Source organism: Thermopolyspora flexuosa (assembly GCF_006716785.1).
Classification (GTDB): Bacteria; Actinomycetota; Actinomycetes; order Streptosporangiales; family Streptosporangiaceae; genus Thermopolyspora; species Thermopolyspora flexuosa.
In genome coordinates, this window is sequence record NZ_VFPQ01000001.1 from 4310827 (window position 1) to 4426169 (window position 115343).

The 115343-nt window shown below is 72.6% G+C and carries 100 protein-coding genes (2 of these 100 only partly in view); 41 read left to right on the forward strand and 59 right to left on the reverse strand.

Annotated elements, in window-relative coordinates; all coding sequences use genetic code 11:
* The 3 genes from FHX40_RS18295 to FHX40_RS18305 form a co-directional block, all read left to right on the forward strand.
* Window positions 1-525 carry the final stretch of an adenosine deaminase gene (locus FHX40_RS18295; protein WP_142260754.1) on the forward strand. 564 nt of this gene lie to the left of the window's left edge, so the window shows 525 of its 1089 coding nt (coding positions 565-1089); the start codon falls outside the window, past its left edge; it ends in the stop codon at window positions 523-525.
* A gap of 8 nt (window positions 526-533) precedes the next feature.
* On the forward strand, window positions 534-1142 hold the full coding sequence (locus FHX40_RS18300; protein WP_170198880.1) for a PH domain-containing protein: 609 nt from the start codon (window positions 534-536) through the stop codon (window positions 1140-1142).
* A 725-nt stretch (window positions 1143-1867) separates the two neighbouring features.
* The gene (locus FHX40_RS18305) at window positions 1868-3196 is read left to right on the forward strand and encodes a helix-turn-helix domain-containing protein (protein ID WP_170198881.1); all 1329 of its coding nucleotides are present in this window, start codon (window positions 1868-1870) and stop codon (window positions 3194-3196) included.
* Window positions 3197-3425: 229 nt separating this feature from the next.
* On the opposite strand, the gene trpS is transcribed toward FHX40_RS18305, so the two are convergent.
* Together trpS and FHX40_RS18315 are read right to left on the reverse strand one after the other, a co-directional pair.
* On the reverse strand, window positions 3426-4427 hold the full coding sequence (trpS, locus tag FHX40_RS18310) for a tryptophan--tRNA ligase (RefSeq protein ID WP_142260757.1): 1002 nt from the start codon (window positions 4425-4427) through the stop codon (window positions 3426-3428).
* Window positions 4428-4440: 13 nt separating this feature from the next.
* Complete coding sequence (locus FHX40_RS18315; protein WP_142260758.1) at window positions 4441-5853, reverse strand: hemolysin family protein; 1413 nt, start codon at window positions 5851-5853, stop codon at window positions 4441-4443.
* A gap of 156 nt (window positions 5854-6009) precedes the next feature.
* On the opposite strand from FHX40_RS18315, the gene galE reads away from it, so the two are divergent.
* Window positions 6010-6972, forward strand: a complete 963-nt coding sequence (gene galE, locus FHX40_RS18320) for a UDP-glucose 4-epimerase GalE (protein ID WP_142260759.1) — start codon at window positions 6010-6012, stop codon at window positions 6970-6972.
* A 93-nt stretch (window positions 6973-7065) separates the two neighbouring features.
* Window positions 7066-7236 (forward strand): hypothetical protein, encoded by a 171-nt coding sequence (locus FHX40_RS25175; protein ID WP_170198882.1) that lies wholly within the window; start codon window positions 7066-7068, stop codon window positions 7234-7236.
* A 208-nt stretch (window positions 7237-7444) separates the two neighbouring features.
* On the opposite strand, the gene FHX40_RS18325 is transcribed toward FHX40_RS25175, so the two are convergent.
* From FHX40_RS18325 to FHX40_RS18345, 5 genes are all read right to left on the reverse strand, one after another.
* The gene (locus FHX40_RS18325) at window positions 7445-8431 is read right to left on the reverse strand and encodes a malate dehydrogenase (RefSeq protein ID WP_142260760.1); all 987 of its coding nucleotides are present in this window, start codon (window positions 8429-8431) and stop codon (window positions 7445-7447) included.
* Window positions 8432-8568: 137 nt separating this feature from the next.
* A complete protein-coding gene (locus FHX40_RS18330; protein ID WP_142260761.1) occupies window positions 8569-9426 on the reverse strand; it encodes a serine/threonine-protein kinase in 858 nt (285 codons plus the stop codon).
* Between the two features lie 308 nt (window positions 9427-9734).
* Entirely contained in the window at window positions 9735-10952 is a 1218-nt protein-coding gene (locus FHX40_RS18335; RefSeq protein ID WP_142260762.1) for an NADP-dependent isocitrate dehydrogenase, read from the reverse strand.
* 197 nt (window positions 10953-11149) lie between these two features.
* On the reverse strand, window positions 11150-11422 hold the full coding sequence (locus FHX40_RS18340; protein WP_142260763.1) for a DUF3017 domain-containing protein: 273 nt from the start codon (window positions 11420-11422) through the stop codon (window positions 11150-11152).
* Window positions 11423-12553, reverse strand: a complete 1131-nt coding sequence (locus FHX40_RS18345) for a citrate/2-methylcitrate synthase (protein ID WP_142260764.1) — start codon at window positions 12551-12553, stop codon at window positions 11423-11425.
* 181 nt (window positions 12554-12734) lie between these two features.
* On the opposite strand from FHX40_RS18345, the gene FHX40_RS18350 reads away from it, so the two are divergent.
* Window positions 12735-13385, forward strand: coding sequence for an FHA domain-containing protein (locus tag FHX40_RS18350; protein WP_142260765.1), 651 nt, complete (start codon window positions 12735-12737; stop codon window positions 13383-13385).
* A 12-nt stretch (window positions 13386-13397) separates the two neighbouring features.
* Here FHX40_RS18350 and FHX40_RS18355 read toward each other — a convergent pair whose 3' ends face one another.
* The 4 genes from FHX40_RS18355 to purN form a co-directional block, all read right to left on the reverse strand.
* A complete protein-coding gene (locus FHX40_RS18355) occupies window positions 13398-14252 on the reverse strand; it encodes a bifunctional methylenetetrahydrofolate dehydrogenase/methenyltetrahydrofolate cyclohydrolase (RefSeq protein ID WP_142260766.1) in 855 nt (284 codons plus the stop codon).
* 121 nt (window positions 14253-14373) lie between these two features.
* On the reverse strand, window positions 14374-14568 hold the full coding sequence (locus FHX40_RS18360; protein ID WP_142260767.1) for a hypothetical protein: 195 nt from the start codon (window positions 14566-14568) through the stop codon (window positions 14374-14376).
* Between the two features lie 90 nt (window positions 14569-14658).
* Complete coding sequence (purH, locus tag FHX40_RS18365; protein ID WP_142260768.1) at window positions 14659-16206, reverse strand: bifunctional phosphoribosylaminoimidazolecarboxamide formyltransferase/IMP cyclohydrolase; 1548 nt, start codon at window positions 16204-16206, stop codon at window positions 14659-14661.
* 29 nt (window positions 16207-16235) lie between these two features.
* Window positions 16236-16889 (reverse strand): phosphoribosylglycinamide formyltransferase, encoded by a 654-nt coding sequence (purN, locus tag FHX40_RS18370; RefSeq protein ID WP_142261875.1) that lies wholly within the window; start codon window positions 16887-16889, stop codon window positions 16236-16238.
* A gap of 148 nt (window positions 16890-17037) precedes the next feature.
* Here purN and FHX40_RS18375 point away from each other — a divergent pair, with 148 nt between their 5' ends.
* Window positions 17038-17469, forward strand: coding sequence for a hypothetical protein (locus FHX40_RS18375; RefSeq protein WP_142260769.1), 432 nt, complete (start codon window positions 17038-17040; stop codon window positions 17467-17469).
* On the opposite strand, the gene FHX40_RS18380 is transcribed toward FHX40_RS18375, so the two are convergent.
* The 8 genes from FHX40_RS18380 to FHX40_RS18415 all read right to left on the reverse strand — a co-directional run bounded on the left by FHX40_RS18380 (window position 17442) and on the right by FHX40_RS18415 (window position 26611).
* Window positions 17442-18938: a hypothetical protein gene (locus tag FHX40_RS18380; protein WP_142260770.1), complete on the reverse strand. Its 1497-nt coding sequence runs from the start codon at window positions 18936-18938 to the stop codon at window positions 17442-17444. The two genes, FHX40_RS18375 and FHX40_RS18380, sit on opposite strands and share 28 nt — an antisense overlap.
* 161 nt (window positions 18939-19099) lie before the next feature.
* Complete coding sequence (locus FHX40_RS18385) at window positions 19100-20788, reverse strand: cell division protein PerM (protein ID WP_229789056.1); 1689 nt, start codon at window positions 20786-20788, stop codon at window positions 19100-19102.
* Window positions 20789-20981: 193 nt separating this feature from the next.
* A complete protein-coding gene (locus FHX40_RS18390; RefSeq protein WP_142260771.1) occupies window positions 20982-21473 on the reverse strand; it encodes a hypothetical protein in 492 nt (163 codons plus the stop codon).
* Window positions 21474-21850: 377 nt separating this feature from the next.
* Window positions 21851-22774, reverse strand: coding sequence for a DUF5996 family protein (locus FHX40_RS18395; RefSeq protein ID WP_142260772.1), 924 nt, complete (start codon window positions 22772-22774; stop codon window positions 21851-21853).
* Between the two features lie 411 nt (window positions 22775-23185).
* On the reverse strand, window positions 23186-24073 hold the full coding sequence (gene sucD, locus FHX40_RS18400; RefSeq protein ID WP_142260773.1) for a succinate--CoA ligase subunit alpha: 888 nt from the start codon (window positions 24071-24073) through the stop codon (window positions 23186-23188).
* The gene (sucC, locus tag FHX40_RS18405) at window positions 24073-25251 is read right to left on the reverse strand and encodes an ADP-forming succinate--CoA ligase subunit beta (protein WP_142260774.1); all 1179 of its coding nucleotides are present in this window, start codon (window positions 25249-25251) and stop codon (window positions 24073-24075) included. Before sucC ends, sucD begins: the two co-directional genes overlap by 1 nt.
* 364 nt (window positions 25252-25615) lie before the next feature.
* A complete protein-coding gene (gene icmB, locus FHX40_RS18410; RefSeq protein ID WP_142260775.1) occupies window positions 25616-26029 on the reverse strand; it encodes a coenzyme B12-dependent isobutyryl CoA mutase small subunit in 414 nt (137 codons plus the stop codon).
* 36 nt (window positions 26030-26065) lie between these two features.
* Window positions 26066-26611, reverse strand: a complete 546-nt coding sequence (locus tag FHX40_RS18415) for a TspO/MBR family protein (RefSeq protein WP_142260776.1) — start codon at window positions 26609-26611, stop codon at window positions 26066-26068.
* Window positions 26612-26819: 208 nt separating this feature from the next.
* On the opposite strand from FHX40_RS18415, the gene FHX40_RS18420 reads away from it, so the two are divergent.
* The 3 genes from FHX40_RS18420 (at window position 26820) to FHX40_RS18430 (ending at window position 30124) form a co-directional block, all read left to right on the forward strand.
* The gene (locus FHX40_RS18420; protein ID WP_142260777.1) at window positions 26820-27794 is read left to right on the forward strand and encodes a hypothetical protein; all 975 of its coding nucleotides are present in this window, start codon (window positions 26820-26822) and stop codon (window positions 27792-27794) included.
* Between the two features lie 506 nt (window positions 27795-28300).
* Window positions 28301-29146, forward strand: coding sequence for a hypothetical protein (locus tag FHX40_RS18425; RefSeq protein WP_142260778.1), 846 nt, complete (start codon window positions 28301-28303; stop codon window positions 29144-29146).
* A 99-nt stretch (window positions 29147-29245) separates the two neighbouring features.
* Entirely contained in the window at window positions 29246-30124 is an 879-nt protein-coding gene (locus FHX40_RS18430; protein ID WP_142260779.1) for a hypothetical protein, read from the forward strand.
* 92 nt (window positions 30125-30216) lie between these two features.
* Here FHX40_RS18430 and pcrA read toward each other — a convergent pair whose 3' ends face one another.
* Window positions 30217-32553, reverse strand: coding sequence for a DNA helicase PcrA (gene pcrA, locus FHX40_RS18435; RefSeq protein ID WP_142260780.1), 2337 nt, complete (start codon window positions 32551-32553; stop codon window positions 30217-30219).
* A 65-nt stretch (window positions 32554-32618) separates the two neighbouring features.
* Between pcrA and FHX40_RS18440 the strand changes: the two genes are divergently transcribed.
* Window positions 32619-33335, forward strand: coding sequence for a PIG-L deacetylase family protein (locus FHX40_RS18440; protein WP_211350311.1), 717 nt, complete (start codon window positions 32619-32621; stop codon window positions 33333-33335).
* Window positions 33336-33440: 105 nt separating this feature from the next.
* On the opposite strand, the gene FHX40_RS18445 is transcribed toward FHX40_RS18440, so the two are convergent.
* The 5 genes from FHX40_RS18445 to FHX40_RS18465 all read right to left on the reverse strand — a co-directional run bounded on the left by FHX40_RS18445 (window position 33441) and on the right by FHX40_RS18465 (window position 38358).
* On the reverse strand, window positions 33441-34592 hold the full coding sequence (locus tag FHX40_RS18445; protein ID WP_142260782.1) for a hypothetical protein: 1152 nt from the start codon (window positions 34590-34592) through the stop codon (window positions 33441-33443).
* 164 nt (window positions 34593-34756) lie between these two features.
* Window positions 34757-35479: a CPBP family intramembrane glutamic endopeptidase gene (locus FHX40_RS18450; protein ID WP_142260783.1), complete on the reverse strand. Its 723-nt coding sequence runs from the start codon at window positions 35477-35479 to the stop codon at window positions 34757-34759.
* Window positions 35480-35655: 176 nt separating this feature from the next.
* Entirely contained in the window at window positions 35656-36426 is a 771-nt protein-coding gene (locus tag FHX40_RS18455) for a neutral zinc metallopeptidase (protein WP_229789058.1), read from the reverse strand.
* A gap of 91 nt (window positions 36427-36517) precedes the next feature.
* Window positions 36518-37153 carry a response regulator gene (locus tag FHX40_RS18460; RefSeq protein ID WP_142260784.1) on the reverse strand — a complete coding sequence of 212 codons (636 nt, stop codon included), beginning with the start codon at window positions 37151-37153 and terminating at the stop codon, window positions 36518-36520.
* A complete protein-coding gene (locus FHX40_RS18465) occupies window positions 37150-38358 on the reverse strand; it encodes an ATP-binding protein (RefSeq protein ID WP_142260785.1) in 1209 nt (402 codons plus the stop codon). The genes FHX40_RS18460 and FHX40_RS18465 overlap by 4 nt, the downstream gene beginning before the upstream one ends.
* Window positions 38359-38495: 137 nt before the next feature.
* Between FHX40_RS18465 and FHX40_RS18470 the strand changes: the two genes are divergently transcribed.
* The 6 genes from FHX40_RS18470 to FHX40_RS18495 all read left to right on the forward strand — a co-directional run bounded on the left by FHX40_RS18470 (window position 38496) and on the right by FHX40_RS18495 (window position 45365).
* A complete protein-coding gene (locus FHX40_RS18470) occupies window positions 38496-40226 on the forward strand; it encodes a PspC domain-containing protein (RefSeq protein ID WP_170198883.1) in 1731 nt (576 codons plus the stop codon).
* Window positions 40219-40518 (forward strand): hypothetical protein, encoded by a 300-nt coding sequence (locus FHX40_RS25880; RefSeq protein ID WP_229789059.1) that lies wholly within the window; start codon window positions 40219-40221, stop codon window positions 40516-40518. The genes FHX40_RS18470 and FHX40_RS25880 overlap by 8 nt, the downstream gene beginning before the upstream one ends.
* A gap of 245 nt (window positions 40519-40763) precedes the next feature.
* Window positions 40764-41249, forward strand: a complete 486-nt coding sequence (locus FHX40_RS18480; protein ID WP_142260787.1) for a (2Fe-2S)-binding protein — start codon at window positions 40764-40766, stop codon at window positions 41247-41249.
* Window positions 41246-43597: a xanthine dehydrogenase family protein molybdopterin-binding subunit gene (locus FHX40_RS18485; protein ID WP_142260788.1), complete on the forward strand. Its 2352-nt coding sequence runs from the start codon at window positions 41246-41248 to the stop codon at window positions 43595-43597. Before FHX40_RS18480 ends, FHX40_RS18485 begins: the two co-directional genes overlap by 4 nt.
* Entirely contained in the window at window positions 43594-44454 is an 861-nt protein-coding gene (locus tag FHX40_RS18490; RefSeq protein WP_142260789.1) for an FAD binding domain-containing protein, read from the forward strand. The genes FHX40_RS18485 and FHX40_RS18490 overlap by 4 nt, the downstream gene beginning before the upstream one ends.
* Window positions 44455-44744: 290 nt before the next feature.
* A complete protein-coding gene (locus tag FHX40_RS18495) occupies window positions 44745-45365 on the forward strand; it encodes an L-threonylcarbamoyladenylate synthase (RefSeq protein ID WP_142260790.1) in 621 nt (206 codons plus the stop codon).
* A 22-nt stretch (window positions 45366-45387) separates the two neighbouring features.
* On the opposite strand, the gene FHX40_RS18500 is transcribed toward FHX40_RS18495, so the two are convergent.
* Window positions 45388-46050: a DsbA family oxidoreductase gene (locus tag FHX40_RS18500; protein ID WP_142260791.1), complete on the reverse strand. Its 663-nt coding sequence runs from the start codon at window positions 46048-46050 to the stop codon at window positions 45388-45390.
* A 648-nt stretch (window positions 46051-46698) separates the two neighbouring features.
* Here FHX40_RS18500 and rpoB point away from each other — a divergent pair.
* Window positions 46699-50175 carry a DNA-directed RNA polymerase subunit beta gene (gene rpoB, locus FHX40_RS18505; RefSeq protein WP_142260792.1) on the forward strand — a complete coding sequence of 1159 codons (3477 nt, stop codon included), beginning with the start codon at window positions 46699-46701 and terminating at the stop codon, window positions 50173-50175.
* Window positions 50176-50696: 521 nt separating this feature from the next.
* On the opposite strand, the gene FHX40_RS18510 is transcribed toward rpoB, so the two are convergent.
* The gene (locus tag FHX40_RS18510; protein WP_142260793.1) at window positions 50697-51479 is read right to left on the reverse strand and encodes an IclR family transcriptional regulator; all 783 of its coding nucleotides are present in this window, start codon (window positions 51477-51479) and stop codon (window positions 50697-50699) included.
* A gap of 143 nt (window positions 51480-51622) precedes the next feature.
* Here FHX40_RS18510 and FHX40_RS18515 point away from each other — a divergent pair, with 143 nt between their 5' ends.
* From FHX40_RS18515 to FHX40_RS18565, 11 genes are all read left to right on the forward strand, one after another.
* Window positions 51623-53068 carry a carotenoid oxygenase family protein gene (locus FHX40_RS18515; RefSeq protein WP_142260794.1) on the forward strand — a complete coding sequence of 482 codons (1446 nt, stop codon included), beginning with the start codon at window positions 51623-51625 and terminating at the stop codon, window positions 53066-53068.
* Window positions 53069-53133: 65 nt separating this feature from the next.
* Window positions 53134-53841 carry a nuclear transport factor 2 family protein gene (locus FHX40_RS18520; RefSeq protein ID WP_142260795.1) on the forward strand — a complete coding sequence of 236 codons (708 nt, stop codon included), beginning with the start codon at window positions 53134-53136 and terminating at the stop codon, window positions 53839-53841.
* Window positions 53841-54929: an amidohydrolase family protein gene (locus FHX40_RS18525; RefSeq protein ID WP_142260796.1), complete on the forward strand. Its 1089-nt coding sequence runs from the start codon at window positions 53841-53843 to the stop codon at window positions 54927-54929. The genes FHX40_RS18520 and FHX40_RS18525 overlap by 1 nt, the downstream gene beginning before the upstream one ends.
* On the forward strand, window positions 54922-55695 hold the full coding sequence (locus FHX40_RS18530) for an ABC transporter ATP-binding protein (protein WP_142260797.1): 774 nt from the start codon (window positions 54922-54924) through the stop codon (window positions 55693-55695). The genes FHX40_RS18525 and FHX40_RS18530 overlap by 8 nt, the downstream gene beginning before the upstream one ends.
* Window positions 55692-56408: an ABC transporter ATP-binding protein gene (locus tag FHX40_RS18535; RefSeq protein ID WP_142260798.1), complete on the forward strand. Its 717-nt coding sequence runs from the start codon at window positions 55692-55694 to the stop codon at window positions 56406-56408. The genes FHX40_RS18530 and FHX40_RS18535 overlap by 4 nt, the downstream gene beginning before the upstream one ends.
* Before the next feature lie 65 nt (window positions 56409-56473).
* A complete protein-coding gene (locus tag FHX40_RS18540) occupies window positions 56474-57400 on the forward strand; it encodes a branched-chain amino acid ABC transporter permease (protein WP_142260799.1) in 927 nt (308 codons plus the stop codon).
* Window positions 57397-58512: a branched-chain amino acid ABC transporter permease gene (locus FHX40_RS18545; RefSeq protein WP_142260800.1), complete on the forward strand. Its 1116-nt coding sequence runs from the start codon at window positions 57397-57399 to the stop codon at window positions 58510-58512. Before FHX40_RS18540 ends, FHX40_RS18545 begins: the two co-directional genes overlap by 4 nt.
* A 168-nt stretch (window positions 58513-58680) precedes the next feature.
* The gene (locus FHX40_RS18550) at window positions 58681-60006 is read left to right on the forward strand and encodes an ABC transporter substrate-binding protein (protein WP_142260801.1); all 1326 of its coding nucleotides are present in this window, start codon (window positions 58681-58683) and stop codon (window positions 60004-60006) included.
* Window positions 60007-60153: 147 nt separating this feature from the next.
* Window positions 60154-60945, forward strand: coding sequence for an SRPBCC family protein (locus FHX40_RS18555; protein WP_142260802.1), 792 nt, complete (start codon window positions 60154-60156; stop codon window positions 60943-60945).
* A gap of 340 nt (window positions 60946-61285) precedes the next feature.
* Entirely contained in the window at window positions 61286-63985 is a 2700-nt protein-coding gene (locus FHX40_RS18560) for a CDP-glycerol glycerophosphotransferase family protein (protein WP_142261879.1), read from the forward strand.
* The gene (locus FHX40_RS18565; protein ID WP_229789169.1) at window positions 63982-65055 is read left to right on the forward strand and encodes a glycosyltransferase; all 1074 of its coding nucleotides are present in this window, start codon (window positions 63982-63984) and stop codon (window positions 65053-65055) included. Before FHX40_RS18560 ends, FHX40_RS18565 begins: the two co-directional genes overlap by 4 nt.
* Window positions 65056-65065: 10 nt before the next feature.
* Here FHX40_RS18565 and FHX40_RS18570 read toward each other — a convergent pair whose 3' ends face one another.
* From FHX40_RS18570 to FHX40_RS25885, 4 genes are all read right to left on the reverse strand, one after another.
* A complete protein-coding gene (locus tag FHX40_RS18570; protein WP_142260803.1) occupies window positions 65066-68623 on the reverse strand; it encodes an indolepyruvate ferredoxin oxidoreductase family protein in 3558 nt (1185 codons plus the stop codon).
* 190 nt (window positions 68624-68813) lie between these two features.
* Complete coding sequence (locus FHX40_RS18575) at window positions 68814-69827, reverse strand: sulfotransferase family protein (RefSeq protein ID WP_306465724.1); 1014 nt, start codon at window positions 69825-69827, stop codon at window positions 68814-68816.
* Window positions 69828-69829: 2 nt separating this feature from the next.
* Window positions 69830-70852 carry a sulfotransferase family protein gene (locus FHX40_RS18580; RefSeq protein WP_142260804.1) on the reverse strand — a complete coding sequence of 341 codons (1023 nt, stop codon included), beginning with the start codon at window positions 70850-70852 and terminating at the stop codon, window positions 69830-69832.
* Window positions 70845-72020 carry a CDP-alcohol phosphatidyltransferase family protein gene (locus FHX40_RS25885; RefSeq protein WP_229789170.1) on the reverse strand — a complete coding sequence of 392 codons (1176 nt, stop codon included), beginning with the start codon at window positions 72018-72020 and terminating at the stop codon, window positions 70845-70847. The genes FHX40_RS18580 and FHX40_RS25885 overlap by 8 nt, the downstream gene beginning before the upstream one ends.
* Window positions 72021-72195: 175 nt before the next feature.
* Here FHX40_RS25885 and FHX40_RS18590 point away from each other — a divergent pair, with 175 nt between their 5' ends.
* The 3 genes from FHX40_RS18590 (at window position 72196) to FHX40_RS18600 (ending at window position 75647) form a co-directional block, all read left to right on the forward strand.
* Window positions 72196-73821 carry a stealth family protein gene (locus FHX40_RS18590; RefSeq protein ID WP_142260805.1) on the forward strand — a complete coding sequence of 542 codons (1626 nt, stop codon included), beginning with the start codon at window positions 72196-72198 and terminating at the stop codon, window positions 73819-73821.
* Window positions 73822-73905: 84 nt separating this feature from the next.
* The gene (locus FHX40_RS18595) at window positions 73906-74739 is read left to right on the forward strand and encodes a polysaccharide deacetylase family protein (protein WP_142260806.1); all 834 of its coding nucleotides are present in this window, start codon (window positions 73906-73908) and stop codon (window positions 74737-74739) included.
* Between the two features lie 152 nt (window positions 74740-74891).
* Complete coding sequence (locus FHX40_RS18600) at window positions 74892-75647, forward strand: polysaccharide deacetylase family protein (RefSeq protein WP_142260807.1); 756 nt, start codon at window positions 74892-74894, stop codon at window positions 75645-75647.
* Here FHX40_RS18600 and FHX40_RS18605 read toward each other — a convergent pair.
* The 3 genes from FHX40_RS18605 to glpD form a co-directional block, all read right to left on the reverse strand.
* Window positions 75578-76843: an acyltransferase family protein gene (locus FHX40_RS18605; protein WP_229789171.1), complete on the reverse strand. Its 1266-nt coding sequence runs from the start codon at window positions 76841-76843 to the stop codon at window positions 75578-75580. The two genes, FHX40_RS18600 and FHX40_RS18605, sit on opposite strands and share 70 nt — an antisense overlap.
* Before the next feature lie 71 nt (window positions 76844-76914).
* Window positions 76915-78492, reverse strand: a complete 1578-nt coding sequence (guaA, locus tag FHX40_RS18610) for a glutamine-hydrolyzing GMP synthase (protein ID WP_142260808.1) — start codon at window positions 78490-78492, stop codon at window positions 76915-76917.
* 48 nt (window positions 78493-78540) lie between these two features.
* Complete coding sequence (gene glpD / locus FHX40_RS18615) at window positions 78541-80286, reverse strand: glycerol-3-phosphate dehydrogenase (RefSeq protein WP_142260809.1); 1746 nt, start codon at window positions 80284-80286, stop codon at window positions 78541-78543.
* A 191-nt stretch (window positions 80287-80477) separates the two neighbouring features.
* Here glpD and nagA point away from each other — a divergent pair, with 191 nt between their 5' ends.
* Window positions 80478-81614 carry an N-acetylglucosamine-6-phosphate deacetylase gene (gene nagA, locus FHX40_RS18620; protein ID WP_142260810.1) on the forward strand — a complete coding sequence of 379 codons (1137 nt, stop codon included), beginning with the start codon at window positions 80478-80480 and terminating at the stop codon, window positions 81612-81614.
* 42 nt (window positions 81615-81656) lie between these two features.
* On the opposite strand, the gene FHX40_RS18625 is transcribed toward nagA, so the two are convergent.
* On the reverse strand, window positions 81657-82778 hold the full coding sequence (locus FHX40_RS18625) for a GuaB3 family IMP dehydrogenase-related protein (protein WP_189136294.1): 1122 nt from the start codon (window positions 82776-82778) through the stop codon (window positions 81657-81659).
* 57 nt (window positions 82779-82835) lie between these two features.
* On the reverse strand, window positions 82836-84317 hold the full coding sequence (gene guaB / locus FHX40_RS18630) for an IMP dehydrogenase (RefSeq protein WP_142260811.1): 1482 nt from the start codon (window positions 84315-84317) through the stop codon (window positions 82836-82838).
* A gap of 1269 nt (window positions 84318-85586) precedes the next feature.
* Between guaB and FHX40_RS18635 the strand changes: the two genes are divergently transcribed.
* Window positions 85587-86210: a sigma-70 family RNA polymerase sigma factor gene (locus FHX40_RS18635; RefSeq protein WP_142260812.1), complete on the forward strand. Its 624-nt coding sequence runs from the start codon at window positions 85587-85589 to the stop codon at window positions 86208-86210.
* 175 nt (window positions 86211-86385) lie between these two features.
* Here the strand turns inward: FHX40_RS18635 and FHX40_RS18640 are convergent, their stop codons facing one another.
* Window positions 86386-86763 carry a DUF5319 domain-containing protein gene (locus FHX40_RS18640; protein WP_189136295.1) on the reverse strand — a complete coding sequence of 126 codons (378 nt, stop codon included), beginning with the start codon at window positions 86761-86763 and terminating at the stop codon, window positions 86386-86388.
* A gap of 215 nt (window positions 86764-86978) precedes the next feature.
* Between FHX40_RS18640 and FHX40_RS18645 the strand changes: the two genes are divergently transcribed.
* Window positions 86979-87164 carry a hypothetical protein gene (locus tag FHX40_RS18645; RefSeq protein ID WP_142260813.1) on the forward strand — a complete coding sequence of 62 codons (186 nt, stop codon included), beginning with the start codon at window positions 86979-86981 and terminating at the stop codon, window positions 87162-87164.
* A 38-nt stretch (window positions 87165-87202) separates the two neighbouring features.
* Here the strand turns inward: FHX40_RS18645 and FHX40_RS18650 are convergent, their stop codons facing one another.
* The 6 genes from FHX40_RS18650 to FHX40_RS18675 all read right to left on the reverse strand — a co-directional run bounded on the left by FHX40_RS18650 (window position 87203) and on the right by FHX40_RS18675 (window position 93510).
* The gene (locus tag FHX40_RS18650) at window positions 87203-88258 is read right to left on the reverse strand and encodes a helix-turn-helix transcriptional regulator (protein WP_142260814.1); all 1056 of its coding nucleotides are present in this window, start codon (window positions 88256-88258) and stop codon (window positions 87203-87205) included.
* A 400-nt stretch (window positions 88259-88658) separates the two neighbouring features.
* Window positions 88659-90281, reverse strand: coding sequence for a chaperonin GroEL (gene groL / locus FHX40_RS18655; RefSeq protein ID WP_142260815.1), 1623 nt, complete (start codon window positions 90279-90281; stop codon window positions 88659-88661).
* A 307-nt stretch (window positions 90282-90588) separates the two neighbouring features.
* Window positions 90589-90900 carry a co-chaperone GroES gene (gene groES / locus FHX40_RS18660; RefSeq protein ID WP_067129946.1) on the reverse strand — a complete coding sequence of 104 codons (312 nt, stop codon included), beginning with the start codon at window positions 90898-90900 and terminating at the stop codon, window positions 90589-90591.
* A 410-nt stretch (window positions 90901-91310) separates the two neighbouring features.
* Window positions 91311-91625 (reverse strand): hypothetical protein, encoded by a 315-nt coding sequence (locus tag FHX40_RS18665; RefSeq protein ID WP_142260816.1) that lies wholly within the window; start codon window positions 91623-91625, stop codon window positions 91311-91313.
* Between the two features lie 450 nt (window positions 91626-92075).
* On the reverse strand, window positions 92076-92330 hold the full coding sequence (locus FHX40_RS18670; RefSeq protein ID WP_142260817.1) for a hypothetical protein: 255 nt from the start codon (window positions 92328-92330) through the stop codon (window positions 92076-92078).
* A gap of 592 nt (window positions 92331-92922) precedes the next feature.
* A complete protein-coding gene (locus FHX40_RS18675) occupies window positions 92923-93510 on the reverse strand; it encodes a hypothetical protein (RefSeq protein WP_142260818.1) in 588 nt (195 codons plus the stop codon).
* Between the two features lie 386 nt (window positions 93511-93896).
* Between FHX40_RS18675 and FHX40_RS18680 the strand changes: the two genes are divergently transcribed.
* Together FHX40_RS18680 and FHX40_RS18685 are read left to right on the forward strand one after the other, a co-directional pair.
* Complete coding sequence (locus FHX40_RS18680; protein WP_142260819.1) at window positions 93897-95120, forward strand: class I SAM-dependent methyltransferase; 1224 nt, start codon at window positions 93897-93899, stop codon at window positions 95118-95120.
* Window positions 95121-95202: 82 nt separating this feature from the next.
* Window positions 95203-96579: a coiled-coil domain-containing protein gene (locus FHX40_RS18685; RefSeq protein WP_142260820.1), complete on the forward strand. Its 1377-nt coding sequence runs from the start codon at window positions 95203-95205 to the stop codon at window positions 96577-96579.
* 29 nt (window positions 96580-96608) lie between these two features.
* Here the strand turns inward: FHX40_RS18685 and tsaD are convergent, their stop codons facing one another.
* The 10 genes from tsaD to FHX40_RS18735 form a co-directional block, all read right to left on the reverse strand.
* Complete coding sequence (gene tsaD / locus FHX40_RS18690; protein WP_142260821.1) at window positions 96609-97640, reverse strand: tRNA (adenosine(37)-N6)-threonylcarbamoyltransferase complex transferase subunit TsaD; 1032 nt, start codon at window positions 97638-97640, stop codon at window positions 96609-96611.
* An 84-nt stretch (window positions 97641-97724) separates the two neighbouring features.
* The gene (gene rimI / locus FHX40_RS18695; RefSeq protein ID WP_229789173.1) at window positions 97725-98192 is read right to left on the reverse strand and encodes a ribosomal protein S18-alanine N-acetyltransferase; all 468 of its coding nucleotides are present in this window, start codon (window positions 98190-98192) and stop codon (window positions 97725-97727) included.
* On the reverse strand, window positions 98189-98836 hold the full coding sequence (gene tsaB, locus FHX40_RS18700; protein ID WP_142260822.1) for a tRNA (adenosine(37)-N6)-threonylcarbamoyltransferase complex dimerization subunit type 1 TsaB: 648 nt from the start codon (window positions 98834-98836) through the stop codon (window positions 98189-98191). Before tsaB ends, rimI begins: the two co-directional genes overlap by 4 nt.
* 61 nt (window positions 98837-98897) lie before the next feature.
* Entirely contained in the window at window positions 98898-99452 is a 555-nt protein-coding gene (locus FHX40_RS18705; RefSeq protein WP_142260823.1) for a class F sortase, read from the reverse strand.
* A gap of 1 nt (window position 99453) precedes the next feature.
* Window positions 99454-100074, reverse strand: coding sequence for a hypothetical protein (locus tag FHX40_RS18710; RefSeq protein ID WP_170198884.1), 621 nt, complete (start codon window positions 100072-100074; stop codon window positions 99454-99456).
* A gap of 237 nt (window positions 100075-100311) precedes the next feature.
* The gene (gene tsaE / locus FHX40_RS18715) at window positions 100312-100728 is read right to left on the reverse strand and encodes a tRNA (adenosine(37)-N6)-threonylcarbamoyltransferase complex ATPase subunit type 1 TsaE (protein ID WP_142261886.1); all 417 of its coding nucleotides are present in this window, start codon (window positions 100726-100728) and stop codon (window positions 100312-100314) included.
* A gap of 23 nt (window positions 100729-100751) precedes the next feature.
* A complete protein-coding gene (locus tag FHX40_RS18720) occupies window positions 100752-101804 on the reverse strand; it encodes an alpha/beta fold hydrolase (RefSeq protein WP_142260825.1) in 1053 nt (350 codons plus the stop codon).
* 9 nt (window positions 101805-101813) lie between these two features.
* Window positions 101814-102950: an alanine racemase gene (alr, locus tag FHX40_RS18725; protein WP_142260826.1), complete on the reverse strand. Its 1137-nt coding sequence runs from the start codon at window positions 102948-102950 to the stop codon at window positions 101814-101816.
* Window positions 102947-104560, reverse strand: coding sequence for an NAD(P)H-hydrate dehydratase (locus tag FHX40_RS18730; RefSeq protein WP_142260827.1), 1614 nt, complete (start codon window positions 104558-104560; stop codon window positions 102947-102949). Before FHX40_RS18730 ends, alr begins: the two co-directional genes overlap by 4 nt.
* An 11-nt stretch (window positions 104561-104571) precedes the next feature.
* A complete protein-coding gene (locus FHX40_RS18735; RefSeq protein WP_142260828.1) occupies window positions 104572-104961 on the reverse strand; it encodes a holo-ACP synthase in 390 nt (129 codons plus the stop codon).
* A gap of 81 nt (window positions 104962-105042) precedes the next feature.
* On the opposite strand from FHX40_RS18735, the gene coaA reads away from it, so the two are divergent.
* On the forward strand, window positions 105043-105981 hold the full coding sequence (gene coaA / locus FHX40_RS18740; protein ID WP_142260829.1) for a type I pantothenate kinase: 939 nt from the start codon (window positions 105043-105045) through the stop codon (window positions 105979-105981).
* Between the two features lie 34 nt (window positions 105982-106015).
* Here coaA and FHX40_RS18745 read toward each other — a convergent pair whose 3' ends face one another.
* From FHX40_RS18745 to rplM, 5 genes are all read right to left on the reverse strand, one after another.
* Entirely contained in the window at window positions 106016-106672 is a 657-nt protein-coding gene (locus FHX40_RS18745) for an SRPBCC family protein (protein WP_142260830.1), read from the reverse strand.
* The gene (locus FHX40_RS18750; protein WP_142260831.1) at window positions 106669-107040 is read right to left on the reverse strand and encodes an ArsR/SmtB family transcription factor; all 372 of its coding nucleotides are present in this window, start codon (window positions 107038-107040) and stop codon (window positions 106669-106671) included. The genes FHX40_RS18745 and FHX40_RS18750 overlap by 4 nt, the downstream gene beginning before the upstream one ends.
* Before the next feature lie 273 nt (window positions 107041-107313).
* A complete protein-coding gene (glmM, locus tag FHX40_RS18755; RefSeq protein WP_142260832.1) occupies window positions 107314-108675 on the reverse strand; it encodes a phosphoglucosamine mutase in 1362 nt (453 codons plus the stop codon).
* Window positions 108672-109190, reverse strand: coding sequence for a 30S ribosomal protein S9 (gene rpsI / locus FHX40_RS18760; protein ID WP_142260833.1), 519 nt, complete (start codon window positions 109188-109190; stop codon window positions 108672-108674). Before rpsI ends, glmM begins: the two co-directional genes overlap by 4 nt.
* Before the next feature lie 22 nt (window positions 109191-109212).
* Entirely contained in the window at window positions 109213-109656 is a 444-nt protein-coding gene (rplM, locus tag FHX40_RS18765; RefSeq protein ID WP_142260834.1) for a 50S ribosomal protein L13, read from the reverse strand.
* 316 nt (window positions 109657-109972) lie between these two features.
* Here rplM and FHX40_RS18770 point away from each other — a divergent pair, with 316 nt between their 5' ends.
* The 3 genes from FHX40_RS18770 (at window position 109973) to FHX40_RS18780 (ending at window position 114824) form a co-directional block, all read left to right on the forward strand.
* Window positions 109973-110812 (forward strand): CAP domain-containing protein, encoded by an 840-nt coding sequence (locus tag FHX40_RS18770; protein ID WP_142260835.1) that lies wholly within the window; start codon window positions 109973-109975, stop codon window positions 110810-110812.
* A 36-nt stretch (window positions 110813-110848) separates the two neighbouring features.
* On the forward strand, window positions 110849-112255 hold the full coding sequence (locus FHX40_RS18775) for a hypothetical protein (RefSeq protein WP_142260836.1): 1407 nt from the start codon (window positions 110849-110851) through the stop codon (window positions 112253-112255).
* A gap of 172 nt (window positions 112256-112427) precedes the next feature.
* Entirely contained in the window at window positions 112428-114824 is a 2397-nt protein-coding gene (locus FHX40_RS18780; RefSeq protein WP_142260837.1) for a hypothetical protein, read from the forward strand.
* Between the two features lie 47 nt (window positions 114825-114871).
* On the opposite strand, the gene truA is transcribed toward FHX40_RS18780, so the two are convergent.
* A protein-coding gene (truA, locus tag FHX40_RS18785) for a tRNA pseudouridine(38-40) synthase TruA (RefSeq protein ID WP_189136298.1) crosses the window boundary here: on the reverse strand, window positions 114872-115343 show its final stretch. It continues 500 nt past the right edge of the window; the window shows 472 of its 972 coding nt (coding positions 501-972); its start codon lies beyond the right edge, outside the window; the stop codon is at window positions 114872-114874.

A 115343-nucleotide genomic window follows, 5' to 3' on the forward strand; every position in this document is an offset into this window, starting at 1 on the left:
GCGTTCGAGTACCTGCAGCGGGAGAACGCCCACTTCACCATCCACGCCGGGGAGGCGTTCGGCCTGCCGTCGATCTGGCAGGCGATCCAGTGGTGCGGCGCCGACCGGCTCGGCCACGGCGTGCGCATCATCGACGACATCCAGGTCTCCCCGGACGGCACGGCGAAGCTCGGCCGCCTCGCCGCGTACGTGCGGGACAAGCGCATCCCGCTGGAGATGTGCCCCACCTCGAACCTGCAGACCGGCGCGGCCCCGTCGATCGCCGAGCACCCGATCGGCCTGCTGCGGCGGCTCTACTTCCGGGTGACGGTGAACACCGACAACCGGCTGATGAGCAACACCTCGCTGTCCGAGGAGTTCGCCAAGCTCGTCGACGCCTTCGGTTACGGCTGGGACGACCTGCAGTGGTTCACGGTGAACGCGATGAAGTCGGCGTTCATCCCGTTCGACGAGCGCCTGGCGCTGATCAACGGCGTGATCAAGCCGGGCTTCGCCCGGCTGAAGTGGCGGGCGGGCCTGCCATGAAGCCCCGCGTGTTCCGGTCGAAGGGCGCGTTCGTCCTCGGCTGGATCTGGCTGATCTTCGCCGCGCTCAACGCCGTCGACCTGATCGCGCGGGGCAGCATGCCCTCCTCGCTCATCGCCGGTGCCGTGCTCGGCGTGCTCACCGCGGTGATCTACGTGACCTGCCTGCGCCCCGGCATCTTCCTGCGCGAGGACGGCGTGCTCGTCCGCAACCCGCTCCGCGACGCGTTCATCCCCTGGTCGGCGCTCGGCGACGTCCGGGTCACCCACGCGATCCTCATCGAGTCCGGCGGCCGCACCATCCGCTCCTGGACCCCGCAGGTCTCGAACCGGGAACTCATGCGCATGGCCCGCGACCGGGCCGCCACCCGCCGCGCCGGCGAGCCGGACGGCACGGACGACCGGCCGCCCCGCACCCCGCACGACCACGCCGCGGCCCTCGCCGGCCGTACCCACGCCCACTGGGTCGCCGAGCAGATCGTCGAGGAGTCGGCCCGCGCCCGCACCCGCACAGGCGACACCGCGGGCACGCTCACCGTGACCTGGTCCCCCGTCCCCCTCTCCGCCCTCGGCGCCGCCCTCCTGCTCGTCGCCGCCGCCGTGGTCGCCTCGCTCTGACCGGCGACCCGGCCACCCCGGCGGTGGCACGCCGGGTGGGCATGCCGTACGCCACGGCACTGCGATAACCACCCATGACCTTGACCGACCGTAAAGTTGCAGCGAACCTCCCGGGTCTGCTGCACTACCGGAGGTTCACTGCAAAACGGCCCTTGCCGACCTTGATCAACAGGCTTTCAATCTGCGCCTTTACCGTCGGGTCCTCATCGCCCCTAAGAGGGGTCGCAACCCGTTGATGTAGCCGTACCAGCCGTCGGCCTGGTCCTCATCGCCCCTGAGAGGGGTCGCAACGCACCAGACGGGTAGCCCTCACGCATCCGGACGACGAGTTCTTATCGCGCCGGGCAGATCCAGCCGGAGATCCCAAGCCATTGCGAGCCATGGTGAAACCCATGGCCGAGGCATTGCTGTCGGCCGAGATCGGCATCTTCTCTGATGCCCTGCAGTGCGATTTGGTCAGTTCACCTCTTTTAGGACTATATCTCGATAAGTGTCGATTTCCGAATTCGAGAGTTAGTTATCCACATTACACAACGAGTACGTATAAGCACCACCTCCTTAAGGTGAAAGAATTTCTCCATCACGAGGGACTGACAGATCTCCGCCTTTCCCTCTCATTGACGAGCGATAAGGCCATACTTGAAGCAGTGCTTACGCATCACCAGCCTCACCCGGCGCATTTGGTGCCTGCTTCGCACCTGCCGGGTTACGCCACGAGGAGACACATGAACAGGCCTCCCGCGCCGGCAAGCCCGGATGATTTCGCAGCCGAGATGATGGCCTACGCGATCCGCTGGTGGCGCGAGAGCGTCGCCCGGATGAGCCTTCGCCAGGCTGGCATGCGCATTCCCCTGAGCCACTCGTATCTCAGCAAACTGGAACGTAACCGGCGGCCTCTAACGGCCGATCTCGTCTCACAGCTGGACCGGGCCTATCGCGCGGAAGGGAAGATAACGGAGTTTTACTGCCTGATCACTAAATTCGATCACGCATCCCGGTGTACTCTCGCCGTTAGTCCGTCACAAGCCGAGGAGGACGAAACGGAACGCCGAAGGCTTCTCCAGCTCGCCGCTACCGGCATGGGGGTCGGCGCATTCATCGCACCGGACGAATCGGTGCGCCGCCTGGTCGACATCGCGCTCAACACCGCGCCGCGCAGCGTCGAAGACTGGGAATTGGTCCGGGACGACCATCTGCACGCAATTCGCACCCGGCCGGCCGCCGAGGTGCACGACGATCTACTGGTCGATCTCCTTCGCATTCACCGCGAACTGCTTCACGCCGACGACGGCGAGCGGACCGAGCTGTACCGCATCGCGGCCGTGCTCGCCGCATTCCACGCCAGCGTCCTGACGCGCCTGGGCGAACGCGGCGGGGCGTTGCGCTGGTACGAGACGGCACGTGCCGCCGCCGACAGCTCCGGCGACCGCGATCTGCGTCTCCTGATCCGCGGCCACGAGGCGGATCACAGCCTCTATGGTCTGCGCAGCCCGGAGGCGGTGCTGCGGTTGACCCAGGATGCGCTGCGTATTGCGGGTTCGAGCCCGCGTCCCTCGGTCGGCCTGGTATTCGTCACGCGGGCGCAGGCGCACGCGCTCGCACTGACGAACCGCCGCGCCGAGGCCCGGAAGGCCGTGCAGCGGTTCACCGACATCGCTGAGGCGAATTTTCCCGTCGTGCCGGGATTCTGGGAATCGTCCGACTACCGCATCTACTTCACCCACAGCCAGGTCTTCTCTGCGATCGGCGACGAGACCGCGGCGGCCAAGGCGCAGGAGTCCATCCTCAAAGGCGACCCGGCCGGCTACCAGGTGCCCATCAACGCGCGCCTGCACGCCGCGCAGTGCACGGTGGTGAACGGCGGCATCGGCGAAGGCGTTCGGCAGGCCACGGAAGTCCTTGCAGCCATTCCCAGGCCCTACTGCAACCTCATGATCACCGAGACGGCGCGCCGCATCCTCCGCGCGGTGCCCGTCCATCAGCGCAACCATCCGGCCGTGGCCGACCTCCATGCGGTTCTCCCCATCACCACCGCGAAGGACATTGACGTGTAGTCGGCCACAACCCGGCCAGGATGCGCTAGGTGACGCCACCGCGACGCCCAGCGGCGGACGGTCACCATAAGTCTCAGATCGAGCCGTTCGTCGTGAGTGTCGTTGGCCAGTGCGATTGCGCTGCCAGATACGGCAACCGGGAAAACCGCCACAGACGATCTGAGCCCCTGGATCACCCGGGGCGGCATGTCCTCAGGTGATCAGGGGCTCTGCTCGTTCAGGACGCGGGCTAGCGCGGGATGGGCAGGAAGCCGACGCGCTCGCGGACCTGCTCCATCGTCTCCTGGGCGACGGCGCGGGCGCGCTCGGCGCCGATGGCGAGGAGCTTGTCGAGTTCGGCCTCGTCGGCGAGGAGGCGCTGGGTGCGCTCGCGGATCGGGGTGAAGGTCTCGATCACGGCCTCGGCGACGTCCTTCTTGAACGTGCCGTAGCCCTGGCCCTCGTAGCGCTTCTCCAGCTCGGGGATGGGCGTCTTGGTGAGCGCGGAGAGGATGCGCAGCAGGTTGGTGATGCCGGGCTTGTTCTCCTCGTCGGCACGGATCTCGGTGCCGGTGTCGGTCACCGCGCGCATGATCTTCTTGCGCAGCGGGCCGGGCTCGTCGAGCAGGTCGAGGATGCCCTGCGGGCTCGAGGAGGACTTGGACATCTTCGCCGTGGGCTCCTGGAGGTCGGTGATCTTCTCGACCTCCTTGAGGATGTACGGCTGCGGCAGCCGGAACGTCTCCCCGAACCGGTGGTTGAACCGCTGGGCGAGGTCGCGGGTGAGCTCCAGGTGCTGCTTCTGGTCGGCCCCGACCGGCACCTGGTCGGCCTGATACAGGAGGATGTCCGCGGCCTGCAGGATCGGGTAGGTGAACAGGCCCACGCCGACGAACTCCTGCTTGGCGGACTTGTCCTTGTACTGGGTCATGCGCGACGCCTCGCCCATGCCGGTGAGGCAGGTGAGGATCCAGGCCAGCTCGGTGTGTTCGCGCACGTGGCTCTGCACGAAGACCGTGCACTTCTCCGGGTCCAGCCCGATCGCGAAGAGCTGGGCGGCGGCGACCCGGGTACGGCGGCGCAGCAGCTCCGGGTCCCACTCGACGGTGAGCGCGTGCAGGTCGACGACCATGTAGTAGGAGTCGTGCGTCTCCTGCATCTCGACCCACTGGCGCAGCGCGCCCAGGTAGTTGCCCAGGTGGAAGGAGTCTGCGGTCGGCTGGATGCCGGAGAGAACACGGGGTCTGGCCATACCCGCAATTGTGTCAGGTTCCGGAGGCGTTCTGCGACTCGACGCCACCGCCGCCGCGTGGCGGAGAAGGCCCGCCGTCGTCGCCGTCCGGCGGCGCCGGCTCGGCCGTACCGGGCGGTCCGGCGAGGCCCGGTACGGCGGCGCCGGGCGCGTACGGGGACACCCGCACCCGGGCGACCCGCCGGCCGTCCATCTCGGTCACGGTGAGCAGGTAGCCGCCGATCCGCACCTCGTCCCCGGTCTGGGGCACCCGGCCGAGCGCGGCCATGATGAAGCCGCCGAGCGTCTCGTACGGCCCGTCCGGCAGCCGCATGCCGGTCTCCGCGGCGAAGCCGTCGAGGTTGACCAGGCCGTCGAGGTCGAGCTCGCCGGAGACCCGCCGCACCGGCGCGGCGGTGCGGTCGTACTCGTCGCGGATGTCGCCGATCAGCTCCTCGACCAGGTCCTCGAGCGTGACGATGCCGCTGGTGCCGCCGTACTCGTCGACCACGATGGCGAGGTGGTGGCCCTCGTCGCGCATCTCGGAGAGCGCGGCGAGCACCATCTTGCTCGCGGGCACGAACTTCACCGGGCGTACCGGCACGAGTTCGCCGAGCGGCTCGTCGTGGCCGCGGAGCGCCGGGTTGAGCAGGTCGCGGATGTGCACGAACCCGATCACGTTGTCGTGCGAGCCGCGGAACACCGGGAACCGGGAGTGCGGGGAGGCGGCGGCGCGGGCGGCGGCCTGCGCGAACGGCGTGTCGGCGTCCATGAACTCCACCTCGGTGCGTGGCAGCAGCACCTCGCGCACCTGCCGCTTGCCCGCGGCGAACACCTCGCCGATCAGCCGCCGCTCGTCCGGGGTGAGCACCTGGCTGCCCACCACCATGTCGCGCAGCTCCTCCACGGTGACCGCGCTGCGGTCGGCGGCCGGGTTGCCGCCGAGCAGCCGCACCACGCCGTCGGTGGACTTCGACAGCAGCCAGATCACCGGCCGGGAGAGTACGGCGATGCGGTCGATGACGGGGGCCACGACGAGCGCGAGCGAGGCCGAGCGCTGCAGCGCGAGCCGTTTCGGCGCGAGCTCGCCGAGCACCAGCGACACGTACGAGATGGCGAGCGTGACGAGCACGAGCGCGAGCGGCGCGGCCACCGCCTCGGGCACCCCGCGGGCGGCGAGCGCGGGCGCGAGGTCGCGGGCGAGGGTGTCGGCGCCGAACGCGGCCGAGAGCATGGTGGCGACGGTGACGCCGATCTGCACCGAGGAGAGGAAGCGGTTGGGGTCCCGGGCGAGGCGCGCGACCCGGGCGCCGCGGCGGCCGCGCTCGGCGAGGCGGCGCACCTGGCTCTCCCGCAGCGAGACCAGGGCGATCTCGGCGGCGGCGAAGAAGCCGCCGATCAGGATGAAGAGCAGGACCAGGGCGATGTTCGCGGCGACGGTGCCCACATCGATGTCCGTTTCCCGAGGTCAGCTGGGTCGCACAGGCCGGCGGCCTGGTCTGCCAGGGTACCGGGGGCAAAGGCGCGTATGCTGGGCGGCATACCGCAATAGCCTCAAAATCAAACAGAATCCAACCAAAGTAAAAACCGATGGGGTGATTCCGTGAAGCTCCTGGTCACCGGCGGGGCCGGGTACATCGGCAGCGTCGTCGCCGCGCAGCTCCTCGAGGCGGGGCACGAGGTGACCGTGCTCGACGACCTGTCCACGGGGCATGCGGACGCGGTGCCGCCCGGCGCCCGATTCGAACGGTGCTCGATCACCGAGGCCGGCCCGGTGCTCGAGCGCGGCTTCGACGCCGTGCTGCACTTCGCGGCAAAGTCCCTGGTCGGCGAGTCGGTGGCGGACCCGGCGAAGTACTGGCACTCCAACCTCGGCGGCACGCTCGCGCTGCTGGACGCGATGCGCCGGGCGGGCGTGGACCGGATCGTGTTCTCCTCCACCGCCGCGACGTACGGCGAGCCGGAGCGCTGCCCCATCGAGGAGACCGACCCCACCCGGCCGACCAACCCGTACGGGGCGTCCAAGCTCGCCATCGACACCGCGCTCACCACGTTCGCGGGCCTGTACGGCCTCGGCGCGGTGAGCCTGCGGTACTTCAACGTCGCCGGGGCCTACACGGCCGCGGACGGCCGGGTGTACCGGGAGCGCCACGACACCGAGACCCACCTCATCCCGAACGTGCTCGCCGTGGCCCGCGGCGAGCGCCCGTCGGTGCGGATCTTCGGCGACGACTACCCCACCCCGGACGGCACCTGCGTCCGCGACTACATCCACGTCGCCGACCTCGCCCGCGCCCACCTGCTCGCGCTCGACGCGTGCACGCCGGGCCGCCACGCGATCTACAACCTCGGCAACGGCTCCGGTTTCTCGGTCAAGGAGGTGATCGAGGTGTGCCGCGCGGTCACCGGGCACCCGATCCCGGCCGAGGTCGCCCCGCGCCGCCCCGGCGACCCGGCGATCCTCGTGGCCTCCAGCGAGCGCATCCGGCGCGACCTCGGCTGGTCCCCCGAGCACCCGTCGCTGAAGCAGATCGTCGCCGACGCCTGGGCCGCCCTGGCCGGGTGACGCGGACACGACGGCGGGACCGCCGATGAGACCGGCATCACGCGGATTTCCGCCCCTACCGTCCGGGTTTATGGTGAAATCTGCTCTGTGATGATGAGAGGCGGCTTATCGCCCCGGCCGCTCCCTTCCTGGTCCCTTCATCTCGCCGCGAGCGCCGTCATCCTCCTCGCCACCCTCCTCACCACCGCCGGGGTGGTGTTCGTCACTCCCCCGCCCGGCCCGGCCTCCCCCACGCCCACCTGCGTGCCCGGCAAGCGCGGCTGACCGCGGGCTCCCCCGCGGCGCGTGCCGTGCCGTACCCGGACGACCACGGGCCTGTGCGCCCCGGAACGCGCATGCGCCGGGCAGGCGGTCCTGCCCGGCGCATGCGGGTCTCGTCAGGTGGGCCGGCGCGTCTCGGATGCGCGCCGGCGCCGGACGCGTCGCCGAACCGCGCGGCCCGGCCGTGGCTCGGAAAGGGCTCGGCGGCGGCTCAGATGAGGCCGAGGGCGCGGACGGCGTCGCGCTCCTCCTCCAGCTCGCGGACCGAGGCGTCGATCCGCTCCCGGGAGAACTCGTTGATCTCCAGGCCCTGGACGATCTCCCAGCGGCCGTTCCGGGACACCACCGGGAACGAGGAGACCAGGCCCTCCGGCACGCCGTACGAGCCGTCGGAGACGACCGCAGCGGAGGTCCAGTCGCCCTCCGGGGTGCCGTTCACCCAGTCGTAGACGTGGTCGATCGCCGCGTTCGCCGCGGAGGCGGCCGAGGACGCGCCACGGGCCTCGATGATCGCCGCGCCACGCTTGGCCACGGTCGGGATGAAGGTGTCCCGCAGCCAGGCCTCGTCCACCAGCTCGGCCGCGATCTTGCCGCCGACCTCGGCGTGGTAGAGGTCGGGGTACTGCGTGGCCGAGTGGTTGCCCCAGATCGTCATCTTCTTGATGTCGCTCACCGGCACGTCGAGCTTCTGGGCGAGCTGGCTGAGCGCGCGGTTGTGGTCGAGGCGGGTCATCGCGGTGAACCGCTCGGCCGGTACGTCCGGGGCCGCGGACCTGGCGATGAGCGCGTTGGTGTTCGCCGGGTTGCCCACCACGAGCACCCGGATGTCGTCGGCGGCGTGCTCGTTGATCGCACGGCCCTGCGGGCCGAAGATGCCGCCGTTCGCCTCCAGCAGGTCACGGCGCTCCATGCCCTTGGTGCGCGGGCGGGCGCCGACGAGCAGCGCGACGTTGGCGCCGTCGAAGGCGACGTTCGGGTCGTCGGTGATCTCGATACCGCGCAGCAGCGGGAAGGCGCAGTCGTCGAGCTCCATGGCGGTGCCCTCGGCGGCCTTGATGGCCTGCGGGATCTCCAGCAGGCTCAGCTTCACCGGGACGTCACTGCCGAGGAGCTGACCCGAGGCGATGCGGAACAGCAGCGCGTATCCGATCTGACCGGCGGCACCGGTGACGGTGACCTTCACGGGAGTCTTGGCCATACCTTCCCCCAACTCGACGAGCCGACGTATTGACCTGTCAGGGGGACCCTACCCGGCGCCCCTTCTCGGTCCGTCGGAGGGTACGGCCCTGCCGCATCGGCGCACGCCGTGCCGTACGCGGGGCCCGGAACGCCGGGCTAGCGGCGCGGCCGGGGCATGAGCACGGTCCGATCGCCGTCGGGCCCGGACCCGCCGAGCAGGCGGCCGAGGATGTCGAACGCGGTGGGCCGGTCCGCGGGCGTCTTGCTCAGGCTGGCCCGCACCGCCTCGCCCAGCGGCCCGGGCAGGCCGGTCACGTCGACGTCGTGGGTGAGCACGCGGCTGAGCACGGTCGCGATCGACGGCCCGTCGAACGGCGACCGCCCGGTCGCGGCGAACATGATCACCGAGCCCCAGGCGAACACGTCGGTGTGCGGCCCCACCGCCGCGCCCGCGATCTGCTCGGGCGCCATGAACGCCGGGGTGCCGACCGCCCGGCTGGTGACCGTGCCGGTGGAGTCGAGGATGCGGGCGATGCCGAAGTCCACCACCCGCGGCCCGTCCGGGCCGATGAGCACGTTGTCCGGCTTGAAGTCGCGGTGCACGATGCCGGCCCGGTGGATCTCGGCGAGCGCGGTGGCGGTGCCGACCGCGAGCCGGTCGAGCTCGGGGCCGCGCAGCGGCCCGTCGGTCTCCACCACCTCACGCAGCGACCGCCCGTCGATGAACTCGCTGGCGATGTACGGCGTGTCGCCGTCGAGGTCGGCCGCGATCACCCGGGCGGTGTAGGCCGACGAGCCGACCCGGGTGGCGGCGCGCAGCTCCCGGGCGAACCGCGACCGGGCCGCCGCGTCGCCGGTGAACTTGACGTGCAGCAGCTTGACCGCGGCCCGCTCCCCGTGGCTGGTGTAGCCGAGGTAGACGGTGCCCTGTCCGCCCTCGCCGATGCGACCGGTCAGCGTGAAGGGCCCGAGCCGTACCGGGTCGCCCGCCATGAGCGGCGAGATCTGCGGCATGCCACCGTCCTTGCGTCTGGAAACGTGAATGTGACGTGCATGACTTTACGGTGATCTCGGCCCTGCCCGGTGCGGTGGGAGGGACGTTGTCACCCCGGGGTTCGGGCGACGCCGCCGCGCCGGAGGCCCGGCCCGCACCCGGGTACGGCACAGGGCCGCCCCCGGCACCGGGGACGGCCCCGAACGTCACGTCACGCGCGCACGGCGTGCGCGGGCACGCGGCCGCGGGACGGCCGTCGGGCGGCGATGCGTCCTCGGGGAGCGCACCGGGCCACGGGGCGGTCGCGGCCGCGGCTGCGGCGACGTGGTCAGACGTTCATCGCGCGCTTGAGGTTCTCGTCGATCGCGGAGAGGAACTCCTGGGTGGTGAGCCAGGGGGTGTCGCCGCCGACGAGCAGCGCGAGGTCCTTGGTCATCTTGCCGCTCTCGACGGTCTCGATGCAGACCCGCTCGAGCGTCTGGGCGAACTCGGTCACCTCGGGGGTGTTGTCGAGCTTGCCGCGGTGCTGCAGGCCGCGGGTCCAGGCGAAGATCGACGCGATCGGGTTGGTGGAGGTGGGCTTGCCCTGCTGGTGCTGGCGGTAGTGCCGGGTCACGGTGCCGTGCGCGGCCTCCGCCTCGACGGTCCGGCCGTCCGGGGTCATGAGCACGCTGGTCATCAGGCCGAGCGAGCCGAAGCCCTGCGCCACCACGTCGGACTGCACGTCGCCGTCGTAGTTCTTGCAGGCCCAGACGATGCCGCCCTCCCACTTGAGCACCTGGGCGACCATGTCGTCGATGAGCCGGTGCTCGTAGGTGATGCCGGCGGCCTCGAACTCGGCCTTGAACTCGCTCTCGAAGACCTCCTGGAAGATGTCCTTGAACCGGCCGTCGTACGCCTTGACGATCGTGTTCTTCGTGGACAGGTAGAGCGGGTACTTCCGGTCGAGCGCGTACCGCATGGTGGCGCGCGCGAAGTCCCGGATGGACTGGTCGAAGTTGTACATGCCCATGGCGACGCCGGGGCCGGTGAACTTCGCGACCTCCATCTCGATCGGCTCGCCGCCGTCCTCGGGCACGTAGGTGAGGGTCACCGTGCCGGGGCCGGGCACGACGAAGTCCGCCGCCTTGTACTGGTCGCCGTGGGCGTGACGGCCGATGATGATCGGCTTGGTCCACCCGGGCACGAGCCGGGGGATGTTGGAAACCACGATCGGCTCACGGAACACCACGCCGCCGAGGATGTTGCGGATCGTCCCGTTCGGGGACTTCCACATCTTCTTCAGGCCGAACTCCTTGACGCGGGCCTCGTCAGGAGTGATCGTCGCACACTTGACGCCGACGCCGTACTTCTTGATAGCGTGCGCCGCGTCGATCGTGACCTGGTCGTCGGTGGCGTCGCGGTTCTGGATGCTCAGGTCGTAGTACTTCAGGTCGATGTCCAGGTAGGGCAGGATCAGCTGGTCCTTGATGAACTGCCAGATGATCCGGGTCATCTCGTCGCCGTCGAGTTCGACGACGGGGCCCGCTACCTTGATCTTCGGCATGGTGTGTGGTTTCCCCTTCTGAGCTGACTGGCCAGACCGGTCCTTTTTGAGGCTCGCTGGCCAGTGAGATTATCGGACCCTTACCGGAGATCGGAGCCCGGCCCACCCAGGGTCCACCGGAGCCCCGGCCGGAACGGCCCCGGAATGTCACCGGAGCCGCCCGGCCGTTCCGGTTCTCCGCTCGGTCACAAGCCCGGTCAGAACATGACCATCAGCGCCCCGCTCAGCACCAACGCGCCCCCGAGGCCCCCGAGCGTCAGCACGTCGAGCGCCTTGGTCCGCACCGCAAGGTCACCGGGCTTCGCCACCACCAGCCGGATGAGCGCGCCGAGGAGGATCGCCGCGCCCATCACCACCGCTCCGTGCCACACCTGTGGCCCGGTGAGCGCCACGGCCACGCCGGCGGCCGCGCCCGCCAGCACCAGCCAGTACGGCCAGCCGATGCGATCCTTCTTCGGCTCCTGCGCCACTTACTCCCTTTCGTCGATCGGCACCCACTTGCGATCGCGCTCGCCGACGTACTCGCTGTCCGGCCGGATCAGGCGGTTGTCGGCGTGCTGCTCGATCACGTGTGCGGTCCATCCCGACATCCGGCTGACGGAGAACACCGGGGTGAACAGGTCCGTCGGAATGCCGAGATAGTGGTAGACGGTCGCCGCGTAGAAGTCCACGTTCGGATAGAGGCCCTTCTCCGCGTGGACGACCTCTTCCATCTCCCTCGACATCCGATAGTAGGTGTCGTCGCCGGATGCCTCGGCCAGTTCGCGCGACATCTCGCGCAGATGTGTGGCCCGCGGGTCCTCGGTCCGGTACACCCGGTGGCCGAAGCCCATGATCTTCTCGCCCGCGGCGAGCTTGGCGCGTACCGCCTCGGCGACCTTGCCGCCCTCGGCCCGGATCGCCTCCAGCGTCCGCATCACCCGCTCGTTCGCGCCGCCGTGCAGCGGGCCCTTGAGCGTGCCGATCGCCGCGACGATCGCCGAGTGCATGTCGGACAGCGTGGCCGCGCACACCCGGGCGGCGAACGTCGAGGCGTTCATCGTGTGGTCGGCGTGCAGCACCAGGCAGGTGTCGAAGATCTCGACGTGCCGCGGCTCCGGCCTGCGGCCGGTGATCTGGAGCAGGAAGTTCCCGGCGATGCCCAGCTCGGGGTCGGGGTCGGGAGCCTTCCCGCCGGTCCGCGCCGCGTGGTAGCGGGCGACGAGGATCGGCTGCTGCGCGACCAGCCGCGCCGCCTTGCGCCGGTTGGCCTCGAGCGAGTTGTCGTCCTTGTCGGGATCGTCCGCCCCGGCGAGGGAGACGAGGGTGCGCAACGCCTCCATCGGGGCCTGGCGCTCCGCCACGTCGGGGAGGTGCCTCTCCACGAGCGCCCCGAGGGTGCGCCCCCGGGCCAGCTCCTCGCCGTACTCCTGCAGTTGCCGGCGCGTCGGCAGCGTCCCGCACTGCAGCAGGTAGGCGATCTCCTCGAACGTGGTGCGCCCGGCCAGGTCGTGGATGTCGTATCCGCGGTAGAACAGGCGACCGGCCTTGCCGTCGATGTCGCTCAGCGCTGTGGACGCGGCCACGACATCGGCGAGACCCTTGGAAAATTTGTCCGCCATACGTGTTTCCTCCGCTTAGCGTTGCGCCGAGTCTACCCGTGACCAGGCAAAATTCCTCGTTGCGGTCAAGACCAAATTTGTTCGGGATTCTGTTTTGGGAAAAGGCGATTCTCCATCGCCTCGTTTGGGTAAGCCGGTGCTGTAGCGGAAGTAACGGCGGGCTACCTGGGGAGGAACTGCCGTGGAGGGGCCGTTCATACGCATCGAGGACACCGGAGAGGTGGCCCCGCTGCGCCCCGAGATCACGACTGTCGGACGTGGCCGCGGAGTCGACATCCGCCTGCGGGACCCGAGCGTGTCCCGGCTGCACGCCGAGTTCGTCCGGCGGGGACCCTACGTGTACGTCGTTGACCTGGGCCTGTCCCGGAACGGCACACGGGTGAACGGCAGGCCGATCGCCCGAAGGGTCCTCGACGACGGCGACGTCATCTCGTTCGGCGCCGCGCGCTGCCGGATCGGCGGCATACCACGCGAGGATCTCGAGCCGGAGGTCGAGCTGCGGCGCGCCGCCGCGCCCGAGCTCACCCGGCGGGAGATCGACGTGCTCACGTCGCTGTGCCGGCCCGCGCTGTCGGACGAGGCGTTCGTGTCTCCGGCGACGGCGCGCGAGATCGCCGACGACCTCGTGGTCACCGAGGCGGCGGTGAAGCAGCACCTGCTGCGGCTGTACCAGAAGTTCCGCATCCCCGAGGGCAGCAACCGGCGCACCCGGCTGGCCAACGAGGTGGTCGCGCTCGGGCTGGTACGGCCCACGCCGGTCGTGCCGCAGCAGCGGGGCAACCCGCCGGCGAACGATCCGCCGCCGCGGGTGGTGAACCGCCGGGCGAGCTGAGGCCGGACGTCGTCAGGAGGCGGCCGCGCGCTCGGCCGCCTCGACGACGTTGGTGAGCAGCATCGCCCGGGTCATCGGGCCCACGCCGCCCGGGTTCGGCGCGAAGAAGCCCGCGACCTCGCGGACCTCGGGCGCCACGTCGCCGACGATGCGTCCGTCGACGCGGGAGACGCCCACGTCGAGCACGGCGGCGCCGGGCCGGATCATGTCGGGGGTGATGAGGTGCGGAGAGCCCGCCGCGGCGACGACGATGTCGGCCCGGCGGGTGTGCGCCGCCAGGTCGCGGGTGCCGGTGTGGCACATCGTGACCGTCGCGTTCTCGCTGCGCCGGGTGAGCAGCAGGCCGAGCGCCCGCCCGGCGGTGAGGCCGCGGCCGACCACGACCGCCTCGGCGCCGTCGAGCGGCACGTCGTACTCGCGCAGCAGGGCGACGATGCCCCGCGGGGTGCACGGCAGGGGGGCGTCGACGGTGTGCACGAGCCGGCCGAGGTTGACGGGGTGGAGGCCGTCGGCGTCCTTGGCCGGGTCGATGCGCTCCAGCAGCGGCCGCGCGTCCAGGTGGGACGGGAGCGGGAGCTGGATGAGGTAGCCGGTGCACGCCGGGTCGGCGTTGAGCCGGTCGATCGCCTCCTCGACGTCGGCCTGGCTCGCGTCGGCGGGCAGCTCCACCCGGATCGAGGCGATGCCCACCTCGGCGCAGTCGCGGTGCTTGCCGGCCACGTACGCCTGGCTGCCGGGGTCGTCACCCACGAGGATGGTGCCGAGGCCCGGCCGCAGGCCGCGCTCGGCGAGCGCCGCGACCCGGGCGGTGAGGTCTGCCTTGATCTTCGCGGCGGTGGCCTTGCCGTCGAGAATGCGCGCGGTCATGACTCGTCATCCTGCCATGCTCGGTGGGCGGCGGCCGGCAACCGGCCGTCCGCCGCCGGTAAACGGATTCACGAACGTGCCGCCGTGCCCCGCCGGGCGACGGCCCCCGGCCGCGGGCGGATCAGCCGTCGGCGTTCTCGCCCCGCGGCGTCATGCCGCCCTCGCGCCGCTCCAGCAGCCGGCGGGTGGCGGGGATGTACTCCACGGCCACCCAGCCGACGTACGCGGAGGCCACGGCGAGGATGAGCAGCGGGATCGGGCTGCTCCAGAATCCGTCGCCGAGCACGAACGACAGCAGCGGGTTGGTCAGGGACATGAAAGGCTCCGGGTCCGGGGACGGGACGAGGGAGGGGACCCGAAAAGGTTAACCGGTCACTGACTCACTTTTTGCCACAAACCGTAAGGATCAGTGGAAGAAGTGACGCGTGCCGGTGAAGTAGAGCGAGATTCCGGCCGCCTCGCAGGCCGCGATCACGTCCTCGTCGCGGACCGACCCGCCCGGCTGCACGATCGCCTTCACCCCGGCCTCGGCGAGCACCTTCGGCCCGTCGTCGAACGGGAAGAACGCGTCGGACGCGGCCACCGAGCCCGCGGCCCGGTCCCCGGCCCGGGACACCGCGAGCCGCGCCGAGTCCACCCGGTTCACCTGTCCCATGCCCACGCCCACGGTCGCGCCGCCGGAGGCGAGCACGATCGCGTTCGACTTCACCGCGCGGCACGCCCGCCAGGCGAAGGCGAGGTCGGCGAGGGTCCGCTCGTCGGCGGCCGGGCCGGCGCGCAGCTCCCAGTTCGCCGGGTCGTCGCCCGGCGCGTCGATGCGGTCGGCCTGCTGCACGAGCAGCCCGCCGTCGATCCGGCGGAACTCGACGGCGTTCGCCGGCGGCTCCGGGCAGACCAGCAGCCGGATGTTCTTCTTCTCGCGCAGCACCTCCACCGCCTCGGGGGCGAAGGCGGGCGCGACCACGACCTCGGTGAAGATCGGCGCGATCTGCCGGGCGAGCTCCACGGTGACCTCCCGGTTCACCGCGATCACGCCGCCGAACGCGGACACCGGGTCGCAGGCGTGCGCCTTGCGGTGCGCCTCGGCGATATCCGCGCCGATCGCGATGCCGCACGGGTTGGCGTGCTTGATGATCGCCACGCACGGCTCGGCGAAGTCCCACGCGGCCCGCCAGGCGGCGTCCGCGTCCACGTAGTTGTTGTAGGACATCTCCTTGCCGTGCAGCTGCTCGGCGTTCGCCAGCCCGCCGGAGCCCTCGGTGTAGAGCGCCGCGCCCTGGTGCGGGTTCTCGCCGTACCGCAGCACGGCCTTGCGCCGCCAGGCGGCGGCGCGGAACCGCGGCCAGGCCACGTCGTCGTCCGGGGCGTACGTCTCGGCGAACCACGAGGCCACCGCGATGTCGTACGACGCGGTGTGGGCGTACGCCTCGGCCGCGAGCCGCCGCCGCTCCTCGAGCGTGAACCCGCCCTCGGCGAGCGCGCGGATCACGTCGGGGTACCGCGCCGGCGAGGTCACCACCGCGACGTTCACGTGGTTCTTCGCCGCGGCCCGCAGGATCGCCGGGCCGCCGATGTCGATCTGCTCCACGCACTCGGCGGGCGACGCGCCCGACGCCACGGTCTGCGCGAACGGGTAGAGGTTGCCCACGACGAGCTGGAACGGCTCGATCTCCAGCTCCTCGAGCTGCTTGGCGTGGCTCGGGTTGGTGAGGTCACCGAGCAGGCCGGCGTGCACCCGCGGGTGGAGGGTCTTGACCCGGCCGTCGAGGCACTCGGGGAAGTTGGTGAGCGACTCGACCGGGGTGACCGGCACGCCCCAGGAGGCGATCGCCGCGGCCGTGCCACCGGTGGATACGATCTCCACGTTCGCCGCGTCGAGGGCGCGGGCAAGCTCCTCGAGACCGGACTTGTCGTAAACCGTGATCAACGCGCGCCTGATCGCGATCCGGGTCAAATGTGCGTCCTTCCACGTGTGCCGGTGTGTCACCGGCGGCCAGCACCGATCGAAACTATACGGCCGGTGACCGTCCAGCCCTCGCGCACCATGCGTCCCACGACGTCGACGAGCAGCCGCCGCTCCACGGTCTTGATCCGCTCGTGCAGCGAGTGCTCGTCGTCGCCCGGCTCGACCCGCACCGGCTCCTGCGCGATCACCGGCCCGGTGTCCACCCCGGCGTCCACCAGGTGCACGGTGCAGCCGGTCACCCGCACCCCGTAGGCGAGGGCGTCCCGCACCGCGTGCGCGCCCGGGAACGCGGGCAGCAGCGCCGGGTGGGTGTTGACGACGGTGAACTTCCCCAGCACGCGCGGGCCGAGGATCTTCATGAAGCCCGCCGAGACCACCAGGTCCGGCTCGTGCTCGGCGATCCGTGCGGCGAGCGCCTCGTCCCACGCCTCCCGGGTGGGGTGGTCACCGACCCGCTCGACGAAGGTCGGCACCCCGGCGCGGCGGGCGCGCTCCAGGCCCGCGATGCCGTCCCGGTCCGCGCCGACCGCCACCACGCGCGCGCCGTACGATTCGTCGTCTGCCGCATCGAGCAGGGCCTGTAGGTTGGTTCCAGAACCCGAGACCAGCACGACGAGCCGGGCGGCCCGCCGGGCGGGCCCCGTGGCGGCGGCACGAGGCGAGGATGACAGCTCCGAGCTCCTTTCGCTCTCCGGGAGGGGTACGGCCCGGCGCGCGGGGCAGGTGTCCCCGCACGCCCCGGCCCGGCTCCCGGGCCGACGCTGCCAGCGTATCGGCCCGCCTGCCCGGCTCCGACGGCCAGGGCATGAAGGAGGCCATGTGACGACCCCCTCACCCACGCCCCAGCGGACCCCGCGGCAGAGCATCGTCGACACCAGCGGTGGGCGCGCGCTGCTCATCGCGCTCGCCGGTCTCGCGATGGCGATGCTCATTCCCCTGGTCGGCCTGGTGTTCACGCTGTTCGCGCTCGGCGTGTCGCTGCGCACCACGCTCGAGCTGCGCCGGGCCAGGGAGCGGATCGGGGCCGCGGTCGCGGGCGTGGCCATCTCGGCGTTCTCGCTGCTGTTCGCGGGCGGCGCCGCGTTCGTGCAGCTCTACCTCGCCGAGGAGCTCGCCGCCTACTACAACTGCAAGAAGGGCGCGGGCACGTTGAGCGCCCAGCAGCACTGCGTGGACGAGCTCGAGCGGGCGATCGAGCGCCGCATCCCGGTGCTGGAGCCGGGTCAGTTCGAGCTGCCGTTCGCGCCCTGACGGGCGTAGGCGCGCCCGCCCGGCAGCCGCAGCCGCGTCCAGCCCTCCGGCGCCCGCCCGGCGGTCTCCCGGGTGACGAGCACGACCCGCTCGCCGGTGGCGAGCGCCCGCCGTACCTCCTCGTCGCCCGGCCGCGGGTCGTCGCCGGTGCGCACCGAGCGGCAGCCGGTGAGGTAGCCGAGCTGGATCGCGCCCCGCCCGACGATCGCGCAGGGCGGCCGCACGCCCTGGGCGAGCAGCGCGTCCGCCTGCGCCCGCTGCGCGGCGAAGATCGGCTCCACCCGGCCGACCACCCGGTCGAGCGAGGACTTCTGGCCGTAGACGTGCACGGCGAGCGCGGCGAGGAGCGCCGCGATCGCGGGCACCCGGGTGAGCCGGGACAGCGGCAGCCGGACCAGGGCGGCCCCGGCGCAGACCGCCAGCAGCGCGTAGGCGGGCTGCAGGAACCGGGGGTTGGCGTAGTCGAACAGCGTCAGGTACGGCAGCGCGAACGTGACCGCGCACGCCAGCGTGAGGGTGAGCACGGGCCGGGCCGCCTCGGCGAGCACGAACGCCGCGGCGACGAGCACCGGCAGCGTGAACCACCAGGACACCTCGAGCCAGTGCAGGTCGGAGCAGACGCTCGGCGGGCGGCACAGCAGGGCCGGGCCGTCCACCGCCTCCAGGTGCCGCAGCAGGATGAAGCCGAACCGCGCCTCGTTCACCTCCGCGCCCGCGCGCAGCCGGGTGATCGGGTCGCCGAACCGCGCGAACGCCTCGGCCACCCACACCGTCCAGCCCACCGCGAGCCCGCCCGCGGCCGCGCCGAGCAGCGCGGGCCCGCGCGGCGCCCGCCGTACCGCCCGGACCACGCCGGCGACGAGCAGCGGCAGCGCCGCCGCGGCCGCGTCGGCGGGCCGCAGCAGCGAGGCCGCGGCGAGGGCGACCGCGACGCCGGCGAGCGGCCCGGTACGGCCCGGCTCGCGCAGCGCGCGGCAGAACCAGCCGACCGCGGCGACGAGCGCGAACGCCAGCCACAGGTTCGGGTAGGCCATCGCGCCGTAGAGCACGGTGCTCCACAGCGTGGCGAGCAGCCCGGCCGCGAGCGGCACGGCGTACGCGGAGACCACCGCGGGCCGCTCCCCCAGGCGGTCGCGCCCGGGCTCAGGCGGGCCTGCGGCCACCGGGCCGAACAGGCCGAGCCAGGGGCGGAACGCGGCGTACAGGCAGACCCCGGCGAGCACCGCCAGGTAGCAGCGGATCACCGGGATCGACTGGGTCAGCGCGGCGACCGGGGCGAGGAGGAGCGGCATGCCCCAGGCGCGTGGGGCCGACATCGGCACCGCGGGCACGCCCGGCCGCACCTGACTGGCGTAAACCACCTCATCCCAGTTGAACGCCACCAAGGACGGCACCTGGGACAGGGCGGCACAGCCGTACAGGACCGCGACGACGATCAGCAATCCGTGCGGAGACGTCAAACGTCGCAACAGGCGCATGCCACTGCGGCACGCTAGCGAACGCCGCCGCCACCGCGGGCGGAAACCGCGAGAAACGGATCTTTGTCATGCCCGCGCGCGCCCAGGCGGCACGGCGCGTGAAAGGTTCACGCCCGCGCCCGCGGTACGGCCCGGCCGCGGCGGCCGGGCGCTCAGTCGCGGTCCCAGGCGTACGGGTCCATGTAGATCACGTGTCCGCCGCGGTCGTCGGTCTCGTCCACGATGTCCCGGCGCGGCGTGGGCCGGGGCGCGGGCTCGGCCTTCTCGGCCCGCCTGCGCCGCGGGATGCCGGGCAGCCGGCGCGGCCGCCTGGCGGGGCCGTCCGCGGGCGTCACGTCGCCGAAGGCGCCCGCCGCGGCGTCCTCGTCGGCCCGGCCCGCGCGGCGCTTCGGCAGCGGCTGGGTCTCGCACTCGGTGGCGTCGAGCCAGTGGCCGGGCAGCGGCCGGGACGGCTCGCGCCGCCGGAACAGCCTGGCGAGCGGGCGGGTCCGGCCGTCGGAGGGCTCCACCGGCTCGGCGGGGGCCCGCACGGCCGCGACCGCCTTCGGCGCGGCGGCGGGCTCGGCGGCGGACACCGCGGCGCTGCGGCGCATCAGCCACCAGTTCGCCACGCCCGCGCTGATGCCCGCGGCGATGCCCACCTCGAGCGTCACCGAGAACGCCACCTCCCACGGCGACGGGCCGACCGCGGCGAGCCGGTTGCCGCCGAGCGGGCCGCCGGAGAGCGCGGCGAGCACGCCGGAGGCCGCCCCGGCGCACAGCCCGCAGACGAAGCCCCACATCGGCGCCGCCTCCGGGGTGGGCGTGGGCGCGATGCGCACCACCACGACCCCGGCGACCGCGCCGGCGAGGAACGGGATCGCCACCACCCCCATCGCCCAGACCGGCGCGCCGCCCGGCTCGGGCAGCGCGCCGAGCAGCGGCAGGGTGGGGATCTGGCCCAGCCTCACGCCGGTGGGGGCGACCAGGGTGCCGGTGCCGATGGCGAAGCCCGGGCCGGCGATGTAGGCCATGCCCCACACCACGGCGTTGACCAGGTACAGCACCTCGACGATGAGCAGCAGCACGCCGCCGATCAGCCCCGGGCCGAGCAGGTCGGTCAGGCGCCTGATCTCGTCGAGGCTCACCACGATCGCGCCGACCACGAGCACGAGCCCGGCGGCGAGCAGGATGGCCAGCGCCGCCGCGGTGCCCACCACGAGCGAGCGGGACCGCTCGGGCAGCAGCCGCAGCATCACCCGCCACGGGCCGATGGTGCGGGCCACGGCGAGCGAGCCCGCGACGAAGGCGAGCAGCAGGTGCCCGGCGAGCACCTCGGCGAGGAACGGCCGGGTGATCTCGTTCCGCGCCACCAGCGCGACCAGCCCGGCGAGCAGCGCGTACGGCGCGGCGAGCGAGATGCCGGCGCGCGCGATGAGCGCGAGCTGGGCCCGGCGGCGGGCGTTCTGCTTCTCCTTCGGGGTGCCCTTCGGCAGCCGGGCGGGCAGCCGTACCCGCAGGTCGGCGTCGCGGGCCATCCACAGCCCGGCCCGGTAGAGCAGCGCCGCCGGCATGATCATCAGGCCGAGCGGCAGCAGGCCGATCCGGCCGCCGCCGGGGATGGCGAACCCGGCGTGGTGCGCGGCCAGCCAGATCTGGCAGGCCGTGCGGAACACGCCCGGGATGCCCTCGCCGAGGGCGCCCTTGGGGTCGGCGATCCAGCCGAGCAGGGTGAGCGTGGTGAGCACGGCGAGCCCGACCCCGAGCGTCCAGGCCGCCGCGAGCATGCCGGACACGGGGAGCGGCCGCCGTACCTCGTCACCGCCGGAGGCCGCCCGAAGCTGGTCGAGAAGGGCCGTCACGCCTTCGATGTTCTCAGGCCCCGGCGCTCCCGCGACGGCACCGCGCCGCGTGTCGCACCGTTTGTCCAACGGAATCCCTGCGGACGCCCATCCGCCGCCCTCCGCGATCCCCGCCGCCCGCCACGGACACCGGCCTCGCCTCCCGGTCGCCCCTCGCCCGCGTCAGCGCCGGGTAGATACCGCGCGCCCGGCGTCAGCACCTGGCCTTGATGGTGTCCATCACCCTGCCGAACCGGCCGGGGTCGTGGTACCGCTCGCTCCAGTCCCGGAAGTGCACCGGCCGCCGCTCCCCGGTCTCGCTGTCCACGAAGCAGGCCTGCGCCTGGGCGTCGAAGGAACCGACGTGCTCGCGCAGATAATCCGGAATGCGCCCCTCCTCGCTCACCCCCGGCGTCCAGGTCCAGACCTTGCCGCCGAACCGCCCCTCCGGCCACAGGCAGATCGAGCCGCTGTCACACGTGGGACGCGCCGACGCCGGCGCGGCGTGCCCGGGCGGATCGATGAACCGGTCGTACAGGTAGAAGCACGCGCTACCGATGCCGAGCACCGTGGCGACGATCGCCGCGATGCCCTCCCATTTCGTCCACCATCCTTCCTGGGTGACCTGCCGTGACGTGGAGTCGGAATGCCCACGTGAATTATTATCAAAGGACCCGGCTTTTCCACTGAGTCGCTTTCCGCCCATTTTATTCTTCCAGCAACGCGCCTTTCACTCCCCCGCCTCCCGACCAATCTAACGAACTCACCAAGGGAAAGGCGCCGAGTGCGCCGATTTTCCGAATCACCGCTTGCCAGACAAAACCGCATTTATTGCCATTTTTCTTTTGCGTCATGGCGCGGTACGGCACGGCAGGCGCCCGCTCCGCCGCAGGTCACAGGGGCCGCGGCGGAACGGCTCGGCCCCAGCCGGGCGGTCAAGGCGCGCGGGCAGGGACGGCGTCCCGGTGACGGGCGCACCGATCGGCACGGAGTTCATCGAGCGGCCCGTGCGGGGGTTCCTCACCCGGGCGGGTTCCGGGATCGGCCGGGACGGTGGTGACGGAGCGGCGCGCCGGGGCCGCCTCACGCCAGCGGGTCGGTGACCCCGCCGGGGGATCGGGTGGCGTCGATGTCCCATCCGGCCCTGCGGGCGCCCGCCCGGTACGCGCTGTGCAGGAAGTCGAGCACGGTGCCGCGCGGATCGGCGGCCGAGCGGGCGTCGGCGTAGCGCAGGATCGCGAGGTGGCTGCCGCGGGACGGCATCCAGAACGCCTCCTCGGGGCGGAGCGGTTCCTCGGTGAGGCCGGCGGGCTCGGGCGCGGTGTAGGAGTAGAAGGCGGGTTCGGGCATGTTCCGGTCGCCGAACCAGAAGCCGGCGCTGATCACCTCTTCGGAGTAGGCCTCGCGGGTGACCGGGTCGACCTCGGGCCCCTGCTCGACCTTCCGGCCGGAGAATCGGGTGACGGCGATGTCGAAGGTGTGCCAGAAATGGTGGACCGGGCTGGTCTTGCCGGAGAAGTCCGCCGCGTAGCGTTCCAGCACCTGCGCGACCTGGGCGAGGACCTGCCAGTACCGGGTGACCATGACCGGGTCGTACGCCGCGTGCGCGGTGTCCTTCGCGAACGGCACGTCGTCGTCGAGATCGAACGGCTCGGCCTTGACGGCGACGTGGATGCCGAGGTGGTCCAGGGCCGCGAACAGCTCGCGGTGGAACGCGGCCACCGACCGCCCGGGCAACGCGAACGAGACGCTGCGCCCGTCGATCACGTCGACCGTGAGCCGGTGGCCGACGAAGTCGAAGTCGATGGCGAACACGGGGTTGTCGTCCAGCCCGCCCATCGGACGCGTGGTGATGCCCCGCCCGGTCACGTGGAAGGGGACGTGCCACCAGTGGTTGCGGCGCACGCTCGCCCCGAGGCGCACCTTCCCGACGATCTGCTCGAACCTGTGCAGCGTGGCCTTCGTGTCCGCCCAGGCGGCCAGCGGGATGTCCGGGAACGGCTCCATGCGATCACCTCGTCCGACGGGCCCTGGATCCCGCCTTCCCCGAGGTGGACGCGCGATGGTCAGGAAAACGTATGCACCACACCCGGTTGGCGCAGGAGAAACGGCCGGAACGTCCAGGCCGGGGTGAAGGACGCCACGGGCGGTTCACGAACGCCGCCGTGGCGGAGGTCCGCCTGGCCACGCCCCGCGTGAGGCGCGAGAACGTCGGGACGAGCACACGGCCCGGTACGGCGGGTGCACCGCCGACGAGCCGGCAGGGCCGCGGGCCGCGCGGCACCGCGATCGGATTCGCGCAGGGTGACGAGCACGCCCGGCGCTCGTACCCGATGCTCGGGCGTTGCGGGACGGCGGGACGCCGGGATCGCGCGGAGGGGTGGTGCTCCGGCGATCCCGGCGTACGGCCCGGCCCGGTCAGAGGCTCTTGATGATCTCGCGCATGAGGCGGGCGGTCTCGCTCGGCGTCTTGCCGACGCGGACGCCGACCTTCTCCAGGGCCTCCTTCTTCGCCTGGGCGGTCCCGGAGGAGCCGGAGACGATCGCGCCGGCGTGGCCCATGGTCTTGCCCTCGGGGGCGGTGAACCCGGCGACGTAGGCGACCACCGGCTTGGTGACGTGCTGCTCGATGTAGGCCGCGGCCCGCTCCTCGGCGTCGCCGCCGATCTCGCCGATCATCACGATCGCCTTGGTGTCGGGGTCGGCCTCGAACGCCTCGAGGGCGTCGATGTGGGTGGTGCCGATCACCGGGTCGCCGCCGATGCCGACGCAGGTGGAAAAGCCGACGTCACGCAGCTCGTACATGAGCTGGTAGGTGAGCGTGCCGGACTTCGACACCAGGCCGATCGGGCCCGGGGTGGTGATGTCGGCGGGGATGATGCCCGCGTTCGACGCGCCCGGCGAGGCGATGCCCGGGCAGTTCGGGCCGATGATGCGGGTCTTGTTGCCCTTGGAGACGTTGTACGCCCAGAACTCGGTGGTGTCGTGCACCGGGATGCCCTCGGTGATCACCACGCAGAGGCCGATCTCGGCGTCGATCGCCTCCTTGACCGCGTCCTTGGCGAACTTCGGCGGCACGAACACCACCGAGACGTCGGCGCCGGTCTCCCGCATCGCCTCGGCGACGGTGCCGAACACCGGCAGCACGGTGCCGTCGAAGTCCATGGTCTGCCCGGCCTTGCGGGCGTTGACGCCGCCGACGACCTTCGCGCCGGCCTTGAGCATGCGCCGGGTGTGCTTGGAGCCCTCCGACCCGGTCATGCCCTGGACGATGATCTTGCTGTTCTCGGTCAGCCAGATAGCCATCACGCACCTACCGCGGCGAGCTCGGCGGCCCGCTTGGCCGCCTCGTCCATCGTGTCCACCAGCTCCACCCGCGGCAGGGCCGCGTCCTGGAGGATCTTCCGCCCGAGGGCGGCGTTGTTGCCGTCGAGGCGGACCACGAGCGGGTGCTTGACGGACTCGCCCCGCTCCTCGAGGAGCTTGAACGCCGAGACGATGCCGTTGGCCACGGCGTCGCAGGCGGTGATGCCGCCGAAGACGTTGACGAACACCGACTTGACGTCCGGGTCGGACAGCACGATCTCCAGGCCGTTCGCCATCACCTCGGCCGAGGCGCCGCCGCCGATGTCGAGGAAGTTCGCCGGACGCTGCCCGCCGAACTCCTCGCCGGCGTACGCGACGACGTCGAGGGTGGACATGACCAGGCCCGCGCCGTTGCCGATGATGCCGACGGTGCCGTCGAGCTTGACGTAGTTGAGGTCCTTCTCCTTGGCCCGGGCCTCCAGCGGGTCGGTCGTGGCCGCGTCGACGTACGCCTCGTGCTCGGGCTGCCGGAAGGAGGCGTTGTCGTCGAGCGTGACCTTGCCGTCGAGCGCGCGCACCTGCCCGTCGGCGCTGAGGATCAGCGGGTTGACCTCGACCAGGGTGGCGTCCTCGTCGACGAAGACCGCCCACAGCTTCTCGATGATCTCGGCGGCGCCCTCGATCGCCTTCTCGGGCAGGCCGCCGGCCCTGGCGATCTCGCGGGCGCGGGCGCGGTCGACGCCGGTGAGCGGGTTGACCGGGATCTTCGCCACCTTCTCCGGCGTGGCGTGCGCGACCTCCTCGATGTCCATGCCGCCGGAGGCCGAGCAGATCGCCAGGAAGGTACGGTTCGCGCGATCGAGCAGGAAGGAGAAGTAGTACTCCTCGGCGATCGCGCTCGCCTCCTCGATCAGGACCTTGTGGACCGTGTGGCCCTTGATGTCCATGCCGAGGATCTCAGTGGCCTTCCGGTAGGCGTCGTCGGCATCCTCGGCCACCTTGACACCGCCCGCCTTGCCCCGGCCGCCGGTCTTGACCTGGGCCTTCACCACGACCCGCCCGGTCAGCTCCGCGGCCGCGGCACGTGCCTCCTCCGCGGTGTGCGCGACCTTTCCGCGCGGCACCGGGATGCCGTACTCCGCGAAGAGCTCCTTCGCTTGATGTTCGAACAGGTCCACGAGGGTCCGTCCTTGCTTTCCGGCTGACTTGACTGTCGTCAACCAGGCTCGGCCGCCGCGCCCTCCAAGGGCATGCCAGGGGGGTTCTGCCAGGAGCCTGGCGTATTCGCCAGTGAGCCTAGTCGTCACGCCTCGGTGAAGCGGCATCGGGTCCCGAATGCCCCGGTCCACGCGACGCGCGCGACCACCATTCAGGTACGGAACGGACACCTCACGCGTTCACCCGCCCCTCTGTTAACTCCGACTTTCGGAACATCGGGGCAGGGTGTTCGCAGACCGGCGATCCGAACGGCGGGTGCGGAGGCCCGGTAAAGGCCCTCCGGGCCGCCCGGCGCCGGGAACGGGACCGTGAATGAGACGAAGGTCATACGCTCGCGGGCACCGCCGAGCGCACCCAGTCCACGATCTCCTCCATGCTCGCCCCGGGGGTGAAGATCTTCGCCACGCCGAGCCGTTCCAGCTCGGGGATGTCCGCGTCGGGGATGATGCCCCCGCCGAACACGACGATGTCCTCGGCCTGCTGCTCGCGCAGCAGCTCCAGCACCCGGGGGAACAGCGTCATGTGCGCGCCGGACAGGATCGACAGGCCGATCGCCGCGGCGTCCTCCTGGATCGCGGCCTGCACGATCTGTTCGGGCGTCTGGTGCAGCCCGGTGTAGATGACCTCCGCGCCCGCGTCCCGCAGCGCCCGCGCGACGATCTTGGCACCCCGGTCGTGCCCGTCGAGCCCTGCCTTCGCGATGACCACCCGAATGCCCGCCAGCGGACCGTCGCCCATGCCGACCTCCCAGACCGACGTTTCCTCGGCACAAGGCTAGAACGTCCGGCGCCACCATCCAGGGATCCGGGTGCGTCGTTTGTCCGGGTTGCGTGCTGCGATCGTCGCGTTGAGCGCGGTGGCGAAGGCGGTCCACGCGAGGTACGGCGTCAGCGCCGCGGCGGCGCGGCGGTCGGCGCGGCCGAAGCGGCGCAGCAGGTCGAGGTTGGACGCGTTGAGCGCGGCGAGGTCGGCGAGGGCGAGCCGGGGCGCGTGGGCGCGGAAGAACAGCGGGGTCCACGCGGCGTTGAGCGCGAGGTTGACGGCGAGCGCGCGGGCCACGGCGCCGCGTTCGCCGTTCTCGCCGTTCTCGCCGGTCGCGGCGAGCGCACGGGCTCCGCCGTACGCGATCAGCCCGTAGAGCACGGGCCACACCACCCCGAACGCCGCCGGCGGCGGCTGCCAGCGGGGCTTGCGCAGCCGCCGGTACCAGGACGAGCCGGGGTCGGTGGCGATCCCGCCGAGCGCGGCGGCCGCACCGACCGCCGGGGCGGTGCGGAGGAGGTAGCGGAGGACACGCCGGTTGTGCGCATGGTCGGCCATGGTCCGGCACTACCCCGCGGCGGGCGGACCATCCGTCGCGGCGCCTGCCGCTTCGCCGGGAATTCTGCTATTCACGACATTTCAGTCATAAGTCGCGTCCAACATCGGACGTCACATACGCCCGATACATCACTGTGATCTTGGTATGGCAGACTCCCGCCCACTCTCTACCGACGTCGGCATATGAGCTTTCGAGAGGAATCCCGATATGAGGCGCCTGACGGCTGGACTGGCCTGTGCCGCCGCCGCCGCGCTGATCACGCCCACGGCGGCCGCGGCGTACGCGGACGCGGACCGCCCGGAGACGAAGCAGGCGGCGCCGCAGGCCACCGCGAAGAACGCGAAGAAGTCGAAGAGCACCACGCCCGACCCGGTCGCCGCGGTCGGCGGGCGGCTCGCCGCCGGGGCCGGCGTGACGTACCGCTCCGCCACGACGGTGCAGGGCACGGTCGTCGCGACCACCTCCGCCACCTTCCGGCTCGACCGGTCCGGGCTCGCCGCCAGCGACGTCACCTCCCGCCTCACCGTGAAGGCGGCCGCCCTCGGTGAGGACGCCGGGCTCGCCGTGAAGCCCGAGCGCACGATCAAGATCGGCGACGTCACGTACCTGAACAGCCCGCTGCTCCGCAAGAACCTCCCCACGGACCGCCCGCTGGTGGAGGAGAACGGCCCGGAGGCCGCCCTGCTCACCGATCCCCTCACCAGCGGCCGGGCGTGGATCGAGACGCGTAACGGCCCGGTCGCCGGCGCGCTCGGCGTCTTCGGGCAGCTCGTCAACCCCGCCGAGCCCGGCACGCTGAAGGCCCTGCTCGCCACCACCAAGTCCACCCGCTCCGGCGTGGTGCTGGACGGCGCGAAGACCACGGTCTACCGCGGCACGGTGACGATCGGGCGGCTGCACAAGGTCTCCCCGTGGCTGCGCGCCACGCTGCCGCTGAAGTCCGCCCCCAAGGCCGCGAACACCGCGATCGACTGGGCGCTGTACGTCGGCAAGGACGGCCTGCCCCGCCGGATCGTGACCTCCTGGTCCCCGGCCGCCCTCGGCCTGGGCTCGCAGAAGTTCACCGTGGACAGCCGGTTCACCTCGTGGGCCGCGAACGTCCGCGTCAAGCCCCCGGCCGACGACCAGATCGTCCGGGTCGACCCCCGTCACCTCACCACGGCCTCCCCGCTCGGCCGGTGACCTTCGCGGCGCTCGATGACGTCCGGGAGTGACCCGGCGCGCCGTCACTCCCGGACGATTCGGGCGCCGCGCGACCTCCGGCCACCGCCACGGAACGCGGCCCGCCGCCACGAAACCCCTCACGAACCGGCCGGAGCGAGGCGCGCGTCCCGTCACGCCTGTATCCCAGGCCACCGGCGCATCCGCGTCCCCGCCGCCCTCCCCGTCGCGGCCCCGCGGATTCACCGCCCGCGACGCCCGGCACGACCTTGCCGTTTCAGCACACCGCCGGCCGCCGTCACGTCATGCGCACGCGCGATTTCGATATCGCGCCGCCAAACGGTATCCGGATTCGCCACACAGTGACGTTCGTCATTTCCTCCGGATGACTTTCGTCATTTACCCGCACATTCGTCAAAGATTAAATTACTGCCGATGTTTTCCGTTTTGACATTGACTCGTGATCTTCGTTCGGCAGACTGCGCAGCGCAGGAGAGCAGGCGAGAATTCGAGAGGAAACCCCCCAGATGAGGCGTGTCACGCCCAAATTAGCCGCGCTCGCCGTCGCGGCGCTGTTCGCGCCCGTGGCGGTGGCCTCCCCTGCACACGCGAAACCCACCCCCGACCCGCTAACCGCGCTGCGCAAGCAGCTCACCGCCGGCGGCGGCGTGACGTACACGTCCCGCACCACGCTGCGGAACAAGCGCATCGCCACCACCACCGGCGCCTTCCGGTTCGGCCGGTCCGGCCTCGCCGCGAGCCGCCTGTCCACCGGCCTTCGCGTGGAACTCCCGAGCCTGCGCGAGAACCCCCTGCTCGAGGCGCTGCCCGAGGAGACGGTGAAGATCGGCCGCACCGCCTACCTCCGCAACGTGGAACTCGTCCTCCGCCACCGTGAGCGCCGGCCGTGGGCGCAGGTGAAGGACGGACCCGCCACCGGCCTGTACGGCGTGCTCGGTCAGCTCGTCAACCCCACCGAGCCCGCCACGCTCAAGACCCTGCTCGCGCAGAGCAGGTCCAAGCGCCCCGGCGGGGTGGTGGGCGGCACGAGGACCACGCTCTACCAGGGCAAGGTGACGATCGGCCGGCTGTACCGGGTCTCCCCCTGGCTGCGTGACGCGCTGCTGACCAAACCCACCCCGAGGCTGGCGAAGACCACGGTCGACTGGAAGCTGTACGTCGGCGCGGACGGGCTGCCGCGCCGCGTGGTCTCCTCGTGGTCGCCGGCCGCGCTCGGCGTGACCAAGGGCAGGTTCACCGCCGACAGCACGTTCACCCGGTGGGGCAGGAAGATCTCGATCAAACCTCCGGCGGACCACGAGGTCATCCAGATACCCAAATCCGAGATCAAGCCCCCGCTCCCTGTGAAGTGACCGTTCGCGGGACGACACCCGCACTCACCCCGACGACATCCGTACGGCGCGCCGACGCGGCCGACGCGTCCCGCTCGCCGTACCCCGTGAAAGGACACCATGAAGAGATTCCTGGCGGTGCTCGCCGCCACGCTCATCGCACCCACGCTGGTGGCCGCCGCGACCCCGGCGGCCGCCCAGGCCGCGCCGCGCAACCCGGTGGCCGCGGTCCAGAAGCAGGTCGCCAAGAAGAGCGGCGTGCGGATCAACGAGACCACCCGGGTCACGGTCGACGGGAAGACCCTCCTGACCGCGAAGCAGGTCGGCGTGGTCAGGCTCGACCCCCGCCGCAAGGAGTTCTACGACGTGACGGGCCGGATCGTCGTCGACAAGGAGAGCGTCAAGCTGCGCATCCTCCGCGCGGGCGGCAAGGAGCACTACCTGCAGAGCCCGCTGCTCAAGGACGAGCTGCCCGAGGGCAAGACGTGGGTGAGCACCACGGAGTTCGCGTCCCTGCGCGGCCTGTCGACCGTCGACGGGACCAACCCCAAGGTGCTGAAGGTCCTGCTGGCCGGCGCCAAGTCCAAGGTTTCCGGCGGCAGGCTGGACGGCGTGCGGACCGTGGCCTACCGGGGCACGATCCCGGTCAGCCGGCTCGCCAAGGTCTCCCCGAACCTTCGCGACTTCGACACCGCGCTCAAGGGTGCCAAGGGCATCAAGCCGCCCTTCATCCGCTGGAAGCTCTACGTCGGCGGCCGTGACGGGCTCCCCCGCCGGCTCTCCACGGAGCTCGTGCTGTTCGAGGACAAGAAGGTCGGCTCGGTGAAGCTCCTCGACGACGTCCGCTACAGCGGCTGGGGCACCAAGGTCAAGATCACGGCGCCGCCCGCCGACCAGGTGATCGACCTCAAGGAGCTGACGAGCGGGGACATCGAGGAGGTCCTCATCCCGTTCGCCGACCCGTTCAAGGGCCTGAAGCTCGACACCATCGCGGAGTGACGTCCCAGCGGTGACCGACCGCAGGTGACGAGTCACACCCGGGCCCCGGCGGCCGTTCCGGCCCGCCGGGGCCCGTCACGTTTCCGGGGCGGTCAGAGCTTCTCGATGGGCGCGTAGGCGAGCAGCAGGGTCTTCACCCCCAGGCTGCCGAAGTCGATCTTCGCGCTCGTCTTGTCCCCCGCGCCGTCCACGGACAGCACCGTGCCGAGGCCGAACTTGTCGTGGTTGACCCGGTCCCCGGGCGCGAGGTTCGGCACCGTCCGGCCGCCCCGCCGCGGCGGTGCCGCCGCCGGGGCCCGGGTCTCGCGGGCGGTCGCCGCCGTGGTGACGGTCTTGCCCGGGTCGGTACGCCACTCGATCAGCTCCTCGGGCACCTCGGCGAGGAACCGGGAGGCCGGGTTGAACGACGGCGCCCCCCACGCGCTGCGCACCAGGGCCCGGGACAGGTAGAGGCGGCGCCGCGCCCGGGTGATGCCGACGTAGGCGAGGCGGCGCTCCTCCTCCAGCTCCTGCGGCTCGCCGAGCGAGCGCAGGTGCGGGAAGACCCCGTCCTCCAGGCCGGTGAGGAACACCACGGGGAACTCCAGGCCCTTGGCGGTGTGCAGGGTCATCAGCGTGACCACGCCCTGCCCGTCGTCGTTGTCCGGCACCTGGTCGGCGTCGGCGACGAGGGACACCTGCTCGAGGAAGTCGACGAGCCCGCCCTCGGGGTTCGCCTCCTGGAACTCCTGGGCGACCGCGATCAGCTCGTTGAGGTTCTCCAGCCGGCTCGCGTCCTGCGGGTCCTCGGAGTTCTCCAGCTCGGCCCGGTACCCGGTGGCGGTGAGCACCTCCTCGGCGAGCTCGGCGACCGGCAGCTCCTTGCGGCGCAGCTCCTCGAGCAGCTCGGTGAACTCCCGGATCGCGTTGATCGAGCGGGTGGCGAGCCCGGGCACCTCCTCGGCGCGCCGCATCGCCTCCCAGAACGGGACGCGCTCCCGCGCGGAGAACGCCTCCAGCATCGCCTCGGCCCGCTCGCCGATGCCCCGCTTGGGCACGTTGAGGATGCGCCGCAGCGACACCGTGTCGTTGGGGTTGGCGAGCACCCGCAGGTAGGCGAGCAGGTCGCGGACCTCCTTGCGCTCGTAGAAGCGCACGCCGCCGACCACCTTGTACGGCAGGCCGGTGCGGATGAAGATCTCCTCGAACACCCGGGAGGCCGCGTTGGTGCGGTAGAACACCGCGACGTCGCCGGGCCGTACCCCCTCCTCGTCGGCGAGCCGGTCCACCTCCTCGGCGACGAACATCGCCTCGTCGTGCTCGTTGTCCGCGACGTACCCGACGATCTTCGGGCCCGGCCCCTGGTCGGACCAGAGGTTCTTGGGCTTGCGCCCGGTGTTGTGGGAGATCACCGCGTTCGCCGCGTCGAGGATCGTCTGGGTGGAGCGGTAGTTCTGCTCCAGCATGATCGTGCGCGCGTCCGGGAAGTCGCGCTCGAACTCGAGGATGTTGCGGATCGTCGCGCCGCGGAACGCGTAGATCGACTGGTCGGCGTCGCCCACCACGCACAGCTCGGCGGGCTCCACCCCGTCGCCGCCGCCCTCGAGCACCGGCTCGCCGTCGGCGGTGCGCCGCTCCGGCCGCCCGACCAGCTCGCGGATGAGCACGTACTGCGCGTGGTTGGTGTCCTGGTACTCGTCGACGAGCACGTGCCGGAACCGGCGGCGGTAGTGCTCGGCCACGTCCGGGAAGAGCTGGAACAGCGAGACCGTGAGCATGATCAGGTCGTCGAAGTCCATCGCCCCGGCCTCGGTGAGCCGCCGCTGGTAGGCCGCGTACGCCTCGGCGAGCGTCTTCTCCAGGTGGGTGCGGGCCCGGTTCGCCGCGGTCTCGTAGTCGACCAGCTCGTTCTTCATCGCGCTCACCTGCGCGGAGAACGAGCGCGGCGGGTAGCGCTTGGGGTCGAGGTCGAGCTCCCGGCAGACCAGCGCCATCAGCCGCTGGGCGTCGGCCTGGTCGTAGATGGAGAAGCCGCCGGGGAACCCCAGCCGCTTCGCCTCCCGGCGCAGGATGCGCACGCAGGCGCTGTGGAAGGTCATCACCCACATCGCCTTCGACCGCGGGCCGACGAGCCGCTCGACGCGCTCCTTCATCTCCCGGGCGGCCTTGTTGGTGAACGTGATCGCGAGGATCTCCCCCGGATGCACGTCACGCTCGGCGAGCAGGTAGGCGATGCGGTGGGTGAGCACCCTCGTCTTGCCGGACCCGGCACCGGCGACGATGAGCAGCGGCGAGCCCTGGTGGAGCACGGCCTCGCGCTGCTGCGGGTTGAGTCCGTCGAGGAGGGGCGAAGCGTGGGAAGTTCCGGTCGGCACGTCCCCTAGGTTATGGCCGCGGGCCACCGGGGTCGCGCCCGTCGCGCGAAAACCCTTTCGAATCCCTGTGATCATCCGCGCCGGACCACCGGAATTCCGGACGTAACGCACCGGTTATGGTGCGCAAAGAGGAGGTAAAGGTGCTGGATGACGCTGAGGTGCGCCGGGTGCTCGCGGTGACCGCCCACCCGGACGACGTCGACTTCTCCGCCGCCGGGACGATCGCCACGCTCACCGGCAGGGGCGTCGAGGTGGTCTACCTGGTGGTGACCGACGGGGACGCCGGCGGCTTCGACCGCGAGGTCGACAACGGCGGCATGGCCGAGCTGCGGCGGGCCGAGCAGCTCGCGGCGGCCGCGTGCGTCGGCGTGACCGACGTACGGTTCCTCGGCTACCCGGACGGCAGGCTGGAGCCGTCGCTCGCGCTGCGGCGGGACATCGCCCGGGTCATCCGGCAGGTGCGCCCGGACCGCGTCATCACGATGAGCCCGGAGCGGGACTACCGGCGCATCGGCCGCAGCCACCCCGACCACCGGGTGGTGGGCGGGGCGACGCTCGACGCCGTCTACCCGGACGCGCGCAACCCGTACGCCTTCCCCGAGCTGCTCGAGGAGGAGGGGCTCGAGGCGTGGACGGTACGCGAGGTGTGGCTGACCAGCCCGACCCCCGACCACGCCGTGGACGTCACCGAGACGCTCGACCGCAAGCTCGCGGCGCTGCGGGCGCACAAGAGCCAGACCGCCCACCGCCCGGACCTCGAGGACTGGGTCCGCCGCAACCTCGCGGCGAACGCCGCCGAGTTCGGGCTGCCCGAGGGCCGGTACGCCGAGCTGTTCCAGGTGGTCGACACGGCCTGACCGCGGTACGGCGGGCGGCAGGGGCGGGAAAGGGAAAACCCCGGCCGGGAAGCCCGGCCGGGGCCCGTCAGGCGCGAGTGAAACCTGGGATCGCGCGGACGGTCGTCAGGCGTCCTTCGGCTGCGGGCAGCTGAAGGAGAACGACTCCGACGCGCTCGACGCGTTCGGCGAGGTGACCTCGAGCGTCACCGTGCCGTAGGTCTTCGACCCGTGCGGGTCACCGTCGATCGAGAAGGAGACCGGGTAGGTCCCGGCGTGGTTCACCCTCATGCTGCCGCTCTTGGAGACGCCGTTGGCGGTCCAGCGGTAGGAGAACGTGCCGGGGCCGCTGATCGAGATCCGACCCGTGAAGTTCACCCGCGGACCCTTGGTGCCCACGCAGGAGGAGTTGTCCGGGGACACGCTGATGCCCGCGACCTGCGCGGTCGTGGCCGGCGCCGGCTTGGGGAGGCGCGGCTTGGGGTGCTCGGGCCGCGGGTGGTGCGGCTTGCCCGGCTTGTGGTGGCCGCCCGGGCGGACGCAGTTCACCACGTAGGAGTCAGCGTCGCCCTTGGCGCGGCGCGGGTGAACGATGTCCAGCTTCACCCAGCCACGGTGGCTGCGCCCCGGAGCGAAGGAGTAGGACACCTTCTTGGCACCCCACACCTTGGTCCGGCCCCAGTCCACGACCTTGCCGTTGTGGATCCACCGGTACGTCACCGACGTCGGCCGGCTGACCCGGATCACACCCTCGGCCATGACCCGCCGGGACGGCGTGCAGACGCCGTGGAAGTTCTCCACGTCCACGAAGGCCTTGGCGACGGCCGGCTTCTTGGCCCGCTTCGGCGCGCAGGCGACGGAGAAGTGGGTCTTGGCGGTGGTCGCCTTGAACGGGGCGAGCACCCGGAGGGCCTGCCAGCCCCGGATGCTGCGGGAGAAGGTGGCGTCCTCCTTGACGGTGATGGTCTTGACGCCGTGGCCGCGCACGGTCACGACCTTGACCTTGCTCTTCGAGCCGTCACCGTGCAGCCACTGGTAGGCCACCTTCGTGGTGCCCTTGACCCGGACCTTGATCTTCGACTCGAAGGAGACCGTGGCCGGGCAGGCACCGACGTAGTGCTTGGGCGTCGCCTCGGGGGCGGTCACGAAGGCCTTGGGCGTGCGCCAGTCGGTGGTGCTCGCCGACGCGGGCGTGGCCGACAGGCCGATCAGCCCGGTGGTGAGCATCGCCGCACCGACGCCGGCCGCCGCGAACCTGCGGACGTTCGTCGACTTCATGAGGGTGCGAACTCCAATCGTCGAGTTGCAGTGCGAAGGGACGGTCGCCGTGCCGACAACTCCGGGCCGGACTCCGGCAAAGTCCCGGTAAAAGATTTTTACCAGAAAATTACCAGGGATGTGAGGCTTTTACCTGTGATTGTCCCGTCGCAATGCGTGGCAATTCAGTTGCGAGGCAACCTTCGGGCGATCCGGGACGTCACATACCCAAATGCGTTGGTGGCCGAATGCAGCATCGCCGGGGCGAGAAGCCCGTACCTCCGGCGCAGCTCGGAAAAGATCACCCCGGCCCCGGCGGTGGCAAGCACCGTGCCAACGGTGCAATTAACCACACCCATTTTCATGGAGTTTTCATCCGCACCCGTGTCGCTTTTGCCCCGTTTGGGCGTTTTGGTGGCGAGGGTGGCGACCGCGGGATTGGCGCGGGCCATCGCGATCGCGGGCAGCACGTGCCACAGGCCGAACAGGCCGGAGGAGACCGCGGTGGCGGCCAGGCGCCCGCGCGAGCGCTCGACCAGCCCGTACACCACGCCGCGGAAGCCGACCTCCTCCAGCAGCACGGTGCCGACCGGCACCTGGAGCAGGATCTCCTCGGCGAGCCGGGCGCGGGAGATGCCGAGGGCGCGCTCGTCGTACAGCAGCGGCCGGACGCGCGGATGGGCCACGGCGGCGGCGTACCCGGCGGCGACACCGGCCGCGAGCGCCGCGCCGGCGAGGGCGCCGCGCCGCCCGTCGGTGAACCCCATGTCGCGCCAGGAGAGCCCGCGCCGGCGGGCGAGCGCGACCAGCGCGCCGGTGGCGGCGGCGGAGGTCAGCGGCGCGAGGCGCGGGGCGACCCGGTTGTTGAGCACGTTCGCGGCCGCCAGCACGGCGATGATCGGCAGCATGCCTTCCAGTCAACATCGCCGCGCGCCGGAACGCGCGGACCCGCACGCGCCGATGTGGGCGGCGCCGTGCACGGCGCCCGTGTGCACGGCCACGCGTGCGGTCCTGCGCGCACGAACGAGACAGCGCCGGCCGGGCGTGCCGTGCGGACCGGCCGGCGGCGCGGGCGCCGGGCGGATCAGGGCACCGGGTCGCCGAACTTCGCGCAGGCCGAGATGCCCTGGCTCTGACCGGCCTGGAAGGCCGCCTGCCGCTCCGGGCCGGTGCCGTGGGCGTCCGGGCGCCACCACTCGTCGGTGGGGTCGCCCGCCGCGGCGAGGTTCGCGAACAGCTCCTCGTCGTCGCCCTCCTCCTTGGTGAGCCGGCCGGCCTGCACCAGCCAGCCGATCACCGCGCCCGCGTAGCAGTCGGCCTGCAGCTCCCGGTTCTTGTTGAGCCGGAAGTCCGTGGTGAGCTGCGCCTGTACGGCGTGGCCGATCTCGTGCGGGATGATCACGTAGACCGCGCCGTCACCGATCTCGTCGTACAGCTCCTCGAGCCACCGCTCGTCGAAGGCGACGAAGTGCCCGATCGGGCAGTAGAAGGCGTTCTCCGGCACGGCCTCCTGGTCACCGCAGGCGGGGCCGTTCCGGCCGACGTACGGGATGAAGCGCTGGATCGGCCGGTACTCGCGTCCGTCGGCGGCGAACTGCTGCTCCCAGTACTCCTCGGTGAGCGTGCGCGCCAGCACGACGTCCTCGGCGAAGTTGTCGCCCGCCAGGGTGGTCGACTTCCGCGTCAGCGAACCCCCCTCGCGGGCCGAGTTCGCCTCCTCGAACTCCCCCTCGTCGACCCGCGCGGCGTTGCGGGGGTCACCCAGGACGTCCTCGAAGCCGGGTATCGGAGCGCAGGCGACCGCGACGGCCGCGGCGAGCGCGGTCGCCAAGGGGGCTAAACCACGAGGCTTCACGGATCAATCGTGACCCATCCGTCTCGGACATGTCGTGCAGAACGCAATATTTGACTAGCGAACCACACGACGCGTACGGAACCGCGCGAAGCTAGACGAGACGGCGGGCGGTGGCCCAGCGGGACAGCTCGTGGCGGTTGGAGAGCTGGAGCTTGCGCAGCACCGAGGAGACGTGGGTCTCCACGGTCTTGACCGAGATGAACAGCTCCTTGGCGATCTCCTTGTACGCGTAGCCGCGCGCGATGAGCCGCAGCACCTCGCGCTCCCGCTGGGTGAGCGAGTCGAGCTCGGGGTCGATCGGCGGCGCCTCGGTGGAGGCGAACGCGTCGAGCACGAACCCGGCGAGCCGCGGCGAGAACACCGCGTCCCCGTCGGCGACCCGGAGGATCGCGTCGGTCAGCTCCCTGCCGCTGATCGTCTTGGTGACGTACCCGCGGGCGCCGGCCCGGATCACGCCGATCACGTCCTCGGCCGCGTCGGACACCGACAGCGCGAGGAACCGCACCGAGGAGCCCTTGCCGAGCACCCGGCGCAGCACCTCCACGCCGCCGCCGCCCGGCATGTGCACGTCGAGGAGCACGACGTCGGGCCTGTGCTCCTCGATCGCCGCGACCGCGGAGTCGACGTCCCCGGCCTCGCCGACGACCTCCACCTCCGGCCCCAGCTCGGCGCGCACGCCGGCGCGGAACAACCGGTGGTCGTCCACGATCAGCACCCTGGTCGTCATGGCTCCTCCCGCTTCATCGTCAACGTCACCTCGGTGCCCTCGCCGGGAGCCGTCCGGATCCGGGCGGCCCCGCCGTTCCGCTCCATCCGCCCGATGATCGACTCGCGGATGCCCATGCGGTCCGGCGGCACCGCGTCGAGGTCGAACCCCTTGCCGCGGTCGCGGACGAAGACGGTGACCTCGTCGGGCTCCACCTCCGCGTACACCGAGACGACCGACGCCTCAGAATATTTCGCCGCGTTGACCATCGCCTGCCGGGCCGCCTGCACGAGCGCGTTCAGCCGGGGCGTCAGGTCGGCGTCGCCGACGCAGACCACCTCGATCGGCACCCCGTGCTCGTCCTCGACCTCGGCCGCGACCCGCCGTACCGCGGCGGCCACGGTGCGGTCGGCGTCGGCCTTGGGCTGGTAGAGCCAGTTGCGCAGCTCCCGCTCCTGGGCGCGGGCGAGCCGCAGCACCTCGCGCGGATCGTGCGCGTTGCGCTGGATCAGGGTGAGGGTGTGCAGCACCGAGTCGTGCACGTGGGCGGCGAGCTCCGCGCGCTCCTCCTGCCGGATGCGCTCACGGCGCTCGTTCTGCAGCTCCTTGACGAGCACGGTGATCCACGGCGCGGCGATCACCGCGATGCCGCCGACCACCACGCCGGTGAACATCAGCCCGGTCCGGGCGGCGGCGAGCTCGCCGCTCGCCGCGAGGAAGCCGATGGCGCCCACGACGACGAGGAGCAGCCCGAACGCGGTGCGCAGCCAGGAGCGGCGGACCTTGCGGACCGCGCCGCTCACCCAGCGCTGCCGCACCGAGTCGGCCTGCTGCCACAGCACGAGGCCGCCGATGCCGACCACGGCGATCGCCCACGCGCCGAACCCCCGCAGGGTCCCGACGGTGAGCCAGGTGAACGCGGTGAGCGCCATGCCGATCGCGGCGTAGGCGGTGAGCTGCACCCAGTCGCGGGCGGGCTTGGGGCCGGTGTGCGGCACGCTGGGGGTGAACAGCCACAGCGCCGCGTACGCGACCACGCCCACGCCCTGGACGACGGTGAGCAGCACGAAGGCGAGCCGCAGCACCACCGGGTCGAGCCGGAGGTGGTCGGCGACGCCCTGCGCGACCCCGGCGATCAGGCGGCCCTCGACCGGCCGGCGCAGCCGCGGGTACGGCGCGTCGGCGGCGGGAGGCGGTTTCGGCGTTTTCGGCGGCTTGTCGGGCATGGTCCCTGCATCGTCACACGTCAGGCGGCGGTAGCGCATCAGGGGACGCCCTGATCTGCTCCCTGGGTTCTCCGGGACGGCTCAGGGGTCTCCCCGATGGTCCCGTCCCGTCCGGTCCGAGCAGGATAGGGGGCATGATGAGCACGACCACGCCCGAACCGGACGTCCGGCCCGCCGAGACCGGCGAGGGCACCCTGCGGCGCGCCGGTGAGGGGCGCATGCTCACCGGGGTGTGCGAAGGGCTGGGCCGGTACGCCGGGATCGACCCGGTGCTGATCCGGGTGGGCTTCGCCGTGCTCGTCCTCGGCTCGGGCATCGGGTTCTTCCTGTATATCGCGGCGTTCCTGCTGATGAGCCGCGACGACGGCGGCCCCGGGTACGCCGAGCAGTGGACCGGCCGCCGGTTCGACGCGCAGACCGTGCTCGCCCTGCTCGCCGCGGTGCTCGCCTTCGGCCTGGTGATGAACCTGGTCTCCGACACCACCGGCCCGCGCACCGTCGTCGTCGGCACCGTGGTCGCGATCGCCCTGCTCACCGCGCGCGGCCGGGGCGTGGACCTGATCGCGGTCGCCCGCTCGCTGCCGACCCGCGCGGCCTGGCGCCGTGCCGGGCGCATCCCGGACGCCGGGGTGGCCGCCGCGGCCCCGGCGGGTGCGGCCCAGGCGGGCGGGGGCACGACGACGCAGGACGCGGACCCGACCGCGGCGGCGGTCCCACCGCGGCAGGCGTCCCCGCACCCGGCGGACGCGCCCGACGCCCCGGCCGCCGCCCCCGCGCCGGAGCACGGCGCGGCCCCGCGGCAGGAGCCCGGCGCACCGGAGCCGGCCCGCTCCGGGACACCCGCCGAGCCCGTCCCGGGCGCGGCCCCCGAGGCGCCCGCCGGCACCGCTCCGGACCACCCGGGCGCACCCGGCGGCGCCGTACCGGACAGCCCGGACGCCGCGCCCGCGAGCTCCGCGGCCCGTACCGCGCCACCGCCGCCCGGCGCCACGGATCCGACCGTCGTGCTGCCCCCGCCGAGCCCGGCGGGCGCCACGGCCGGCGGCACCGGCGACGGTTACCGGCGGCTGAGGGACCTCGCCGACGAGGCGCGCTACGGGTACGCCGCGCACGAGCCGTTCGCGCCGCACGGCCCCTACCACTCCCCCGGCCGGTACCCCGACGACACCCTGCTCGACCTCGAGGCCGCCGGGCCGGGCCACGGCCTGGGTCCCGGGTACGGCCAGGCCGGGCCACCGGCACCCCCCGCCCCCAGGCGCCCGCGGTCCTTCGTGGGCACGATCACCATCCTTGTCGCGCTAGTCGTTGGAGGGATCATGGCGGCCACGCAGCCGTCCGGGCCGACGGCGAACGTCGCCCTCATCGGCGGGGCCGTGCTCGTCACCATCGGCGCCGGGCTGCTCGTGACCGCGTGGTTCGGCCGCGGCGTCGGGCTGATCGCCGCGGGCACGCTCGTGTCCTGCCTGCTCATCGCGTCCACCGCGGTGGGCGGGGTGCCGCACCGCATCGGCAGCTACACCTGGGTGCCCGCGACCACGGCCGAGGCGCTGATCGAGCGGTACGACATCGGCATCGGCGACGGCACGCTCGACCTGACCGAGATCGAGGCCGCGCCCGGCAGCCGTACCCGGTTCGACCTGCGGATCGCGGTCGGCGAACTGCGCGTGATCGTGCCGCCGGCCGCGCGGGCGGAGGTGGACGTGCGGGTCCGGATCGGCGACGTCACCGTGGGCCGCACCACGCGCGGCGGCACCGACCTCGCCGTGACCACCGTGCTCGAGCCCGAGGAGGATTCGGGCGGCCCGCCGCCGGTGTTCGAGCTGCACATCCGGGCCGACCTCGGGGACGTGGAGGTACGGCATGGCTAGGCGGCGCCACCGGCCGGCCCGCCGCGCCGAGGCCGCGGCGGAGTGGGCGGCGTTCCACGAGTGGGGCCCGGAGTGGGCGTCCCCGGGCGAGCCGCGCGGCGAGCGGCGGCGGCTGCGGCACCGCACCGACTGGCTGTCGCTGCTCGGCGGGCTGCTCTTCATCGGCATGGGCGTCCGGTTCATCGCCGGGCCGCCCGCCGACCCGGTGACCATGCTCGCGGTGCTGCTCACCGGCCTCGCCTTCGCGGGCCTCGTCGCCGTGATCGTCACCGCGGCCCGGGGCCGCCGCTGAGCGCCCGGCCGCGACGACCACCGTCGTGCGGACGCCGGTTCCCCATCGGGACCGGCGTCTTTTCACATGCGTTCAGGGGTTGACGCTCTGCAACAGCTGAATACCGTTGGGGTGTTAGAAATCTCACATTCGCCACGGTTGGTGCGCTATGGGAGAGTTGCGCCCCACCTCCGGGTGGCAGATCCGGGGTCCGCCGTGCCGTGCCGTACGTCCGCGTCACCACCCATTGATCGCCTGGAGGACGTATGCCCCAGATCACCGTCACCGTTGACGGCATCACACACGAGGTGGAGGTCGAGCCGCGGCTTCTCCTCGTTCACCTGCTGCGCGACCGGCTCGGGAAGACCGGCACCCCGATCGGCTGCGACACATCCAACTGCGGCGCCTGCACGGTCCTCATGGACGGCAAGAGCGTGAAGAGCTGCTCGGTGCTCGCCGTCCAGGCCGACCAGTCCGACATCGTCACCATCGAGGGCCTGTCCACGGACGGGACCTGGCACCCCCTGCAGAAGGCCTTCCACGAAGAACACGCGCTCCAGTGCGGCTACTGCACTCCAGGCATGATCATGGCGTCGCTCGACCTGCTGCGGGAGAACCCCGACCCGTCCGACGACGCCATCCGCAAGGGCCTTGAGGGCAACCTGTGCCGGTGCACGGGCTACTGCAACATCGTGCGGGCCGTACGGCGCGCGGCCGCCGAGATGAGCGGGCGGGAGGTGAGCGCCACGTGACCGAGACGCTCGAGACCGTACCCGAGGTGGGCCGGGCGCGCCGCCGCAAGGAGGACACCCGGCTGGTCACCGGCCGTACCCGGTGGACCGACAACATCCAGCTCCCCGGGATGCTGTACGTGGCGTTCCTGCGCAGCCCGATGGCGCACGCCCGCATCACCCGGGTGGACGTGTCGGCGGCCCGCGAGAAGCCGGGCGTGGTCGCCGCGTTCAGCGGCCGGGACTTCGCCGAGGAGCAGGGCAGCCTGCCGTGCGCCTGGCCGGTCACCGAGGACATGGTGCACCCCGACCACCCGCCGATGGCGGTGGACACGGTCCGGTACGTCGGCGAGGCGGTCGCCTGCGTGGTCGCCACCGACCGCTACCGGGCCGCGGACGCCCTCGAGGCGATCGAGGTCGAGTACGAGCCGCTGCCGCCCGTGCTCGACATGAACGAGGCGCTCAAGCCGGAGTCGCCGAAGGTCCACGAGGCCGGGAACAAGGCGTTCACCTGGAAGTTCTCCAACGGTGACGTCGAGGCGGCGTTCCGCGACGCGCCCGTGGTGATCGACCGGCGTTACCGCCAGCAGCGGCTCATCCCGAGCGCGATGGAGCCGCGGGCGGTGGTCGTGGACACCGACGGCGAGACGTTCACGCTCTACTCGGCCACCCAGATCCCGCACATCCTCCGGGTGATGCTCGCCCTCACCACCGGTATCCCCGAGCACCGGTTGCGGGTGATCGCGCCCGACGTCGGCGGCGGCTTCGGCTCGAAGCTGCAGGTCACCGCCGAGGAGGTGCTGTGCCTGCTGATCTGCCGCCGGCTCGGCAAACCGGTGAAGTGGACCGAGTCGCGCACCGAGGGCAACCTCACCGTGCACCACGGCCGCGACCAGCTCCAGCACATCGAGATCGCGGCCGAGCGGGACGGCCGGATCCGCGGCATCCGGGTGAACCTGCTCGCCGACATGGGCGCGTACCTCATGCTCGTCACCCCGGGCGTGCCGCTGCTCGGCGCGTTCATGTACAACGGCATCTACAAGATGGACGCCTACGACTTCACCTGCACGGGCGTCTTCACCACCAAGATGCCGACCGACGCCTACCGCGGCGCGGGCCGCCCCGAGGCGACGTACGCATTGGAGCGCGCCATGGACGAGCTCGCCCACGAGCTCGGCATCGACCCGATCGAACTGCGGCGGCGCAACTGGATCCGGCACGAGGAGTTCCCGTACACCACGATCTGCGGGCTCACCTACGACTCGGGCAACTACGAGGCGGCGACCGAGAAGGCGCTCGCGCTGTTCGGCTACGACAAGCTCCGCGCCGAGCAGGCCGACCGCCGCGAGCGCAAGGACCCGGTGCAGCTCGGCATCGGCATCTCGACGTACACCGAGATGTGCGGCCTCGCGCCGAGCCGGGTGCTCGGCTCGCTGTCGTACGGCGCGGGCGGCTGGGAGCACGCGGACGTGCGCGTGCTGCCCACCGGCAAGGTCGAGGTGGTCACCGGCAGCAGCCCGCACGGGCAGGGCCACGAGACCGCGTGGAGCCAGATCGTCGCCGACCAGCTCGGCGTGCCGTTCGAGGACGTCACCGTGATCCACGGCGACACCGCCTCCTCGCACAAGGGCATGGACACGTACGGCTCGCGCTCGCTCGCGGTCGGCGGCATCGCGATCGTGCGGGCGTGCGAGAAGGTGCGGGAGAAGGCCAGGCAGATCGCGGCGCACCTGCTCGAGGCGTCCCCGGACGACATCGAGTTCGACCGCGGCGTCTTCCGGGTGCGCGGCACCCAGTCCGGCAAGACGATCCAGGAGATCGCGCTCGCCACGTTCGCCGCGCACAACCTGCCCGACGGCGTGGAGCCGCGGCTGGACGCGAGCGCCACGTTCGACCCGGAGAACTTCTCCTTCCCGCACGGCACCCACCTGTGCGCGGTCGAGGTGGACACCGAGACCGGCGCGGTGAAGATCCGGTCGTACGTGGCGGTCGACGACGTCGGCCGGGTGGTGAACCCGCTGATCGTCGAGGGCCAGGTGCACGGCGGCATCGCGCAGGGCATCGGCCAGGCGCTGTTCGAGGAGGCGGTCTACGACTCCGAGGGCAACCTGATCACCACGACGATGGCCGACTACCTGCTGCCGTCCGCGGCCGACCTGCCCGACTTCGTCACCGACCGCACCGAGACCCCGGCGACCTCGAACCCGCTGGGCGTCAAGGGCGTCGGCGAGGCCGGCACGATCGCGTCCACGCCCGCCGTGGTGAACGCGATCGTGGACGCGCTCCGGCCGTACGGGGTCCACGACGTACCGATGCCGTGCACACCCGAGCGGGTGTGGCGGGCCGTACAGGAAGGGGCCGCCTCATGATCCCGGCACCGTTCGACTACGTTCGGCCCGGCTCGCTCGACGAGGCGGTGGCCGCGCTCGCCGACGCGGGCGAGGACGCCAAGGTCCTCGCGGGGGGCCAGTCGCTGCTGCCGCTGCTGCGGCTGCGCCTCGCCTACCCCTCCACCCTCGTCGACATCGGCCGGGTGCCCGAGCTGCGCGGCGTGCGCGACGCGGGCGACCACGTGTTCATCGGCGCGATGACCACGCACGACGAGGTGCTCCACTCGGAGGTCGTGCGGGCCGAGTGCCCGCTGGTCGCGCTCGCCACGGCCACCGTCGCCGACCCCGCGGTACGGCACCGCGGCACGCTCGGCGGCGCGCTCGCCCACGCCGACCCGGCCGGTGACCTGCCCGCGGTGGCGGTCGCGCTCGACATGCGCATGGTCGCCCGGTCCCGGGACGGCGAGCGGGTGATCCCGGCGTCCGAGTTCTTCGTCGACTACCTGGAGACGGCGCTCGCCCCCGGCGAGATCCTCGTCGGCGTCCAGGTGCCGAAGCTCGGCCCGGGCTGGGGCTTCCACTACGAGAAGTTCCACCGCACCGCCCAGGCGTGGGCGATCGTCGGCGTGGCCGCGGCGGTCCGGCGGTCGAACGGCACGGTCGAGGAGGCCCGCATCGGCCTCACCAACATGGCCACCCGGCCGGTGCGCGCCGCCGCCGTGGAGGAGGCCGTCCGCGGGGCCGCCGTCACCGACACCTCGGCGCTGCGGAGCGCCGCCGCCCACGCGGCCGAGAACACCGACCCGCCCTCCGACCTGCACGGTGGGCCCGACTACCGCCGGCACCTCGCGCAGGTCCTCACCCACCGCGCCCTCATGGCCGCGGCCGCCGCCTAGCCCGGCACGGCAAAGAAAGGGTCAAAGGAGGAGAGGGCAAAGAGCAAGCAGCGGAAAACCGGGCAAAGAAGACGGCAAAGAGAACACACGGCGAGGGAAGCACGGCGCTGCGAGGACGCGTGGTCGCGGCCAGGCCGCGACCACGCGTTCCTTTTCCCCGGCCGGTCTCCCCCGCCGGGGCCGCCCGCCGTACCCCGTGGCGGGCCGGGGCGCCGGTCCGGCACACCCCGGTGCCCAGGGCACCGATGCACAGACCGGGAGGGGACGTGGACGTTCCTAAGCTCGATGGCATGGCCAGATACTTCGACGTGCATCCGGTGGACCCGCAGCCGCGGGCGATCCGCCAGGTGGTCGATCTGCTCAACGAGGACGGGCTGATCGCCTACCCGACGGACTCGAGCTACGCGCTGGGCTGCCGGCTGGGGAACCGCAAGGGCATCGAGCGCATCCGGGAGATCCGGCACCTCGGCAGCGACCACCACTTCACCCTGGTGTGCCGGGACTTCGCGCAGTTCGGGCAGTTCGTCCAGTTGAACAACTCGCGGTTCCGGATGGTCAAGTCGGTGACCCCGGGCGGCTACACGTTCATCCTCCCCGCCACCAAGGAGGTGCCGCGGCGGCTGCTCCACCCGAAGAAGAAGACGGTGGGCGTGCGCATCCCGGACCACCGGGTGGCCCAGGCGCTGCTCGCCGAGCTCGGTGAGCCGCTGGTGTCGAGCACGCTGCTGCTGCCGGGCGAGTCCGAGCCGCTCACCCAGGGCTGGGAGATCAAGGAACGGCTCGACCACCTGCTCGACGCGGTGCTCGACTCCGGGGACTGCGGCGCCGAGCCGACCACGGTCGTCGACCTCTCCCGGGAGGAGCCGGAGATCCTGCGCCGGGGCACCGGGGACCCGGCACCGTTCGAGTAGCCCGACGGGTACGGCCGGGCGGTCAGCCGGCCGGCGCGTCCGCCGCGGCGTCCCCGGCGGTGTGCGCGGTGCGCAGCGCGGAGAGCAGCACCTCGACCGGCTGCGCGCCGGATACCGCGTAGGTGCGGTCGAGCACGAAGAACGGCACGCCGCCGATGCCGTACACCCGGGCCTGGCGCACGTCGAGCTTGACGTCGCGGGCGTGGTCGTCGCCGGTGAGCGCGCGGCGCGCCTCCTCCTCGGGCACGCCGGCCTCGGCGCCGAGCCGTACCAGGGTGTCGATGTCGTCGAGCAGCTCACCCTCGGCGAAGTGGGCGCGCATCAGCCGCCGGTGGACCTGGTCGGCGACGCCGTGCGCCTTGGCGAGGTGGTACAGCCGGTGGGCGTCGACGGTGTTGACCACGACCGCGCGCTCCACGTCGTAGACGAGCCCCTCCTCGGCCGCGAGGCCGCGCACCCGGTCGGTCATCGCGCGCACGTCGTCGAGCGAGGCGCCGGTCTTCTCGGTGAGCATCTCGTGCACGCCCTTGCGGACGCCCCTGCGGTGCGTCGGGTCGAGCAGGAAGCTGCGCCACTCGACCTCCACCTCGTCCGCGCGTTCGTACTCGGCGAGCGCCCGCCGCAGCCGGCTCCCGGCGATGTAGCACCACGGGCAGACGAAATCGGACCACACCTCGACAAGCACCGGCGTCTCCCTCCGCGCGGAGCCATCAGCCCCGTTTTGCCGCATTTTGCGGCGACACTGACTCTAGGGGATCGTGCACCGCGCGACCGGACCGGGCCATCTTCACCATGCGAATCGGCACGGTTGACAGCGTGCACGGCCCGAACGGCACTAACCTTGCTCTATCGGCGCTCTATCGGCCGGTGCCGACGTGGCCGTCGCGGCCCGCGTCCCGCGACCCCGCGGCCGAGCGATCGAGGAGGCGCCCGCGCGGCGGCCGGTCCTCTCGCCTCGGACCCGCGGCGGGCGGTACGCCCGGAGGCCCGCGGCCATGCGCGCCGGCACGCCGGTCAACGCCGTGGCCATCACACACCGACCGCGGACCACCGCACGACGAGCCGACCGGCGACCGCCCGCGCGCCGTCGCGCGAGCCTGCGGTCACGCCCGGGGGCGCGCACCCGGGCGGCCTGCGGGCTTGACGGCTGCTGGTTGGCATGTCATTGTGAGGTGGGGTCGAGGTTGACGAACATGTAGCGTGTGGACAGGCGCTTGCGTGGTGGCTTATGCTGCCTTTACGCGCCGTCCATTGATCGACCCATGTCCCTGTGATGGCTTGGCGTCGTCTGGCGTGCGTGTAGTCAGTCCGCGAGCCCTCGGAAGGACATCTGTTGGCAGCCTCGCGCAACGCCTCCGCCGTGATCACTGGCCCTCGCCGCGTGTCGTTCGCGCGGATCCAGGAGCCGCTCGAAGTTCCCGACCTTCTTGCGCTGCAGACCGAGTCGTTCGACTGGCTGCTGGGCAACGAAAGGTGGAAGGCCCGGGTCGAGGCGGCTCAGAAGCTCGGGCGCAAGGACGTACCGACCCAGTCCGGCCTCGAGGAGATCTTCGAGGAGATCAGCCCGATCGAGGACTTCTCGGGGACGATGTCGCTGTCGTTCCGGGACCACCGGTTCGAGCCGCCCAAGTACTCGATCGAAGAGTGCAAAGACAAGGACATGACCTACTCCGCCCCGATGTTCGTGACGGCGGAGTTCATCAACAACACCACCGGTGAGATCAAGTCCCAGACGGTGTTCATGGGCGACTTCCCGCTCATGACGCCGAAGGGGACGTTCATCATCAACGGGACCGAGCGGGTCGTGGTCTCCCAGCTGGTGCGCTCGCCGGGGGTGTATTTCGGCCGGTCGGTGGACAAGGGCTCGGACAAGGATCTGTTCGACTGCCGGGTGATCCCGTCGCGGGGGGCCTGGCTGGAGTTCGAGATCGACAAGCGGGACAGCGTCGGGGTGCGCATCGACCGTAAGCGCAAGCAGCCGGTGACGGTGCTGCTGAAGGCGCTGGGCTGGACCAATGACATGATCCTTGAGCGGTTCGGCCGGTATGAGACGATGCGGGCGACGCTGGAGAAGGATCACACCTCCGGCCAGGAGGACGCGCTGCTGGACATTTATCGCAAGCTGCGTCCGGGTGAGCCGCCGACCAAGGAGTCGGCGCAGGCTCTGCTGGAGAATCTGTATTTCAACCCCAAGCGGTATGACCTTGCCAAGGTGGGGCGGTACAAGGTCAACAAGAAGCTTGGGCTGGATGTTGACATCAATCAGGGGACGCTGACCGAGGAGGACATCGTCGCGGTCATCGAGTACCTGGTGCGGTTGCACGCGGGTGAGACCTCGATGCCCGGCGTCAACGGCGAGGTCCCGGTCGAGGTGGACGACATCGACCACTTCGGCAACCGCCGCGTCCGTACCGTCGGCGAGCTCATCCAGAACCAGATGCGGCTCGGCCTGGCCCGGATGGAGCGGGTGGTCCGGGAGCGCATGACCACCCAGGACGTCGAGGCGATCACGCCGCAGACGCTGATCAACATCCGGCCGGTGGTGGCGTCGCTGAAGGAGTTCTTCGGCACGTCCCAGATGTCCACCTTCATGGACCAGACCAACCCGCTGGCCGGCCTCACCAACAAGCGGCGTCTCTCGGCGCTGGGTCCGGGTGGTCTGTCCCGGGAGCGGGCCGGTATGGAGGTCCGTGACGTGCACCCGTCCCACTACGGGCGGATGTGCCCGATCGAGACCCCCGAGGGCCCGAACATCGGCCTCATCGGCTACCTCGCCTGCCACGGCCGCATCAACGCCTTCGGGTTCATCGAGACCCCGTACCGCAAGGTCGTCAACGGCCGCGTGACCGACGAGATCGTCTACCTCACCGCGGACGAGGAGGACCGGTACGTCAAGGCGCAGGCGAACTCGCTGCTCAACCCCGACGGCACGTTCGCCGAGGAGCGCGTCCTCGTCCGGACCAAGGGCGGTGAGACCGAGCTCGCGCGGCCCGAGGACGTGGACTTCATGGACGTGTCGCCGCGGCAGATGGTGTCGGTGGCGACCGCCATGATCCCCTTCCTCGAGCACGACGACGCCAACCGGGCCCTGATGGGCGCGAACATGCAGCGCCAGGCCGTGCCGCTGCTGCGCAGCGAGGCCCCGCTGGTCGGCACCGGCATGGAGTACCGCGCCGCCACCGACGCCGGCGACGTGATCATCGCCGAGAAGCCCGGCGTGGTGGAGGAGGTCTCGGCCGACTACATCACCGTCGCCAACGACGACGGCACCCGCATCACCTACCGGGTCGCCAAGTTCAAGCGCTCGAACCAGGGCACCTGCTACAACCAGAAGCCGATCGTCGACGAGGGCGACCGGGTCGAGGCCGGCCAGGTCATCGCCGACGGCCCGTGCACCGACCGCGGCGAGATGGCGCTCGGCAAGAACCTGCTGGTGGCGTTCATGCCCTGGGAGGGCCACAACTACGAGGACGCCATCATCATCTCCCAGCGCCTCGTGCAGGAGGACATCCTCTCCTCTATCCACATCGAGGAGCACGAGGTCGACGCCCGCGACACCAAGCTCGGCCCGGAGGAGATCACCCGGGACATCCCCAACGTCTCGGAGGAGGTCCTCGCCGACCTCGACGAGCGGGGCATCATCCGGATCGGCGCCGAGGTGGTGCCGGGTGACATCCTGGTCGGCAAGGTCACCCCGAAGGGTGAGACCGAGCTGACCCCGGAGGAGCGGCTGCTGCGGGCGATCTTCGGTGAGAAGGCCCGCGAGGTGCGCGACACCTCGCTGAAGGTGCCGCACGGCGAGTCCGGCAAGGTCATCGGCGTGCGCGTGTTCTCCCGTGAGGACGGCGACGAGCTGCCGCCGGGTGTGAACGAGCTGGTGCGCGTGTACGTCGCGCAGAAGCGGAAGATCACCGAAGGCGACAAGCTCGCCGGCCGCCACGGCAACAAGGGCGTCATCGCGAAGATCCTGCCGGTGGAGGACATGCCGTTCCTGGAGGACGGCACCCCGGTGGACATCATCCTCAACCCGCTGGGCGTCCCCGGCCGGATGAACGTCGGCCAGGTGCTCGAGACACACCTGGGCTGGGTGGCGTCACAAGGCTGGGACATCACCGGCGTCGACGAACCATGGGCCGAGCGGCTCAAGGAGAAGGGCCACGAGCGCGCCGAGCCCTGGACCCACGTCGCCACGCCGGTCTTCGACGGCGCCCACGAGGACGAGATCACCGGCCTGCTCGGCAACACCCTGCCGAACCGGGACGGCATCCGCCTGGTCGGGGTGAACGGCAAGGCGCGGCTGTACGACGGCCGCACCGGCGAGCCGTACAAGCACCCGGTGGCCGTCGGCTACATCTACATCCTCAAGCTCCTCCACATGGTGGACGACAAGATGCACGCCCGGTCCACCGGTCCCTACTCCATGATCACCCAGCAGCCGCTGGGCGGTAAGGCGCAGTTCGGCGGCCAGCGGTTCGGTGAGATGGAGGTGTGGGCCCTGGAGGCGTACGGCGCGGCCTACGCCCTGCAGGAGCTGCTCACCATCAAGTCCGACGACGTGCCGGGACGGGTGAAGGTCTACGAGGCGCTCGTCAAGGGGGAGAACATCCCCGAGCCGGGCATCCCCGAGTCCTTCAAGGTCCTCATGAAGGAGATGCAGTCCCTCTGCCTCAACGTGGAGGTGCTCTCCAAGGACGGCATGTCCATCGAGATGCGCGAGTCCGGCGAGGACGTGTTCCGCGCCGCCGAGGAGCTCGGCATCGACCTGGCCCGCCGCCCCAACGAGGGCGCGGTGAACGAGTCGTCCTCCTGACCTGACCCGGTCCCGTAGGACCGACCGATCGGCCCGCCGGCCCCGCGCCGGCGGGCCGAACGCTTTCCGGCGTCCGGCGGCGCGGCGGCGGGGAAAGGCGACCTCTTCGCGGTTCGGTTTTCCGTGGCCGGGTGCACCGCGGTGAGGTCGCGGCGGTTTCCGCCGTTACGGCAAACGGCGCCGCCGACCACGGCGGCTCGTTTTCCCGTGCCGTTTCGGTAAATCGGGCTGGCAGTCGCGGTATTCGCCTTCGGACGGCCCGCCGGCCGTTTTCCTCCCGATATTCCACCGGCGGCCGGCCTCCAGCTGGCGGCGGTTTTCCCGGTCGTACGCAACGTGCGACAGGACGATGGGCGGAGGAAATCGACGCCCGGCCCGCGAGGCCGCCTGCCGCGGCATCCGGACATCAGGCAGGCGTGGAGCCTCCGCGCGTGGCGGCGACACCGTTCGCCACCTCCGGCCCGCCCAGCCGGGCGATTCCACCGGCTTTCACAGGCGCCTCGCCGTATGTCCGTTTCTGGTCAGCGCGAGGCGGATTCCGGGGAGAGGCGGTGGGCCTCGCCGCCGCGGAGGCGGGACTGGGCGCGGGCGGCGGCCTGCAGCAGCGGACCGGCCATCTGCTCGACCTCGGAGCGCGTGCTGAGCCGGCCGCGCGGCATCACCACCGTGATCGCCGCGACCGGGTCGCCGCTCGCCAGCACCAGCGGCGCGGCGATCGCGCTGATCCGCGGGTCGGTGTCGCCGATCGCGTAGGCCCAGCCGCGGTGCCGGATGATGTGGAGCTCGCGCTCGAAGTCCCGCCACGAGCGGCGGGTGCCGTCCGCGGCGACGCTGAGCTTCCGGTCCGGGAAGCGGCGCAGCAGCCGCTCGGGGCGCTCGACCGCGAGCATCGCCTTGCCGCCCGCGACCAGGTCGGCGGGGAACACCCGGCCGAGGCGGGGACCGATGGCGCGGGGCGGGGCCCCGGCCACGCTCTGCACGGTCCGGGCGTTGCGGCCTTCCAGGATCATCACGCCGATCGTCTCGCCGGTCTCCTCGTGCAGCTCGTGGACCACCTCGTCGACCGCGTCGCGCAGCCGTACCGGGCGGGAGGCGAGCAGGGAGATCTCGTGGAGCACGGGCCCGGGGACGTACGGCCCGCCGCGCACGTCCTGCCGGACGAACCCGGACCTGCGGCAGTTCGCCAGCACGCGGTGGGCGGTGGACGGCGCGACGTCGAGGGCGAGGGCGAGCTCGGTGACGCTGATCGAGCCACGCTGCGCGACGAGAAGAACCGTCTGCAGAGCGTACTCCGCCGAGTTCATAGCGTCAGTTTTTTCCACATGCGGGAAAAGCCCTAGCTCTTTCTTGTCAGGCGGAAATGTGACGTATATCACCTCTGTGTGTCCGAATTCACGTCCCGGACACACGGGGCTACCCGCTGTTGCCCGGGTGGCGAGGAGGTGTCATGGTCTGGTTCCCGCCGCCGAAGGATCCGTTCGACGCCCCCATGCGGGTCGAGGCGGACATCCGCGGAGTCCAGGTGACCCAGGGCGAGGTGCCCGAGCACCTCGACGGCACCTACTACCGGTGCGTCTCCGACCGGCAGTGGCCGTCGTACGTGGAGAACGACCTCGAGCTGTTCAACAGCGACGGCATGATCATCTCGTTCCGGTTCCACAAGGGCCGGGTCGACTTCAAGAGCCGCTACGTGCGCACCCCGCGTTTCGTCGCCGAGGAGAAGGCCGGGCGGGCGCTGTTCGGCGCCTACCGCAACCCGTTCGACGACGACCCGTCGGTCGCCGGCATCAGCCGCGGCCTGGCGAACACCAACGTGTTCTTCCACGGCGGCAAGCTGTACGCGTCGAAGGAGGACTCGCCGCCGATCCTGATCGACCCGGACACGCTGGAGACGATCGGCGAGTACGACTTCGAGGGCGCGCTCACCTCGCGCACCGCGACCGCGCACCCGAAGTTCGACCCGGTCACCGGCGAGATGGTGTTCTTCGGCTACGAGGCGAAGGGCCCGGGCACCCCGGACATCGCCTACTACGAGGCCGACCCGTCCGGGCGGATCATCCACGAGGCCTGGCTCGAGGCGCCGTACACGAGCATGGTGCACGACTGGGCGGTCACCCAGAACTTCGTGATCTTCCCGATCATCCCGCTGCGCAGCGACATCGAGTGGATCAAGAAGGGGCAGTCCTACTTCCAGTGGGACCCGTACGAGGACGTCTACCTCGGCGTGATGCCGCGCAAGGGCACCGCCAAGGACCTGCGCTGGTACCGCGGCTCGAACCGGTTCGCCAGCCACATCATGGGCGCCTACGACGACGGCCGGTACGTCTACATCGACACCCCGGTCGGCCAGACCAACTACTTCCCCTGGTTCCCCGACATCACCGGCGCGCCGTACGACCCGGAGCGGTCGAAGGGCTACCTGTCCCGGTGGACGATCGACACCCAGGGTGAGTCCGACGGCTTCACCGAGACCCGGCTGAGCGACCTGCCCGGCGAGTTCCCCCGCATGGACGACCGGCAGGAGACGCTGCCGTACCACTGGGGCATCATGCTCCTCACCGACGTGCCCGGCCGCAACGCCCCCGGCGGCGGGTTCCGCTGGCTCATGGGCATCGACCTGAAGACCGGGCGCAAGCAGATCTACTACCCCGGCGACCACTGCACCCTCGGCGAGGCGATCTTCGTCCCGGCGGCGCCGGACGCCCCGCCCGGCGTCGGCTACGTGCTCACCGTGGTGGCCCGCCGCAAGGAGATGCGCAGCGACCTGGTGCTGCTCGACGCCCAGCGCCTCGACGGCGAGCCGGTGTGCACGCTCTCCCTCCCCATGCGCATCCGCATGGGCGTGCACGGCAACTGGGTCTCCGCCGCCGAGCTCGCCGGCCGTACCGACTGAGCCGGGCCGTACCGGCTCCCCCGATCCCCACGACCTCCCCACCGCCCCTATCGGAAGGATCTTCGATGACCGAGGACGACCTCAGGGCCACCGTCGCCGACCTCGCCCACCGTGTGGCCGTGCTCGAGGCCCAGCAGGCGATCCGCCGGCTCCAGCACGCCTACGGCTACTACCTCGACAAGTGCCACTACCGCGAGGTGACCGAGCTGTTCAGCGACGACGGCGAGGTCTACTTCTGCGGCGGCCTGTACAAGGGCCGGGCCGGGATCGAGCGGCTGTACATCGGCCGGTTCGGGCAGCGGTTCGTGCGCGGGCACAACGGGCCGATGGTCGGCTTCCTGCTCGACCACCCGCAGCTCCAGGACGTGATCACGGTCTCCCCCGACCTGAAGACCGCCCGGGGCCGGTTCCGCAGCATCATGCAGGCCGGCGTGCACAAGTCCGTCCGCGACACCTTCCCCGGCAAGGTCACGTACGAGCAGTGGTGGGAGGGCGGCATCTACGAGAACCGGTACGTCAACGAGAACGGCGTGTGGAAGTTCCAGCGCCTGGAGTACCGGCCGGTCTGGCACGGCGAGTACGGCAAGGGCTGGTCGAACACCGACCCGGCGACCGCGGTGATCGCCACCGAGACCTACCCGGCCGACCCGCTCGGGCCGGACGAGATCGTCGGGGACTTCGCGCTGTTCCCCGCCACCGACACGATCCCGTTCCACTACCCGCACCCGGTGACCGGGGCCGAGTGGGACCCGGCGGCGGGGAAGGCGATCTGATGGCCGGGACCCCGCTCACCACCGGCGGCGAGGTCGGCTACCTGCGCATCGCCACCGAGGAGGCGTACGCGCCGGCCGAGATGCTCGACCTCTACCGCGAGCTGCTCGACGAGCCCGACATCGACCCCGGCTTCGCCAGCCTCATGGGCTTCTACCTGCGCAGCGACGCCGAACGGCCGGCCGCGGTACGGCGCAAGCTAGCCGACCTGGGCGAGGAACGGCTCGCCGACATGGACGCGGCCGGCGTCGACCACGCGATCCTCGCGCTCACCGCGCCCGGCACCCAGGTGTTCGACCCGGCCCGGGCGCGGGACGTCGCCCGGCTCGCCAACGAGCGCATCGCCGAGGCGTGCCGCGCCCACCCGGACCGGTTCTCCGGGCTCGCCGCGGTCGGCTTCGAGGACGCGCCGTCGGCGGTCGCCGAGCTGGAGCGCGGCGTGAAGGAGCTCGGCCTCAAGGGCCTGGTGTGCAACTCGCACATCCGCGGCCACTACCTCGACGAGGAACGCTTCTACCCGATCCTCGAGGCCGCCGAGGCGCTCGACGTGCCGATCTACCTGCACCCGCAGACCCCGCCGCGGGACATGATCCGGCCGATGCTCGAGGCCGGGCTCGACGGGGCGATCTTCGGGTTCGGGGTGGAGACCGGCATGCACCTGCTGCGCATGATCGTGCGCGGGGTGTTCGACCGGTTCCCCGGCCTGCGGGTCGTCGTCGGCCACCTCGGCGAGGCGTTGCCGTTCTGGCTCTACCGGCTCGACTACATGCACGCCGCGCAGCAGCGGGCGGCCCGGTACCAGGGCAATCCGCGGCTCGAGCTCACCGTGAGCGAGTACCTGCGGCGGAACGTCTGGGTCACCACGAGCGGCATGGCCTGGGCCCCGGCGATCATGTTCTGCCGCGAGGTGCTCGGCCCCGACCGGGTGATGTACGCGATGGACTACCCCTACGAGTACGTCCCGGACGAGGTGCGGGCCCAGGACGCGCTCCCGCTCCCGCTGCCCGAGCTGCGCCGGTTCTACGAGACGAACGCGATCGAGGTGTTCCGGCTCGACCTGACGGGCACGGCGGAGGCCGCGGATGGCTGATCGGGCGCCCCTGCTGGACGTGCGCGGCGTGCACGTGCGGTTCGGCGGCATCACCGCGCTCGCCGGCGTCGACCTCACCGTCGGCGAGGGCGAGATCTGCGGCCTGATCGGCCCGAACGGCGCGGGCAAGACCACGCTGCTCAACGTGCTGAGCGGCGTCTACCGGGCCGACGCGGGACGGGTGAGGTTCGCCGGGCGGGACCTGCTCGGCCTGCCGCCCCACCGCATCGGTCCCGCGGGCGTGGCGCGCACGTTCCAGAACCTGGCGCTCTTCCCCACCATGACGGTCCTCGAGAACGTCATGGTGGGGGCCCACCCGGCCTGCCGGGGCAACTGGCTCACGTCGCTCCTGCCGGGCTACACCGCCCGGTCGGAGCGGCGGGCCACCGCCGAGGCGCTCGGCGTGCTCGACCTGCTCGGCCTCGCCGACGTCGCGCTGCACCGGGTCACCGACCTGCCGTACGGCACGATGAAGCGGGTCGAGCTCGCCCGGGCGCTCGTGCTCCGGCCCCGGCTGCTGCTGCTCGACGAGCCCGCGGGCGGCCTCAACCACGACGAGGTGGCCGAGCTGGGCGAGCTGATCGTACGGCTGCGCGACACCTTCGGCGTCGCCGTGCTCCTCGTCGAGCACCACATGCGGCTCGTCATGGGCATCAGCGACACGGTGGTGGTGCTCGCCTCGGGCCGGCGGATCGCCGCGGGCCCGCCCGCCGAGGTGCAGCGCGACCCGGAGGTGATCGCCGCCTACCTGGGGAGCCCGGCATGACCGCGCCGCTGCTGCGCATGGAGTCGGTGAACGCCTACTACGGCCGGTTCCAGGCGCTGCACGGGGTGAGCCTGGAGGTCGGCGAGGGCGAGGCGGTGGTGCTGCTCGGCGCGAACGGCGCCGGCAAGACCACCCTGCTGCGCGCGCTGTCCGGGCTGGTCCGGGCCGAGGGGCGGATCACCTTCGGCGGCACCCCGATCCTCGGCCGCCGCCCGGAGTGGATCGTGCGCCGCGGCATGAGCCACGTGCCGCAGGGGCGCGGCTGCTTCGCCGACCTCACGGTCGAGGAGAACCTGCGCGTCGGCGCGTTCACCCGGCGCGACCCGGCGGGCGTCGCCCGGGACATCCGGCGCTGGTACGAGGTGTTCCCCCGGCTCGGCGAGCGCCGCGACCAGCCGGCCGGGCAGATGAGCGGCGGCGAGCAGCAGATGCTCGCCATCGCCCGGGCCCTGATGTCCCGGCCCCGGCTGCTGCTGCTCGACGAGCCGTCGCTCGGCCTCGCCCGCATGATCACCGAGGGCCTGTTCCAGCGGCTGCGCGAGATCAACGAGCGGGACGGCACGGCGCTGCTGCTCGTCGAGCAGAACGCCGAGCTCGCGCTCGGCCTCGCCCGCCGCGCCTACGTCATCGCCGCCGGGCACATCGAGCGGTCCGGCCCGGCGGAACGGCTGCGCGCCGACGACGCGATCCGCCGTACCTATCTCGGGCTCTGACCGCCGCCCTCGTCCCGTCCGCGCCCGCCGCGGACTCCGTGTCCTCCGCGCGTGAGGAGGAAGACATGTACGACACGATCACCAATCCGGCGTACCTGCTGCAGCTCGTGCTCAGCGGGCTGTCGATCGGATCGGTGTACGCGCTGTTCGCCGTCTCGTTCGCCATCGCGTGGGCGAGCACCTCGCACCTCAACCTCGCCGCGGGCGAGCTGGGCTCGCTCGGCGTGTTCACGCTGGGCAGCCTGGTCGCGGCCGGGGCCGGGGCGCACCTCGCACTGCCGCTCGTGCTCGCCGGGGCGGCCGTGCTCGGCGCGGCCGTGCACCGCGGCCTGGTCCGGCACGTGGAGACCAAGGGCGTGTTCCCGGTCGTGCTGCTCACCCTCGCGATCTACCTGGTGGTGAACGCGGCGGTGGGCCTGGTCTGGGGCACCCAGCCGGTCCCCGCGCCGCGGCTCGTGCCGACCGGCCCGGACGCGCAGATCGTGCTGCTGCAGGGCCCGCCCCAGGCGTACCTCACGTACGGCGACCTCGCCTCGTTCGCGGTGCTCGCGATCGTGGTCGGGGCGCTCGCGGCCTTCCTGCGCGGCACCCGGTTCGGGCTCGCCTACCGGGCTGTCGCGGCGAACCGCGAGTCGGCCGCGCTCGCCGGCATCCCGCTGCCGCGCATGGGGGCGCTCGGCTGGGCGCTCTCGACGGTGATCGCCACGCTCGCGGCGGTGCTGCTCGGGCTGCGCAACGGCACGCTCGACTACACGATGATGACGCCGCTGCTCGTGTTCGGGCTCACCGCCGCCACGGTGGGCGGGCTGGAGAGCCTCACCGGCGCGGTCGTGGGCGGGCTCGCCCTCGGCCTCGTCGTCAACCTCCTCCCCGGTCTGCTGCGGTTCGTCTCCGGGGACATGGGGCTGGTCATCGCCCTGGTGCTCGTGCTCGCGGTGCTGCTGCTCCGCCCCCAGGGCCTGTTCGGACGGACGCGGCTGGAGCGGGTATGAGGTCGCTGGTCGTGGCACGCGGCGGCGCGGTGCACCGCGCCTACCAGGCGGCCGGCGCGGCGGCCGCGGCCCTGTTCCTGCTGCTCGCGCCGGTGCTGCTCGAGGACTACCAGGTGACCCTGCTCGGCCAGGCCCTGGCGTACGCGGTGGCGCTGCTCGGGCTCACCCTGGTGACCGGGATCAGCGGGCAGATCTCGCTGGGGCACGGCGCGATGTTCGGCATCGGCGCCTACACCACCGCGATCCTCGTCTCCGACCACGGCGTGCCGTTCCCGGTCGCCCTGGCCGCGTCCGCCGGGATCGGGATCGTCTTCGGCGTGGTGATCGGACTGCCCGCGCTGCGGCTCTCCGGGCTCTACCTCGCGATCGTGACGATCACCGCGGCGACCGCGTTCCCGCTGGTCGTGGTGCAGCCGTTCGCGCAGGAGCTCGGCACCGGCGGGTCGAGCGGCAAGCCGGTGGCCCTCGACTGGGGCAAGCCGTCGTGGTTCCTGCTCGACGTGACGCCGGTCGGGTTCCGGTTCGTACTCGTCGGCGCGGTGTGCGCGGTGGTCTTCGCGCTCACCGGCATGCTGGTACGCGGCCGGGTCGGCCGGGCGATGACCGCGCTGCGCGACAACCCGACCGCGGCCGCGGCGGCCGGGATCCACCTCGCACAGGTGAAGGTGGGCGCGTTCGCGTTCAGCACGATGCTCGCCGGGATCGGCGGCTCGCTGTTCATGCTGATGGTGCCGATCGTCAGCCCGGACAGCGTCGGGTTCCCGCTCAGCCTGCTCTTCATCACCGCGATGATCATCGGCGGGGCGGCCCGGGTGGCCGGGGCGCTCGTCGGCGGGTTCGTCATGGTCTTCCTGCCGTTCCTCACCTCGGAGCTGGCGCTGCGGGTGCCGGTGCTCGCGGACCTGCCGCAGCCCGGGCTGCTCGCCACCGTGATCTACGGCGTCGTGCTCGTCCTGTGCATCTTCTTCCTGCCCCAGGGGGTGATGCCGCTCGTCACCGCGCAGCGGGAACGGCTGCTCCGCTTCGTGCCGCCCGGGGTGCACGCCCGCCCGGCCCACGGCAGGCCGGCGGTCGGCCGGACGGCCGGCGCCGGGCAGCCCGCGCCGCGCTGATCCTCTCCGCCGTTCTTTCCGTTCTCTCCTCTTCCGTCTCCTCTCCCTCTCCGCCTCACCTCTCCGTTCCTTCTCCTCCTGTCTCCGTCTCCCTCTCCTCTCCTCGGTCCTCCCCTCCCCTCTCCTTCCTGCGGGCCCGCCGCGGGTCCGGCACGAACAGGAGGTCGTATGACCGCGAAAAAGCTGATCACGGCACTCTCGCTCGCCACCTGCCTCTCGCTGGCGCTCGCCGGGTGCGGCGACAGCCGGGCCGGGGGCGACACGGCCGGCGGCGCCGCGCCGCGCGGCGGCACGATGGGCGCGGACGGCGTGTTCCGGGTGAACGCGGACGGCTGCCCGCCGGACGCCTCCGAGCCGCTCCCCGACGGCGCGCCGATCAAGGTCGGGGTGAGCATGGCGCTGAGCGGGCCGCTCGCCGCGGTCGGGGCCCCGAACATCGACGGCCTGCGCGCGGTGTTCGCCGCGGCGAACGACGAAGGCGGCATCGACGGGCACCCGATCGAGCTCGTGGTGAAGGACGACGCCTACGACCCGGCCCGGGCCACCGCGAACGCGCAGGCGTTCACCGGCCAGGACAAGGTGTTCGCCACCCTGCTGCAGATCAGCAACGCCTCGATCATCGCGACCCGGCCGATCTACGAGGCGGCCTGCGTGCCCCAGCTCGGCACGATCTCCCAGCACAAGGAGGCGGCCGACCCGGAGCGGCACGCGTGGACGACGGTGACCATCCCGCCCGCGGTCACCGAGGCGGAGGCCGCCGCCGAGTACCTCGCCAAGGTGCACCCGCAGGGCGCGGTGATGGAGTTCCGCCAGCAGGTCACGCTCGGCGAGGACTGGGCCCAGGTGTTCCCGGGCGCGGCGCAGCGGCGCGGCCTGCGGCTGCTCGAGGTGCAGCACATCGCGCCGACCGAGACCAACCTCGACGCCCCGGCCGCCAAGCTCACCGCCTCCGGCGCGGACGCGGTGATGGCCGAGGTGCAGGGCCCGATGTGCGTCTCCCTGCTGCAGAGTCTCGCCAAGGCCGGGTTCACGGGCAGCGTGGTGCTCACCTCGGCGTGCAACGGCGCCAAGCAGTTCATGCAGCCGCTCGGCAAGGCCGCCGACGGGGTCGCCGCGCTCTTCTTCCAGAAGGACCCGAGCACGCCGAGCGCCCGCACCGACCCCGGCATGCGGCGGTACTTCGACGACCTGGCGAAGTACCAGCCGAAGGCCGACCCGACCGTGACCATGACCCTCAACGGGTACGAGGCGGGCAACCTGCTCGTGCACAACCTGCGGGCCGCCGCGCGCATGGAGGGCGGGCTCACCCGGGTCAACCTGATGAACGCCGCGTGGAACGCGCAGGTGGAGCGCACCACGTTCCTCCAGCCGAAGCAGAGCATGAACGGCCCGAAGGACCCGTACATCATCAACGACGTGACGGTGCAGACCTACGACGCGGCGACCGGCGACTGGAAGCCGACCGGGGTCGTCTACACCTACCGCGCCGAGTAGCCGCCGGCCGGACGCGCCCGGCTCCGCGAGGGTCCCCACCGGTACGGCACGCCACGTTTTCCCCCGGCGAGGGGTGGTGGCGGTTCGCCGCGGGCAGGTCATTAAGGTCGCAGGTGGGGACCCATACGGCAGAACAGGAGTTTTTCCATGGCGATGCGGTTTGAGCACGAGTTCACGGTTCCGGTCCCGGTCGAACAGGCCTGGCCGGTGCTGCTGGACGTGGAGCGGATTGCACCCTGTTTGCCGGGCGCGTCCATCGACGGGGTCGAGGGCAACACCTTCACCGGGAAGATGAAGGTCAAGGTCGGCCCGATCACCGTGGCCTACAGCGGCAAGGCGAGCTTCGAGGAGGTCGACAAGGACGCCCACCGGGTCGTCCTCAAGGCCGCGGGACGGGAGACGCGGGGCTCGGGCACCGCGAACGCCACCGTGAACGCCCGGCTCCACGACGACGGCGGCAGGACCAGGGTGACCGTGGAGACCTCGTTCAACGTCACCGGGCGGCCGGCGCAGTTCGGGCGCGGCGTGATGAACGAGGTCGGCGCCAAGCTGATCGACCGGTTCGCGGAGAACCTCGCCGAGCTGCTGCGCGGCGACACCGAGGCGGCCACCGCCACGCAGCCCGCCGCGGAGACCGCGGCCGCCACCCCCGCCGCGGCCCCGGCCGAGCCCGCCGCCGCTGAGGCGCCCGCCGCCGGGGAGGCTCCCGCCGCGGAGGCCGCCAAGCCCGCCGCCGAGGCCGCCCAGGAGCCCGCCGCCAAGGCCGAGCCGAGCCGGCCCGCCGTACCGACGCGGTCCTCGCGCACCGCGGAGGAGGAGGCGCTCGACCTGCTCGAGGTCGCGGGCATGCCGGTGCTCAAGCGGGTGCTGCCGGCCGTGGGCGCGCTCGCCGCGATCGGCCTGGTCATCTGGCTGATCAGGAAGATCGCCAAGCGCTGACCGCGTCGCCGTACCCGGCAAAGGTCTGGATGACCACCGGTCAGAAGTAGCAAATAACGGACAAAACGCCCCGCCCGTGGGGCACGAAGCGGGCGTGGAACACCGCGTTGCCAGGTCCACCCGGCCCGCTTCGCCACATCGGTCCCGTCCGCGGGCATGGCCGCCCGACGCCGCGGGGCCCGTCACGGCCCCGCCCACCCCCCGGCGGACGGACCCGCCGCACCGCCCGGTCCCCGGTGCCCCCGAGCGCGCCGACGGCGCGGCGTCCGGCGTACGGCCGGCGACCGGGGTCGTCCCGGTCCCGGCCCGCCCCGCCGCCGACGCCGGCCCGGACGATCCGCTGGTCAGCGTCATCGTGATCTCCTACAACGACGCGGAACGGCTGGTCCGGGCCGTCCGGTCGGTGCTCGCGCAGACGCTGCGCGCGCTCGAGGTGATCGTCGTCGACGACGCCAGCACCGACGGCACCGCCGACGCGATCGCCGCGATCGACGACCCGCGGGTGCGCTACGTGCGGCGGCGGGCGAACAGCGGGGGCTGCGGCGCGCCGCGCAACGACGGCCTCAGCCGGATCCGCGCGCCGTACGTGATGTTCCTCGACAGCGACGACGAGCTGCCCCGGCACGCCTGCAAGAGCCTGCTCGCCGAGATCGAGCGCACCGGCGCCGACTTCGTCACCGGGCAGCTCGCCCGGCTCTACGAGGAGAACGGCCGGACCCGGCGCTACTACCCCGAGCTGTACCGGCGGCGGGTGGTGCACGGGGTGCGCGAGGACCCGGAGATGTTCCTCGACTGCTTCTCCACCAACAAGCTCTACCGGGCCGCGTTCCTGCGCCGGGAGGGGCTGTGGTTCCGGGAGGACCTGCGGTACGAGGACCACCTGTGGTCGACCCGGCTGCTGTGCGCCGCCCGCCGGTTCGCCGTGGTGCCGTGGGTGGTCTACCTGTGGCACCGGGCCCCCGAGGGCGGGCCGTACCGGGTGTCGATCTCGCGGGGCGTGCGCGACCTCGGCAACCTCGCCGACCGGGTGCGCATGGCGCGGCTGTGCGACCGGCACCTGGTGGCGGCGGGGTTCGCGGACCTGCTCGCCGCCCGGCAGCGCCGGTTCCTCCGCCAGGACCTGCGGGTCTACCTCAACGAGGCGGTGCCGGTGGCGCCCGTGTCCTGGATCGAGGGCCTGCAGCGGATCGTACGGCCCTACCTGGCGGAGATCAGGCCCGAGGCGTACGAGGGGATCGACCCGCTGATCCGGGTGTGCTGCCACCTCGTCGCGACCGGCACGCCGGAGGAGCTGCGGGAGGCGGCGCGCTCGCTCACCGGCCCGCGGGTGCCGCCGCGGCACGCGGTACGCGTGGGCGGGCGGACCTACTGGGGCACCGTGCCGGAGCCGGGCCGGGACATCACCGCCTGCCGCATGGCCGAGTTGCCGTTCTCGGCCGCGCGGCTGCGGCACGAGATCGAGCGGGTGACCGCCGCGGGCGGGCGGCTCGGCCTCGTGGTGCGCACGTACGACCCGTTCGGGGTGCTCGGCGACGGCGTCGGGGAGCGGTTCGACGTGCACCTCCGGGTGCGCGGGCTGCGCGTGCCGCTCGCGCCCGAGCGGCACCCGGACGGCGGCTACCTGTCCCGGGTCGAGCTCGACCTCGCCGAGGTGCCGCTCCCCCGCCACGGCTTCACCGGGCACTGCGTGCCGCGGGTCGTCGTCACCCGGCGCGCGGACGGGCACGCCACCCGCGACGTGCTGCTGCTGCCGCCCGCCGCCGACCCGGCCGTGCTGCACGCAGCCAGCCACGAGGTGACCGTGCGGCCCGAGGGGCACGCCGGGGTGCTGCGGCTCGACTGGCGGTACGCGGGCCGGCCGCACCGGATGCACCGGCTGCGGCGGCGGGTGACAGCGGCGCTGGTGCGCCGGCTGGGGTCGGGCGAGGTGAAGCTCGCCGCCTACAAGGTGCTGATCCACGTGGTGCCGCGCCGCCGGGACCTGGTGCTGTTCGAGGCCGACTGCGGCCGGGGCTACACCGGCAACCCCCGCTACATCCACGAGGAGATCCGGCGGCGCGGGCTGCCGCTGCGCGCAGTGTGGTCGACCTCGCGCGGGCGGCGCGGCTTCCCCGACGGCGTGACGCTGGTACGGCGGTGGAGCTGGCGGTACGTGTGGACGCTCGCCCGCGCCGCGTACTGGGTGGACAGCCACAACCTTGCGCCCGCGTTCCCCAAGCCGCGCGGCACCCGCTACCTGCAGACCTGGCACGGCCAGGGAATCAAGACGATCGGCTTCGACGCGCCCGAGCTGCGCGGCGACTTCGAGGAGCCGCGCCGCCGGTGGCGGGCCGCGGTCGCCCGGTGGGACGCGCTCGTCTCCCCCGGCGCGGAGTTCGAGCGGCTGTTCGTGCCGTCGAACGGCTACACCGGCCCGGTGCTCCGGTACGGCTCGCCGCGCTGCGACGTGCTCGTGCGCGGCGACGCCGAGACCGCCCGGCGGGTCCGGGCCGAGCTGGAGATCCCCGACGGGGTGCGGGTGCTGCTGTACGCGCCGACCTACCGGGATGCGGGGAAGGGCCGGTCGGTGCGGGCCGACCTGCGGATGATGGCCGAGGCGCTCGCCGGCGAGTGGGTGCTCATCCTGCGCCCCCACCCGACCGAGAGGTACACGGTGCCGCAGGAGGTGCGGCACTTCGTCCGCCCGGCGGGCGGCCACCCGGAGATCAACGATCTCATCCTCGCCTCGGACGCGCTGCTCACCGACTACTCGTCGGTGATGTGCGACTACGCGGTGACCGGCAAGCCGATGCTCTTCCTCATCGACGACTGGGAGGAGTACCGGCGGACCGAGCGCGGCGTCTACCACGACCTGCCCGCGATCGCCCCGGGGCCCTGCCTGTACACCACCGAGGAGGTGATCGACGCGCTGCGCGACCTGGAGGCGGTGAGCGCGGCCTACGCGGCCCGGTACGCGGAGTTCCGCCGCACCTGGTGCGCGGACGAGAAGGGGGACGCGGCCGCCCGGGTGGTGGACGCGTTCTTCGGCGAGGGGAGGTGACGCCGGTGCGGGCGGGCGGCCGGGATCCGGTGGTGTTCGTCGCCTGGGACGCGGAGGCGCTCGGCGGCGTGCAGCGGGTCACCCACACCCTCGCGCAGGGGCTCGCGGTGCGCGGCCACGAGGTGCACGTGGTCGGCATCCACCGCAGCGCCGCCCCGTTCCGGCATGTGGCCGAGCCCGGCTACCACCGGCACGTGCTGCAGGGCCGGCTCGGCCGCCCGTCCCGGCGGCGGCTCGCCGCGCTGCTCGGCGCGCTGCGCTCCGGGTACGTGGTCCTCACCTCGCCCGGGACGGTGGCCTGGGCCCGCGAGGCGATCCCCCGCCACCTGTTCACCGTGGGGCAGTACCACGGCTCGTACGAGCACGCCCGGTCCACCTGGCACCTGCGGTCGATCCGCCGCCACTACCCGGAGCTCGACCAGGCGGTGTTCCTCAGCCCGGAGGACGCGTGGCGCTTCACCGAGGACTGCCTGCTGCCGAACGCCGCCGACGTGCCGAACCCGCTGCCGGTGTGGCCCGCCCGCACCTCGCCGCTCACCGCGCCGCGGGTGCTCGGCGTCGGGCGGCTCGCCGGGGTGAAGCGCTTCGACCGGCTGATCTCCGCGTTCGCCGCGGCCTGCCGGGCCGTACCGGAGCGGTGGGAGCTGCACCTGGTCGGCGAGGGCGAGGACGAGCCGCGGCTGCGGGAGCACGCCGCCGCCGAGGGGGTCGCCGACCGGGTGACCTTCCACGGCCGGGTGCCCGCCGAGCGCATGCCGCTGCTCTACCTCCACGGCTCGATCCTCGCGCTCACCAGCGACCACGAGGGGCTGCCGCTCGCCGTGGCCGAGGCCGCGTCGTACGGCGTGCCCGCGGTGGCCTTCGACGTGTCGAGCGGGGTGCGGGCGGTCGCCGCGCGCACCGTGCCGCCCGGCGACCTGGCCGCGTTCACCGCCGAGCTCACCGCGCTCATGGCCGACCTCGCGGCCCGCCGCCGTCTCGGCGCCGCCGCCCGGGACCGGGTGGCCGCGTACCGGCCGGGGCACGTGCTCGACCGCTGGGAGGAGCTGTTCGCCCGGCTCCGCCTGTGACCGGCGGTGGCTACTCGCCGGAGCGCACCTTGGCGCGCAGGGACGCGAACTCGGCGGTGAGCTCGGCGAGCCGGGCCCGGTAGCGGGCGACGTTGTCGAGCTTGACCTGCTCGTAGCCGCGCACCAGGTCGGGCAGCTCGGCGATGCGCACCGCGGTCTCGTGCGTGCCCGGGGTGAGCCCGGCGAGCAGCTCGTCGACCACGCCCAGGTACTCGGTGATCAGCTCCCGCTCCACCCGGCGCACGTGGGCGCGGCCGAACGGGTCGAACGGGGTGCCGCGCAGCCGGCGCAGCCGTACCAGCAGGGCGAGGGCCGGGCGGAACCAGCGGCCGAGGCTGAGCTTGCGGCGCAGGCCGAGCGCGCGCAGCGTCGGCGGGTGGAGCCGGTAGTGGACGCGGGCGCCGTCCCCGAACCGGGCGCGCACCGTGGCCGCCAGCTCGGGGTCGAGCGACAGCCGGGCCACCTCGTACTCGTCCTTGTAGGCCATGAGCTTGTAGAGGTTGCGGGCGACCGCCTCGGCGAGCGCGGTCGACCCGGGCATGCGCTCGGCCTCGACCCGGCGCACCCGCTCCACCACCTCGGCGTACCGGCGGGCGTACGCCGCGTCCTGGTAGGCGACGAGGTCGGGCACCCGGATGCGGACCAGCCGCTCCAGCTCGGAGCCCGGCTCGGCCGCCACCGGCGGCACGTCCGCGGGCCACTCCGCCGCGGCCCGCCGTACCGGCTCCTCCTTGGCCGCGGTGAGCGGGGCGATCCGCTCCGGGTCGGCGACCGCGAGCCGGCCGAGCCGGAACGCGCGCAGGTTCGCCTCCACGCGCACGCCGTTCAGCCGCAGCGCCTCCTCGATCGCCTCGGCGGGCAGCGGCAGCGCGCCCACCTGGTAGGCGGCGCCGAGGAGCAGCACGTTCGCGTACTGGTCGTCGCCGAACGCGGCCTCGGCGAGCTCCCGGGCGTCGAGGAACACCGCGTGCTCGCCGCGGGTCGCCTTGCGGATGCCGTCGGTGATCTCCGCCACGTCGGGGAACGTCGTCCCGGGGTCGACCACCATCTGGCCGGTGGGCACCTTCGTGGTGGACACCACCGCGATGGTACGGCCGGGGTCGGTCGCCTCGAGGTTGCGCGGGCTCGCCCCGACGAGCAGGTCGCAGACGAGGTAGAGGTCGCAGCCGCCCGCGGCGGCCTTGTTCGACTGCTCCACCGGCCGGTCGCCGATCTTGATGTCGGAGACGACCGCGCCGCCCTTCTGCGCGAGCCCGGTCTGGTCGAGCGCGCGCACGTACCGGCCCGCGAGCGTGGCGGCCACGCCGAGCACCTGGGAGACGGTGACCACGCCGGTGCCGCCGACGCCGGTGATCCGGGTGGTGTGCTCCTCGGCCGGGGTGAGCCGCGGCGGCGCCGGCAGCAGCGCCGGATCCGCCAGCTCCTTGAGGTCCTTGAGCAGCGGCGACTCCCGCACCGTGCGCCTGCCGCGCGTGCCGGACGCCGGGACCACGGTGAGGAACGCCGGGCAGTCCCCGGCCACGCAGGAGAAGTCCTTGTTGCACGACGGCTGGTGGATGCGGGTCTTGCGGCCGAACTCGGTCTCCACCGGCTGCACCGACAGGCAGTTCGACTTGGCGCCGCAGTCGCCGCAGCCCTCGCACACCCGCTCGTTGATCATGACGTGCTCGGCGGGCTCCGGGGCGAGCCCGCGCTTGCGGCGGCGGCGCAGCTCGGTGGCGCACTCCTGGTCGTGGATGAGCACGGTCACCCCGGGCACCTTGGCGAGCGTCTCCTGCGCCTCGACCAGCCGGTCCCGGCTCCACACCTCGACCCCCCGGGGCAGCCCGGCGCGCCGGTACCGCCGCACGTCGTCGGTGGTGATGATGATCCGCTTGACGCCCTCGGCGAGCAGCGAGCGCACGATCTCCGGCAGCGGCATCACCCCGGCGGGCAGCTGGCCGCCGGTCATCGCCACCACCGAGTTGTGCAGCAGCTTGAAGGTGACGTTCACCCCGGCCGCGACCGCGGCCCGGATGGCGAGGCTGCCGGAGTGGTGGAAGGTGCCGTCGCCGAGGTTCTGCAGCAGGTGGCCGCGCTCCACGAACGGCGCCATGCCGATCCAGTGCGCGCCCTCGCCGCCCATCTGGGTGAGCCCGGTCACCTCGCCGACCTGCCGCCGGTCCATGAGCAGCACCATCGCGTGGCAGCCGATGCCGCCGCCGACGAGCGACCCCTCGGGAATCCTGGTGGTGGAGGAGTTGTGCGGGCAGCCCGAGCAGAAGTACGGCATGCGCGGCAGCAGCGGCAGGCTCACCCTGCGCCGCACCCGCCCCGCCCGGCCGCCCTCGTCCAGCCAGGCCCGCACCGAGGGGAAGTCCCCCAGCCCGGCGAGCACCGGCGCGAGCCGCCCCGCGATGAGGTCGGCGTCGAGCTCGCCGGTGCCGGGAAACAGCGCGGTGCCGTCCGGGTTGCGCTTGCCGCGCACCGCCGGGGCGTCCGGCCGGCCGTACAGCAGGTCCTTGATCGCGGTCTCGATGAGCGGGCGCTTCTCCTCGACCACGATGATCTCGCGCAGCCCGGCCGCGAACCGCGCGATGATCTCCGGCTCGATCGGGTGGAGTACGGCGAGCCGCAGCAGCCGTACCCCGCGCCGGGCGAGCTCGGCGTCGTCGAGGCCGAGGGTGCGCAGCGCCTGCCGCAGGTCGAGGAAGGTCTTCCCGGCCGCGACGATGCCGATCCGGTCGCCGGGCGCGCCGCCGACGATGCGGTTGAGCCCGTTGAGCGCCACGTACCGGCGGGCCACGTCCAGCCGCACGCCCTCCCGGGTGCGCTCCATGCCGTCGAGCGCGGGCCCGAGCATGCGGATCTCCAGGTGGTGCCGGTACGGCTCGCCGCCGTTCTCGCCGGGGACCGGCACGGGCACCACGCGCTCGGGGTGCACCTCGACCCGGCCGGAGGCGTCGGCCACGTTGGTGGCGATCTTCATCGCGACCCACAGGCCGCTCGCCCGGGACAGCGCCACCGCGTGCAGGCCGAGGTCGAGCACGTCCTGCGGGTCGGCGGGGTAGAGCACGGGCATGCCGAGGTCCGCCAGCAGCGCCTCGGACGCGCTCGGCACGGTCGACGACTTCGCCGCCGGGTCGTCGCCGACGAACGCCACGGCCCCGCCGTCCGGGTGGGTGCCCATGAGGTTGGCGTGCCGGAGGGCGTCGGTGGCGCGGTCGAGCCCCGGCGCCTTGCCGTACCAGAAGCCGATCACCCCGTCGACCCGGCGGTCGGGGTAGGTGGGCGCGAGCTGGGTGCCCTGCACCGCGGTGGCGGCGAGCTCCTCGTTGACGCCGGGGCGGAAGACGACGTCGTACTCGTCGAGCAGGGCGCGCTGCCGCTCCAGCTCCAGGTCGTAGCCGCCGAGCGGGGAGCCCTCGTACCCGGAGACGAAGGCGGCGGTGCGACGCCCGGCCCGCCGGTCGGCGCGCCGGGCGTCGATGGGGAGTCTGGCCAGTGCCTGAATCCCGGTGAGGTGGACCGTTCCGGCTTCCAGGAGGTAGCGGTCGGCCAGGCTCGGCCGCGCTTCCTTGTCACTCATGGCCCGCTCCTTCGCCCAAGGTTCCGCCGAAAAGCCTCCCAAAACACGGCAGAGATCGGCTTTATAGATGCGTCACAGACTTCGCCCGCAAAACGTGCGCGACAGCGCCAACGTGGGCGGGGAGCCGTACGCCCGGCGGAACCGGGTCATCGGCGGGCCGGGAGGGCGGAACGGAGCGGAAAGCGGCAGGTCAGACCGCCACGCAGTGCAGCCGCTGGTAGCGGGTGAGCATGGCGGCCACCGGGCCCGGCTCGCGCAGCCGGCTGATCCGGTCCCGGGCCTGCCGCTTCCAGCGGACGCGGCGGCGCCGCGCCGCGGCCGAGCGGTAGGCGGACAGGTGCTCGCGGGAGGCGCGCGGCGCGCCGGACAGCTCGTAGCCGAGGGCGGTCAGCCGCTCGCCGAGCACCGTCTCGCACAGCGAGATCTCCCACGGCTCGAGCCGGTTCGCCCAGCTGCCCACCCGGGAGCGGGTCACCTCGCGGTGGGTGTTGCGGTGCCACACCTTGTGCGGCGGCACCGCGATGCTCGCCACCTCGCGCGGGTCGCGCATCGCCGGGTCGTACTCCTCGCCGAGGAAGGTGCACAGCGCGCGCAGCGCGCCCTCCGGGTCGGCGGTGAGGTCCTCGTAGCGCAGCTCGAAGTAGGAGTCCTTGGGCAGCTCGGCCGCGTGCCTGCGGCCGAAGTCGATCGCCTCCGCCCAGTTCGCCACCGCGGTGTAGACGTTGCCGCGGTACCACGGCATCTCCTTGAGCGAGGCCACGCAGTCCCGCCCGTCCCGGATGAGGTGGATGAACTGGGCGTCCGGGAACATGCGCCGGAGCGTGCCGACGTGCTGGAAGTAGCTCGGCCGCTTGTCCCCCCAGCGCGGCTTGCCGAACCGCCGCGCGTAGGCGGCGAACGCGGTGCCGATCACCGAGCCGAGGCTGCCCGGCGCGTGCACCGCCTCCTCGACGAACTCCTGCGGGTCGAGGCCGAGCTCGTGGAACTTCGTCCCCTTGCCGGTCGCGATCCACTCGGCGAGCCGCCGCCGGTTCTCCGGCTCCCGCATGTCCCCGTACACCTTGCGGTGGAAGTACGCCGGGATGACGAACCGGGTCTCCGGCGGCACCGCGATCCGCGGGTGGGAGTGCAGCATGAGCTGCAGCAGCGTGGTCCCGGAACGCGGACACCCGATGATGAAGATCGGCCGGTCGGATTCGAACACGATCAATTCCCCCGTATGAGTTCTGGCTCGCGGTTCCCCGTGGTGAGCAGCGACGCGACCGGGTTCGGCTCCCGCAGCCGGATCAGCCGGTCGCGGATCGCGTCGTACCGCAGCCGCCGCCGGGCCCGCCCGGCCACCTTGCGGTACTCGCGGCGCAGCGCCCGGTTCGGCCGGGGCGCGCCGCTCGGCGCGTAGCCGTACGCGGCCATGCGCTCCCCCAGCACCGCCTCGCACAGCCCGGCCTCCCACGGCTCCAGCCGGCGGGTCCAGCTCCCGGCGCGCCCGGTCATCACCTCCCGGCGCACGTTGCGGTGCCAGTGCTTGTGGCCCGGCACGACGTCGGCGACCTGGCTCGGCTCGAGCATCGCCTCGTCGAACTCCTCGCCGAGGAAGGCGCACAGCTCGGTGAGCGTGCCGCGCGGGTCGGCGGTGAGGTCCTCGTACCGGACCTCGGTGTAGGCGTCGGCGGGCAGCCGGCGCGCCGCCCGGCGGCCGAGGTCGATCGCCTCCGCCCAGCGGTGCACCGCCTCGGCGGTGGTGCCGCGGAACCACGGCATCTCCTTCAGCGAGGCCACGCAGTCCCGCGGGTCCCGGATCAGGTGGATGAACTGGGCGTCCGGGAACATCCGCACGATCGCGTCGATGTGCCGGATGTACGGCGGACGCTTGTCGCCCCAGCGCGGCTTGCCGTGCCGCTCGGCGTACATGCGGTAGACCGTCGCGACGACCGAGCCGATCGTGCCCGGCCCGTCGCCCGCCCGCTCGACGAACGTGGCGGCGTCGATGCCGAGGTCGCCGAACTGCCGCCGCGGCCGGCTGACGATCCACTCGGCGAGGGCCTCGCGGTTGCGCCGCTGGGACAGGTCGCCGAACCGCAGCCGCCGGTTGTAGGCGTGCACGAGGATGCGGGTCTCCGGCGGGATCGCGATGCGCGGGTGGGCGTGCAGCATGAGCTGGAGCAGCGTGGTGCCCGAGCGCGGGCAGCCCACGATGAAGATCGGCCGGTCGGATGCGTGCTCAGGCACAGACGCCCTCCCTGTGGTCGGCCACGCGGCGCTGCGCGGTCCGTGCCCCGGCGTCCGGCCCCTCGCCGGACGGCAGGCCGGTGATCACATGGGTGGGGTACGGCGCGGCGGTGACGTTGGCGAGCTCCCGGGAGACGAGCCACATGCGGTAGACGAGCACCGCCTCGAACAGCAGGAGCAGCAGGCTGCCCGCGACCACGGCGGGCAGCAGCGCGGCCGGGCCGATGAGCGGCGCGATCACGAACACCAGCGCGTGGTACTCGATGCCGCTCACCACGTGGGTGCGCACCCGGTGCCGGGCGAGGGCCCGCCGGACCCGGTCGTACCAGGGGAACCGGGCGCGGAACCGGGCGTACAGGTCGATGAGCGGCCGCCCGTCGGGTGGCGTCGCCCCCGGGCGGATCCGGCGGACGGTGACCGAACCGGCCGGCTCGCCGCACTCCGCGGGCTCGGCGTCCGCGCGTTCCGGGCCCGCCCCCGTGGCCCGGTCGCCGCGCGGATCGCGCGTCCCGTCCGATCGGTCGCCCGGCCCGCCGTCCCCCGGCCGCGTCGGCCGCGGCACGAGGCCGGACGGCAGCGTGCCGCCCGCGAGCAGGTCGCGCACCCCGGTCTGCGGGGCGCGGCTGAGGATGTCCTCGACGAACACGCACTCGGCCGACCAGCGGGCCTCCGCCGCGGCGCGGGCCTGCTGGCGGCTGGCCTCGCGCACCCGCTTGAGCTGCGGCCCGTTGATGTACCGGAACAGGTCGAGCACGATCACCGCGCCGCCCATGAGCAGGTACGCCGCCTCCCCCGTCGCGGCGTACTGCCCGTAGCCGAGGCCCGCGGCGCAGCAGGCCACCCGCAGCCGGTCGCCCACGTAGTCGAGCCACAGCCCGAACGGGGTGCCGTTCCCCTTGAGCCGGGCGAGCTTGCCGTCCACGCAGTCCACCAAGAAGCTCAGGTAGAACAGCGCCGCCCCGGCGGCGAGCCATCCGGCGCCGAAGCAGGCGGCCGAGGCGAGGCCGAGGAGGATGGACAGCCGGGTCACCCCGTTGGGGGTGATCGTCGTGTGGTTGGCGAGGAGCAGGGTGAGCCGGCACGCCACGGGATCCACCAGGAACACCGTCCACCAGGAGTCCCGCGGTTTACGTACCGCCTTGACATCGTCGATCGTGAAGGCCGCCATGAAGGTAAGAATGGCCACCGTTCGTGGTCATGCGTCGACCTTCGGTGACGATCGGATGATCTCGTTGCGATCTCTTGACCCGCCCCTGACCGCCGGATCCGTTTTAGCTCAACCGCGGGACCGGCGGCGATCGCTCTAAGCTACATTCCTGTCACTCACGGTTTTGGAGGGACAGATGCGCAAAGCCGTGCGCCGGGCCCGCAGGATCTACCTCCGCGGGGCTAGGCCGGTCCGACGGCTGATCACCGATCTCCGCACCCGCAGGCTGCCCGACGGGCTGGTCCTGGTCCGGACCGCCGAGGGCATGCGTCCGGCGCGGGTTCGGCAGGACGCCTGCCCGCTGCAGGCGATGCGGGAGAACCTCGACCTCGTCTGCGCGACGCTGGACGCGGCGGGCGTGCCGTACTTCTGCGTCCGCCCGCTGCCCGGGCAGCCGCCCACGGTGGGCGTGCCCGCGGTGCACCGGTCCCGGGCCCTGGCCGCGCTCGCCGACGCCGCCGGGACCGGGGCGGGCGGCGCCGGGCCGCTGTTCGCCGGCACCGACCCGGAGGGGCCGACCCGGCCGCTGCGCCGGGCGCTGCCCTCCCTGCGCACCGTGCCCGCCGTACGGGTGGCCGCCTACTACGTCAGCCCGTCGCAGACCCTGGTGCTCGGCCCGGAGTACGGCTGCGAGCTGGAGTTCTGGCCGAGCGAGGGGCCGCACCTGCTCGTCGCGCCGCGGCCGAACCCGACCACGCGCACGCTGCCCGCCGACGACACGCCGGTGGAGGGCACCGAGGAGCTGTTCAACCCGCTGGTGTCCCCGGTACGGCGGAGCGGGCGGCGGTACCGCACCCGGCGCGAGTTCACCGTGCGGCACGTGGACGACATCGACTTCCCGATCGACGCGGTCTACACCTGGGTGGACGGCGCCGACCCGGCGTGGCGGGCCCGGCGGGACGCGGCGCTCGCCGAGGCGGGGCGGCTCACCGAGTTCGCGGCCGGCGCGGCCCGGTACACCAGCCGGGACGAGCTGCGCTACTCGCTGCGCTCGCTGTACGCGTGCGCGCCGTGGATCCGGCACGTGTGGATCGTCACCGACGGGCAGTGCCCGGACTGGCTCGACACCGGCCACCCGGACGTCACCGTCGTCGACCACAAGGAAATCTTCCGCGACCCGTCGGTGCTGCCGGTGTTCAACTCGCACGCGATCGAGACCCAGCTCCACCACATCGACGGGCTGAGCGAGCACTTCCTCTACCTCAACGACGACTTCTTCCTCGGCCGCCCGCTGCCGCCGAGCACGTTCTTCGAGGCGAACGGGATCACCCGGTTCTTCCCCTCGGCGGTGCCGGTGCCGTTCGGCACGCCGGAGGCCGAGGAGTCGCCGGTGCACGCGGCCGGCATGAACAACCGGCGGCTGCTCGAGGACCTCACCGGGCGCACGCTGACGCTGAAGATGCGGCACGCGCCGTACGCGCTGCGGCGCAGCCTGCTCGCGGAGCTGGAGGAGCGGTTCGCCGAGCAGTTCGCGGCCACCGCCTCCCACCGGTTCCGCGACTGCACCGACATCTCGGTGGTCTCCTCGCTCGCGCACTACTACGGCTACCTGACCGGCCGGGCCGTACCGGGGACGATCGGCTACACCTACGTGGACCTCGCGCTCCACCGCACCCGGCGCAAGCTGCGGAACATGCTCGCGCTGCGGCAGCACGACACGTTCTGCCTCAACGACACCGCGCCGACCACGCCGGAGCAGGACGCGCTGCTGCGGAGCTTTCTCGAGGCGTACTACCCGACGCCCGCTCCGTGGGAAAGGTAGGATGCTGGGCTTACCAAAGTGAACAAAGTGCCGTAAAAACAGCAAAGCGTCCCGAGTTACCCCCGACTTGAGGAGTGTTCCGTCATGCGACTGCCGATCAGGGCCGCGACATGTCTCGCGCTGATCGCCGCCGTCTGCGCACCCACCACCCCGGCGTGGAGCGTGGCCGCCGCCCCGGAGGCCGGCGCCGGAACCACCAAGGCGACCGAGAAGAAGCCGGCCGAGCAGGCGACCACGAAGAAGAAAAAGAAGGCGCGGCCGGTGGACTGCGCGAAGGTGAAGTGCATCGCGCTCACCTTCGACGACGGCCCGGGCAAGCGGGTGGGCACGCTGCTCGACACCCTCAAGAAGCACAACGCCAAGGCGACGTTCTTCCTCGAGGGCCAGTACGTCAAGGCCCGGCCCGAGCTGGCCAAGCGCATCGCGAAGGAGGGCCACCAGCTCGGCAACCACAGCTACCGCCACCCCGACTTCACCAAGATCGACGAGGAGCGGATCCGCTCGGAGATCGTCGAGACCCAGCGGCTGGTGCACAAGCTCACCGGCAAGTACCCGACCACGCTGCGGCCGCCGTACGGCCTCTACAACGACAAGGTCCAACAGATCGCCACCGAGCTCGGCCTGCCGATCATCCTGTGGAACACCACGTCGCACGACTGGGCGAGCCGGAACCAGGACGCGATCTACCGGGAGGTGCTGAAGGGCGCCCGGCGTGACTCGGTCGTGCTGATGCACGACTGGGTGGACGCGACCGTCGACGTGATGCCCCGCCTGCTCACCGCGCTGAAGAAGCGGGGCTTCCACGTGGTGACCGTCGACTCGCTGCTGCGCGGCAGGAAGCTGAAGCCGGGCGAGGTGTGGCCGGCGGACGCCACGATCAGCCCCGAGGACACCCCGCTGGTCCAGCCCAACGACTGACCCGGCGTACGGCGAGGCGCCGTGGCGCCGCACCGCCGCGACCGGCCGCCGGTTCCCCGGGCGGGCCGGTCGCGGCGCGCGATCCTCGCCGGCCGCGGTTCCGTTCCGGAAGCGGTCCCCTCCCCGCGCGCCATCGTGGAATGATCATGATCATGGTCAAGCGTCCTGTCGCCGCCCTCGCGCTCGCCGCCGTCGCCTCGGCCCCCGCCGCCCTCGCGCTGCCCGCGCAGGCGTCCGCCGCGCCGGCCGCCTCGGCCAGTCCCGCGGCCGCCGCCTCGGCCAAGCCCGCGGCCGCCCGGGTGGACTGCGCGAAGGTGAAGTGCATCGCGCTCACCTTCGACGACGGCCCGGGGCCGTACACCGCCCGGCTGCTCGACACGCTGAAGAAGCACAAGGCCAAGGCGACGTTCTTCCTCGTCGGCAAGCGGGTCGAGGAACGGCGAAAGCTCGCGCGCCGGATCGCCCGGGAGGGCCACGAGATCGGCAATCACTCCTACAGCCACCAATCCCTGCCCGCGCTGCCCGACTTCGAGCTCACCGAGGAGCTGAGCCGTACCCAGGACGTCCTCCGCCGGGCGATCGGCAGGCGCCCGCGGCTCATGCGGCCGCCGTACGGCCACACCGACGCCCGGGTGCGCGCCGCCGCCGGGAGGCTCGGGCTCGCGCAGGTGCTGTGGACCGGCACCACCCTCGACTGGTCGCTGCGCGACACCCGCAGGATCGGCGACACCGTGCTGCGGCTCGCCAGGCCGAACGGGGTGATCCTCATGCACGACGTGGTACCGCAGACCGTCAAGGCGATACCGCGCGTGCTGCGCGAGCTGCGGAAGCGGGGCTATCACCTGGTGACGGTCTCGGCCCTGGCGGGCCCGGGCAGGCTCGCCCCGGGGGCGAGCTTCCCGCGCTGAGCGATCCGGGCGCCGATGCGGCGGCCGAGGCGCTGCATGGGCAGCTCGACGAGCCCGTAGGTGAGCCGGCTCAGCACGAGCACGACCGCCAGGTACCCGGCGATCACCGCGGCCTGCACGGCCGCGTCCGCGGTGCGCACGTCGCCCACGATCTCCGGCACCCACCGCAGCAGCGGGTGGTGCAGCAGGTAGACCGAGTAGCTGATCAGCCCCAGCCACACGAGCGCCCGCGGCACCCGCCGGCGCCGCAGCGCCATCGCGCCCGCGAACGTCGCCGCGGCCAGCGCGAGCGTGGTGAGCCAGGGGCCGGGCCGTACCCACCACCAGCCCGCCTGGGGCGCCCAGACCGGGGCGACGCCGACGAGCACCGCCACCGCGGCCACCGGCCAGAGCGAGCCCGTCCCCCGCTCCCAGCGGTGGATCGCGGTGCCCGCGAACATCACCGCGAGGATCGCCGCGCCGAACCAGATCACCCGGGCGCCGGTGAGCAGCAGCACCAGGGCCATGAGGCCGAGCAGGTACGCCGCCTGCACCCGCCACCGGCCGCCGATCAGGCAGGCGAGCCCGGCGACGAAGACCACGGCGGAGACCACGGCCGCGGGCGGGCCGGGCAAGAGCGGCGCGGTCACCACCAATCCGGTGCCGACCGCGACGAGGCCGAAGGCGACCGCGATCGGCCCGCTGCGGCGGTGCAGCCCTGCCGTGAACAGGGCGGTGACGAGCAGGTAGAAGACCATCTCGTAGGAGAGGGTCCACATGGTGTCCACCACCCCGGCGCCGTTCACCACGTCCATGAGCATGGTGAGGTGGGCCGCGACCGCGGACGGGTCACGCTGCACCGCGGGCCGGATCGGCATCCAGTACGCCGTGGCGAGCACGGCGGCGATCACGAGCAGGTAGATCGGGTAGAGCCGGAACAGCCGGCTCACCCAGAACGTCCGCACGTCGCCCCGGTGCTCCAGGGACGCGGGGATGATGTAGCCGCTGACGAGGAAGAAGACCAGGACGCCGTACATGCCGAGGTTGAACCAGTACGGCCGCAGCGACGGCGCCGTCCACGGCAGCATGTGCTCGGCGACCACGGCCATCGCCCCGATCCCGCGCAACGCGTCCAGCCAGGCCATGCGCGGCTGCCCGGAGGCGGTCGCGACGGAGGGGGCGGTCTGAGTGGCGCCGCTGGGAGTCGTCTCAGGCACCTGCCCCAACTTACCGCGACAAGGTGGATCAAACTCCACCTCTTGGCAAATCGGGCCGCCTTTGTGTCAAATCACTCCCACTCGATGGTGCCGGGCGGCTTGCTCGTCACGTCGAGCACGACCCGGTTGACCTCGCGGACCTCGTTGGTGATCCGGGTCGAGATGCGCTCCAGCACGTCGTACGGCACCCGCGCCCAGTCGGCCGTCATCGCGTCCTCGCTGGTGACCGGGCGCAGCACGATCGGGTGGCCGTAGGTGCGCTCGTCGCCCTGCACGCCCACCGAGCGCACGTCGGCGAGCAGCACCACCGGGCACTGCCAGATCTCCCGGTCGAGCCCGGCCCGGGACAGCTCCTCGCGGGCGATCGCGTCGGCCTCGCGCAGAATGTCGAGCCGCTCCCGGGTCACCTCGCCGACGATCCGGATGGCGAGGCCGGGGCCGGGGAACGGCTGCCGCCACACCATCGCCGGGGGCAGGCCGAGCTCCTCACCCGCCCGGCGCACCTCGTCCTTGAACATCGTGCGCAGCGGCTCGACCAGGGTGAACTTCAGGTCGTCCGGCAGGCCGCCGACGTTGTGGTGCGACTTGATGTTCGCGGTGCCGGTGCCGCCGCCGGACTCCACCACGTCCGGGTAGAGCGTGCCCTGCACGAGGAAGTCGACCGGCGCGTCCGCGGCGGCGATGATCGCCCGCTGCTCGTCCTCGAACACCCGGATGAACTCACGGCCGATGATCTTGCGCTTCGCCTCGGGGTCGGTCACCCCGGCGAGGGCCTTGAGGAAGCGGTCGGCGGCGTCCACCACGCGCAGCTTCACCCCGGTGGCGGCGACGAAGTCGCGCTCGACCTGCTCGGCCTCGCCCTTGCGCAGCAGCCCGTGGTCGACGAACACGCAGGTGAGCCGGTCGCCGATGGCCCGCTGCACGATCGCGGCGGCCACCGCCGAGTCGACCCCGCCGGACAGCCCGCAGATCGCCCGGCCCTTCGGGCCGATCGTCTCGCGCACCTTCTCCACCGCGTCCTCGACGATGTTGAGCATCGTCCAGGTCGGGCGGCAGCCGGCCGCGTCGAGGAAGCGCTTGAGCACCGCGGTGCCGTGCTCGGTGTGCAGCACCTCGGGGTGGAACTGCACGCCGTACAGGCCGCGCTCGGGCGCCTCCATCGCGGCGACCGGGGTCGCCTCGGTGCTCGCGGTCACCGTGAACCCCTCGGGCGCGGTGGCCACGCTGTCGCCGTGCGACATCCACACCGTCTGCTCGGCGGGCAGCCCGGCGAACAGCACACCCTCGGTCGTCACCCGCAGCGGGGTGCGGCCGAACTCGGCGACGCCGGTCTTCGCCACCGTGCCGCCGAGCGCCTGCGCCATCGCCTGGAAGCCGTAGCAGATGCCGAAGATCGGCACGCCCGCGGCGAACAGCTCCGCGGGCACGCGCGGCGCGCCCTCGGCGTACACCGACGACGGGCCGCCGGACAGGATGATCGCCTTCGGGCGGCGGGCGAGCAGCTCCGACACGGGCATCGTCGACGGGACGATCTCGGAGTAGACATGGCATTCGCGCACCCGACGCGCGATGAGCTGCGCGTACTGCGCTCCGAAATCGACCACCAGGACCGTGTCGAAATCAGACACCGGGACGACCCTTCCATGCATCTCGGGGTGGAACCCTCAGTTTACGGGGCTCCGCCCGGTGCCCTGCGCTCAGCTTGCCGCTCGCCGCTCCGGCACCGCGACCGGGACGATCTCCGGCGCGCCGAGGCGGATCGCGTCGGCTGCCTGGTCGGTGTCCTGCTCCTGGGAGAGGCGCTCGGCCTCCACCCGCTTGGCGTAGTACTCCACCTCGCGCTTGATCTGGTCGCCGTCCCAGCCGAGCGGCCCGGCGAGCAGCTCGGCGACCTCCTGCGCCACCCCCGTCCCGCGGTGGAAGGTCTCGATGGAGATCCGGGTACGGCGGGCGAGCACGTCCTCCAGGTGCCGCGCGCCCTCGTGGGTGGCCGCGTACACGATCTCGGCCCGCAGGTAGTCGTCCGCGCCCTCCAGCGGGCGGGCGAGCGTGCGGTCGGCCTCGATGAGCGCGAGCACCTCGTCGATGAGCGAGCCGTACCGCTGCAGCAGGTGCTCGATGCGGGCGACGTGCAGCCCGGCGCGCTCGGCGATGTGGTATCGGGCGTTCCACAGCGCCGGGTAGCCGTCCGCGCCGACCAGCGGGATGCGGTCGGTGCAGGACGGCGGCACCCGCTGGTCGAGGCCGTGCGCCACCGCGTCGACCGCGTCGCGGGCCATCACCCGGTAGGTGGTGTACTTGCCCCCGGCGACCATCACCAGGCCGGGCACCGGGTGGGTGACCACGTGCTCCCGCGACAGCTTGGAGGTCTCGTCGGACTCCCCGGCGAGCAGCGGCCGCAGGCCCGCGTACACGCCCTCGACGTCGTCGCGGGTGAGCGGCACCGAGAGCACCGCGTTCACCCGGTCGAGCACGTAGTCGATGTCGGACCGGGACGCGGCCGGGTGGCTGCGGTCGAGGTCCCAGGGGGTGTCGGTGGTGCCGATGATCCAGTGCCGGCCCCACGGGATCACGAACAGCACCGACTTCTCGGTGCGCAGGATGATCCCGGTAGAGGAGTGGATGCGGTCGCGGGGCACCACGAGGTGGATGCCCTTGGAGGCGCGCACGTGGATGCTGCCCCGGCCGCCGACGAGCTGCTGGATCTCGTCGGTCCACACGCCGGTCGCGTTCACCACCTGGCGGGCCCGCACGTCGTACTCGCGGCCGCCCTCCAGGTCCCGCACCCGCACGCCGGTGACCCGCTCGCCCTCCCGGAGAAAGCCGATCATCTGGGTGCGGGAGGCGACGTGCGCGCCGTACGCCGCGGCGGTGCGCAGCAGCGTCACCACGTACCGGGCGTCGTCGACCTGGGCGTCCCAGTAGAGCACCGCGCCGGTGAACGCCGAGCGCTTCAGCGCCGGGGCGAGGCGCAGCGCGCGGCGCCGGGACAGGTGGCGGTGGCCCGGCACGCCCCTGGTCATCCCCGGGGCGAAGCCGAGCGAGTCGTACAGCACCAGCCCGGAGCCGACGTAGAAGCGTTCCCACACGTGGTGGGTGAGCGGGAACAGGAACGGCACCGGCCGCACCAGGTGCGGGGCGATGCGCTGGAGCAGCAGCGCGCGCTCCTGCAGCGCCTCGCGCACCAGGTCGAAGTTGTACTGCTCCAGGTAGCGCAGGCCGCCGTGGATGAGCTTGGAGGAGCGGGACGAGGTGCCCGAGGCGAAGTCGCGGGCCTCGACGAGGCCGACGGTGAGGCCGCGGGTCACCGCGTCGAGGGCGACGCCGGCGCCGACCACGCCCCCGCCCACCACGACCACGTCGAGTTCCTCGGCCGCCATCCGCGCGAGCGCCGCCGACCGCTCCCCCGGGCCGAGCTTTGCCGTACCCATGCGCACCGTCATCGTGCCCCCCTGTCGTGGCGGTCCGTCCTTAGCCCTTCTTCCGGTCTGTCCAGCTCGGCACCCTTGCCCCTCGGTCCAGGCTTGTCCGTACTGTCCTTTTACCCCGTCGCCGTAGTCGAATCCCGTTCTGCTCGCGGGCCTGGCGTGATCCCCCGCACACGTCCTGGCGCGGGTCTGTGATGCTTGGACCCATGGGCATGACACTCGCGAACGCCCGGCTCGTCCGCGCCGACGAGGTGCGGGAGGGCTGGCTGACGATCGAGGACGGGCGCATCACCCACGTCGGGTACGGCACCGCCCCGGCCGGCGGCGTCGACCTCGGCGGCCGCTACCTGGTGCCCGGCTTCGTGGACATCCACAACCACGGCGGCGCGGGCGGCTCCTACCCGGCGGGGGACGCCGAGCAGGCGCGGCGGGCGGCCGATTTCCACCTGCGCCACGGCACCACCACGGGCGTGGCGAGCCTGGTCACCGGCGCGCCGGACGACCTCGCCCGGGCCGTGGCCGTGCTCGCCGAGCTGTGTGACGACGGCGTGTTCGCGGGCATCCACCTCGAGGGCCCGTACATCTCCCCGGCCAGGTGCGGCGCGCACGATCCCGCGCAGCTGCGCCACCCGGACGCGGACGAGCTCGCCGCCCTCGTGGCGGCCGGGCGCGGGCACGTGCGCATGCTCACCATCGCCCCCGAGCTGCCCGGCGCGCTCGAGGCGATCCGGCGGGCGGTGGACGCGGGGGTGATCGCCGCCCTCGGGCACAGCGACGCGGACTACGCGCGGACGCGCGCGGGCATCGAGGCCGGGGCCACGGTCGCCACCCACCTGTTCAACGCGCTGCCGCCGCTGCACCACCGCGAGCCCGGGCCGGTCGCCGCGCTGCTGGAGGACGAGCGGGTCACGGTCGAGCTGATCAACGACGGCGTGCACGTGCACCCGGCGATGCTGCGGCTCGCCTGCGCCGCGGCCGGGCCGGACCGGGTCGCCCTGGTCACCGACGCGATGGCCGCGGCCGGGCTCGGCGACGGCGAGTACACGCTCGGGTCGATGGCGGTGCGGGTGACCGGCGGCGTGGCCCGGATCGTCGAGGGCGGGGCGATCGCGGGCAGCACGCTCACCATGGACGAGGCGTTCCGCCGTACCGTGCAGGAGGTCGGGCTCGGGTTGCCCGAGGCGGCGCGGGCGGCGAGCCTTGTGCCCGCGCGGGTGCTCGGCCTGGACGACCGCATCGGCTCGATCGACGCGGGCAAGGACGCCGACCTCGTCGTGCTCTCCCCCGACCTGGCGGTCGAGGGTGTGATGAAGCGCGGGACCTGGGTGGTGCCGCCGGCCTGACCGTGCGCCGGGGCGGGCCGGCGGCCCGCCCCCGTCCGGGTCTCAGGAGCCGTTGTGCGGGGCGACCACGACCTCGACGCGCTGGAACTCCTTCAGGTCGGAGTAGCCCGCGGTGGCCATGGTGCGCTTGAGCGCGCCGAGCAGGTTCATCGAGCCGTCGGCGAGCGTGCTCGGGCCGTACAGGATCTGCTCGATCGTGCCGATGGTGCCCACGTGCACCCGGGCGCCGCGCGGCAGCTCGGGGTGGTGCGCCTCGGAGCCCCAGTGGTAGCCCCTGCCGGGGGCCTCCACCGCCCGGGCGAGCGGGGAGCCGACCATCACCGCGTCCGCGCCGCACGCGATCGCCTTGGCGATGTCGCCGGACAGCCGCATGCCGCCGTCGGCGATCACGTGCACGTACCGGCCGCCGGACTCGTCGAGGTAGTCACGCCGCGCCGCGGCCACGTCGGCGATCGCGGTCGCCATCGGCACCGCCACGCCGAGCACGGTGCGGGTGGTGTGGCCGGAGCCGCCGCCGAAGCCGACGAGCACGCCGGCCGCGCCGGTGCGCATCAGGTGGAGCGCCGCGGTGTAGGTGGCGCAGCCGCCGACGATCACCGGGACGTCGAGCTCGTAGATGAACTGCTTGAGGTTGAGCGGCTCGGCCCGGCCGGACACGTGCTCGGCCGAGACCGTGGTGCCGCGGATGACGAAGATGTCCACCCCGGCCTCGATCACGGCCTTGTAGTGCTGCACCGTGCGCTGCGGGGAGAGCCGGGCCGCGGTGGTCACCCCGGCCTCGCGGATCTGCTCGATCCGGCGGCCGATCAGCTCGTCGCTGATCGGGGCGTTGTAGATCTCCTGGAGCCGCCTGGTCGCCTGCTCCTGGGGCAGCGTGGCGACCTCCTCGAGCAGCGGCGTGGGGTCCTCATAGCGGGTCCACAGCCCCTCCAGGTCGAGTACGGCGAGCCCGCCCAGCTTGCCGATCTTGATGGCGGTCTCCGGGGAGACCACGCTGTCCATCGGGCTGATCACGAGCGGCATGCCGAACCGGTAGGCGTCGATCTGCCAGGTGATCGACACCTCCTCCGGGTCGCGGGTGCGCCGCGCGGGCACGATGCCGATCTCCTCCAGGGCGTAGGCCCGCCGCCCGCTCTTGCCGCGCCCGATCTCCACCTGGCTCATCTGCTAGCTCTCCGATCTTCCGTCCGCGCCGCCGTACCGTCCCGTGGGCCCTGCCCGTCAGCGCCGGTGGTAGTTCGGCGCCTCGACGGTCATGATGATGTCGTGCGGGTGGCTCTCCTTGAGGCCCGCGACCGTGATCGGCATGAGCAGGCCCTTGGTGCGCAGCTCCTCGATGGTGCGGGAGCCGGTGTACCACATCGCCTGGCGCAGGCCGCCGACGAGCTGGTGCGCCACGGCGGCCACCGGGCCGCGGTACGGCACCTGCCCCTCGATACCCTCGGGGATGAGCAGCTCCTCGTTCGACACGTCGCCCTGTGAGTAACGGTCCTTGCTGAACGAGGTGCCGCCGCGCTCGCGGTTGCGCATCGCGCCGAGCGACCCCATGCCGCGGTAGGCCTTGTACTGCTTGCCGTTGACGAAGATCAGCTCACCCGGCGACTCCTCACAGCCCGCGAGCAGGCTGCCGAGCATCACCGAGTCGGCGCCCGCCGCGATCGCCTTGGCGATGTCGCCGGAGTACTGCAGGCCGCCGTCGCCGATCACCGGGACGTTCGCCGGGCCGGCGGCGAGGGAGGCCTCGTGGATCGCGGTCACCTGAGGGGCGCCCACGCCCGCCACCACCCGGGTGGTGCAGATCGAGCCGGGGCCGACGCCCACCTTCACCGCGTCGACGCCCGCGTCGATGAGCGCCTGGGCGCCCGCGCGGGTGGCGACGTTGCCGCCGATCACGTCGACGGTCGTGTTCGCCTTGATCTTGGCGATCATCTCGCACATGCCGCGCGAGTGGCCGTGCGCGACGTCCACGACGATCACGTCGACGCCGGCCTCGACCAGCGCCTTGACGCGCTCCTCGGCGTCGCCGCTCACGCCGACCGCGGCGCCGACCCGGAGGCGCCCGTCGGCGTCCTTGGTGGCGAGCGGGTACTGCTCGCTCTTGGTGAAGTCCTTGACGGTGATGAGGCCGCGCAGCCGGTTGTCCGCGTCGACGATCGGGAGCTTCTCCACCTTGTTCGTGCGCAGCAGCCGGAACGCCTCCTCGCGGGAGACCCCGACCGGGGCCGTCACCAGCGGCATCGGGGTCATCACCTCGCGCACCGGGCGGCTCTGGTCGGTCTCGAACCGCATGTCGCGGTTGGTGACGATGCCGACGAGCACGCCGGAGGCGTCGACCACCGGGAGGCCGGAGATCCGGTACCGGGCGCACAGCCGCTCCACCTCGGCGAGGGTGTCGTCGGGCGAGCAGGTGACCGGGTTGGTCACCATGCCGGCCTCGGAGCGCTTGACGAGATCGACCTGCTGGGCCTGCTCCTCGATGGACAGGTTGCGGTGCAGGATGCCGATGCCGCCCTGGCGGGCCATGGCGACCGCCATCCGCGCCTCGGTCACGGTGTCCATCGCCGCGGAGATCAGCGGGATGCGCAGGGTGATATTGCGGGAGAGCCGAGTGGTGGTGTCGGCCTCACCCGGCTGCAGATCGGAATAGGCCGGGACGAGAAGTACGTCGTCGAACGTCAGCCCCGGCTCGGTGAATCTCGCCATCCGCAACCCCCTATCGCCGTGATGGGGCCGCCCGAGCCCCTCGGCCAGTCTAGTGGCCGGTCTCCGGCCGCCTCGCCGGTACGCGGCATGCCGCCCGAGCGGTTCACGCCGCGGCGCGGGCACGCCCCTTTCCTGGCCCGTCTCTGCCGGATCCGTGCCGGACGCCGCCGAGGGTACGGCCTGCCCGCCGTGCCGGGACGCCCTCGCGGTCCGGGCGCCCGCCCCGAACGCCGTCCACACCGTCCGCACGCCGCCCTGTGCCGTCGCCGCACGCCGTCGTCCGGTGACCGCGGGTGCGGTCCGGCGCGGTCGTCACACCAGCACAACACGCCGCGGCGGGGCGAGGATTCCGGGGCCGGTCCGGCGGGTCGCGGTTCCGGACCCCGGCGGCTTTGACCGAAACCTCGCGCTCGCCCGGCCCCGGCCCCGGCGCCGGGCGGCCCCGCCGCGGCGGGGCCGGACACGACCGAGGTCCCGGCGGAACGGCGCGCGGCACACACCCGCAACGGCGCCGCGGACCGCGAAAAGTGACCATTTCAAGTCCTGCCGGATCACAATTCGTCGCACATCCGCGGAATGCCCGCCCGGGCGGCGCGGAAGCGGGACCGGAGGCGCCCGCCCCGGGCGCGGGCGGGCGCGCGGGAAAACATTCGCGGGAGTCCGCATATGCGACGGGAAACACACGGAGGGCGATAACGGGATTAATCCGCGGCCGGGGCGCCGGGCGGGAAACGGCGCACGGCCCCGCGGCCACGCCCCGCCACCGGCACGACCGCCATTCCGCCGGGCGCCGCGCATTCCTTTCCCATCGTGCCGGCGGCTCTCCGAAGCGCGGGATTTCACGCAACGGCACGGCGCGGACACGCCGTTCACGGCGACCGCACGTTCGGTGACCGATCCGGCACGCACCGAGAAAACCGCACGCCGGTGGCGGAGCGGAACGGCTGGGCACGGCCACCCCTCCCCGCCTGGCCCGGCCCACGTCATCCCGGCACCGGACGGCGGGCACGCACGCCGGGGCGGGACCCGCGCGGCCCATCGCACCGTCCCCGGAGCGCGCCCGCAATTGCGCGATAAAGGCAAAAGACGCCGCGCAATGCCGTGATCCACGAACGACGCGAAACCATCAGGATATTCCTGCGAAGAACCGGGACGGGTTATTTATTCCTCCATCCTCGTGTTCAGCGGATTACCGTCCGCAATCGACGCATCAATGTGACCAATCCGTAGCCGTCCGATATGAGGACATCGGCGATCGTGGCGGGCATCATGCGTATCGTGACCGAGGGATGCGTCACCGACGCCGTAACAGGGGTAGGGCTTGCGGCGAGTTCGGAGGAATCCGACCTCCGGGAACTGACGAGTCTCGCCGTTCAGGGGGATCGCGCCGCGATCGAGTCATTGCTGGCGCAGCTGCGCCCGATGGTCGTGCGGTACTGCCGGGCACGCTTGGGGAGGATTTCCGGTCACTACCACATCGCCGACGACGTGGCGCAGGAGGTGTGCATCGCCGTCCTCGCCGCGTTGCCGCGGTACCGGGACATCGGCCGCCCGTTCGCGTCGTTCGTCTTCGGCATCGCGTCGCACAAGGTCGCCGACGCGTTGCGCAACTCGGTGCGCTCCGCCGTACCGACCCAGGACCTGCCCGACGGGCCGGACGAGGGGCCGGGGCCGGAGGAGACCGTGGTACGGCACACCGAGGCGGCCCAGGCCCGCGAGCTGCTGTCGCGGCTCCCCGACAACCAGCGTGAGCTGCTCATGCTGCGCGTGGTGTCAGGGCTGTCCGCGGAGGAGACCGGGAACGTGCTGGGCATGTCGGCGGGCGCGGTACGGGTCGCACAGCACCGGGCCCTCGCCCGGCTGCGGCAGCTCGCCGATCAGTCGATCGCCTGACCGGGCGCCGCCGCGCCGGGGCGGGCGCGCCCCGGCTGCCGCACCTCGGGTACGGCCCGCCGAAGGATTCCGCACCGCCGCGCGAGCAGCCCCGCCGGAGGCACGGCCCGCGGCGTCCGGGCCGCGGGCGCGCCATCGCCCCGGGGCCGTCCGCCGCCACGGGCGGCGACGCCGGTCAGCGGCTTTCCTCGGTGTCGATCACGCCGTCCACGTAGCCGCGGGCGTACTCCCAGCTCACGTAGGCGGACGGGTCGGGCTGGTAGGCCGGCTCGTGCACCTGGGGCCGGCCTTCGTCGATCATCTGGCGCAGGTTGCCGCGCAGCAGATCCCAGTCGAAATAGTGCTGCTCACCACACTCCGGGCACTCCAGAACGAGGCCCTGGATCCCCTGCGGCTCCAGCAGGGCACGGAAGACCTCCACGTCGGCGAGGTCGGTGAGGGCCTCTTCGCGCTCCGCGGTGGTGAGCGGGTCGACACCGTCGAGCTCGCCCAGCATGGCGGCGGGGTCGTTGGGGTCGTCCGCGAACGGGTCGCGGGGGACATCGTCCAGCACGGATCCACACTACGACGCCCGAGGGGTGTCTCGTCGACCGTCCGGCCGATCGAACCGTCCTCTCGGCCGTCCGGGCCCGGGGTGCGCCGCCACGCGCGACGGAAATGATGTTGGAATCGCGGTGGGGGATGGAATACTGATCGGGCACGTTACGTTATTCCCTGGACACGGAAGGCGATAACCGCGGCCAGGGCACATCAAACACGGGGGAACACATGGTGCGTCGCATTCTGCTCCTTTCGGCCTGCGCCGGGGCCGCCTTCCTGACCACACCCGCCGCCCACGCCGACATCCCCGGGCCGGGCACGCCGACGCAGGCGAGCGTGCTCGCGGTCGACCCGCTCACGGGCCTGCTCAACGGCGTGCTGGGCGGGCTGCTCTCCCTCGGCGGCACAAGGTAAGCCGGGACGCGCCCGCGGACGGGAGGACGCCCGGCGGTTCACGGACGTGACGCCGGGCGCCTCGCCCCGGTCACGGCCGCGCCCCCGTCCAGCCAGCCCTGCCGTACCGCCTCGACGCCCGCCTGGAAGCGGGACCGCACGCCCAGCTCGGCCATCGCCTCGGCGAACCTGCTGCGCACGGTACGCACGCAGACGCCCAGATGGCGGGCGATCACCTCGTCCGGCAGCCCCTGGGCGGCGAGCCGCAGGACCGTGACCACCCCCTCCCTGCCGCTCGGCGGGGACATCGGCGCGGCGCGGGTCCACAGCTCCTCGAAGAGGGCGCGCAGCACGGCCACCATGAGCGGCGAGCGGACCAGCCGGAAGTGGTAGGCGCAGTCGGGCAGGTTGCCGCCCCACCGCACCGGCAGCCAGGACGTCTCGTCGCCCATCACCGCGTACCAGCCGGGCGGCCGGTCGAGGAACCGCACCCGCGCGCCCGCCTCGGCCAGCCGGGCGAACAGCTCCCGTGCCCCGGGGACGGCCGGCGCGCCCACCGGCATGATCACCCGCGAGGAGACGAGCCCCTCGCGCTGGGTCAGCACCCACTCGTCGCCGTAGGCGCACGCCAGGTCCCGTACCGTGCGCCGATCCGGGACCACGGCGATGAGCTCCGGCGACGACGTCTCCCCGGCGGCGGCGGCCATGGTGGCGCGGAGCGCCTCGGGTCCGCTGTGGGTCTCGATCGTCAACCGGCCGGAACGAAGGTCCTGGCCGGCGTCGTAGTCCTGGGCGAGCGTCCGGACCGAGCTGAGCAGTTCCTCGATCTGCCGGGTCTCCTGGGCGATCTTCTCGAGCCGCCGCGCGATCAGCGGGCTCAGCGCGGCGGCCGGATGCCGGGCGAGGTAGCGGCCGTCGTGGGAGTCGACGACGCCGAGCCTCGTCAGGGCCTGCAGGTCCGGCTCGACCCGTTCCTCGGGCTGGTCCACGGCCGCGGCCACCTCCGGCGACCGGGCGAGCCGCAGGCGCAACAGGGCGGTGTAGACGGCGGCCTGGGAGGTGTTCAGACCAAAAGGCCGCAGCTGCTCCTCCACCGGCGGGGTGTCCTGGCGCATCACCGACTCCATGTGTCACAGAGAGTGTCGAGATGGTAACTCGGCATCCCCTGTTTGTCCGCCGGTCCGCGCCTTTGTGCTCGATCGGATACAGCTTGCTGCACTTGCAGCTTCTCACGTTGCGCCCGGCCTGCGCACGATGGAGCATTACGGTACGTGTCCCCGGCCGTACGGTAAGCGGTCATTTGAGCGCGGAGGGGGTCTTATGACCGCCGAGCCCGTACGGCCGCCGGCACCAGGGGGCCGGGCGGGTCGTCCGCCCGGCCCTCCGTGCGTCCGGGCCCGGCCGCGAAGAGGGCGGCCGCCGGGCGCGCCGCCGGACCGGGCACCGGGAACGCGTACGGCTCGCACCCCGCGGCGGGATGCGAGCCGTACGTCAACGCATGCGCGGCCGGGCCGATCAGTGGCCGTGGCCGTGACCGTGGCCGTGGCCACCGGCGGCCGGGGCCTCCTCCTCCGGCTTGTCCACCACGAGGGCCTCGGTGGTGAGCAGCATGCCGGCGATCGACGCGGCGTTCTGCACCGCCGAGCGGGTGACCTTGACCGGGTCGATGACGCCGTCCGCGATCAGGTCGACGTACTGCCCGGTGGCGGCGTTGAGGCCGTGGCCGGCGGGCAGCTCGGCGATCTTGCTGGTGACGACGTAGCCCTCGAGACCGGCGTTCTCGGCGATCCACCGGGCGGGCTCGATCAGCGCGCGGCGCACGATCGACACGCCGGTGGCCTCGTCGCCGGTGAGGCCGAGGTCGTCGAGCTCCTTGCTGACGTGGACGAGCGCGGAGCCACCGCCGGAGACGATGCCCTCCTCGATCGCGGCGCGGGTCGCCGAGATCGCGTCCTCGAGGCGGTGCTTCTTCTCCTTCAGCTCCACCTCGGTGGCGGCGCCGACGCGCAGCACGCACACGCCGCCGGCCAGCTTGGCGAGCCGCTCCTGCAGCTTCTCGCGGTCCCAGTCGGAGTCGGTCTGCTCGATGGCGAGCCGGATCTCCCGGATCCGGGCCTCGATCGCGGCCGGGTCACCGCCACCGTCGACGATCGTGGTGGAGTCCTTGGTGACCACGACGCGGCGGGCGGTGCCGAGCACCTCGAGGCCGACGTTCTCCAGCTTGAGGCCGACCTCCTCGCTCACCACCTGGCCGCCGGTGAGGATCGCCATGTCCTGCAGCATCGCCTTGCGGCGGTCGCCGAAGCCGGGCGCCTTCACCGCGACCGAGGTGAACGTGCCGCGGATCTTGTTCGTCACCAGGACGGCCAGGGCCTCGCCCTCGACGTCCTCGGCGATGACGAGCAGCGGCTTCTTGGTCTGGGCGACCTTCTCCAGCAGCGGCAGGAAGTCGGAGATCGAGGAGATCTTCGCCTGGTGCAGCAGGATGTAGGGGTCCTCGAGCACCGTCTCCATGCGCTCGGGGTCGGTGACCATGTAGCCCGACAGGTACCCCTTGTCGAACTGCAGGCCCTCGGTGAACTCCAACTCCATGCCCATGGTGTTGGACTCCTCGACGGTGATGACACCGTCCTTGCCCACCTTGTCGAAGGCCTCGGCGATCAGGTCACCGATCTTGGGGTCCTGGGCGGAGATCGTCGCGACGTTCGCGATCTCCTTGCGGTCCTCCACCTGGCGGGCGGAGCTGAGCAGCCGCTCGCTCACCGCCTGGGCGGCCTTGTCGATGCCGCGCTTGAGCGCGAGCGGCGAGGCGCCGGCGGCGACGTTGCGCAGGCCCTCGCGGACCATCGCCTGGGCGAGCACGGTCGCGGTGGTCGTGCCGTCACCGGCGATGTCGTTGGTCTTGGTCGCCACTTCCTTGGCGAGCTGGGCGCCGAGGTTCTCGTACGGCGCGTCCAGCTCGATCTCGCGGGCGATGGTGACGCCGTCGTTGGTGATGGTCGGGGCACCGAACTTCTTGTCGATGACCACGTTGCGGCCACGCGGACCGAGGGTCACCTTCACGGCGTTCGCGAGGGTGTTGACACCACGCTCCAGGGCGCGGCGCGCGTCCTCGTTGAACTCCAGGATCTTCGGCATTAAGGCACTCCTTGTCGTTGCGACGCCTCACGTCGCGAACCCGGGCGCGGGAACCGGGGCGGTCCGGTGACCGCGTGAACACCGTGAGCCACCTGAGCAGAACAGCATCGCGGCGCTGATGGAACGGCGCTGATCGAACGCCGCCACGGCAGGTCTCGAACGCACTGTCGCCGGCATCCGCGGCGTTTTCCGACTCCGCGGCGCGGACCCGGCCCCGGTTCACCTGGGCGCCGAGGTGATCGAGCGCATCAGAGCCCCGGGCACCGGCCCGGGGCTCGACACGTCATGGGGGTAAGGCCCGGCGGGCTTACTTCTCGATGATGGCGAGCACGTCCCGGGCGGAGAGGACCAGGTACTCCTCGCCGCCGTACTTGACCTCGGTGCCGCCGTACTTGCTGTACAGGACGATGTCGCCCTCCTTGACGTCGAGCGGGATCCGCTTCTCGCCGTCCTCGTCCCAGTTGCCGGGGCCCACCGCGAGCACCTTGCCCTCCTGGGGCTTCTCCTTGGCCGTGTCAGGAATGACCAGCCCGGAGGCGGTCGTCTGCTCGGCCTCGAGCGGCTGGACCACGATGCGGTCACCGAGCGGCTTAACCGGAACCTTGGTGGCGGTCGTCACGATCGGACCTCCCCTTCAGAATTCGTTGCTCAGCTGAAGAGGCGACCAGCGGCCTGCCGTCGCGGGTGTCAGACCTGCCTCGTCGCGTGGTTGGCACTCTCAGGCCGAGAGTGCCAACAGGAACAGTATGCAAGCCGGTCAGCACAGTCAACCGAACCCGCCACGCAGGTCAGTGCTCGTGTACCCGCACCGTCCCTGCCGGCCTGCCCGGGCCGCGACGCCTCCCCGGTAATCAAAACGGCAAGAGGGCGGACCGGTGTCGCCGCCCTCTTGCCGGCCGATTCCCGTCGGCCGCGGCCCCCTCGATCGAAGGTCCGATCGACCGGCCGCGTCCTGTGGACGTCGGCGTGAAGAGCGTGGGGGCGGCCGTCGCGGGCCGCCCCCGGTGGTACGTCTTACGCCCTCGTACCTCAGCGCCGGCCGCGGAACCGGTAGCCCGGCTTGGCGTCGGTCTCGTGCGAGTCCGTGTGCTGGTTGTTGTTGATCTGGTGGGTGACGTGGCAGTCCACGTTCACGTTGCGGTGGCTGAGGAGGTCGGAGAGACCGAGGCTGCCGATGAGGACGCCGAGGGCGCTCTCCGACCGGTTGCTGGTGTTGCCGGTGTCGACGATCACACAGTCGACGTTCTTGGCGAGGTCCTTGGGCTCATTGGCGTGGGCCGGGCTCGCCAGTCCCATGCCTGCGGCGGCGGCGACCGCGGTGAATGCCGCGAACTTCTTCAGCATCGAAACTCCCGATCGATTTCGGTTGATCCTCGGATCAGCCCGGCCGTCATTTTCGTCCGGTCGAGCCGACAACAATTAGAGCGAGGATCGCACGAAATAGCAAGCACGACAAGTAAGTTCCGGTTAAAGCAATCGGGCGTCCGCGACCAGCATTTGCCAGGAAACCGGCCACAACACCCGATTTGCGCCAGAAAAAGAGGGCGGTAGGTGTACCGCCCACTTTTCCTGGGTTTCGGGACACCGTTCCGGTGCCCGCCGGGAAAACATCCTCCGCCGGCCGGGTGAACCGTTCTCCGGCCCACCGTGGCCCGCGGTCCACGGGCACGATCGGCGACCGCGCCCCGCCCGGGGCTCGGAAGCCCGCGGAGCCGGGCACCGGGTACGGCCTCCCGGCAAGGGGACGACGCGCGAGACGTCGTCCCCTCGTCACGGTCGACCTGTCAAACCCGCTCAGCGGCCGGTCTTGTGCGAGTCGACGTGGTGGTTGTTGTTGATCTGCTTGTCGACATCGCAGTTGACGTCGACGTTGCGGTTGCTGAGGAGGTCGTAGAGACCGAGCGCACCGAGAATGCCGAGGCCGTTCGCCGTGTGGTGGTGCGTGTTGCCGGTGTTGGTGAGCACACAGGCGACGTCGGCGGGACCGTTGGCGTACGCCGGAGTGGCGAGCCCGAGGCCGGCGGCCGCGGCGACCGTGGCGCTAGCCACTACAAGCTTCTTAAGCATTTAGATCTCCTGATCGATCTTGGATTGATCCTCAGATCAGCTCTGCCCTCTTTCCTGGCGGCGAGCCGTCAATAAGTAGACCGAGCAAGCAGTCCACGGAACAAGGCCCGCCGGGTAAGAGCCTGACAAAAGGGCTCTGCGCGAATCGCCAGCAAAGAACGAGCCGCTTTCCCGAAATTTCGAGTTTGCGGCAGAAAATCCCGCAAACGCGACAGACCTGACGATCCAGTGATTTTTCCTGGCTCGTCGGTTTGTTTCCTCCGCGCCTCGCGCCGAATGGCCCGCCGTCGTGCACCACATGGCCGTGGCCGGGCGCGGCGGGCGCATGGGCGCGGCGACGCGGCTCGAAGCGGCCGGGACGCGTCCGGCCGCCCGGCCACACGGACCCGGCGAACCGGACGCTGACACAGGCCACCCGAGCGCCGCTCATCCCGCCGGGAGGCCGGGCGAGACGAGCGTCCTCAGGACGCGTCCGCGGACCACGTGCCCCACGCGTTCCGCGCAGGCCGCGAACGGGACCGCCCTTCCCCGGCGCGCTCCCGCCTGCCGCGGCGGACACGCCCTCGCCGACGCGCTACGCGGCGCTGCTCACCGAGGCGTCGCTCGCCGACGCGTCGGCGCCGCTCTCCGCCGGCTGCGCGTTCGTCGCCCCCGCTGCGCTCTCCGCGGCGGCGTCCTCCTTGGCCTCCTCGGCCTTGGCCGGCTCGGCCGCGTCCCCGGTGGTCTCCGCCTTCGCCGGCTCAGCCGCCGGGGCGGCATCGGTCGTGACCGGCTCGGCGTCCGCCGCGGTGGTCTCGGCCTTGGCCGGCTCCGCCGTCTCCTTCGCGGCCTCGGCCTTGGCCGGCTCGGCCTCAGCCGTGTCGGCCTCCGCCTTGGCCGGCTCCGCCGCGTCCTTGGCGGCCTCGGCCGTCACGGCCTTCGTTTCGGGGGCGGTCGAGGTGCTGTTCTCCTGGGCGGCGCTCGACGTTTCGGTCGCGGAGGTGTCGCCCGAGTCCGTCGCGTCATTTTCGGCGTCGAACGTGGTGCGTACCTTCCCCCGGATAAGGGTGCAGACGAAGGCGAAAGTCCTCTCGTTCTCCGTGGTGTTCGGGAACAGCCGCACGACCTTCCCGTTGACGATCACCAGCGGCGTGCTGCAGGTCAACTGGAACGCGCTCTCCACCGCCCGGTCGGCCGAATCCGCGGCCGCGGCCGGGGTATGCATCCCCAGGCCGGCGGCGGTGGTGATCGCGGCACCGAGGACCGCGAGCTTTCTCAGCATTACCATTCCCCCGAATGAATCTGATTGATCCCCCGATATGACCCGATTCCAGCGAACGGGCCATCAGTCAGTAGAACGGACAATCGCCTCAGGCCGCAACACGAGCCACGGCAAGAAACCGCTAAACGGCCGCATCGATTCACCCGCGGTTTCTAGAGCGTTTTTGGACTGATCGCATGTTTCGCCCGATATATGACTTCACGTCCATATCTCTCCCGAATAAAGCCGCATTTCGCATATATCAGAGCAAGTCAGACATCATTCGGCTGCTGCTACCGTCGTAGCCCGTGGATCTGGAGGCCTTCCTGCGGCTGCTCACCCCACCGGGCCGGCACGCCCTCGACGACGCGGTGAAGCTCGTCGCCGAGGGCGCCGACGTGGTCGCGGCGGCGGCCGCGCTGCGCCGTACCCACGACGCGGCGCTCAGCTCGGCGGCGCTCACCCAGGCCGTGCTGCGGCGGCGCGCGGCCGCGAAGTTCGGCGCGGACGCCGGGCGCATGTACTTCACGCCGGACGGGCTGGAGCAGGCGACCCGGGCCGAGGTCGCCGCGCACCGGGCGGCGCGGATCGCCGCCCTCGGCCCGCCGGTCCGCGTCGTCGACGCCTGCTGCGGGATCGGCGGCGACCTGATCGCGCTCGCCCGGGCCGGCTGCGCCGTGGACGCGGTCGACCGCGACCCGCTGACCGCGGCGGTGGCGCGGGCGAACGCCGAGGCGCTCGGCCTCACCGAGGTGCGGGTGCGCACCGGCGACGCCGCCGAGGTCGACCCGCGCGGCTATCAGGCCCTGTTCGCCGACCCGGCCCGCCGCCGGAGCACCGGCGGCCGGGTGTTCGACCCGATGGCGTACTCGCCGCCGTGGCCCGAGGTCCTCGCCCTCGTCGAGCGGTCCGCCGCCGCCTGCGTCAAGGCCGCGCCCGGCCTGCCGTACGAGTACGTGCCCAACGGCGCCGAGGCCGAGTGGGTGTCCTTCGCCGGCGAGGTGAAGGAGGCCGCGCTGTGGTGCGGCGCCCTCGGCCCGGCCGGCCTCGCCCCGGGCGCCCGGATCCGGCGGCGGGCCACGCTGCTGCCGTACGGCGAGACGCTCACCGCGGACGGCGAGCCCCGGCGGGCCGAGGCCGGGCCGGTCGGCCGCTACCTGTACGAGCCCGACGGCGCGGCGATCCGGGCCGGGCTCGTGGCCGAGGTGGCCGAGCTGGTCGGCGGGCACCTGCTCGACCCGCAGATCGCGTATGTCACGAGCGATCGGTACGTCGCCACGCCCTGGGCGTCCTGCTACGAGGTCGCCGAGCTGCTGCCGTTCTCGGTCAAGCGGCTGCGCGCCGCGCTGCGCGAGCGGGGCGTCGGCGAGGTGACGATCAAGAAGCGCGGCTCGGCCGTGGACGTGGAGCGGCTCCGCCGCGACCTGCGCCTGGCCGGTGACGCGAGCGCGGTGGTCGTGCTCACCCGCATCGGCGCCAAGCCTTATGCCGTGATCTGCACGACTATGCGTAACCGCGCCGTCGACGCCTAGTCACGATCTATCAAAGCCCGCCGAGAAACCCGCCCGCCCGCCACTACCGTGGCTCCCGCCCCTCGGCGAGAAGGAGCCTTGCGTGGACCACTCCAACCACACCCTGCTGCAGGCGGGAAGCCAGACCGCGATCAGCGACCGCATGCGCGAGCTGCTCGCCCGCGCGGCCCAGGATCACGTGTACGAGCAGCGCACCCAGGGCGCGATCCTCGACGAGATCCGGCAGCGGCTCGAAGGCATGGAATGGCTGCTGCGCGAGGTCCGCGAACGCGAGCTCGGCGGGCTCAGCGGCACCCTGGAGACGGTGAACGGACGGCTCGAGCACATCTCGAGCAAGCCGCCGTCGTGGGCCGAGGCGCTCGCCCAGCACGTGGACGCGGTCCGCGAGCACGTCGACGCGGTACGGCGCCGCCTCGACACCGTGCAGGGCGGCATCGACGGCCTGCGCGGCGGCATCGACGGGCTGCGCGCCGGGATCGACGGCGTGGAGGAGCGCGTCCGGCCCGTCGCCGACCTGCCGAATTTGTGGACGGACCTCGGCACCGCGGGCGAGGGCGTGCGCGAGGCGCTCACCCACCTGCACGCGGTGCTCGACGGCACCCGGCAGGTCGCCGCCCAGATGACCGAGACCGCGACGCGCCTGGCCCAGATGCAGGCGAGCATGGAGGCCGCGGCCGGCCGGTTCTCCCGGCTCGACAAGGCGGTCGCCGAGCTGACCCAGCGCACCGAGCGGCTCGAGTGCGGGGTGCTCGACCTGTCGGAGAGCCTCACCTCCGCGGTCGAGCAGGCCACCGGCCGGGTCGAGGAGGTGGCGGGCCGCATCGAGGTGGTCGAGGCGAACCTCGACGACCGGCTCGGCAACCTCGACCGCCGCCTCGGCGCCGTGCACGGCCGGATCGAGAACGTCGACGAGTGCCTCGGCGACCTGGACGCCCGGCTCACCGGCCTCGACGGCCGCCTCGCCGCGCTCGACGGCCGCGTCGGCGGCCAGGACGACCGGTTCGACGGCATGGAGGGGCGCATCGACGCCCGCCTGGCCTCCCTCGACGACCGCATGCTCGCGATCGAGAGCCGCATGCTCGGCGTGGACAACCGGATCGCGGAGACCGGCACGCACCTGGAGCAGGTGACCGAGCGCCTCGACCTCGTCGACGACCACATCGAGGCGGTGAACCAGCGCGTCGGCCAGCTGCCCGCCACCCTCGACCTCGGCGAGCTGCGCACCCGCGTCGCCCAGGCGGTCACCGCCCTCCAGGCCGACCAGGCCGACCGGTTCGCAGCGGTCGAGCGGCGCATCGCCGAGGCGTCCGCGAGCCTGCCCCCGATCCTCGACGCGATCAACGCCCGGCCGGACCGCGACGAGTTCGCCGCCGCGGTCAGCCGCCGCCTCGGCGCGCTCGAGGAGACCATGCTCGCCCTCGCCGAGGCCCTGCTCCGCCCCACCCGGGCCAAGGACTGACCCCCGGCCGGTACGGCACGGCCGTACGGTCAGACCCGGACCGTGGTCACCGGGAGCGAGGAGTCGGCCGGGATGTCGAGCGGGGAGGCGGGCACGCCCGCGGCGAGCATCTCGGCCCCGAGCGCCGCGACCATCGCGCCGTTGTCGGTGCACAGACTCGGCCGCGGCACGCGCAGCCGTACCCCGGCGGCGTCGCACCGCTCCTGGGCGAGGGCGCGCAGCCGCGAGTTCGCCGCCACCCCGCCGCCGATGAGCAGGTCCTTCACGTCGTAGCGGGCGCAGGCCTGCAGCGCCTTGCGGGTGAGCACGTCGACCACGGCCTCCTGGAAGGACGCGGCCACGTCGGCGACCGGCACCGGCTCCCCGGCGGCCTCCCGGGCCTCGATCCACCGGGCGACCGCGGTCTTCAGGCCGGAGAAGGAGAAGTCGAGCGTGCCGTCGTCGTACTTGCCGCGCGGGAACGCGATCGCGTCGCCCGATCCGGAGGCGGCGGCGCGGTCGATGTGCGGGCCGCCCGGGAACGGCAGGCCGAGCACCCGGGCCACCTTGTCGAACGCCTCGCCGGCCGCGTCGTCCACGGTCGATCCGAGCGAGATCACCTCCCGGGCCACGTCGGTGACGAGCAGCAGCGAGGAGTGGCCGCCGGAGACGAGCAGCGCCACGCACGGCTTGGGCAGCGGGCCGTGCTCGAGCTGGTCGACGGCGACGTGCGCGGCGAGGTGGTTCACCCCGTAGAGCGGCACGCCGAGGCCGAGCGCGTACGCCTTCGCCGCGGCGACGCCGACGAGCAGCGCCCCGGCGAGCCCGGGACCGGCGGTGACCGCGACCGCGTCGACGTCGGACAGCTTCACCCCGGCCCGGTCCAGCGCCCGCTCCAGGGTCGGGGTGAGCGCCTCGAGATGGGCGCGCGAGGCCACCTCCGGCACCACGCCGCCGAACCGGGCGTGCTCGTCCACGCTCGAGGCGATCGTGTCGGCCAGCAGCGTGTGGCCGCGCACGAGCCCGATGCCGGTCTCGTCACAGGAGGTCTCGATGCCCAGGACCAGGGGTGCGTCGCCCATCGTCACGCCTTCTCATCCGTCTTCTCGTCCGCTTCCCGCGCGCCGCCGTGCGGAACGGGATCGCCGGGCCTCACCGAGGCTTTTTCATCGCAGCTTCTTCATCATCGTGTACGCGTCGGTGCCGTCGGCGTAGTAGCGGCGCCGCACGCCGATGCGCTCGAACCCGAAGCGCTCGTACATCGTCTGCGCCGGGGTGTTGTCCGCGCGCACCTCGAGGAAGACCGCCTCGGCGCCGCGCCGTACCGCCTCCTCGAGCAGCTCCGCCATGAGCGTGCGGCCGATGCCCGCGCGCCGGTGGCCGGCGCGCACCGCGATCGTCTGCACGTCGGCCTGGTCGCCCGCGGCGGCGAGCCCCGCGTAGCCGACGATCTCGTCGCCGTCGGTCGCGACGAGGTAGTGCCGGGTGCGCGGCTGCTCGTCGAGCTCGCCGCGCATCATGCCCTCGGTCCACGGATCCTCGGGGAAGATCTCCCGCTCCAGCTTCATGACGGCCGGGAGATCCTGGTACGTCATCCGCCGGATCCGCACCCGGGGCGCCGCGGGCTCGGTCATGCCGTCACCCGCTTCGGCGGTCCGGGTATCCGGGCGTCCGGGCGGCGCAGGTAGATCGGCCGCGGCGGATCGAGCTCGGCCCCGGCGGCGAGCCGCTCGGCGGCGAGCGCGGCGAGGGCCGCCCCCGAGGGGTACTCCGGGTCGATCACCCGGTCCGGGCCGATGACCTCCGCGTACATGCGCGCCCCGGCGCCCGCGACCGGCAGCACGCCGGGGAGCATGTCGGGGCGGTCCACCGCGGGCCCGGCGAGCCGCAGCCGATCGGCGTCGTAGGAGCCCCAGAAGACCTCCTTGCGCCGCGCGTCGGTCGCCACCAGGAACGGGCCGTCGATCTCGACCGCGTGGGCGATCGCGTCGAGCGTGCAGATGCCGTACGCGGGGGCGCCGGTCGCCGAGGAGAGCGCCTGCGCCGTGGCCAGCCCGACGCGCAGCCCGGTGTACGGCCCCGGCCCCATGCCCGAGACGATCGCGGTCACGTCCCGCAGCGAGACCCCGGCGGCCCGCAACACCTCCTCGATCGTGGGCACGAGCAGCTCGCCGTGCCTGCGGGCGTCGACGGTCGTACGCTCGGCGAGGACGCGTTCCCCGTCGTGCACCGCCGCGGTGACCGCGGGCGTCGCGGTGTCAAAGGCCAGGACCAGCACGAGCCTCAATCCTAGTCCGCGCCGCACCCGGGCGGGTTCGCACGCCCGCGCCGGCCCGGGCTCAGGTGACCAGCGAGGCGTAGACGATGATGTTGTCCCGGTACTGTCCCCGCCTCCGGTCGAACGGCCCGCCGCAGGTGACCAGGCGCAGGCCGTCCTCGGTGTAGACCCGCTCGGCCGGGAACCGCTCCTTGTTCACCTGCTCGATCCGGTCCACGCGGTACCGCGCCACCTTGCCGTCGCTGCGGGAGATCCTCACCTCGGCGCCCTTGCGGACCTCGCGCAGCCGGTAGAACACGGCGGCGGCGGTCTTGGTGTCCACGTGGCCGATGATCACCGAGGCGCCCTTCTCGCCGGGTACGGCGCTGCCCTCGTACCAGCCCGCCACCTGGGGCTTCTCGAACGGCGGCAGCTCGACGTCGCCCTCCTTGGTGAGGCCGAGCCGCATCAGCGGGGCCTTGAGCTTGAGCGAGGGGATGTCGAGGCGCTGCGGCGTGACCGCGGCGGCCCGTTTCGGGGCCTCGGCCCGTTCCTCCTGCCGGTCACGACCGGCGACCGCGTACAGCAGGGTGCCGGTGATCACCCCGGCCACCACGACGGTTCGCCACTGGCTCATCTCATCCGAATCGGCGACGGGCGAACACCACGCCGCCGGCCACCAGGGCGGCGACCCCGAGCCCGGTCAGGGGCAGCGGGATGCCCTGCTCGTCGGCGGGCCCGCTCGCGGCCGTGCCGCCGCCGCCCGCGTGCGGCGCCCGGGTCGGGTAGGTGCGGGTCGGCGTCGGGGTCGGGGTGGGGCGCGGCCGGGTGACGGTGAGCCGGGCCGTGCCGGAGTCGTTCGTGCCCTCGCACCGGACCTCGACGGGGTAGCGGCCCGGGTTGACGTCGCGGCGCAGCACCGCGGAGCCGGTCACCACCGGAGCCGCCGGGGTCCCGCCGCCCTCCTGGGCCCCGGTCGGCGGGACGAGGGTGACCACGCCGGTGAAGGCCTCCGAGCGGGCCGTCGCCCGGTGCTCGGTGCCGCCCTGCGGCACCGGGCAGTACGCCCGGATGCGGATCGACCTGGTGCGGCCCTCGGCGGAGACGCGCGCCGGGTCCAGCTCGACCCGGATCGGCTGGCGGCCCACGACCTGCTCGGGGGAGGCCGACTCGGTGGCGGCGGCAGGGGTCGGCGGGGAGGGCAGATCCTCCTCCGCGGAACAGGCGGCGGCCCCGCACAGCACCAACGTGCCCGCCAACGTGACTTGACCGATTTTGCGCACGCCGTACACTCCCGCCTCGTCGTTCACCACGACCGGTCGATCACGCTACCAACCGTTGACCGTCATACCCCGAAAATATAAGCCAACCCCCTCCCGACGATCTTTGATGCGACAATTTCCGGCCGGATCCGGGTTTTGGCGACGCGGACAGGGTCCTGCCAATGCCCGCTATCGGGAAAATGGCGACGAAAGCGGTAAAAACGGAGGCGCGGGTCAGAACTCGCCGGCCCAGCGCGCGCCGACGCCGGTGATGCGCAGGGTGCGCTCGTCCCCTGTGGGGCCGAGCGTGATCTCGATCTCGAGGCGGTCCTCGGTGAGCGCCTCGACCAGGTCCTCGCCCCACTCCACGACCGTGACCGACTCGTCGAGGGAGGCGTCCAGGTCGAGGTCGTCGACCTCCAGCCGGCCGCCGAGCCGGTAGGCGTCGACGTGCACCAGGGCCGGGCCGTCGCACAGCGACGGGTGCACCCGGGCGATCACGAACGTCGGCGAGGTGACCGGCCCGCGGACCTTGAGCCCCTCGGCGATGCCCTGCACCAGCGTGGTCTTGCCCGCGCCGAGCGGGCCGGAGAGCACGACGAGGTCGCCGCGCCGCAGCCGGGTGGCGAGCTCGGCGCCGATCGCCCGCATCTCCTCCGGGGTACGCGCCGTCCTCACCGCTTCTCCCCCTGCGCCCGCTTGATCAAATCACGGAGTTCCTCGTTGACCACCTCGGGCCGCTCCAGCTGCACCAGGTGGGAGGTGTTCGGCACCACCTCGAGCCGGGCGGACGGCACCACCTCGGCGATCGCCCGGCTGTGGTCGGGCGGGGTGATCCAGTCCTTCTCCCCCACGATGATCGAGGTGGGCACCTTGTCGAGCACGTCGAGCGCGCCCAGCGCGTCGTGCGACATGAGCGCCGGGTAGAAGTCGGCGATCACGTCGGTCGGCGTGGAGCGGATCATGGTGTCGACGAAGTCGACGAGCGTGGGGCTGACGTTCCGGGAGTCGCCAAACCCGAGCAGCCGCATCGCGAGGAACGACACGTCGCTGCCGAACTGCCGCCCGCGGTCGACGAGCGCGGCCCGCCGCCCGAGCACGGCGACCGCCTGCGGGGCGACGAAGTGCACCGCCTTCGCCACCAGGGCGGGCAGGCCGAGGGTGATCTCGGCGAGCTTGCCCGCGGACGTGGCGATGAGCGCCACCCCCTGGATCCGGTCGCCGAACAGCTCCGGGTGCCGCTCCGCCAGCGCCATGATCGTCATGCCGCCCATCGAGTGGCCGACGAGCACGCACGGGCCCGGCACCTGGGCGTTGAGCACGTCGTACAGGTCCTCGCCGAGCCGTTCGATGGTGCGGTCGGCCACGCCCTCCCGCTGCGACCGGCCGTGGCAGCGCTGGTCGAACAGCAGCAGGCGGTGCGTCTCGCGCAGGTCGCGGCGCTGGTAGTGCCAGGAGTCGAGGTTGAGCGTGTACCCGTGGCAGAACACCACGGTGAGCGGCGCGTCCTCCGGGCCGTCGAGCTCCACGTGCAGCCGCACCCCGTCGGAGGTGGTCACCGCCACCTCGCGTCCGCGCAGCTCGCCGAAGGGCTCGTTCGCCGCCGGGTCGGGCCGCAACCGGATGCGCCCGACCGCATACCGCTTCGCCAGTGCCGCCGTCGCCACTCCCGCCGAAGCGGCTCCGACGATCGCGCCCGCGATTCCGACCCTTCGCCGCCTGCTCACGGCTCCTCCTTACCGCACACCGTCATACCGGTAAACGCGCGGCACGCGCGAACCGATCCTCGTCACGATCTCATGGGTGATCGTGCCGAGGGAATCCGCCCATTCCTGGGCGGTCGGCTCGCCGTGGTCCCCCGGCCCGAACAGGATGACCTCGTCTCCCGCCGCCAGGGGATCGTCGCCCACGTCGATCACGAACTGGTCCATGCAGACCCGCCCCGCGATCCGCCGCCGGCGGCCCGCCGCGAACACCTCCCCCCGGTTCGACAGGCCGCGCATCACGCCGTCGGCGTACCCGAGCGGCACGAGGCCGAGCGTGGTCTCGCGGTCGGTGACGTACAGGTGGGCGTAGGAGACGCCGGAGCCGGGGGGCACCCGCTTGGCCAGGGCGACGCGGGCGACGAGCGTCATCGCCGGGCGCAGCCCGAAGTCGCCCAGCTCCGGGATCGGGCTGAGGCCGTAGATCGCGATGCCCGGCCGCACCATGTCGTAGCGCGCCCGGGGGATGGTGAGCACCGCGGCGGAGTTGGCGAAGTGCCGGATCGCGTCGGCGCCCACCCCCTTCTTGTCCGCCTGGGTGACCGCCTCGTCGAACGCGTCGAGCTGCGCGGCGATCGACGGGTGGCCGGGGATGTCGGCGCAGGCGAAGTGCGACCACAGGCCCGTGACCTCGATGACGCCCTCGGCGCGCAGCGCCGCCGCGCGGTCGAGCAGCTCCGGCCAGGCCGCGAGCGGCGCGCCGCCGCGCGAGATGCCGGTGTCGACCTTCAGGTGCACCCGCACCGTGCGCCCGGTACGGCGGGCCGCGTCGGCGATGCGGTCGAGGATCACCGTCGAGCCCGCGGACAGCTCGATGCCGTGCTCGGCCGCCGCGTCGAGCGACTCGCCCGGGGTGATGATCCACGCGAGGATCGGTACGGTGAACCCGGCCTCGCGCAGCGCCACGGCCTCGCTCACCAGTGCCGCGCCGAGCCGGGTCGCCCCCGCCTCCAGGCAGGCGCGGGCGCTCTGCACCATGCCGTGACCGTAGCCGTCCGCCTTGACCACCGCCATCACCTCGGCGCCGGAGGCGTGCTCGCGCAGGACGCCGATGTTGTGGGCGATGGCCGACAGGTCCACCCGTGCCTCGGCGGGGGTCACAGCGCTCATTCCTCCATTTTGGCAGGTGACTCGAGCAAGCGGAGCGCTTCGGGCAGAGCGTCGGGGAGGTCCTGCGCCGAGATCGGCGCCGTGGGCACGTCGGCGCGGCCGGCCGTGCCGGCTCCCGCGACCGCGTCGAGCATGGTCGTGAGCACCGCCTCGGCGGCCTCCGTGGCGCCGCCGGGCCCGGCCGCGGCGACGTGGGCGGCGAGGCCGTGCAGGAACGCCGCGCAGCAGCCCGCGTCGTAGGTGTCGAGGCCCCCGGCGAGCAGCGCGCCGGCGAGGCCCGCGAGCACGTCCCCGGTGCCCGCGGTGGCGAGCCACGGGGTGCCGGTCGGGTTCACCCGCACCGGCCGCCCGGGCTCGGCGACGAGCGTGGTCGAGCCCTTGAGCAGCACGGTCACGCCCAGCTCCGCCGCGGCGCGCCGCACGTGCTCCAGGCGGCGCGCCTCGATGTCCGCGGCGGGCACGCCGAGCAGCCGGGACAGCTCCCCGGCGTGCGGGGTGAGCAGCAGGTTCGGGCGCAGCAGCGACCGGTCGCGGGCGAGCAGGGTGAGCCCGTCGGCGTCGAGCACCGTGGGCAGGCCGGTGTCGAGCACCGACCGGGCGAGCGCGTGCGCCCGGTCGTCGGTGCCCATGCCGGGGCCGAGCACCCAGGCCTGCACCCGGCCCACGCCGGAGACGTCGTCGCCCGGCTCCAGGATCGTGGTCACCGCCTCCGGCCAGCGGGCGCGCACCAGCCGTACCGGCTCGGCCGGACCGGCGTACCGGACCATCCCGGCCCCGCCGCGCACCGCGCCGCCCACCGCGAGCACGGCGGCCCCGGTGAATCGGTCGCTTCCCGCGACCACGCCGACCACGCCCCGCCGGTACTTGTCGGACTCCGCGGCAGGCCGCGGCAGCCGGTCGGCGACGTCGGCCGCGGTGAGCGCGGTCACCCCGGGCTCGGGCAGGTACGGGCCGATGCCGATGTCGATCACGTGGAGGGCGCCGACGTGGCTCGCCCCCGGGTCGACGAGCAGGCCGATCTTGCACGCGCCGAAGGTGACCGTGCGGTCGGCGCGCACCGCCGCACCGGGCACGCACCCGGTGCTCGCGTCCACCCCGCTCGGCACGTCGACCGCGACGACGATGCCGGGCGCGTCGTTCGCCAGCCGGGCGAGCCCCGCGTACGGCTCGCGCAGCGCGCCCGACCCGCCGATGCCGACGAGCCCGTCCACGATCAGGTCGGCGGACGCCACGGCCCGGACGGCCTCCTCGGGCAGGGCGGCGGCGCCCCCGGATCCGCCCCCGGAGTCCGCCGGGGTGAGCGCGACGACCCGGCCACCGGCGGCGCGCAGCGCGGCGAGCCCGGCCCGGTGGGTGCGGAAGGAGGCGAGGATCGCCGTGACCCGGGCCCCGCGGCGGGCGAGCCGGGCCCCGGCGAACAGCGCGTCGCCCCCGTTGTCGCCGCCGCCCGCGAGCACGGCGACGCGGGAGCCGTACACCCGGCCCAGGGTGCGGGCGCAGACCGCGGCGAGCGCGGCGGCGGCGCGTTGCATGAGCGTGCCCTCGGGCAGGCGGGCCATGAGCACGCGTTCTGCGGCACGGATCTGCTCGGCGGTGTATGCGGTACGCACGGTACGGAAATCTAGCCCGCCGCGCCCCGGCCGGGCGGAACCTCCGTGCCGCCGCCCTCCGCGACCACGTACGCGATCGCGACGCCGCCGTCGTGGCTGAGCGAGACGTGCCAGCGGGCCACCCCGAGCTCGGCCGCGACCTCGGCGGCCCGGCCGTACAGGTGCAGCCGGGGGCGGCCGCCCGCCTCCCGGCGCACCTCGGCCTCCCGGTGGGCGAGCCCGGGCGGCGCGCCGAGCGCCTTGGCCACCGCCTCCTTGGCGGCGAACCGGGCCGCGAGCGACGGCGTGGGCAGGTCCCGCTCGACCGGGGTGAACAGCCGGTCGCGCAGCGCCGGGGTGCGTTCCAGCGCGGCGCCGAACCGCGCCACGTCCACCACGTCCACGCCGATGCCCACGATCATGTGGCCAGGGTAGACGCCCGCACCCCGGGACGGGGGGCGGCCTGCGGGCCGGGATCAACGCCCCCGGTAGGCTCACCCGATATGGCCAACGGATGGGACGGAGTTCCGTCACCGTACGTCGAACTCAGCCGCGAGCAGTGGAGCCGGCTGCGGGAGAACACCCCGCTCACGCTCACCCAGCAGGAGCTGGAGGAGCTGCGCGGCGTCGACGACCCCATCGACCTCACCGAGGTCACCGACATCTACCTGCCGCTGAGCCGCCTGCTCAACCTGCACTTTGCGGGGGTACGGGCGCGCGGCGCCACGGTGAGCGAGTTCCTCGGCGAGCGCTCCGACCCGCCGCCGTACATCCTCGGCATCGCGGGCAGCGTCGCGGTGGGCAAGTCGACGACGGCGCGGCTGCTGCGTGCCCTGCTCGCCCGCTGGCCGGAACACCCGCGCGTGGAGCTGGTCACCACCGACAGCTTCCTCTACCCGAACAAGATCCTGCAGGAGCGCGGGCTCATGCACCGCAAGGGCTTCCCGGAGAGCTACGACCGGCGGGCCCTGGTGCGGTTCGTCGCCGCGGTGAAGGCCGGGGTGCCGGAGATCGACGTCCCGGTCTACAGCCACCTCGAGTACGACATCGTGCCCGGGGCGCGGCAGACGGTGCGGCGGCCGGACATCCTCATCGTGGAGGGGCTCAACGTGCTCCAGCCCGCCCCGCCCGCCGCGCTCGCGGTGAACGACTTCTTCGACTTCTCGATCTACGTGGACGCGCGGGTCGAGGACATCCGCGAGTGGTACCTCGCCCGGTTCCACAAGCTGCGGCGCACCGCCTTCTCCGACCCCAAGTCCTACTTCCGGTTCCTCACCGAGCTGTCGGAGGCGGAGGCGACCGAGTTCGCCCGCAACGTGTGGCGGGACATCAACGAGCGCAACCTCGTGGAGAACATCGCGCCGACCCGCGCCCGCGCCCAGCTCGTGCTGCGCAAGGGGTCCGACCACTCGGTGCGGTGGGTACGGCTGCGCCGTACCTGAGCCGCGGCGCGGACACGGGCCGGTGCGCGCCCGATCAGGATTCGCAGGCGTCCTGGCCCGCGGCCGCCTCGCCGGTGTAGAACGCGATGGTGCGCTGGGACGCGGCGCGGGCCTTGTCCTTGTCGGTGCCGGAGGCGATGTCGGCCTCGCACCAGGCGTCGCCGCTCAGCCGGTAGAAGGCGCGGCCCTCCTCGGAGGTCATCCACGCCTCGGCCTCCTTCGGGTCTATGCCCTCGCCGGTGGCCAGGTGGAGGGTGAGGCCGAGCAGGGCCCCGTCCCAGCCGATGCCGACGGCGCCCGGGCCGAACTCGTCCCAGCGGTCGTCGACGTGGGCGATGTGGTCGAGCTCGAACCGGGCCCGCCCGTCGGGCGTCTCGCCGATGCGGACCTCGATCCAGCTCACCTGCCCGCCGTACTCCCAGGTGGCGGAGAAGCTCCGGGGCGGGTCGCAGCGCTCGATCACGCCGCTCGCGTTGCCCTCGATCCGGTAGCGGCCGCCCGGGCGCAGGTCGCCGGAGACCGGGAGGAACCACCGCCGGATGCGCTCGGGGTCGGTGCAGGCCTGCCACAGGTCCTCGACGGTGGTGTCGAACGACCGGCCGATGGTGAGGACCCGCGCCTCGCGCCCGTCCAGGACCCGGTCCCCCAGCCGGCGGTCGACGGACCCGATCTGCTCGCGGATGTCGATCATGATGTCTCCCCTCGTGGATTCGGCGGCTCGCCGGGGCCGCGCAGGCGGCGCTCGCGTTTGCCGCGGGCGATCTCGGTGGCCAGCGCGTCGAGGTGGGTGCTCCAGTACCGCCGGAACCGGTCGAGCCAGGTGTCGATCTCCTGCAGCGGCGCGGAGTTCACCGCGTACCACCGCCGCGTGCCCTCCGGCCGCACGGTGACGAACCCGGACTCGCGCAGCACCTTCAGGTGCTGGGAGACGGCCGGCTGGGAGATCCCGAACTCCGCCTGGATCACCCGGCAGACGTCCCCCGAGGAGGCCTCGCCGTCGGCGAGGATCTCCAGGATCCTGCGGCGCACCGGGTCGCCGAGAACATCGAACGCGTGCACGAAGAGAAGGTACGGCAGTGGCTTATATAAGCGCAAGACTATATAAGCGAGACTTTACATTCGCAGGTACGGCAGGCCCGGGCGGACGGGCGGGAGCCGGGCGGTCCGGACGGCGGCGGGCACCGATGCCCTCTACCCCGTCCTCGCGGGGCGAACCGGGTGGCGAGGCCGGGCCGCGCCGGCCGTACCGCCGCAAAGTCACCGGAGAACGCGAAACGGGCCAGCCGCACGGCTTTCGCCGTGGGCCGGCCCGTGGTCACGTCGTTGGCCGGCTTACGCGCAGGCGGTTCGCACCACCTCGGCGAGGTCGGCGGCGACGCGCTCGGCCTGCTCCTGGGACTCGGCCTCGACCATCACCCGCACCATCGGCTCGGTGCCGCTGGGCCGGATCAGCACGCGGCCGGAGTCCCCCAGCTCGGCCTCCGCCGCGGCGATCGCGGCGGCGAGCTTCTCCGAGGTCCCCACCTTCGACTTGTCGACATCCCGGACGTTGATCAGCACCTGGGGCAGGCGGGTCATCACCGAGGCGAGCTCGGCGAGGCTCCGCCCGGTCTCGCTCACCCGGGCGAGCAGGTGCAGCGAGGTGAGCACGCCGTCCCCGGTGGTGGCGTGGTCGAGCATCACCACGTGGCCGGACTGCTCGCCGCCCAGGTTGTGGCCGCCCGACCGCATCGCCTCGAGCACGTACCGGTCGCCCACCGCGGTCTCCACCAGGTTCAGCCCGTGCCGCCGCAGCGCGAGCCGGAAGCCGAGGTTGGACATGACGGTCGCGACCACGGTGTCGTTCGCCAGCCGCCCGCGCTCGTGCATGGCGAGCGCGAGGATCGTCATGATCTGGTCGCCGTCCACGGTCTCGCCGTCCGCGGTGACCGCCAGGCAGCGGTCCGCGTCGCCGTCGTAGGCGACGCCGAGGTCCGCGCCCTTCTCCCGCACGGCGGCCCGCAGCGCGTCGAGGTGGGTCGAGCCGACGCCGTCGTTGATGTTGTGCCCGTCAGGGGAGGCCCCGATCGTCTCCACCGACGCCCCGGCGCGCACCAGCGCCTCGGGGGCGACCAGGTGCGCGGCGCCGTTGGCGCAGTCGACCACCACGCGCAGCCGGTTGATCGGGCCCGGCATGCTCGCCAGCAGGTGGGAGACGTACCGCTCGGCCTCGCCGTACGCGTCGGAGACCCGGCCGACCCCCCTGCCGGTGGGGCGCTGCCACTTCTCGCCCAGCCGCCGCTCGATCTCGGTCTCCACCGCGTCCGGCAGCTTGTGCCCGCCGCGGGCGAAGAACTTGATCCCGTTGTCCGGGGCCGGGTTGTGCGAGGCCGACAGCATGACGCCGAGGTCGGCGTCGAGCGCGGCGGTGAGGTACGCGACCGCCGGCGTGGGCAGCACGCCGAGGCGCAGCACGTCGACGCCGGACGACGCGAGGCCCGCGACCACCGCGGCCTCCAGGAACTCCCCGGAGGCGCGGGGGTCGCGGCCGACGACGGCAAGGGGGCGGTCCCGCCGCCCCGCGGATGCCCGGAAGGCACCGGCGTCGCCGAGCACATGGGCCGCCGCGACCGACAGCTCCATGGCGAGCTCGGCCGTGAGGTCGCGCCCGGCGACCCCACGTACCCCGTCGGTGCCGAACAGCCGACGCGTCAACGCTTGCTGTACTGAGGAGCCTTGCGGGCCTTCTTGAGGCCGTACTTCTTCCGCTCCTTCACCCGGGCGTCACGGGTGAGGAAGCCGGCCTTCTTCAGCGGCGGGCGGTTCACCTCGACGTCGAGGGCCGCCAGCGCGCGGGCGAGGCCCATGCGGAGCGCGCCGGCCTGGCCGGTCACGCCGCCGCCGTTGATCCGGGCGATGACGTCGAACTGCCCCTCCGCGCCGAGCGTCACCAGCGGCTCGTTCACCATCTGCTGGTGGACCTTGTTCGGGAAGTACGAGTCCAGCGAGCGGCCGTTGATGGTCCACTTGCCGGTGCCCGGCACGATGCGGACACGGGCGACCGCCTCCTTGCGACGGCCCGTGCCGTAGGAGTTGCCCGTCGCGATCGGGCGCTGCGAGGCGTCGGCGCTGACGGGGGTCTCGGTGGTGTACTCCGACGGGTAGTCCTCGGAGTAGTCCGTGTCCAAATCGCCCGCGATGGGCGTCTCGACACCAGTGGGCTCGGCCACGGGTTCTCCTCTAACTTTCGGGTTACTGGGCGATCTGGGCGATCTCGAACGGCACCGGCTTCTGGGCCTGGTGCGGGTGGTCGGGGCCGGCGTAGACCTTGAGCTTCTTCGCCATCCTCCGGCCCAGCGAGTTCTTCGGGAGCATGCCCTTGACGGCCTTCTCGACGACCCGCTCGGGGTGCTTGGCCATCAGCTCGCGGTACGACACGGAGCGCAAGCCGCCCGGGTAACCCGAGTGGCGGTAGGCCTTCTTCTGCTCCAGCTTCTTGCCCGTCAGCACGACCTTGTCGGCGTTGACGACGATGACGAAGTCGCCGGTGTCGACGTGCGGCGCGTAGATGGGCTTGTGCTTCCCGCGAAGCAGCGTCGCGATCTGACTGGCCAGCCGCCCGAGCACGACACCCGTCGCGTCGATGACATACCACTGACGCTCGACGTCGGCGGCCTTCGGTGAGAACGTGCGCACGGTAAGCCTTCTGTCCGGGATGAGAGAGTTACTGTCTGGATTCGGTAGGTCTTGGCGGGCGCACGCCGCCCAGGACCTCCGTCTCCACAGCTCGGGAGAAGACGCCGGATGCGCCGTGCACCGGTCAGTGCCAGACCGATCCACACATGACAACAGAGCAGCGTACCCGCCGTCGCGGAGAGGGTCAAAACGCGACGCCGGACGACCGCATGCGGACATGGGCGACGGCGCAAGGACCGCCACCACGTCTACAAGGCTAATCTTTCGCCACTTTCCCTTCTTCCGCAAGAGGGAGATCCCTATATTTGATTGCGGCATGTGGCAGCGCTTTCACGCCCGGCGTCCCCAGCGGATCGTCCGCCGCCGGACCAACCTGGGTCTGTTCGCCTGCCTGGTGTCGGTTCTGCTCATCGGCGTGGTGATCGGGCGCGCGACGTACCGTGCCGAGACCGCCGAGCCCGACGAGATCCGCCTCGACAGCGCGCTGCCGACCCGCACCGGGGACCTCCGCGCCGCCTCCGAGCCCGGCGCCTCCCCGGCGACCCCCACCCCGAGCGCCGGCGCGCCCGGCGCCCGCGACGAGCGCGCCGAGCTGGTGCCCGTGGAGCGCACGCCGGCGGCGGCCGGCGGCTCCGGCCGCAGGACCGCGTCCCCGTCGCCCAGCGCCACTCCGAGCCGGGGGCCGTCGAACACGATCGAGGGCTCCTCGGGCGGCGGCCTGGCGAGCCTGCTCATCCCGGGCGGGGGCGACGGCGGCACCGGCCGCCTGGCGAGCCTCGCCTCGATCGAGAACGCGGTGGTCCGGCTGGTGAACCGGGAGCGCCGCCGGGTGGGCTGCCGCCCGCTGCGCGTCGACCCGCGGCTGGTCCGCGCGGCGCGCCGTCACTCGGCGGAGATGGCCGCCACCAACCGCCTGTCCCACTCCTCGCGCAACGGCGCCACCCCGTGGCGGCGCATGGAGCAGGCGGGCTACCACCACGGCGCCGCGGAGAACATCGCCCGCGGCTACCTCACCGCGGAGGAGGCGGTGCGCGGCTGGATGGCGCACCCCGACCACCGCGCCAACATCCTCAACTGCCGCATCGTCGCCACCGGGGTCGGCGTCAAGCCCGGTCCGGGCGGGCCCTGGTGGACCCAAGACTTCGGGTATTCCTGACCATTTCCCCCTCTCACGAGGCTAGTCTCGGGAGCCATGGGTTACCCCGGGGATGAGTCGCGCCGCCCGCCGTACCACTCGCCCGACACGACTCCGGCATCGCCGGCCGGTCCCGGCACCGGCCCGTTTCCGGGTCCCGCCGCGGACGCGCACGGGACGGGCCCGGCCTGGCCGTCCGCCGGGGAGGCCGGATCGCCCGGGCCGTCCTGGGGCGGCACCGGCCGGCCGTGGGAGTCCGCCCCCGCGGGTTCGCCCGGTTCGCCGGATCCGTACGGCTCGGCCACCCCGTACGGCGCCGCCGACGCGGGCGATCCGTACGGCACGCCCGGCTCGACCGGCCCGTTCCCGGCCCCCGGCACGACCGGGCCGCTGAGCGCCCCCACGCCCGCCGACGGGCCGTCCGACCTGTTCCGCCCGGCGCGGCCGGCGCGCTCGAGCCCCCCGTACGGCATGCCGGGCTCGTACGGCGCACCGGACCCGTTCGCCGCCCAGGCGCCGGGCACGGGTGACCCCGCCCGGCCGTACGGCGCGGCGGACCCGTGGAGCGCTCCGGCCGGCGGCGGCGCACCGTCGTCGTTCCCGTCGTCCTTCGGCACGCCGCCCTCGTTCGGCGTGGGCCCCGTGCCCGAGCGGCCGTCGTTCGCGGCGTCCGGCGGCACCGACCGGCCCGACCCGGCCGACCGGTCGCCGGACCCCGTGGCCGTGCCGCCGCGCCCGCGGCGGTCCTGGGTCCGCCCGGTGGCCTACTCGGTCACCGCGGTGGTGCTGCTCGGCGCGGCCGCCGGCGGCCTGTACGCGGTCGCGCAGCGGAACGCCGCGGCCACCTCCGCCGTGGACGACCCCTCGCCCGCCGCCTCGGCGCACGTCGGCCTCGTCCGGCCGCAGGGCAAGTACGGCTTCGCCGCATCGCGCAAGACCGACCCGACCCCGCTCACCGCCAAGGAGCTCTTCCCCAAGGTCAAGGTCACCAGCGGCGGCCGCACCTATCTGCTGCGGGCGCGGCGGGTCGACAAGAAGTGCAAGGACGCGGTGGTCGGCGAGAAGATCCAGAAGGCCGTGACCGCGGCGAGGTGCACGCAGCTCATCCGCGCCAGCTTCCAGGACTCCACCGGCAAGATCATCGGCACGATCGGGGTGGCGAACCTCTCCACCTCCGCCGGGGCGAAGCGGGTGGCCACGGCCGGGGCGGCGAAGGAGCGCAAGGACTACGTCAAGCCGCTGCAGGGCAAGTCGGGCCCGACCAAGGCGCTCGGCACCGGCGAGGCGCTCGCGGGCGCGTGGACCCACGGGCACTACGCGGTGCTGCTGTGGTTCCAGTTCAAGGACGGGCACAAGCCGTCCGCCGCGGAGACCAAGCGCCTCAACCGGGCGGCCAGCGAGATCGCCGACAAGACCGTCTTCCCCGCGCTCGACACCCGGGCCCTCACCGGCGCGCCGGGCTGATCCGGGCCGCCGCGGCCGGGGCTGCCGTGCCGTACCCGGTGGCTCCGGCGGTCGGCACCACATCGGACAAAACGGTAGTTAGGCACTTTTTCGGGACGGAGAGCGCGCCGATACCCGTCCGGAAACGTTCTTCGGGGCGTGGCGATCTCGGAGTGTCGCTACGCTTCCCGGTATGCGTGGCCAGGATCCGGGGTCCGAGCACGAGCGCGTGAGCGAGACACCGGCGTCGCCGATGCCGCCGAAGAGCTTCGGCCGGCCATGGGACGCCGGTCAGGCGGACACCCCGCCGTGGGGCATGTCCGACCCCGCGCCCCAGTCGTGGCAGCCGCCGCCCGCGTTCACCGCGGCGGCCGCCGGGATGCCGGTCTGGCGCGGCCCGTCCGGTCCGGCTCCGGCGTGGCCCGCCGCGACCGGTGAGCCCATCGGCGAGCCCTGGCCCGGCAACTCGCCCGCCACGCCCGGCGCGGTCGTGCCCGGCCCGGCGACCACCGCGGCCGCCCAGGAGGCCGCCGCGCGGGACGCGACGGCCCGGGAGGACGGCGCCGCGCCCGGCACGCCGTACCCCGGCCCCGGCACCCCGGCCGGCGGGTCCACGCCCCCGAACGGGATCGCGGGCGAGCCGCGGTTCTTCCTTCCCGATCCGGCCACGGGCCTTCCCCCGTTCCCCGGGGCGGCCGCGCCCGCGCAGGGCACGCCCCCGGCCCAGCAGAGCCCGGCCTGGCCACCGGGCCAGTACCCGGGTGCGCCCGCCGGGCAGGACGGCGCCTACCCGCAGCCGCCCGGCGCGCTGCCCGGGCCCACGCCGTACGCCGGGGCGGCCACCGGCTACGCGGTCCCCACCCCGGCCCCCGGCGCCTTACCCGGCCCCATGCCGTACACGGTCGCGCCCGGCGGCCCGCACCCCGGATACCCGCAGCCGCCCGGCGCGCTGCCCGGGCCGATGCCGTACTCCGCCCCAACCGCCCAGGACGGCCAGCCGCCGACGCCCGCCGCCCCGGGTGAGCCCGGGGCCGACCCCGCCCCCCACGCCGACGCGACCGGGGCGGAGAACCCGGCGGCGCAGCGCACCGGCGGCGCACCGGCCGCCGAATGGGCCCCGAGCCGGACGGCCGCGAACCCGGCCGATCCCGCCTGGACGCCCGGCTCGGCGTGGCCGGCCGCCACCGAGGACAACGCCGACCAGGCGGCGGACGGCGCCTCCGCCGACGGCGCGGCGTCCGCGACCGGTACGGCCGACGCCGCCGTGGCCGCGCCCGCCGAGGGCACGACCCGCACCGTGGCGCTGCGCCGTGCCGTCGACATCCCGGTGTGGCCGCCGCCGGGCGGCGCGCCCGCGGACGGCGGTGTCACGCCGCCCGCCGGGGACGCGCCCGGGGCCGACGCCGCCCCGGAGGCGCAACCGGCGACCGGCGAGGCGAGCACGCCCGAGCCGGGGGATCCCGCCGCCGCGGCGCAGGCTCCGGCCGCCGCGCCCGAGGTGCAGTGGCGGCCGTCGCTCGGCTCCGCCGAGGAGAACCCGGCGGCGCAGGCGCAGCCGCAGGCCGCCTCCGCCGATCCCGCCGCGGCCGCGGCCCCGCCGACCACCCCGGCGCGCCCCGCCGCGGCCGACGTGCCCCAGCCCGTCCCGCCGCCCGCGCCACCGCAGCGGCCCACCGTCGCCAACCCGATCCTCGCGTCCCCGACCCAGCCCGGCCCCGGGTTCGCGCCGCCGACCGGTACGCCCGGGCCCGCCACCGTGGCGGGGCCGTTCGTGGGCTTCGGCAGCCCCGTCTCGTCCGGCACCGGCGGCAGGCCCTCCGCCTTCACCCCGTTCCAGGGCGGCTTCCAGCAGCCGTCGGCCGACCCGGGCCCGGCCACCCCGGCCGCGCGGAGCCTCATGGGCAAGAAGGTCCTCGTCGGCGCGATGATCGTGGCCGCGATCGGCACCATCGGCGTCGGCGCCTACCTCGCCTACCAGGGTCTCGGCGACTCGTCCCAGGCGGCGGCCCACGGCAAGGTGCCGTCGGTGGTCACCCCGCCGCAGGAGCAGACCCCGGCCCAGGCGATCGACTCCGCGCGCACCGACCCCAAGGAGATGACGCCCGCCGAGGCGTTCCCGGCCAAGAAGGTGTCGCTCGCCGGGCACACCTTCCGGCGCGTCCAGGTCGACACGACCACCAGGTGCGAGCGGGGCGCCTCCGGAAGGTTCGCCGAGGCGCTGCGCGACAACAAGTGCGCCAGGCTGCTGCGCGCCACGTACGTCGACGCCAAGCGCAGGTACGCCGTGACCACCGGCATCGCGGTGATGCCGGACAAGGCGGCCGCGGTCAAGGTGGACGGCGCCAAGGACCTCGCCAACAACGTGTGGTTCCGCGGCCTCGCCGGCCCGGAGGGCAGCGGCGGCGAGCGGGTGGACATCTCCGGCGGCTACGCGGCCGGGCTCGTCTGGGGGCGGTACATCGTGTTCAGCTACGCCACCTACGCCGACGGCCACACGCCCAAGGAGAACGAGAAGGACCTCGGGCCGATCAGCGACGCGTTCCGGCAGCACACCGCGAAAGTGATCGAGAAGCGCGCGAACGGCGGCTGACCCGGCCGCGCCGGGGCCGCCGCGCGCCGCCGAGGCCCCGTCCGGGGTCAGGGGACGGTGAGCGTGCGCACCCGGCGGGTCTGCGCGGCGCGCCGGGCGAGCTCGCTATCCGGCGGGTAGCCGACCTCCTCCAGGCACAGCCCGTGCGCGGGCGCGACGTGCACCCCCGAATCCCGCACTCGGGCCGCGAGCACCTGCGCCGGCCACTCCACCGGCCTGCGGCCGTCGCCCACCGCGAGCAGCGCGCCGACCAGCGCGCGCACCATCGAGTGGCAGAAGGCGTCCGCGACCACGGTCGCGGTGACGAGGCCGCCGCGCCACGCCGCGCCGGGCGGCGGCGCCTCGCGGGCCCACTCCAGGCGGCGCAGCTCCCGGATCGTGGTGGCGCCCTCCCGCTTCCGGCAGAACGCGGCGAAGTCGTGCTCGCCCAGCAGATGGGCGGAGGCGGCGTTCATCCGGTCCACGTCGAGCGGGCGGCTGTGCCACAGCACCTGCCGGCGCAGCAGCGGGTCGACGCCG

Bases quoted from the DNA above. Each gene is read 5' to 3' on its own strand.
- FHX40_RS18305 (WP_170198881.1), top strand. From the start codon at position 1,868: ATGAACAGGCCTCCCGCGCCGGCAAGCCCGGATGATTTCGCAGCCGAG.
- trpS (WP_142260757.1), bottom strand. From the start codon at position 4,427: ATGGCCAGACCCCGTGTTCTCTCCGGCATCCAGCCGACCGCAGACTCC.
- FHX40_RS25175 (WP_170198882.1), top strand. From the start codon at position 7,066: ATGAGAGGCGGCTTATCGCCCCGGCCGCTCCCTTCCTGGTCCCTTCAT.
- FHX40_RS18325 (WP_142260760.1), bottom strand. From the start codon at position 8,431: ATGGCCAAGACTCCCGTGAAGGTCACCGTCACCGGTGCCGCCGGTCAG.
- FHX40_RS18330 (WP_142260761.1), bottom strand. From the start codon at position 9,426: ATGCCGCAGATCTCGCCGCTCATGGCGGGCGACCCGGTACGGCTCGGG.
- FHX40_RS18335 (WP_142260762.1), bottom strand. From the start codon at position 10,952: ATGCCGAAGATCAAGGTAGCGGGCCCCGTCGTCGAACTCGACGGCGAC.
- FHX40_RS18345 (WP_142260764.1), bottom strand. From the start codon at position 12,553: ATGGCGGACAAATTTTCCAAGGGTCTCGCCGATGTCGTGGCCGCGTCC.
- FHX40_RS18355 (WP_142260766.1), bottom strand. From the start codon at position 14,252: ATGACCGCGCGCATTCTCGACGGCAAGGCCACCGCCGCGAAGATCAAG.
- FHX40_RS18360 (WP_142260767.1), bottom strand. From the start codon at position 14,568: ATGTCCCTGACCAACCCGCTGCTGTCGTTCGTGCTCGGCGACGGATTC.
- FHX40_RS18390 (WP_142260771.1), bottom strand. From the start codon at position 21,473: ATGGGCGGAAAGCGACTCAGTGGAAAAGCCGGGTCCTTTGATAATAAT.
- FHX40_RS18395 (WP_142260772.1), bottom strand. From the start codon at position 22,774: ATGGAGCCGTTCCCGGACATCCCGCTGGCCGCCTGGGCGGACACGAAG.
- sucD (WP_142260773.1), bottom strand. From the start codon at position 24,073: ATGGCTATCTGGCTGACCGAGAACAGCAAGATCATCGTCCAGGGCATG.
- icmB (WP_142260775.1), bottom strand. From the start codon at position 26,029: ATGGGCGACGGTCCGCTGGCGGGCATTCGGGTGGTCATCGCGAAGGCA.
- FHX40_RS18415 (WP_142260776.1), bottom strand. From the start codon at position 26,611: ATGGCCGACCATGCGCACAACCGGCGTGTCCTCCGCTACCTCCTCCGC.
- FHX40_RS18420 (WP_142260777.1), top strand. From the start codon at position 26,820: ATGAGGCGCCTGACGGCTGGACTGGCCTGTGCCGCCGCCGCCGCGCTG.
- FHX40_RS18425 (WP_142260778.1), top strand. From the start codon at position 28,301: ATGAGGCGTGTCACGCCCAAATTAGCCGCGCTCGCCGTCGCGGCGCTG.
- FHX40_RS18430 (WP_142260779.1), top strand. From the start codon at position 29,246: ATGAAGAGATTCCTGGCGGTGCTCGCCGCCACGCTCATCGCACCCACG.
- pcrA (WP_142260780.1), bottom strand. From the start codon at position 32,553: ATGATCACAGGGATTCGAAAGGGTTTTCGCGCGACGGGCGCGACCCCG.
- FHX40_RS18445 (WP_142260782.1), bottom strand. From the start codon at position 34,592: ATGAAGTCGACGAACGTCCGCAGGTTCGCGGCGGCCGGCGTCGGTGCG.
- FHX40_RS18450 (WP_142260783.1), bottom strand. From the start codon at position 35,479: ATGCTGCCGATCATCGCCGTGCTGGCGGCCGCGAACGTGCTCAACAAC.
- FHX40_RS18460 (WP_142260784.1), bottom strand. From the start codon at position 37,153: ATGACGACCAGGGTGCTGATCGTGGACGACCACCGGTTGTTCCGCGCC.
- FHX40_RS18465 (WP_142260785.1), bottom strand. From the start codon at position 38,358: ATGCCCGACAAGCCGCCGAAAACGCCGAAACCGCCTCCCGCCGCCGAC.
- FHX40_RS18470 (WP_170198883.1), top strand. From the start codon at position 38,496: ATGAGCACGACCACGCCCGAACCGGACGTCCGGCCCGCCGAGACCGGC.
- FHX40_RS25880 (WP_229789059.1), top strand. From the start codon at position 40,219: ATGGCTAGGCGGCGCCACCGGCCGGCCCGCCGCGCCGAGGCCGCGGCG.
- FHX40_RS18480 (WP_142260787.1), top strand. From the start codon at position 40,764: ATGCCCCAGATCACCGTCACCGTTGACGGCATCACACACGAGGTGGAG.
- FHX40_RS18490 (WP_142260789.1), top strand. From the start codon at position 43,594: ATGATCCCGGCACCGTTCGACTACGTTCGGCCCGGCTCGCTCGACGAG.
- FHX40_RS18495 (WP_142260790.1), top strand. From the start codon at position 44,745: ATGGCCAGATACTTCGACGTGCATCCGGTGGACCCGCAGCCGCGGGCG.
- FHX40_RS18510 (WP_142260793.1), bottom strand. From the start codon at position 51,479: ATGAACTCGGCGGAGTACGCTCTGCAGACGGTTCTTCTCGTCGCGCAG.
- FHX40_RS18515 (WP_142260794.1), top strand. From the start codon at position 51,623: ATGGTCTGGTTCCCGCCGCCGAAGGATCCGTTCGACGCCCCCATGCGG.
- FHX40_RS18520 (WP_142260795.1), top strand. From the start codon at position 53,134: ATGACCGAGGACGACCTCAGGGCCACCGTCGCCGACCTCGCCCACCGT.
- FHX40_RS18525 (WP_142260796.1), top strand. From the start codon at position 53,841: ATGGCCGGGACCCCGCTCACCACCGGCGGCGAGGTCGGCTACCTGCGC.
- FHX40_RS18530 (WP_142260797.1), top strand. From the start codon at position 54,922: ATGGCTGATCGGGCGCCCCTGCTGGACGTGCGCGGCGTGCACGTGCGG.
- FHX40_RS18535 (WP_142260798.1), top strand. From the start codon at position 55,692: ATGACCGCGCCGCTGCTGCGCATGGAGTCGGTGAACGCCTACTACGGC.
- FHX40_RS18540 (WP_142260799.1), top strand. From the start codon at position 56,474: ATGTACGACACGATCACCAATCCGGCGTACCTGCTGCAGCTCGTGCTC.
- FHX40_RS18545 (WP_142260800.1), top strand. From the start codon at position 57,397: ATGAGGTCGCTGGTCGTGGCACGCGGCGGCGCGGTGCACCGCGCCTAC.
- FHX40_RS18550 (WP_142260801.1), top strand. From the start codon at position 58,681: ATGACCGCGAAAAAGCTGATCACGGCACTCTCGCTCGCCACCTGCCTC.
- FHX40_RS18555 (WP_142260802.1), top strand. From the start codon at position 60,154: ATGGCGATGCGGTTTGAGCACGAGTTCACGGTTCCGGTCCCGGTCGAA.
- FHX40_RS18570 (WP_142260803.1), bottom strand. From the start codon at position 68,623: ATGAGTGACAAGGAAGCGCGGCCGAGCCTGGCCGACCGCTACCTCCTG.
- FHX40_RS25885 (WP_229789170.1), bottom strand. From the start codon at position 72,020: ATGGCGGCCTTCACGATCGACGATGTCAAGGCGGTACGTAAACCGCGG.
- FHX40_RS18590 (WP_142260805.1), top strand. From the start codon at position 72,196: ATGCGCAAAGCCGTGCGCCGGGCCCGCAGGATCTACCTCCGCGGGGCT.
- FHX40_RS18595 (WP_142260806.1), top strand. From the start codon at position 73,906: ATGCGACTGCCGATCAGGGCCGCGACATGTCTCGCGCTGATCGCCGCC.
- FHX40_RS18600 (WP_142260807.1), top strand. From the start codon at position 74,892: ATGGTCAAGCGTCCTGTCGCCGCCCTCGCGCTCGCCGCCGTCGCCTCG.
- guaA (WP_142260808.1), bottom strand. From the start codon at position 78,492: ATGCATGGAAGGGTCGTCCCGGTGTCTGATTTCGACACGGTCCTGGTG.
- glpD (WP_142260809.1), bottom strand. From the start codon at position 80,286: ATGACGGTGCGCATGGGTACGGCAAAGCTCGGCCCGGGGGAGCGGTCG.
- nagA (WP_142260810.1), top strand. From the start codon at position 80,478: ATGGGCATGACACTCGCGAACGCCCGGCTCGTCCGCGCCGACGAGGTG.
- FHX40_RS18625 (WP_189136294.1), bottom strand. From the start codon at position 82,778: ATGAGCCAGGTGGAGATCGGGCGCGGCAAGAGCGGGCGGCGGGCCTAC.
- guaB (WP_142260811.1), bottom strand. From the start codon at position 84,317: ATGGCGAGATTCACCGAGCCGGGGCTGACGTTCGACGACGTACTTCTC.
- FHX40_RS18635 (WP_142260812.1), top strand. From the start codon at position 85,587: ATGCGTATCGTGACCGAGGGATGCGTCACCGACGCCGTAACAGGGGTA.
- FHX40_RS18645 (WP_142260813.1), top strand. From the start codon at position 86,979: ATGGTGCGTCGCATTCTGCTCCTTTCGGCCTGCGCCGGGGCCGCCTTC.
- FHX40_RS18650 (WP_142260814.1), bottom strand. From the start codon at position 88,258: ATGCGCCAGGACACCCCGCCGGTGGAGGAGCAGCTGCGGCCTTTTGGT.
- groL (WP_142260815.1), bottom strand. From the start codon at position 90,281: ATGCCGAAGATCCTGGAGTTCAACGAGGACGCGCGCCGCGCCCTGGAG.
- FHX40_RS18665 (WP_142260816.1), bottom strand. From the start codon at position 91,625: ATGCTGAAGAAGTTCGCGGCATTCACCGCGGTCGCCGCCGCCGCAGGC.
- tsaD (WP_142260821.1), bottom strand. From the start codon at position 97,640: ATGGGCGACGCACCCCTGGTCCTGGGCATCGAGACCTCCTGTGACGAG.
- rimI (WP_229789173.1), bottom strand. From the start codon at position 98,192: ATGACCGAGCCCGCGGCGCCCCGGGTGCGGATCCGGCGGATGACGTAC.
- FHX40_RS18705 (WP_142260823.1), bottom strand. From the start codon at position 99,452: ATGAGCCAGTGGCGAACCGTCGTGGTGGCCGGGGTGATCACCGGCACC.
- tsaE (WP_142261886.1), bottom strand. From the start codon at position 100,728: ATGCGGGCGATCGGCGCCGAGCTCGCCACCCGGCTGCGGCGCGGCGAC.
- alr (WP_142260826.1), bottom strand. From the start codon at position 102,950: ATGAGCGCTGTGACCCCCGCCGAGGCACGGGTGGACCTGTCGGCCATC.
- FHX40_RS18735 (WP_142260828.1), bottom strand. From the start codon at position 104,961: ATGATCGTGGGCATCGGCGTGGACGTGGTGGACGTGGCGCGGTTCGGC.
- coaA (WP_142260829.1), top strand. From the start codon at position 105,043: ATGGCCAACGGATGGGACGGAGTTCCGTCACCGTACGTCGAACTCAGC.
- FHX40_RS18745 (WP_142260830.1), bottom strand. From the start codon at position 106,672: ATGATCGACATCCGCGAGCAGATCGGGTCCGTCGACCGCCGGCTGGGG.
- FHX40_RS18770 (WP_142260835.1), top strand. From the start codon at position 109,973: ATGTGGCAGCGCTTTCACGCCCGGCGTCCCCAGCGGATCGTCCGCCGC.
- FHX40_RS18775 (WP_142260836.1), top strand. From the start codon at position 110,849: ATGGGTTACCCCGGGGATGAGTCGCGCCGCCCGCCGTACCACTCGCCC.
- FHX40_RS18780 (WP_142260837.1), top strand. From the start codon at position 112,428: ATGCGTGGCCAGGATCCGGGGTCCGAGCACGAGCGCGTGAGCGAGACA.